This window comes from Mesorhizobium sp. M0207 (assembly GCF_040321995.1).
Taxonomy (GTDB): Bacteria; Pseudomonadota; Alphaproteobacteria; order Rhizobiales; family Rhizobiaceae; genus Mesorhizobium.
This window is the reverse complement of the sequence record NZ_JAMYSQ010000008.1, coordinates 55472-169739: the sequence shown is the minus strand read 5'-3', so window position 1 is coordinate 169739 and position 114268 is coordinate 55472. Positions and strand designations below refer to the sequence as shown.

103 protein-coding genes and 1 pseudogene (2 of these 104 cut by a window edge) are annotated in these 114268 nt (G+C 62.7%); 48 read left to right on the top strand and 56 right to left on the bottom strand.

The features are described from left to right. From NKJ15_RS14190 to NKJ15_RS14180, 3 genes are all read right to left on the bottom strand, one after another. Positions 1-1972: the 5' portion of a sarcosine oxidase subunit alpha gene (locus tag NKJ15_RS14190; protein ID WP_352815804.1), read on the bottom strand. It extends 1025 nt beyond the left edge of the window; 1972 of the gene's 2997 nt are visible here — the first part of the coding sequence; it begins with the start codon at positions 1970-1972; the stop codon falls past the left edge of the window. Then, positions 1969-2265: a sarcosine oxidase subunit delta gene (locus NKJ15_RS14185; protein WP_023676536.1), complete on the bottom strand. Its 297-nt coding sequence runs from the start codon at positions 2263-2265 to the stop codon at positions 1969-1971. Before NKJ15_RS14185 ends, NKJ15_RS14190 begins: the two co-directional genes overlap by 4 nt. A 70-nt stretch (positions 2266-2335) precedes the next feature. Next, the gene (locus NKJ15_RS14180; RefSeq protein ID WP_352815802.1) at positions 2336-3595 is read right to left on the bottom strand and encodes a sarcosine oxidase subunit beta; all 1260 of its coding nucleotides are present in this window, start codon (positions 3593-3595) and stop codon (positions 2336-2338) included. Between the two features lie 292 nt (positions 3596-3887). Here NKJ15_RS14180 and NKJ15_RS14175 point away from each other — a divergent pair, with 292 nt between their 5' ends. The 8 genes from NKJ15_RS14175 (at position 3888) to NKJ15_RS14140 (ending at position 14239) form a co-directional block, all read left to right on the top strand. Further along, positions 3888-6377, top strand: a complete 2490-nt coding sequence (locus tag NKJ15_RS14175) for a mechanosensitive ion channel family protein (RefSeq protein WP_352815800.1) — start codon at positions 3888-3890, stop codon at positions 6375-6377. Positions 6378-6533: 156 nt separating this feature from the next. Next, positions 6534-6797, top strand: a complete 264-nt coding sequence (locus tag NKJ15_RS14170; RefSeq protein WP_352452117.1) for a hypothetical protein — start codon at positions 6534-6536, stop codon at positions 6795-6797. Positions 6798-7065: 268 nt separating this feature from the next. Further along, positions 7066-9627: a GcvT family protein gene (locus NKJ15_RS14165; RefSeq protein ID WP_352815798.1), complete on the top strand. Its 2562-nt coding sequence runs from the start codon at positions 7066-7068 to the stop codon at positions 9625-9627. Positions 9628-9773: 146 nt separating this feature from the next. After that, positions 9774-10598 (top strand): site-2 protease family protein, encoded by an 825-nt coding sequence (locus NKJ15_RS14160; RefSeq protein ID WP_352815796.1) that lies wholly within the window; start codon positions 9774-9776, stop codon positions 10596-10598. Between the two features lie 100 nt (positions 10599-10698). Next, positions 10699-11547, top strand: a complete 849-nt coding sequence (locus NKJ15_RS14155; RefSeq protein ID WP_352454623.1) for a DUF1194 domain-containing protein — start codon at positions 10699-10701, stop codon at positions 11545-11547. Between the two features lie 114 nt (positions 11548-11661). Then, on the top strand, positions 11662-12612 hold the full coding sequence (locus tag NKJ15_RS14150) for an ABC transporter substrate-binding protein (RefSeq protein ID WP_352452114.1): 951 nt from the start codon (positions 11662-11664) through the stop codon (positions 12610-12612). 71 nt (positions 12613-12683) lie between these two features. Then, positions 12684-13460, top strand: a complete 777-nt coding sequence (locus tag NKJ15_RS14145) for an ABC transporter permease (protein WP_352539653.1) — start codon at positions 12684-12686, stop codon at positions 13458-13460. Further along, positions 13457-14239 carry an ABC transporter ATP-binding protein gene (locus NKJ15_RS14140; RefSeq protein ID WP_352815794.1) on the top strand — a complete coding sequence of 261 codons (783 nt, stop codon included), beginning with the start codon at positions 13457-13459 and terminating at the stop codon, positions 14237-14239. The genes NKJ15_RS14145 and NKJ15_RS14140 overlap by 4 nt, the downstream gene beginning before the upstream one ends. A 10-nt stretch (positions 14240-14249) precedes the next feature. Here the strand turns inward: NKJ15_RS14140 and NKJ15_RS14135 are convergent, their stop codons facing one another. The 4 genes from NKJ15_RS14135 to NKJ15_RS14120 form a co-directional block, all read right to left on the bottom strand. After that, entirely contained in the window at positions 14250-14423 is a 174-nt protein-coding gene (locus NKJ15_RS14135) for a type II toxin -antitoxin system TacA 1-like antitoxin (protein WP_352470283.1), read from the bottom strand. Positions 14424-14480: 57 nt separating this feature from the next. Continuing rightward, positions 14481-15419 (bottom strand): GlxA family transcriptional regulator, encoded by a 939-nt coding sequence (locus tag NKJ15_RS14130; RefSeq protein WP_348625928.1) that lies wholly within the window; start codon positions 15417-15419, stop codon positions 14481-14483. A 350-nt stretch (positions 15420-15769) separates the two neighbouring features. Continuing rightward, the gene (locus NKJ15_RS14125) at positions 15770-15904 is read right to left on the bottom strand and encodes a hypothetical protein (protein ID WP_013894968.1); all 135 of its coding nucleotides are present in this window, start codon (positions 15902-15904) and stop codon (positions 15770-15772) included. A 335-nt stretch (positions 15905-16239) separates the two neighbouring features. Beyond that, positions 16240-16425 (bottom strand): hypothetical protein, encoded by a 186-nt coding sequence (locus tag NKJ15_RS14120; RefSeq protein WP_352452109.1) that lies wholly within the window; start codon positions 16423-16425, stop codon positions 16240-16242. Positions 16426-16654: 229 nt separating this feature from the next. Between NKJ15_RS14120 and NKJ15_RS14115 the strand changes: the two genes are divergently transcribed. After that, entirely contained in the window at positions 16655-17554 is a 900-nt protein-coding gene (locus NKJ15_RS14115; protein WP_023676521.1) for a LysR substrate-binding domain-containing protein, read from the top strand. 5 nt (positions 17555-17559) lie between these two features. Here NKJ15_RS14115 and NKJ15_RS14110 read toward each other — a convergent pair whose 3' ends face one another. From NKJ15_RS14110 to NKJ15_RS14065, 10 genes and pseudogenes are all read right to left on the bottom strand, one after another. Next, positions 17560-18543 (bottom strand): alpha/beta hydrolase, encoded by a 984-nt coding sequence (locus NKJ15_RS14110; RefSeq protein WP_352539654.1) that lies wholly within the window; start codon positions 18541-18543, stop codon positions 17560-17562. Between the two features lie 268 nt (positions 18544-18811). Then, complete coding sequence (locus NKJ15_RS14105) at positions 18812-18994, bottom strand: hypothetical protein (protein ID WP_352470285.1); 183 nt, start codon at positions 18992-18994, stop codon at positions 18812-18814. 186 nt (positions 18995-19180) lie between these two features. Further along, positions 19181-21250, bottom strand: a complete 2070-nt coding sequence (locus NKJ15_RS14100; RefSeq protein WP_352470286.1) for an ASKHA domain-containing protein — start codon at positions 21248-21250, stop codon at positions 19181-19183. A 113-nt stretch (positions 21251-21363) separates the two neighbouring features. Beyond that, on the bottom strand, positions 21364-22338 hold the full coding sequence (locus NKJ15_RS14095; protein WP_023676516.1) for a methyltetrahydrofolate cobalamin methyltransferase: 975 nt from the start codon (positions 22336-22338) through the stop codon (positions 21364-21366). Between the two features lie 80 nt (positions 22339-22418). Continuing rightward, the gene (locus tag NKJ15_RS14090; protein WP_352500955.1) at positions 22419-23510 is read right to left on the bottom strand and encodes a methylenetetrahydrofolate reductase; all 1092 of its coding nucleotides are present in this window, start codon (positions 23508-23510) and stop codon (positions 22419-22421) included. Beyond that, on the bottom strand, positions 23507-24130 hold the full coding sequence (locus NKJ15_RS14085; protein WP_352815791.1) for a methylenetetrahydrofolate reductase C-terminal domain-containing protein: 624 nt from the start codon (positions 24128-24130) through the stop codon (positions 23507-23509). The genes NKJ15_RS14090 and NKJ15_RS14085 overlap by 4 nt, the downstream gene beginning before the upstream one ends. Then, complete coding sequence (locus NKJ15_RS14080; RefSeq protein ID WP_352452105.1) at positions 24123-24425, bottom strand: virulence factor; 303 nt, start codon at positions 24423-24425, stop codon at positions 24123-24125. Before NKJ15_RS14080 ends, NKJ15_RS14085 begins: the two co-directional genes overlap by 8 nt. A 235-nt stretch (positions 24426-24660) precedes the next feature. Continuing rightward, positions 24661-25572, bottom strand: coding sequence for a fatty acid desaturase (locus tag NKJ15_RS14075; RefSeq protein ID WP_352815789.1), 912 nt, complete (start codon positions 25570-25572; stop codon positions 24661-24663). Between the two features lie 43 nt (positions 25573-25615). Beyond that, positions 25616-26397 (bottom strand): annotated as a pseudogene (locus NKJ15_RS14070) (formyl transferase). Positions 26398-26475: 78 nt separating this feature from the next. After that, positions 26476-27051 (bottom strand): DUF4893 domain-containing protein, encoded by a 576-nt coding sequence (locus NKJ15_RS14065; RefSeq protein WP_352815787.1) that lies wholly within the window; start codon positions 27049-27051, stop codon positions 26476-26478. 121 nt (positions 27052-27172) lie between these two features. On the opposite strand from NKJ15_RS14065, the gene NKJ15_RS14060 reads away from it, so the two are divergent. Further along, positions 27173-28084 (top strand): NAD-dependent epimerase/dehydratase family protein, encoded by a 912-nt coding sequence (locus tag NKJ15_RS14060; RefSeq protein WP_352681613.1) that lies wholly within the window; start codon positions 27173-27175, stop codon positions 28082-28084. 44 nt (positions 28085-28128) lie between these two features. After that, positions 28129-28644 carry a hypothetical protein gene (locus NKJ15_RS14055; RefSeq protein ID WP_352815785.1) on the top strand — a complete coding sequence of 172 codons (516 nt, stop codon included), beginning with the start codon at positions 28129-28131 and terminating at the stop codon, positions 28642-28644. Between the two features lie 58 nt (positions 28645-28702). Here NKJ15_RS14055 and NKJ15_RS14050 read toward each other — a convergent pair whose 3' ends face one another. Next, positions 28703-29332, bottom strand: a complete 630-nt coding sequence (locus NKJ15_RS14050) for a DUF1638 domain-containing protein (protein WP_352500949.1) — start codon at positions 29330-29332, stop codon at positions 28703-28705. Positions 29333-29396: 64 nt separating this feature from the next. Here NKJ15_RS14050 and NKJ15_RS14045 point away from each other — a divergent pair, with 64 nt between their 5' ends. Then, on the top strand, positions 29397-29537 hold the full coding sequence (locus tag NKJ15_RS14045; RefSeq protein ID WP_023676507.1) for an entericidin A/B family lipoprotein: 141 nt from the start codon (positions 29397-29399) through the stop codon (positions 29535-29537). 81 nt (positions 29538-29618) lie between these two features. Here the strand turns inward: NKJ15_RS14045 and NKJ15_RS14040 are convergent, their stop codons facing one another. After that, positions 29619-30317 (bottom strand): cobalamin B12-binding domain-containing protein, encoded by a 699-nt coding sequence (locus NKJ15_RS14040; protein ID WP_023676506.1) that lies wholly within the window; start codon positions 30315-30317, stop codon positions 29619-29621. A 308-nt stretch (positions 30318-30625) separates the two neighbouring features. Between NKJ15_RS14040 and NKJ15_RS14035 the strand changes: the two genes are divergently transcribed. The 5 genes from NKJ15_RS14035 (at position 30626) to NKJ15_RS14015 (ending at position 36587) form a co-directional block, all read left to right on the top strand. Beyond that, on the top strand, positions 30626-32200 hold the full coding sequence (locus NKJ15_RS14035; RefSeq protein WP_292654762.1) for a trimethylamine methyltransferase family protein: 1575 nt from the start codon (positions 30626-30628) through the stop codon (positions 32198-32200). Positions 32201-32306: 106 nt separating this feature from the next. Next, positions 32307-32978, top strand: coding sequence for a hypothetical protein (locus NKJ15_RS14030; RefSeq protein WP_352815783.1), 672 nt, complete (start codon positions 32307-32309; stop codon positions 32976-32978). A 104-nt stretch (positions 32979-33082) separates the two neighbouring features. Then, positions 33083-33838: a dienelactone hydrolase family protein gene (locus NKJ15_RS14025; RefSeq protein WP_352815781.1), complete on the top strand. Its 756-nt coding sequence runs from the start codon at positions 33083-33085 to the stop codon at positions 33836-33838. A gap of 68 nt (positions 33839-33906) precedes the next feature. Next, positions 33907-34467 (top strand): RNA polymerase sigma factor, encoded by a 561-nt coding sequence (locus NKJ15_RS14020; protein WP_352767967.1) that lies wholly within the window; start codon positions 33907-33909, stop codon positions 34465-34467. 2 nt (positions 34468-34469) lie between these two features. After that, positions 34470-36587, top strand: a complete 2118-nt coding sequence (locus tag NKJ15_RS14015; RefSeq protein ID WP_352815779.1) for a vWA domain-containing protein — start codon at positions 34470-34472, stop codon at positions 36585-36587. 149 nt (positions 36588-36736) lie between these two features. Here the strand turns inward: NKJ15_RS14015 and bmt are convergent, their stop codons facing one another. Together bmt and NKJ15_RS14005 are read right to left on the bottom strand one after the other, a co-directional pair. Next, on the bottom strand, positions 36737-37753 hold the full coding sequence (gene bmt, locus NKJ15_RS14010) for a betaine--homocysteine S-methyltransferase (RefSeq protein ID WP_352454606.1): 1017 nt from the start codon (positions 37751-37753) through the stop codon (positions 36737-36739). 88 nt (positions 37754-37841) lie between these two features. Then, positions 37842-38684 (bottom strand): helix-turn-helix domain-containing protein, encoded by an 843-nt coding sequence (locus NKJ15_RS14005; protein WP_352539665.1) that lies wholly within the window; start codon positions 38682-38684, stop codon positions 37842-37844. A 228-nt stretch (positions 38685-38912) separates the two neighbouring features. Here NKJ15_RS14005 and NKJ15_RS14000 point away from each other — a divergent pair, with 228 nt between their 5' ends. Together NKJ15_RS14000 and NKJ15_RS13995 are read left to right on the top strand one after the other, a co-directional pair. Next, positions 38913-39923, top strand: coding sequence for a fatty acid desaturase (locus NKJ15_RS14000; protein ID WP_352815778.1), 1011 nt, complete (start codon positions 38913-38915; stop codon positions 39921-39923). 83 nt (positions 39924-40006) lie between these two features. Further along, entirely contained in the window at positions 40007-40807 is an 801-nt protein-coding gene (locus NKJ15_RS13995; RefSeq protein ID WP_352815776.1) for a phosphate/phosphite/phosphonate ABC transporter substrate-binding protein, read from the top strand. Between the two features lie 109 nt (positions 40808-40916). Here the strand turns inward: NKJ15_RS13995 and NKJ15_RS13990 are convergent, their stop codons facing one another. The 4 genes from NKJ15_RS13990 to NKJ15_RS13975 form a co-directional block, all read right to left on the bottom strand. Continuing rightward, entirely contained in the window at positions 40917-42230 is a 1314-nt protein-coding gene (locus NKJ15_RS13990) for a M24 family metallopeptidase (protein ID WP_352815837.1), read from the bottom strand. Positions 42231-42255: 25 nt separating this feature from the next. Continuing rightward, entirely contained in the window at positions 42256-43833 is a 1578-nt protein-coding gene (locus NKJ15_RS13985; RefSeq protein WP_352815775.1) for a glycosyltransferase family 39 protein, read from the bottom strand. A gap of 88 nt (positions 43834-43921) precedes the next feature. Then, positions 43922-46507: a GcvT family protein gene (locus NKJ15_RS13980; RefSeq protein ID WP_352815773.1), complete on the bottom strand. Its 2586-nt coding sequence runs from the start codon at positions 46505-46507 to the stop codon at positions 43922-43924. Positions 46508-46639: 132 nt separating this feature from the next. Beyond that, positions 46640-48217 (bottom strand): trimethylamine methyltransferase family protein, encoded by a 1578-nt coding sequence (locus NKJ15_RS13975; RefSeq protein WP_023676493.1) that lies wholly within the window; start codon positions 48215-48217, stop codon positions 46640-46642. A 208-nt stretch (positions 48218-48425) separates the two neighbouring features. Here NKJ15_RS13975 and NKJ15_RS13970 point away from each other — a divergent pair, with 208 nt between their 5' ends. From NKJ15_RS13970 to NKJ15_RS13945, 6 genes are all read left to right on the top strand, one after another. Then, positions 48426-49586 carry an MFS transporter gene (locus NKJ15_RS13970; RefSeq protein WP_352815771.1) on the top strand — a complete coding sequence of 387 codons (1161 nt, stop codon included), beginning with the start codon at positions 48426-48428 and terminating at the stop codon, positions 49584-49586. Positions 49587-49681: 95 nt separating this feature from the next. Further along, complete coding sequence (locus tag NKJ15_RS13965) at positions 49682-51751, top strand: prolyl oligopeptidase family serine peptidase (protein ID WP_352815769.1); 2070 nt, start codon at positions 49682-49684, stop codon at positions 51749-51751. A 240-nt stretch (positions 51752-51991) separates the two neighbouring features. Beyond that, the gene (locus tag NKJ15_RS13960) at positions 51992-53377 is read left to right on the top strand and encodes an aspartate aminotransferase family protein (protein WP_352815767.1); all 1386 of its coding nucleotides are present in this window, start codon (positions 51992-51994) and stop codon (positions 53375-53377) included. A 480-nt stretch (positions 53378-53857) separates the two neighbouring features. Then, positions 53858-54166 (top strand): DUF6422 family protein, encoded by a 309-nt coding sequence (locus NKJ15_RS13955; RefSeq protein WP_352815765.1) that lies wholly within the window; start codon positions 53858-53860, stop codon positions 54164-54166. Positions 54167-54185: 19 nt separating this feature from the next. Continuing rightward, positions 54186-54485 (top strand): hypothetical protein, encoded by a 300-nt coding sequence (locus NKJ15_RS13950; protein WP_352815764.1) that lies wholly within the window; start codon positions 54186-54188, stop codon positions 54483-54485. Between the two features lie 110 nt (positions 54486-54595). Next, on the top strand, positions 54596-55420 hold the full coding sequence (locus NKJ15_RS13945) for a class I SAM-dependent methyltransferase (protein WP_352539671.1): 825 nt from the start codon (positions 54596-54598) through the stop codon (positions 55418-55420). A 406-nt stretch (positions 55421-55826) separates the two neighbouring features. On the opposite strand, the gene mmsB is transcribed toward NKJ15_RS13945, so the two are convergent. From mmsB to NKJ15_RS13930, 3 genes are read right to left on the bottom strand one after another with little or no spacing between them, the layout of a single operon-like run. Further along, complete coding sequence (gene mmsB, locus NKJ15_RS13940; RefSeq protein WP_352815763.1) at positions 55827-56711, bottom strand: 3-hydroxyisobutyrate dehydrogenase; 885 nt, start codon at positions 56709-56711, stop codon at positions 55827-55829. 43 nt (positions 56712-56754) lie between these two features. Then, positions 56755-57120 (bottom strand): four helix bundle protein, encoded by a 366-nt coding sequence (locus tag NKJ15_RS13935; RefSeq protein WP_352815761.1) that lies wholly within the window; start codon positions 57118-57120, stop codon positions 56755-56757. A 44-nt stretch (positions 57121-57164) separates the two neighbouring features. After that, positions 57165-58331: an isobutyryl-CoA dehydrogenase gene (locus tag NKJ15_RS13930; RefSeq protein WP_352815760.1), complete on the bottom strand. Its 1167-nt coding sequence runs from the start codon at positions 58329-58331 to the stop codon at positions 57165-57167. 152 nt (positions 58332-58483) lie between these two features. Here NKJ15_RS13930 and NKJ15_RS13925 point away from each other — a divergent pair, with 152 nt between their 5' ends. After that, positions 58484-59098, top strand: a complete 615-nt coding sequence (locus NKJ15_RS13925; RefSeq protein WP_352742252.1) for a dimethylsulfonioproprionate lyase family protein — start codon at positions 58484-58486, stop codon at positions 59096-59098. Position 59099: 1 nt separating this feature from the next. Further along, positions 59100-60569, top strand: coding sequence for a cobyric acid synthase (locus tag NKJ15_RS13920; protein ID WP_352815758.1), 1470 nt, complete (start codon positions 59100-59102; stop codon positions 60567-60569). 52 nt (positions 60570-60621) lie between these two features. On the opposite strand, the gene NKJ15_RS13915 is transcribed toward NKJ15_RS13920, so the two are convergent. From NKJ15_RS13915 to NKJ15_RS13905, 3 genes are all read right to left on the bottom strand, one after another. Further along, positions 60622-61041 carry a VOC family protein gene (locus NKJ15_RS13915; RefSeq protein ID WP_352451986.1) on the bottom strand — a complete coding sequence of 140 codons (420 nt, stop codon included), beginning with the start codon at positions 61039-61041 and terminating at the stop codon, positions 60622-60624. Positions 61042-61114: 73 nt separating this feature from the next. Further along, positions 61115-61942 (bottom strand): helix-turn-helix transcriptional regulator, encoded by an 828-nt coding sequence (locus NKJ15_RS13910; RefSeq protein ID WP_352815756.1) that lies wholly within the window; start codon positions 61940-61942, stop codon positions 61115-61117. 110 nt (positions 61943-62052) lie between these two features. Then, on the bottom strand, positions 62053-62223 hold the full coding sequence (locus NKJ15_RS13905; RefSeq protein WP_352451984.1) for a hypothetical protein: 171 nt from the start codon (positions 62221-62223) through the stop codon (positions 62053-62055). 500 nt (positions 62224-62723) lie between these two features. Between NKJ15_RS13905 and NKJ15_RS13900 the strand changes: the two genes are divergently transcribed. Then, a complete protein-coding gene (locus NKJ15_RS13900; RefSeq protein ID WP_352815754.1) occupies positions 62724-63155 on the top strand; it encodes a TerB family tellurite resistance protein in 432 nt (143 codons plus the stop codon). Between the two features lie 6 nt (positions 63156-63161). Here NKJ15_RS13900 and NKJ15_RS13895 read toward each other — a convergent pair whose 3' ends face one another. From NKJ15_RS13895 to NKJ15_RS13875, 5 genes are all read right to left on the bottom strand, one after another. Continuing rightward, positions 63162-64784 (bottom strand): ABC transporter ATP-binding protein, encoded by a 1623-nt coding sequence (locus NKJ15_RS13895; protein WP_352815753.1) that lies wholly within the window; start codon positions 64782-64784, stop codon positions 63162-63164. Further along, on the bottom strand, positions 64781-65650 hold the full coding sequence (locus NKJ15_RS13890) for an ABC transporter permease (RefSeq protein ID WP_352680000.1): 870 nt from the start codon (positions 65648-65650) through the stop codon (positions 64781-64783). Before NKJ15_RS13890 ends, NKJ15_RS13895 begins: the two co-directional genes overlap by 4 nt. Beyond that, complete coding sequence (locus NKJ15_RS13885; RefSeq protein WP_352815751.1) at positions 65647-66594, bottom strand: ABC transporter permease; 948 nt, start codon at positions 66592-66594, stop codon at positions 65647-65649. The genes NKJ15_RS13890 and NKJ15_RS13885 overlap by 4 nt, the downstream gene beginning before the upstream one ends. A 241-nt stretch (positions 66595-66835) precedes the next feature. Then, complete coding sequence (locus tag NKJ15_RS13880; protein ID WP_352680003.1) at positions 66836-68314, bottom strand: ABC transporter substrate-binding protein; 1479 nt, start codon at positions 68312-68314, stop codon at positions 66836-66838. A gap of 130 nt (positions 68315-68444) precedes the next feature. Beyond that, positions 68445-69734: an acetylornithine deacetylase/succinyl-diaminopimelate desuccinylase family protein gene (locus tag NKJ15_RS13875; RefSeq protein WP_352815749.1), complete on the bottom strand. Its 1290-nt coding sequence runs from the start codon at positions 69732-69734 to the stop codon at positions 68445-68447. 222 nt (positions 69735-69956) lie between these two features. Here NKJ15_RS13875 and NKJ15_RS13870 point away from each other — a divergent pair, with 222 nt between their 5' ends. Further along, complete coding sequence (locus NKJ15_RS13870; protein ID WP_352470461.1) at positions 69957-70385, top strand: L,D-transpeptidase; 429 nt, start codon at positions 69957-69959, stop codon at positions 70383-70385. A 143-nt stretch (positions 70386-70528) separates the two neighbouring features. Here the strand turns inward: NKJ15_RS13870 and NKJ15_RS13865 are convergent, their stop codons facing one another. The 5 genes from NKJ15_RS13865 to NKJ15_RS13845 form a co-directional block, all read right to left on the bottom strand. Continuing rightward, entirely contained in the window at positions 70529-71521 is a 993-nt protein-coding gene (locus NKJ15_RS13865; RefSeq protein ID WP_352815748.1) for a lipid A biosynthesis lauroyl acyltransferase, read from the bottom strand. Position 71522: 1 nt separating this feature from the next. After that, entirely contained in the window at positions 71523-72551 is a 1029-nt protein-coding gene (locus NKJ15_RS13860) for a zinc-binding dehydrogenase (protein ID WP_352815747.1), read from the bottom strand. Between the two features lie 36 nt (positions 72552-72587). After that, complete coding sequence (locus tag NKJ15_RS13855) at positions 72588-73877, bottom strand: beta-ketoacyl-ACP synthase (RefSeq protein WP_352815745.1); 1290 nt, start codon at positions 73875-73877, stop codon at positions 72588-72590. Positions 73878-73951: 74 nt separating this feature from the next. Beyond that, positions 73952-75139 (bottom strand): beta-ketoacyl-ACP synthase, encoded by a 1188-nt coding sequence (locus NKJ15_RS13850; protein WP_352500919.1) that lies wholly within the window; start codon positions 75137-75139, stop codon positions 73952-73954. A gap of 38 nt (positions 75140-75177) precedes the next feature. Next, the gene (locus tag NKJ15_RS13845) at positions 75178-75462 is read right to left on the bottom strand and encodes an acyl carrier protein (protein WP_023719977.1); all 285 of its coding nucleotides are present in this window, start codon (positions 75460-75462) and stop codon (positions 75178-75180) included. A gap of 213 nt (positions 75463-75675) precedes the next feature. Between NKJ15_RS13845 and NKJ15_RS13840 the strand changes: the two genes are divergently transcribed. Then, positions 75676-75930, top strand: a complete 255-nt coding sequence (locus NKJ15_RS13840; RefSeq protein ID WP_352470324.1) for a ribbon-helix-helix domain-containing protein — start codon at positions 75676-75678, stop codon at positions 75928-75930. Positions 75931-76426: 496 nt separating this feature from the next. Beyond that, positions 76427-77587, top strand: coding sequence for an epoxide hydrolase family protein (locus NKJ15_RS13835; protein WP_352815835.1), 1161 nt, complete (start codon positions 76427-76429; stop codon positions 77585-77587). Between the two features lie 205 nt (positions 77588-77792). Here NKJ15_RS13835 and NKJ15_RS13830 read toward each other — a convergent pair whose 3' ends face one another. Both NKJ15_RS13830 and NKJ15_RS13825 read right to left on the bottom strand, forming a co-directional pair. Beyond that, complete coding sequence (locus tag NKJ15_RS13830) at positions 77793-78341, bottom strand: histidine phosphatase family protein (RefSeq protein ID WP_352470325.1); 549 nt, start codon at positions 78339-78341, stop codon at positions 77793-77795. A 106-nt stretch (positions 78342-78447) separates the two neighbouring features. Continuing rightward, positions 78448-81459 (bottom strand): caspase family protein, encoded by a 3012-nt coding sequence (locus tag NKJ15_RS13825; RefSeq protein ID WP_352815743.1) that lies wholly within the window; start codon positions 81457-81459, stop codon positions 78448-78450. A gap of 149 nt (positions 81460-81608) precedes the next feature. Between NKJ15_RS13825 and NKJ15_RS13820 the strand changes: the two genes are divergently transcribed. The 4 genes from NKJ15_RS13820 to NKJ15_RS13805 all read left to right on the top strand — a co-directional run bounded on the left by NKJ15_RS13820 (position 81609) and on the right by NKJ15_RS13805 (position 87454). Beyond that, complete coding sequence (locus tag NKJ15_RS13820; protein ID WP_352685107.1) at positions 81609-82559, top strand: AEC family transporter; 951 nt, start codon at positions 81609-81611, stop codon at positions 82557-82559. 232 nt (positions 82560-82791) lie between these two features. Continuing rightward, positions 82792-84249 (top strand): NAD-dependent succinate-semialdehyde dehydrogenase, encoded by a 1458-nt coding sequence (locus NKJ15_RS13815; RefSeq protein WP_352815741.1) that lies wholly within the window; start codon positions 82792-82794, stop codon positions 84247-84249. A gap of 80 nt (positions 84250-84329) precedes the next feature. Continuing rightward, on the top strand, positions 84330-85355 hold the full coding sequence (locus NKJ15_RS13810) for an aldose epimerase family protein (protein ID WP_352815739.1): 1026 nt from the start codon (positions 84330-84332) through the stop codon (positions 85353-85355). A gap of 341 nt (positions 85356-85696) precedes the next feature. Then, on the top strand, positions 85697-87454 hold the full coding sequence (locus NKJ15_RS13805; protein WP_352815737.1) for an adenylate/guanylate cyclase domain-containing protein: 1758 nt from the start codon (positions 85697-85699) through the stop codon (positions 87452-87454). Positions 87455-87808: 354 nt separating this feature from the next. On the opposite strand, the gene NKJ15_RS13800 is transcribed toward NKJ15_RS13805, so the two are convergent. From NKJ15_RS13800 to NKJ15_RS13775, 6 genes are all read right to left on the bottom strand, one after another. Then, positions 87809-88729: a phosphorylase family protein gene (locus NKJ15_RS13800; protein WP_352614000.1), complete on the bottom strand. Its 921-nt coding sequence runs from the start codon at positions 88727-88729 to the stop codon at positions 87809-87811. Positions 88730-88743: 14 nt separating this feature from the next. Then, complete coding sequence (locus tag NKJ15_RS13795) at positions 88744-89535, bottom strand: ABC transporter permease (protein ID WP_352624600.1); 792 nt, start codon at positions 89533-89535, stop codon at positions 88744-88746. Then, positions 89528-90415, bottom strand: a complete 888-nt coding sequence (locus NKJ15_RS13790; RefSeq protein WP_352644745.1) for an ABC transporter permease — start codon at positions 90413-90415, stop codon at positions 89528-89530. The genes NKJ15_RS13795 and NKJ15_RS13790 overlap by 8 nt, the downstream gene beginning before the upstream one ends. Continuing rightward, positions 90412-91449, bottom strand: a complete 1038-nt coding sequence (locus NKJ15_RS13785; protein WP_352501102.1) for an ABC transporter ATP-binding protein — start codon at positions 91447-91449, stop codon at positions 90412-90414. Before NKJ15_RS13785 ends, NKJ15_RS13790 begins: the two co-directional genes overlap by 4 nt. A gap of 126 nt (positions 91450-91575) precedes the next feature. After that, positions 91576-91905 carry an extracellular solute-binding protein gene (locus NKJ15_RS13780; protein WP_352815735.1) on the bottom strand — a complete coding sequence of 110 codons (330 nt, stop codon included), beginning with the start codon at positions 91903-91905 and terminating at the stop codon, positions 91576-91578. Then, positions 91889-92617, bottom strand: coding sequence for an extracellular solute-binding protein (locus NKJ15_RS13775; protein WP_352815733.1), 729 nt, complete (start codon positions 92615-92617; stop codon positions 91889-91891). Before NKJ15_RS13775 ends, NKJ15_RS13780 begins: the two co-directional genes overlap by 17 nt. 33 nt (positions 92618-92650) lie before the next feature. Here NKJ15_RS13775 and NKJ15_RS13770 point away from each other — a divergent pair, with 33 nt between their 5' ends. Then, the gene (locus NKJ15_RS13770) at positions 92651-93814 is read left to right on the top strand and encodes a LacI family DNA-binding transcriptional regulator (protein WP_352766854.1); all 1164 of its coding nucleotides are present in this window, start codon (positions 92651-92653) and stop codon (positions 93812-93814) included. Positions 93815-93826: 12 nt separating this feature from the next. On the opposite strand, the gene NKJ15_RS13765 is transcribed toward NKJ15_RS13770, so the two are convergent. Then, entirely contained in the window at positions 93827-94411 is a 585-nt protein-coding gene (locus NKJ15_RS13765) for a TetR/AcrR family transcriptional regulator (RefSeq protein WP_352815731.1), read from the bottom strand. A 107-nt stretch (positions 94412-94518) separates the two neighbouring features. On the opposite strand from NKJ15_RS13765, the gene NKJ15_RS13760 reads away from it, so the two are divergent. The 3 genes from NKJ15_RS13760 (at position 94519) to NKJ15_RS13750 (ending at position 97375) form a co-directional block, all read left to right on the top strand. Beyond that, positions 94519-95334: an oxidoreductase gene (locus tag NKJ15_RS13760; protein WP_352470337.1), complete on the top strand. Its 816-nt coding sequence runs from the start codon at positions 94519-94521 to the stop codon at positions 95332-95334. Between the two features lie 86 nt (positions 95335-95420). After that, complete coding sequence (locus tag NKJ15_RS13755; protein ID WP_352815729.1) at positions 95421-96368, top strand: alpha/beta fold hydrolase; 948 nt, start codon at positions 95421-95423, stop codon at positions 96366-96368. A 5-nt stretch (positions 96369-96373) separates the two neighbouring features. Next, complete coding sequence (locus tag NKJ15_RS13750; RefSeq protein ID WP_352815727.1) at positions 96374-97375, top strand: NADP-dependent oxidoreductase; 1002 nt, start codon at positions 96374-96376, stop codon at positions 97373-97375. Here NKJ15_RS13750 and NKJ15_RS13745 read toward each other — a convergent pair. Further along, positions 97368-98297, bottom strand: a complete 930-nt coding sequence (locus tag NKJ15_RS13745) for a sugar kinase (protein ID WP_352685085.1) — start codon at positions 98295-98297, stop codon at positions 97368-97370. The genes NKJ15_RS13750 and NKJ15_RS13745 overlap by 8 nt on opposite strands. A 157-nt stretch (positions 98298-98454) precedes the next feature. Here NKJ15_RS13745 and NKJ15_RS13740 point away from each other — a divergent pair, with 157 nt between their 5' ends. Then, positions 98455-98901 carry a FixH family protein gene (locus tag NKJ15_RS13740; RefSeq protein WP_352470464.1) on the top strand — a complete coding sequence of 149 codons (447 nt, stop codon included), beginning with the start codon at positions 98455-98457 and terminating at the stop codon, positions 98899-98901. Positions 98902-98908: 7 nt separating this feature from the next. Further along, positions 98909-100108, top strand: a complete 1200-nt coding sequence (locus NKJ15_RS13735; protein WP_352815725.1) for a cytochrome-c peroxidase — start codon at positions 98909-98911, stop codon at positions 100106-100108. Between the two features lie 24 nt (positions 100109-100132). Here NKJ15_RS13735 and NKJ15_RS13730 read toward each other — a convergent pair whose 3' ends face one another. Then, the gene (locus NKJ15_RS13730; RefSeq protein ID WP_023676441.1) at positions 100133-100585 is read right to left on the bottom strand and encodes an Lrp/AsnC family transcriptional regulator; all 453 of its coding nucleotides are present in this window, start codon (positions 100583-100585) and stop codon (positions 100133-100135) included. 162 nt (positions 100586-100747) lie between these two features. Here NKJ15_RS13730 and putA point away from each other — a divergent pair, with 162 nt between their 5' ends. Next, a complete protein-coding gene (gene putA / locus NKJ15_RS13725; RefSeq protein WP_352815723.1) occupies positions 100748-104359 on the top strand; it encodes a bifunctional proline dehydrogenase/L-glutamate gamma-semialdehyde dehydrogenase PutA in 3612 nt (1203 codons plus the stop codon). 69 nt (positions 104360-104428) lie between these two features. Here the strand turns inward: putA and NKJ15_RS13720 are convergent, their stop codons facing one another. The 3 genes from NKJ15_RS13720 to NKJ15_RS13710 are packed head-to-tail and all read right to left on the bottom strand — an operon-like array spanning position 104429 to position 108405. Continuing rightward, positions 104429-105718 (bottom strand): energy transducer TonB family protein, encoded by a 1290-nt coding sequence (locus NKJ15_RS13720; RefSeq protein ID WP_352815721.1) that lies wholly within the window; start codon positions 105716-105718, stop codon positions 104429-104431. A gap of 36 nt (positions 105719-105754) precedes the next feature. Continuing rightward, a complete protein-coding gene (locus NKJ15_RS13715; RefSeq protein ID WP_352470344.1) occupies positions 105755-106186 on the bottom strand; it encodes a hypothetical protein in 432 nt (143 codons plus the stop codon). Positions 106187-106191: 5 nt separating this feature from the next. Continuing rightward, complete coding sequence (locus NKJ15_RS13710; RefSeq protein ID WP_502906902.1) at positions 106192-108405, bottom strand: TonB-dependent hemoglobin/transferrin/lactoferrin family receptor; 2214 nt, start codon at positions 108403-108405, stop codon at positions 106192-106194. 201 nt (positions 108406-108606) lie between these two features. Between NKJ15_RS13710 and hemP the strand changes: the two genes are divergently transcribed. The 5 genes from hemP to NKJ15_RS13685 are packed head-to-tail and all read left to right on the top strand — an operon-like array spanning position 108607 to position 112709. Next, entirely contained in the window at positions 108607-108813 is a 207-nt protein-coding gene (gene hemP, locus NKJ15_RS13705; RefSeq protein ID WP_352451949.1) for a hemin uptake protein HemP, read from the top strand. A gap of 9 nt (positions 108814-108822) precedes the next feature. Further along, on the top strand, positions 108823-109881 hold the full coding sequence (locus tag NKJ15_RS13700; protein WP_352815717.1) for a hemin-degrading factor: 1059 nt from the start codon (positions 108823-108825) through the stop codon (positions 109879-109881). Between the two features lie 11 nt (positions 109882-109892). After that, on the top strand, positions 109893-110801 hold the full coding sequence (locus tag NKJ15_RS13695) for a heme/hemin ABC transporter substrate-binding protein (protein WP_502906901.1): 909 nt from the start codon (positions 109893-109895) through the stop codon (positions 110799-110801). A 5-nt stretch (positions 110802-110806) separates the two neighbouring features. After that, positions 110807-111910, top strand: coding sequence for a FecCD family ABC transporter permease (locus tag NKJ15_RS13690; RefSeq protein ID WP_352614008.1), 1104 nt, complete (start codon positions 110807-110809; stop codon positions 111908-111910). Positions 111911-111920: 10 nt separating this feature from the next. Further along, positions 111921-112709, top strand: a complete 789-nt coding sequence (locus tag NKJ15_RS13685; protein ID WP_352470349.1) for a heme ABC transporter ATP-binding protein — start codon at positions 111921-111923, stop codon at positions 112707-112709. A 245-nt stretch (positions 112710-112954) separates the two neighbouring features. On the opposite strand, the gene rirA is transcribed toward NKJ15_RS13685, so the two are convergent. Next, positions 112955-113416: an iron-responsive transcriptional regulator RirA gene (gene rirA / locus NKJ15_RS13680; protein WP_352815714.1), complete on the bottom strand. Its 462-nt coding sequence runs from the start codon at positions 113414-113416 to the stop codon at positions 112955-112957. A gap of 191 nt (positions 113417-113607) precedes the next feature. Here rirA and NKJ15_RS13675 point away from each other — a divergent pair, with 191 nt between their 5' ends. After that, on the top strand, positions 113608-114268 hold the 5' portion of the coding sequence (locus NKJ15_RS13675) for a DUF445 domain-containing protein (protein ID WP_352614010.1). 644 nt of this gene lie beyond the right edge of the window; 661 of the gene's 1305 nt are visible here — the first part of the coding sequence; it begins with the start codon at positions 113608-113610; the stop codon falls past the right edge of the window.

Below are 114268 nucleotides of genomic sequence, written 5' to 3'. Positions count from 1 at the left end.
CGCGCGTGGCTCTCGCTTCGCGCACATAGGCCTGCTCGATCGTCTCGCCGGGATGGCCGTAGATCATCGGCCGATACCACAGGCCGGCCGAATACATGGTGGCGCCGTTGGCGACGTGCCAGTCATGCATCGGCGTCAGCCGCTCGGGCTTCAGATCGCCGAAGCGTTCGGCGGCTAGCGAGCCGATCGATACCGCCGAAAAGGGCGGGCGAAAGCGCGTCGTGCCGACCTCTGGGATCGGCTTGCCGAGCGCCTCGGCGATGATGGCGAGGCCGGGTATGTTGGAGCTCTTGCCCTGGTCGGTTGCCATGCCGAGCGTGGTGTAGCGCTTCAGATGCTCGACCGAGACGAAGCCTTCGCGATGCGCCAGCCGCACGTCATCCGCCGTCACGTCATGCTGGAAATCGACGAAACTCTTTCCCTGGGCCTTGATCTCGAACACCGGCGCCGGATCGGGATCGCCAGGTGCGGCTTCTACGGCAGGCAAGGCCGCCGGCGTGGCGGTTGCGCCCGCTGCGGAAAGGCCGGCGGCGCGGCCTTCGGCGATCGCCTCGGCGGTGGAGAAACTGCCGGCGAAGGCGCCGGCGCCGATCCATTGCCGCGTCGTCGGCTTGGGCGGCAGGAACGCTTGCAATGCTTCGTTCCATTCCGCTCTCGCGCCGGCCTGGCTGGCCAGATGGATGGTCGGCGACCAGCCGCCCGACATCAGCAGGCAATCGGCGTGGATGCTGCGCGCATCGCCGGAAAGCGCGCCGTTGACCACGTCGAAGCGCTGCACCTTGAAGCCGGAAAGCGCCTTGCCGCCCTCGGTGGCGATCACCGCGTGGCCAGAAAGGATCTCGGCCTCCGCTTCGCCGGCCAGCTTGCGCATTTCGCTCGAAAGTTCTGGGCGCACGTCGACGATGGCGACGACGACGGCGCCGGCCTTCTTCAGCGCAAGCGCGGAGCGATAGGCGCTGTCATTGTTGGTGAACAGCGCGACCCTGTCGCCCGGCAGCACGCCATATTCGTTGGCAAAACGCTCGGCAGCATGCGCCAGCATCACGCCTGGCCGATCGTTGCCCGGAAAGACCAGCGGACGCTCCAGGGAGCCGGTGGCCAGCACCACCGACTTGGCGCGGATCGTCCAATAGCGATGGCGCGGCTCGCCCTTGCCGGCCTTTTCCTTGTGGTCGGTGACACGTTCGAGCGCGGCAAGCGTGTTGCCGTCATAATAACCCCAGACAGTAGTGCGCGGCAAAAGGCGGATATTGTCACGGCCTTCAAGCTGACCGGCGGCGCGCGCTGCCCAGTCGGCGGCCGGCATGCCATCGATCGTCTCGCGCGACCAATTGGCCGAGCCGCCGAAATGCGGCTCGAGCTCGGCCAGGATGACGCGTGCACCCTGATCGGCAGCCGCCCTGGCGGCCATCAGCCCCGCCGGGCCGGAGCCGACCACCAGCACATCGCAAAACGCGTTCATGCGTTCGTAGCGCGCCGTATCGGGAGCCGTGCCTGCCTTGCCCAGGCCGGCGGCACGGCGGATGAAATGCTCACAGAACATCCAGAAGCGAGTGCCCTTCAGCGGACCGATCACCGGTCCCATGAAGGTCTTGTAGTAGAAGCCAGCCGACAAAAGCTTGCCGCCGAGCTGGTTCACGGCACTGACGTCCCAGGCAAGCGAAGGGAAGCGGTTCTGGCTGATTGCGGCCAGCCCGTCATAAATCTCGACCATTGTGGCGGGGATGTTCGGCTCGCGAACCTCGCCCCTCAACACTGTGACCAGCGCGTTCGGTTCCTCGACGCCGGCGGTCAGCACGCCGCGCGGGCGGTGATATTTGAACGAACGCCCAAACAGGGTGACGCCGTTGGCCAGCAGCGCCGAAGCCAGCGTGTCGCCGGCATGGCCGGTATAAGGCGCGCCGTCGAAGGTGAAACGGATGGTCCGCAGCCGGTCGATGCGCCCCCCGGCCTCTGTACGGCGCGGGCTCATGGCTTGTCCTCGGCCCGGTGCCGCGCAACCGAGTTGTGGTCGCCGCGCGCGAACGCGGTGCTGGAGATCTCGTGCGTCAGCGTATTGCGCACGACCCTGAGATGGGCGCGGCAGCCGCCGGAATGCTGCCAGATCTCATTGTGGTCGCCGGCTGGATTAAGCCGGTCGTAGACATAGGCGTTCCAGGCGTCGAGGTTCTGCGAGGCGGGCTGTGGGCGCTGGCGGTTGCCGTCGCCCTGATAGGTGAATTCGATCACGTCGCGGGGGCCGCAATAGGGGCAGGTGATGAGCATGGATCTCTTAAACTTCTCGTTTGACCATGATCTTGTCCGAAAACCGGTTTCCACTTTTCGGGATCATGGCCTAATGCAGCCGGGGCGTGGCGCCCTGGCCCTTGTCGTCGATCACCATGCCACGGTAAAAGCGGTCGAGCGTGAAGGCCGCGTTGAGACCGTGCGGCTCGTCCTTGGCAATGGTCCAGGCAAAGCACCAGCCGGAAGCCGGCGTCGCCTTGAAGCCGCCATAGCACCAGCCGCAGTTGAGATACATGCCCGGCAGCGGACCGGTGGTGATGATTGGCGAGCCGTCCATCGACATGTCGCAGACGCCGCCCCATGAGCGCAGCATGCGGACACGGGCCAGCCCAGGGAACAGCGCCAGCATCTCGCTCATCACCTCATCGACGATAGGCAGGCTGCCGCGTTGGGCGTAGCTGTTGTAGCCGTCGAGATCGCCGCCATAGACAAGCCCGCCCTTGTCAGATTGCGACATATAAAAATGGCCCATGCCGAAGGTCAGGACCGTATCGATGAACGGTTTTAGCGATTCCGTGACGAAGGCCTGCAGCACGTGGCTCTCGATCGGCATCGTCTCGATGCCGGCAAGCCGCATGACCCGCCCGGTGCTGCCGGCAACCGCGACCGCTACCTTTTTTGCGCGGATTTCGCCGCGCGTTGTCGTGACGCCGATGATGCGGTCGCCGTCGCGCAGGAAGCCGGTGACCTCGCAATTTTCGATGATGTCGACGCCGCGGCGATCTGCGCCGCGCGCATAGCCCCAGGCGACGGCGTCGTGGCGGGCGGTGCCGGCGCGCCGCTGCATCAGGCCACCGACGATCGGGAAACGCGCGGTGGCCGAGACGTCGAGCGCCGGCACCAGGCGCGCGATTTCGGCCGTGGTCATCAGTTCGGCGTCAACGCCGAGATGGCGCATGGCGTTTCCGCGCCGGGCATAGTCGTCGAGCTGAGCAGGTGTGTGGGCGAGGTTCAGGCAGCCGCGCTGCGAGAACATGACGTTGTAGTTGAGATCATGGGCCAGGTTCTCCCACAGCTTCATCGAATGTTCGTAGAAACGCGTGTTGGCCGGCAGGAGATAGTTGGAACGGACCGCCGTGGTGTTGCGGCCGACATTGCCGGAGCCGAGCCAGCCCTTCTCCAGCACCGCGACATTTGTGATGCCGTGCTCCTTGGCGAGATAGTAGGCGGTCGACAGGCCATGGCCGCCGCCGCCGATCACGATCACGTCGTAGGACGCTTTCGGGTCGGGCTTGCGCCAGGCCGGCCTCCAGTCCTTGTTTCCGGTCAGCGCGTTCTTGAGAAGCGAAAAGGCCGAATATTCCGCCATTCTTATTGTCATCCATTTCAGGCTTTACGGCAGAGTATAGAGCAGGCTGCAAACGCAAAGCCAAGATTGCGCCATCGCTTTTCGACTCCCCGACTTCGATTGGATTTGGCCGACTTCGATTGGATTTGGCCGACTTCGATTGGATTGGCCGACTTCGATTGGATTGGCCGACTTCGATTGGCGGGACTTCGAAAAACGAGACGCCTGGGATGACTTGCCCCGTGATATGAGCCTCTTTATCAAGGACGTGCTTCAAAACTGCCGATGCCGCCCGCGAGTCGCCAGAAAAATCATGTTCTTTCGTTTATTCCGCCTGGTCTTGATTCTTGCGCTTGTTGTCTCGGCGCCGCCGTCGCTCGTTGCTATGGCGCAGGCACTCGGGCAGGGCGCCGCCGGGTTGATCGCAGACCAGCAGAAGGTCATCCAGAGTCTGACGGCCAAAATCGACGGTCTCGAGAAGAAGATACAGCAGGACGGCCAAGACGATGCCACCCTCGTGGAAATCCGTCTGCAATTGGAGGATCTGTCGCGGGCGGCGCTCACCAGCGCGCTAGCGTTCCGATCGCGTCTCGGCGATATCAACGATCGGATTGAGATGCTGGGACCTCCGCCGGCCGCGGGCCAGCCGGCCGAGCCAGACATCGTAACCGGTGAACGCCAGGCCTTGGCTTCCGAAAAAGCCGAGATCAACGCCGTTATTGCCAGCGCGCAGAACCTGTCGATCCGCGTCAGTGGGCTGATCGAGAAGATCGGCAACATGCGCAGCGAGCTGTTCCGCAATGTGCTTACTAAGCGCTACGTGCTGTCCGATGCGCTTAGCCCCGAAGTCTTTTCCGACGCCAACGCTGAGTTTTCCGGCTTCTATAAGGCGGTCTCGTCCTGGCTGAGTTTCGCCTTCAAGTTCAAGTTCCAGGCCATTCTTGCCGCGACTTTGATGGCGCTCGCATTCGCTGCAGTGCTTTTTATCGGCGGCCGACGCCTGTTCGGCCGCGTCTTCGAAGCGGATCCCTCCGTCGAGGACCCCTCCTATCTCAGCCGCCTGTCGGTGGCGTTCTGGTCGACGTTGCTGCCGACGCTGGCGGTCGGCGCCTTCCTTGTCTCGACGATCTTCTTCTTCGATTATTACAATGTTTTACGCGGTGACATCGGCATCTTCCTGAATTCGCTGGTTGCCGTTATCGCGGTGGTGTTCTGCGTCAACCGCCTGACCAACGCGGCGCTCGAGCCCCGACTGCCGAACTGGCGTTTGATCCCGGTCGAAACCGGCCCGGCGCGCTGGCTGGTGCGGCTGACGACCGCCATGGCTGTCGTCATCGGCAGCAACAACTTCCTGTCTGTCGTCAACGACAAGATGGGCTCGCCACTGTCGCTGACCATCGCCAGAAGCTTCATCGCCACCATCGTCGTCGGCATCATCCTGATCCTTATGGGCCTGCTGAAGCCGTTCAAGGCCCCCGACGGAAGCTGGCGCCCGTGGCCGGCGTGGCTGCGCTACACCGCCGTCGCGCTAGGCCTATTCACCATCGCATCGGCACTGCTTGGCTATATCGGCCTTGCAATTTTCGTCTCGCTGCAGGTCGTGGTCACCGGCACCATCCTGGTCACCGCCTATATCGGCTTCCTGTCGGCGCGAGCGATCGGCGAGGAAGGTGGTTTCGCCAAAACTTCGATCGGGCGCTGGCTAGCGGCCAATTCAAGCTACGAAGAGACCGCCCTCGACCAGCTCGGGCTTGTCGTCAGCGCCGCCATCAACATCATGATTGTGCTGGTGTTCCTGCCGCTGATCCTGTTGATGTGGGGCTTCCAGCCCGGCGACATCCAGGCCTGGGCCTACAAGCTGGCGACCGGCCTCACCATCGGCTCGGTGACGATCTCGGTCACCGGCATTCTCACCGGCGTCGTCGTCTTCATCATTGGCTATTTCCTGACGCGCTGGTTCCAGGGCTGGCTCGACGGCTCGGTGATGGCGCGCGGCCGGGTCGACACCGGCGTGCGCAATTCGATCCGGCTGGCGGTCGGTTATGCCGGTGTCGCGGTCGCGGCACTGGTCGGCATCTCGGCGGCCGGTATCGACCTCTCCAATCTCGCGCTGGTCGCCGGCGCCCTGTCCCTCGGCATCGGTTTCGGCTTGCAGAATGTCGTCTCGAATTTCGTGTCGGGCCTGATCCTGTTGGCCGAGCGGCCGTTCAAGGTCGGCGACTGGATCGTCGCCGGCGACATCAGCGGCACGGTCAAGAAGATCAGCGTGCGCGCCACCGAGATCGAGACGTTCCAACGGCAATCGGTGATCTTGCCCAATTCAAACCTGATCAACAATGCGGTCGGCAACTGGACGCACCGCAACAAGCTCGGCCGCGTCGACATCAAGGTCGGCGTTGCCTATGGCAGCGACGTCAAGCACGTGCATGGCGTCCTGTTGGAGATCGCACGCAGCCATCCGCTGGTGCTGAAGAACCCGGAACCCTTTGTGCTGTTTTCCAATTTCGGCCCGGCCGCGCTCGAATTCGAGATCCGCGTGTTCCTGGCAGACGTTCTTAGTGGCAATATCGTCCAGAACGACATCCGCTTTGCCATCTTCGATGTGTTCGCCGACCAGCATATCGAAATTCCGTCGACACCGCGCGCCGTCGTCGAGACCAAGAAGCACGAAGCGTGGCCGATCGACGACGACAAGATCGAAGTCGAATTCGCCGAGCGGGAACAAGCAAAAGCCCTAGCGGCGGTCGAGGCGAAACGTCTCGCCAAGTCGGGACGCAAGGTACGGAAGCCCGATCCTGACTAGCTGATTGAAGCTTGCCTTCAAGCCTTCGGAAACCAATTGCGGCATGAATGCGGCATTCAGTTGCCGTTCAGCTTGCATTGCATATAAGCTCACCTGCAAACGGCGAGAATGCCTTGCGAAATGCAACAGAGGCGGTGGCAACACCGATACTGCAAAATGTGGAAGTCTCTCGTCGCCGCCGTCGCTTTTCTGGCCGTGGGCGGCTCGGCCCATGCCGCCAGCGCGGTTAACAAGGACGCCGAGACCCGCACGCTGATCGTGACGGAAGGCGGCGGCAAGACCGAGCTGGCGCTGGCCGCTGGCGAAACCGTGGAATTTTGCCCGAGCGGCTGTTTTGTTACCTTGCCGAATGGCGACCTCGAGGCGCTGACCGGTTCGGAGACGATCGAGATCTCGGGCGGCGTCGCGCGCATCAAGTAAAGTCGACGCCATGATTTTTGAAGGCCGGGCAAACACCCGGCCTTTTATTTGCTTCCGGTAATCGGCGATGAAGGTATGCATTTTTCTTCGAAGCTGCGCAGGACGGGCTCTAGCAGCGTCTTCGTACCGAGCAGGGCGAAGGCGTAGGTCTAACTGCATTCGACGGGCTGGTGGCGCGGGCTTTTTTGGCGATGTCGCAAACAGGCTGCAAGCGCGGCGCCGCGCCGCCCTATAGTCTGCTCGCAATAGCATCTTGGAGTCGCGGGCAATGGCAGGGTTTCCGGAAAAGGCGAAGGTCGTCATCGTCGGGCTGGGCGGCATCGTCGGCGCATCGGTCGCCCATCACCTGATCGAGCGCGGATGGGACGATATTGTCGGCATCGACAAATCGGCCATCCCGACGGATATCGGCTCGACGGCGCATGCCTCCGACTTCTGCTACACGACCAGCCATGATTTCCTGTCGTGCTGGACGACGCTCTATTCCATCGATTTCTACGAAAAGATGGGTCACTACGCGCGCATCGGCGGCCTCGAGGTCGCCCGCGTCGGCGACGACGCCCGCATGGCGGAGATCAAGCGCAAGATCGCCTCGGCGAAGGCCTTCGGCACACGCGCCCGCCTGATCGATCCCGCCGAGATCAAGGAAAAATTCCCGCTGATCGAAGAACAGATGGTACAGGGCGGCCTGTGGGATCCCGACGCCGGCCTCGTCATCCCGCGCTCGCAGACCGTCGCCGGCAAGCTTGTCGATCAGGCGGAAGCTTCCGGCAAACTCAGGGCGTTTGCCAATACGTCGGCCAGGTCGCTCGTCATCGAGAACGGCCGCATCAAGGGCGTGGTGACCGACCGCGGCACCATCGAGGCCGACTATGTCGTGGTCTGCACCGGCATCTGGGGACGGCTGATCGCGGAAATGGCGGGCGAGGACCTGCCGGTCATGCCGATCGACCATCCGCTTACCTTCTTCGGGCCGTACACCGAGTTCGCCGGCACCGGCAAGGAGATCGGCTGGCCGCTGCTGCGCGACCAGGGCAACTCGGCTTACATGCGCGATACCGGCGACCCCAAGACCGCCGAAGGCGGGCAGATCGAATGGGGTTATTACGAAGAGACCAATCCGCGCCTTTGCCATCCGCGCGATATTCTCGAGAAAAACGAGGCGCGGCTTTCGCCGTCGCAACGCGATCTCGACATGGAGCAGATCCTGGCGCCGCTCGAGCGCGCCATGGAACTGACGCCGATCCTGGGCGAGCTGGGCTACAATGAGAGCCATTCCTTCAACGGCCTATTGCAGGTGACGGCGGACGGCGGCCCCTCGATGGGCGAAAGCCAGAAGGTCAGGGGCCTCTGGTATGCGGTGGCGGTTTGGGTCAAGGACGGCCCCGGCATGGGCAAGCTCATCGCCGACTGGATGACGGACGGCCGCACGGCGATCGACCACCACGCCATCGACTATTCGCGTTTCTATCCGCACCAGACGAAAGAACAGTTCATCTGGGATCGCTGCACCGAAACCGCTATGAAGGTCTACAACCCAGCGGTCCATCCACGCGAGCCCTTCTCCAAGGCTCGCAATGTCCGCCGCTCGCCCTTCTGGGAGCGCGAGAAGGAACTCGGCGGCTATTTCATGGAACTCGGCGGCTGGGAGCGCGCCCATGGCTACGCCGCCAACGAGCATCTGCTCGAGAAATACGGCAACCGGGTGCCGGTGCGCCAAAACGAATGGGATAACCGCCACTTCTGGCGCGTCTCGAACGCCGAGCATCTCGCGATGAGCGAGGATTGCGGCATCGTCAACCTGTCGCATTTCGCCATGTACGACGTGGAAGGCCCGGACCATGTCGCGCTGATGGAATGGCTGTGCGCGGCAAAAATCGGCGGTGACGGCAATATAGGCAAGGGCATCTATACCCATTTCCTCGACGAGGAAGGCATGGTGCGCGCCGACCTGACCGTCATCCGCATGGCCGGCCGCTGCCGCGTCATCGACGGCGCCGATGCCGGGCCGCGCGACTTCCAGTACATGCGCCGGACGGCAGAGGACAAAGGCTTCGACGTTAGCGTCACCGATGTGACCGAGAGATATGTGACCGTCGGCATCTGGGGTCCGAACGCGCGGGCGACATTGAGCAAGTGCGTGGAAAACCCCGATGGGCTGACGCCGGAGAATTTTCCCTTTGCCGCGATCAAGCCCGTCAGGATCGCCGGCAAGGACGTGACCGCCTTCCGCATCTCCTATGTCGGCGAGCAAGGCTGGGAACTGCACATGCGCTACGACGACGGCCTGGCTGTCTGGGACGCGCTGCGGTCGACCGGCGTGATGGCCTTTGGCGTCGAGACCTATGCCAACAGCCGCCGCCTGGAGAAGAGCCTGCGCCTGCAGAATGCGGACCTGTTGACCGAATACAATCTGCTGGAAGCCGACCTTGCCCGTCCGAAAGTCAAGGAGGCCGATTTCTGCGGCAAGGCAAAGCATCTGGAATATCGCGCCCGGGCGCATCAGCCGGCCATGCTTTGCACGCTTATCTTGACGGACAATACAGATTCGAATGGTGTTCCCCGCTATCCGGTCGGCACGATGCCGGTAATGGACCCGCAAACCGGTGAGACGCTCGTCGACGAGCTCGGCCGCCGCTCCTTCACGACTTCGGTGGCCTATGGTCCGACCCTCGGCAAGAACATCGCGCTCGCCTACCTGCCCTGGGCGTATTGCCAGGAGGGCCGCAAGCTGAGCGTCGAATATTTCGGCGAGAAGTACCCGGTCGAAGTGGCCGCCGTCGGCTACAGGCCGCTCTACGACCCGGAGAACCTCAATCCGCGCAGCTAAGCGTTGCTTGCCTGCCGATTCTCCACACAGGCAAGCCGAGCAGTGCCAGCAGGACCCTGAATGCAGAAGCCCGATTCATCGTCGGGCTTTTCGCTTTGTGGAGCGATGATTCTCGCTTACCGTCGCGCTGCGATTGGGGGGTGCCTTTGCGGCGGATCGGCTGGGACAGAAAAAACGATGCGCTTGTGTTTCAGCTGAACCGGAATATCCCGGTTCGCGTCAGCTGGACCTTCGCAATTCCCATTGTGCTGCCCTTCCTGAACGAGTGGGCGAGCCGACCCAAGGATGCGCTGATCCATACCTCTATCTTTGCAGCGCTTCTGTTTGCGTCGATATTTCTGCACGAACTGGCACACGCCTGGATCGGACGCCGACAAGGCGTCGCCACCGACAGGATAGAACTATATCTCTTCGGCGGGCTCACGCGTTTCAAACGCGCCGCAGCGCCATCGCCTGCCTGGGCGCGGATTGCGATAGCGGGTCCCCTGGCGAACATCGCGCTCGCCGCGTTTTTCGATGCGGCCTATTATCTGGTTTTTGGAGAACTCATCCCAGTTGTGCCCGAAAGGCCATTCGGGTGGCTGCCGTCAAGGTCGGCCGGTCCTCTGGAATGGACGCTTTGGATTGGCGCATTGTTGAACGTGTCACTTATCATTCTCAACATCCTGCCCGCCTACGATCTGGATGGCGGCGTGATTGCAAGACATTTGTTCCTGAGACGCTTCGGCGTCCGCCGGGCCGCGCAGATCGTCGGCATCTGCGGCATCGTACTTTCAATTCTGCGTTTTGCGATCATCTTGCCTGCCGCGGTTGCAGGTATTCTGTTGTGGCTTCCGCCGTCATTCAAGCCGAACTGGACGGCAGCGCGTGGGGTCGGTGCTAGAAAACCGAAGCCGGACCCATCCTCCGAGACGGATGTCGAGAAGGCCGTGGAGTGGCGGGGACGGGGCGGGCACCGCATCTACAAATGAAATTCGCTTTCCGGCGGTTCGCAAGAATGTGACCGGATGAGCCCGGCTCTTCACCGGGCTTTTCTCTTTGTCGATCGGCGATTTTCGCTTACCGTGCGGCATGTCTGGTTTTGCCCGTGCAAGACATCTCGTCTCGGGTGCCGCCGCGCTGGCGTCGGTGCTATGGCTGACTGCAAACTCCCGCGCCGCCGAGCCGGTCGACGTCGAACTGGTGCTGGCAGTCGACGTTTCGCTGTCCATGTCGCCGGACGAGCTCGAAATCCAGCGTCATGGCTACGCGGCGGCGCTGACGCATGACGATGTCCTGCAGGCAATCGGCGAAGGCGCTCATGGCAAGATTGCCGTCACCTATGTCGAATGGGCTGGCGCGACCTGGCAGCAGGTCGTGGTGCCGTGGACGGTGATCGCCAATCGTGCCGACGCCGAGCGGCTGGCAGCGCAGCTTTCCGCTCATCCGCCGGCCAGTGCCAGGCGCACCTCGATCTCCGGCGCGCTGGAATTCGCCAGCGATCTCTTTGCTGAAAGCGGCTTCCAGGGCGTCAAGCGGGTGATCGACATTTCGGGTGACGGCCCCAACAACCAGGGCGCACCTGTCGATATCACCCGCGACGCGGTGATCAAGCAAGGCATCACCGTCAACGGCCTGCCGCTGATGACCAGGGGCGGGTTCAGCAGCGCTTACGATGTCAACAATCTCGACCGCTACTACAGCGACTGCGTCATCGGCGGGCCGGGCTCCTTCATGATCCCGGTCAATGACTGGACGCAGTTTCCGGAGGCCATCCGCCGCAAGCTGGTGCTGGAGCTTGCCGGTCCGGCCTCGCCGCAGCGAGCGGCGGAAGAGGCGGCGCATCCGCCATTGGTGCTGGCACAGGACATCCCCGTCACCGACTGCCTAGTCGGCGAAAAAATGTGGCGCGACCGCAGCTGGATGTACGACAGCCGCTGATGGCGGAGTTTGCTGTCGATGGTGACATACCGCAGTGCAGCATCTGCTTCATTGACAAGCCTGCGGGCGTCTGTGACACAATTCCGCATCCGAACACATTAAAGGGGAACCGACATGAACAGGATCGGAATTCTTGCCGCAAGCTTGACGCTTGCCGTCGGATTGTCCGCGCCGGCGATGGCCGCCACATCGGTCAGCATCGGCATCAGTGGGTGGACCGGCTTTGCGCCGCTGACGCTCGCCAAGCAGGCCGGCATCTTCGAAAAGCACGGCCTCGACGTCACCTTGAAGAAGGTGCCGCAAGCCAGCCGGCCGCTCGCCATCGCCAGCGGCGACCTGCAATGCGCCGCCACCACGGTCGAGACCTGGCTGGTCTGGAACGCCAATGGCGTGACGACCAAGCAGATATTCCAGCTCGACAAATCCTACGGCGCCGACGGCATCGTCGCCCGCAACGACATCAAGACCGTCGCCGATCTCAAAGGTAAGTCGGTCGCGTCTTCGGCGCCGGGCACCTCGCCCTATTTCATGCTGGCCTGGGTGCTCAACAAGAACGGCATGTCGACCAAGGACGTGACGGTCGTCAACCTGGAGCCGGATGCGGCGGCGCAGGCGTTTCTCGCCGGCCAGAACGATGCGGCGGTCACCTATGAGCCGTTCATCTCGGCGGTGCGCGAAAAGTCCGACCAGGGCCACATCCTTGTCACCACTCTCGACTATCCGATGGTGCTCGATACGGTCGGCTGCACGCCGGAGTTCCTCAAGGCCAATCCGGATGCGGGCAAGGCGCTTGCCGACAGCTATTTCGAGGCACTCGACCTGATCAAGAGCGATCCGGCGAAATCCTATGAGACGATGGGTGCCGACGTGAAGCAGTCGGCCAAGGAATTCGAAGAGTCGGCCAAATACCTGAAATGGGCCGACAAGGCTGAAAACAAGCAGTTCTTCACCAAGGAATTCCAGGACTTTTCCAAGACCGCTGGCGAGCTTCTGCTGCAGATGGGTTTGATCAAGGAAGCGCCTGACGTCTCGACGTTGGCCGACACCAGCGCCGTCGCCGACTAACCGCCAGGATTGTCGCCCGGCGGCGGCGCGTGCGCCGCCGCTTTTTCATTCAGATCAGAGGACGGTCGAAGATGCCGCGCCCCTTGCATCCGGTCTCGCCGGGCATTCGAACCGTGCTCGGCATTTCGTTCTTCGTGCTGTTCGTGGCGTTCTGGGCGTGGATCACGCTTGGCGGCCACGTCAATCGCATTTTCCTTGCCGATCCGCTGTCGATGGTGAGAGACGGCTGGCGGCTGCTGGTCGAGGACCGCTTCTGGCTCGACATCCTTATCACCATCTGGCGCGTCTTCGGCGGGTTCCTGATGGCGGCCATCGTTGCCGTGCCGCTCGGCATCTTGATGGGTGCCTGGAAGCCCGTGGAGGCGTTCCTGGAGCCGTTCGTCTCCTTCGCCCGCTATCTGCCGGCATCGGCCTTCATCCCGCTGCTCATCCTGTGGGCGGGCGTTGGCGAGCTCGAAAAACTGCTGGTGATCTTCGTCGGCTCGGTGTTCCAGATCATCCTGATCATCGCGGTCAAGGTCGGCGGCACACGGCGCGACCTAGTCGAGGCGGCCTACACGCTTGGCTCGTCCGACAACGGCATCGTGCGGCGCGTGATCATGCCGGCCAATGCGCCGGAGATTGCCGAGACCCTGCGGCTGGTGCTCGGCTGGGCCTGGACCTATGTCATCGTCGCCGAGCTGATCGGCTCGTCGTCGGGCATCGGCTACATGATCATCAACAGCCAGTCGCGGCTGGCGACAGGGCAGATCATCTTCGGCATCATCGTCATCGGCCTGATCGGGCTGTTGTCCGATTTCGCCTTCAAGGCGCTCAACCGTTGGCTGTTTCCATGGAGCCTGGCGTGAGCAAGCTGCTCATCGAAGGCGTCTCGCGCACCTTCGCCGGTGTCGGCGGTGGGCAGCCGGTCAAGGCGCTGATGCCGATCGATCTGGCGGTCGCCGCCAACGACTTCATCACCATCCTGGGGCCATCCGGCTGTGGAAAGTCGACACTGCTCAGGATCGTCGCCGGCCTCGAAGCGCCGAGTGGGGGACGTGTTCTGCTCGGCGGCAGGGTGGTGGACCGGCCCGGTCCAGACCGCGGCATGGTTTTCCAGTCCTATACGCTGTTTCCGTGGCTGACGGTCGCCGAGAACATCGCCTTCGGCCTGCGCGAACGTGGAATGGCCGAGCACGAGCGCAGCGAGATCGTCGCTTCTTACGTCGATCTCGTCGGGCTGAGAGGTTTTGAAAACCATTGGCCGAAGCAGCTTTCCGGCGGCATGCAGCAGCGCACCGCGATTGCCCGGGCACTGGCCAACGATCCGGAGATCCTGCTGCTCGACGAGCCGTTCGGCGCGCTTGACAACCAGACCCGCGGGCTGATGCAGGAACTGCTTCTCGGCATCTGGGAGCGCCGGCAAAAAACGGTGCTGTTCGTCACCCACGACATCGAGGAGGCGATCTTCATGGCGTCGCGCGTGGTCGTGATGACGGCACGGCCGGGCCGCATCAAATCGGACGTTGCCGTCGACCTGCCGCATCCGCGCCACTACACGCTGAAGACCAGCCCGGAATTTTCGGCGCTGAAAGCGCGGCTGACGGAAGACATCCGCGTCGAGGCTATGCGCACGGCGCAGGTATAGTCGCCGCAACCTACACTCGACCGCGACCGGAAAAGATGCTCGGTTCGCTCAACAGGCGCTTTAGGCGTGGAAGGTCGCGCGTAGGGGCGTCCATTGCCGCCATGAACGCGGCCCATTTTTCTGCATCGAGGCGGAAGCTGTGCGGGTCGGCCGGTTTTTCGGATAGGCTCGAACTCGTGGTCATGCGACATCTCTCGATGCGGAATATCACACTTCGCCGGTCCTCTGCTGATTTGCCAGATCAAGCCGCCAGAAGCTGCTTGCGGTCGACGCGTTCCTGTTGCGGCGAGCGGGCGTACAACTCGCGATAGCATTTGGAGAAATGCGAGGCGGAAACAAAGCCGCAGGCGACCGCCACTTCGACCACCGGCAACGACGACTGGATCAGCAGGTGCCGGGCGCGGTCGAGGCGGATCTCCAGATAGTAACGGGCAGGGGAGCGCCCCATCTCGGTGCGGAACAGGCGCTCAATCTGCCGGCGCGACAGGTCGACATGGTCAGCGACCTCGATCAGCGAGAGCGGCTCGGAGAGATTGGCTTCCATCAGCTCGATAATGGTCAGAACCTTGGAATTCTGCACGCCAAGGCGGGCGCGCAGCGGCAGGCGCTGGCGGTCGGTCGGGCTGCGCACGCGATCAGTCAGCACCTGCTCGCAGACGCGGTTGACGAGGCTTTCGTCGAAATCGTCGCCGATCAGCTTCAGCATCATGTCGAGCGCGGCGGTGCCGCCGGCGCAGGTGTAGATGTTCTGGTCGATCTCGAAGAGGTCGGCGAAGACATTGGCCTTGGGGAACGCCTCGGAAAAGCCCGGCAGGTTCTCCCAATGGATGGCGCAGCGCTTGTTGGACAGCAGGCCTGCGGCGGCCAGGATATGCGCGCCGGTGCACAGGCCGCCGACGGCAACGCCGCGATTGTACTCCTCGCGCAACCAGGCAAAGGCCGATTTGTTCTGGTAGCGCTCGACATTGATGCCGCTGCAGACGATGGCCATGTTCGGCCGGTCCGGTCCGGACATTTTCTTGCGCTCTTCCTCCAGCGAGGTGTTGACGGCGCATTCGACGCCGTTCGAGGCGCGCACCGGCTTGCCGTCGATGCTGGCGAGCCGCCAGCGATAGGCTTCATAGCCGAGCATGCGGTTGGCCGAACGCAACGGATCGAGCGCCGTCGCGAAGGCGATCATGGTGAAATCGGGGACCAGGAAGAATACGAACGATCGCCGGATCGGGTGCTTTACGACGTTCACGGGTAGATCCTCACGCTGCAATGGCGCGAACAGGATGTCGCGATTAGCATAGCGACATCAGGAAAGACGTTTCCTGTCAATTGGCTAGATGGCAACGGAGCGACTTTATTTGCGACACGGGTCGCAAATGGGCAATCGCTATGCGGCGAAGGACGCGATATGCCGCCGGATCGAGCAAACGAGCCTACGCAGTCTGCGCACACGAAAACGCCGCCTCGGCAAAACCGAAGCGGCGCTGGATCGACTTCGAAGCAGCGCTAGGCTGCTTCCGCCGGGATTGCCGCGTCTCAGGCGACGAAGCCGAGGCGCGCGGCAGCCATGGCACCGGTCTGGCCAGGCATGGTGTTGGCCAGGCGCTGGCGCTCGAGCGCGGTCGTCAGGTTCATTTCGCGACGGGCAAAGAGGCGGGCAAAAAGCTTCATGATCATCTCCATTCGGTTGCTCAGACGGGTCGCCTTCGCTTGATGGAGTGGGGCAGCTCGTTTGTTGATGATGATATAGGCTTACGTGAGGGGAAACTAAATCGTAAAAACGAAGCACTTGATATGAAAAGCGACACGGAATGCGACAAATTTGGGCATTCTGCCCAGGATTTTCGATTATTTACAATGCGTTGATTGCCAGTGCGGGCTGCTATGCGACTTGCTCATATGCGGCATGCGACGGCGACATGGCTCGGGAAAATCATTGGAGTACAAACAAAAAGGCCTGCCGGGCTGATCTGCGCGGCAGGCCTTCAGCTGTTGATACACACGGTTTACTTTGCTCCAGCCCACGATCCCACACCATGGCGAGTGCCGGCCTTGGCATCGGCAGCTTCGGGCCAGCCGATATCCTTCTGCAGTTCAATCGGCAGCGCGCGGATGGCGCGTTCCGTCTGGTAGCGGGCACGGGCCTCGCTGAACTCGGTCGCGATCCGACCGATGGATGACAGGATAGACATCTCATTCTCCTTCGCGTTGGGCCGGGTCGTCCCGGCGCTTGCAGCGTCAGGCGGTACACCGGCTTTGTTTCAGCTTCATTTCGTGTCGATTGCAGGTCCGTGTCATGGTTGTTTCGGGACCACTTCGATGCGTCCTGCCTCCGACCGAGTTGACTATCCTCCCAAACTGATGTTCAATCAAACGAAATGGAATGATGGTTTGCATCAGAAAAATTGAAGGCCGCTTGCCATGAATGCCCCACTCAATCATCCGCTGCCGCTGCTCGATCTCGATGTTCTGCGCACTTTCGTCGCAATCGCCGAGACCGGCAGCTTCACCACTGCGGCCAATGCGGTCTTCCGCACGCCGTCGGCCGTCTCGATGCAGATCAAGAAGCTGGAGGACATTCTCGGCCGCTCGGTGTTCGCGCGCGACGCCCGTTCGGTGACGCTGACCACCGATGGCGAGATGCTGCTCGGCTATGCGCGCCGGCTGCTGTCGATCAATCGCGAGGTGGTGTCGAAGTTCATCATTCCAGACATTGTCGGCGTGGTGCGGCTCGGCTCGCCGGACGATTACGGCGAACGTGTGCTGCCGCATGTGCTGAAGCGGTTCGCACAATCGCATCCATCGATCGCGGTCGACGTCACCATCGACCAGAGCGTCAATCTGCGCCGGCGCATGGACGACCGGGCGCTTGACATCACGCTGCTCACCAACTCCTACAAGACCAGCGCGATCGGCGCCGAAGTGCTGCTCACCGAGCCGATCGTCTGGGCCGGTGCCAAGGGCGGTTGCGCGCATCTGCGCGAGCCGCTGCCGGTCTCATTGTGGGAAGAGGGCTGTGCCTGGCGGGCAGGGGCATTGGAGGCGCTTGGCCGCGAGGGCCGCAACTACCGTATCGCCTATATGAGCGCACACACGGCCGGCCAGCGCGCCGCGATCATGGCGGATCTTGCAGTCGCGCCGCTGCCGAAATCGTTCCTCGGCAGCGATATGGTCGAGCTGTGCCCGAAGGACGGCATGCCTGACATCGGCACCTACAATCTGGCCATGGTGGTGACGCCGGACGCCAGCGCTCCAGTGAAGGCAGTCGCCGACCATATCCGCGCGACGTTTGAGATGTTCAGGGAAACTGGGAAGTTCTGAGCCAACTACGACCTGAGCGGCGCAACCAGATCGCGAGGCGTTCCGTCGCGGTCTGCCCTTTGCAGCGACAACTCTCCTGCCTTGGCATGATAACTGTCAGTTTCGTTGGTCAAGAAGGCCACTATGCTGTCCCGCGCGCGACGCGCCTCCGGCATGTCGATCAACGGCCAGACATGGAACATGCCTTGCTCGTGGACGACCTCAATTTCGACGCCGGCCGCGCGTGCCTTTTCCGCGAAAATCAGATTGTCGGGGGTGAGCAGATCGCGTGAACCGGTCAGCAGCAGCGTTTTGGGCAGCACCGACAGGTCGCCGTAAACCGGGCTGATGCGCCAGTCGGTGGGATCGATGCCGGCGCTGTAAAGCCGGATCGCCTCGCGGCCGCCGGCAATGCCCAGCCACGGATCGTTGCGTTCGGCCTCATACATTTCTGGGTTGGCGAGCGACACGTCGAGACCGGGCGAAATCAGCACGTGGCGTGATGGCAAGGGCAGGCCGTCTTGCGCAGCCATCATGGTCAGCACGACGGCCATGTTTCCGCCGGCGGAATCGCCCATGAAGATGATATCATTCGCCCTGGTTTCGCCGAACATCTGGCGGTAGACGGCGCCGACCATGCCGAACATGGCGTGAAAATCGTGTTCGGGAGCAATGGGATAGATCGGCACGGTGATACCGAACCCGAGGCGGTCGGCCATGTCGGCGATCAGCCGCCAATGATAGGGTGTGATTTCAAAGACGTAAGCGCCGCCGTGCAGGTAGAGAATCCGCCTCCGCTCACCAGCCTGGGGAGCGATCTCGTAGACGGGAAAGCCGTTGATCGTGCGGGTTGTGATCTCCAGGCGTGACCACAGCGACGCAGGCGGCTGATGGTTTTCCGTCCTGCGCGCATAGGCGATCCAGCGCTGCAGGTTCTCGGGGCTGGAAAACGCCTTCTTGCGGCTGTACCTGAGGACGAACGACACGACGTGGCTTTTGAGACTGGGCATGCAGATACACGGACTTCGGCTGAGCCGACTAAGAGAACCCCCGACTATTTCGAAGATTGTGTCGCCACCAAAAAAGTCAAGATTGATGCAATCTCAACACGGTCGTTTGATCCCAGCTGTCGACAAAGCGTCCGGCCATGAAGTCTCTGGCCTACCGGTGCAGCTCAACGCCGCGGCAGCAACGCGGCGCGCAGCCAATTGTTGGGTGCAGCCGGAGCCGCATTGCGGCTCCGGCGAATACCGAGCAGTTTGCATTTGTCGATGAATTTCATCCGCGCTGCGTGCCCCATCCGACCGAAAGCTGCCTTTCGCTCGAACGCGGCGACACCGGCCAGCCAATGTCCTTTTGGATCTCAGGCGGCAAGCTGTTGAGGATGCGCAGCGACTTGCGCGCTTCGCGTGTTTTCTTGAAGGCCGCACCATAGCGGCCGAAGCTTTCGAACATCGACATCTTGATCTCCTTGGAGCGTTGCGGTGGCCGAAAACTGTTTCCGCCTGCCGTTCGATGCCGGTTAAATGCTCCGCCTATGTATCTGGCGGATTTCACGAAAACGCGATTTCGTTTCCAGATCGGCGCGATCTAGAAACATTTGCATACAAATGAAAATGGAAGGTCTGACGGCCTAGCGGAGGCGAGTCATCCCCGCCCGCGCCGCGCGGCGTGGCCTTCGCGCGAACGCCGCCGCGGGGCAGCGTCGCCGGCAATGCCGTCTTCGCTCACCGTCTTGCGCGGCGGCAGTTTCACCGCCGCCGACAGCTTGGGAAACGGGTCGATCTTGTTCGGGAGCGCCATGGCATAAACGAAATGTTCCTGGAATTTCGGCTCCAGCGCCGTCTCGATCTTCTCGATCTTGCTAACGGTTTCCTCGATCTCGCGGCGATAGCCACGGTTCAACAGCGCCATGCGGGCGCCGGCGCCGGCCGCATTGCCAACGGCCGAGACCTTGTCGAGGTCGCAATCCGGAATCAGGCCCAGCACCATTGCGTATTTCGGGTCGATGAACGAGCCGAATGCGCCGGCGAAGTGGATGCGGTCGACATGATCGGTGTGCTGCTTTTCCATCAAAAGCTTGGTGCCGGCATAAAGGGCGGCCTTGGCAAGCTGGATAGCGCGCACATCAGTCTGGGTGATGGTGATCTTGGGCTCGCCTTCCTTCAGCACATAGGAGAAGGTGCGGCCATTGGCGACGACGCGGGGCGAGTGGCCGCTCAGCGATCCATCGACGACGCCGTCCTCGGAGATGATGCCGGCGAGATACATCTCGGCGACCACCTCGATGATGCCGGAGCCGCAAATACCGGTGACGCCGGTCGCCTGCACACTGTCGAGGAAGCCCGGCTCGTCGGACCAGAGTTCCGAGCCGATGACGCGGTATTTCGGTTCCAGCGTTTCAGGATCGATGCGGACGCGCTCGATGGCACCCGGTGCGGCGCGCTGGCCACCGGAGATTTCCGCACCTTCGAAGGCCGGGCCAGTTGGCGATGAGGCCGCCACGACCCGCCGGCGATTGCCGAGCACGATCTCGGCATTGGTGCCGACATCGACGATCAGCATCATCTCGTCCTGGCGGTGCGGCCCTTCCGACAGCGTCACTGCGGCAGCGTCCGCGCCGACATGGCCGGCAATGCAAGGAAGCATATAGAGCCTAGCGCCCTGGTTGAGCTTCAAACCGATATCCGATGCCTTGATGTGCACGGCGCCGGAGACGGCTAGCGCGAAGGGGGCGCCGCCGAGCTCGGTCGGATCGATGCCGAGGAACAGATGGTGCATGATCGGATTGCCGACGAACACGGAATCCAGGATGTCGTTGCGTTGGACGTTGCCTTCGGTGCAGACCTTGTCCACAAGCCCCGAAATGGCCTCGCGCACGGCGACCGTCATGCCTTCGCGGCCGTCCGGGTTCATCATCACGTACGAGACACGGCTCATCAGATCCTCGCCGAAGCGGATCTGCGGATTGGATGTGCCCGACGAGGCGGCGACGCGGCCCGACAGCAACGACACCAGATGCATGGCGATCGTGGTCGAGCCGATATCGCAGGCAAGTCCGTACGCCTCGTTCTTGAGGCCGGGCCACAAAGCGATGACTCGTGCGGTCTCGCTGTCGGTGTCCTTGTGGATGGCGGCGGTCGCGGTCCAGTTGCCTTTGCGCAAAATGCCTTGCACCTGCGGCAACAGATGGAAATCGAAATCGAGGCTCTTGAGGCCCCAGTCCTTCATCAGCGCGATCTTCAGACGGTCGAGGTCGCCGAGCGGCTTGTGCATGTCGGGTTCTTCGATCTCGACATAGCACATGCGGATTGCCGCATCGCGGGCGATGACCCTGGTGTCGGCGTCCTTGCGGATGGTCTGCGCGTTGATGACGGTGTCCTGCGGCACGTCGACGACGAGATCGCCGAGAATCTGCGCCGAGCAGGACAGCCGGCGGCGCTCGGGCAGGCCGCGTACGCGTTCGTAGCGCTCTTCCTTAGCGCCCTTGGGCGAGAGGTGATCGTTGGAGGAAACGATCTTGTGCTTGGCGAAATTGCCTTCCTGCACCTCGATCTGGCAACGCCCGCAAGTGGCACGCCCGCCGCACACGCTCTCGACATAGACACCGAGCTGGCGCGCGGCGTCCAGAACCGGCGTGCCGACCGGAAACCGCCCGCGCTTGCCCGACGGCATGAACAGCACGAGCGGATCGGTGATGTTGACGGGAGAGTTCATACGTTCCAGACTTTACTTTCTACGCAGCTCGGGTCTTGGCTACGGCAGCGATGCCGCTATGTCTCGGTTCCTCCCCAGTCCTAGGCCCCATATCGTGTCGGCCAAGACCTGGCTCAACCCCGGGCCATACGCGCTTCGCGGCCGCCGCGCCTGCGTCCGCCATTGCCATTGCCATCGCCCGGCGCGTTGACCTGCGTCCGGGCGGCAACGGCCTGGCCGCCTTCAGCAGGCTTGTAGTCCTTGTAGGTCCTGATCCAGTTGGTGCAGTTCTCGTCGGTGCCGTTCAGCACGTTGGCGCCACGCACCGCTTCCATTTCCTGCGGCCGCACCGGGTTCATGATCGCCGAGGTCATGCCGGCGCCGATCACCATCGGGATGAAGGCGGCGTTGATGCCATGACGGTGCGGCAGGCCGAACGAGATGTTGGAGAGGCCGCAGGTGGTGTTGACCTTGAGCTCCTCGCGCAGCCGGCGTAGCAGGGCAAATACCTGGCGGCCGGCATCGCCCAGCGCGCCGATCGGCATGACCAGCGGGTCGACGACCACATCATGCGCCGGAATGCCGAAGTCGGCACAGCGCTGAACGATCTTCTTGGCGACGGCGAAGCGCACATCGGGGTCCATCGAAATACCGGTCTCGTCGTTGGAAATGGCCACGACAGGAACGTTGTATTTCTTGATCAACGGCAGGATGGCTTCGAGCTTTTCCTCCTCGCCGGTGACGGAATTGACCAGCGGCCGGCCCTTGGCGACCTTCAGCGCCGCTTCGATTGCCGCAGTCACGGAGGAGTCGATCGACAACGGCAGGTCGACCAGGCCTTGCACGATCTCCAGCGTCTGCACCAGCAGCGCCGGCTCGGTGGCGTTGGGATCGACTGCAGTGACGCCGGCATTGACGTCGAGCATGGTGGCCCCACAGGCGGCCTGCTCCAGCGCATCCTTGATGACGGTCTCAAAATTGCCGGCGATCATTTCGGCGGCCAGCTTTTTGCGGCCGGTCGGATTGATGCGCTCGCCGATCACGCAGAAGGGCTGATCGAAGCCGATGATGATTTCTCGTGTCGCCGAGGCGACGATGGTGCGGGTCATGAAATCTCTCCATCGTGATATAAAGAGTTCTTTATATCGTTATCTGTTTCTGATCAAGCGAATGCTGACGATTCGCGCTGTCAATGCGCGGTCTTGACCATGTCGACCTGGGTTTCGGTGAGGTCGTCATGCAGTATGTGGTCGAGCCGGTCGGCAACGAGCTGGTCGTCGCGGCGGATTTCGCGTTTCCACGGCCGGCGACCCTTCAGCACGCCAGATTCGTCGACGATCTCAGCGACGTATTCTTCCTGGCGATAGGCCATCACATGGACGCCGGACACACCGGGAATTTCCTTCACCTCATTGATGATGTCGATGCAGAGCTGCTTACCTTCCTTCTTCTGATCCTGAGCGCCTTCCAGGCGCTTGACGATCTGATCGGGAATGTGAATGCCAGGTACGTTGGAGCGGATCCATTTGGCCGTCTTGGCCGAGGCCAGCGGCCCGACGCCGCACAGGATGAAACATTTCTCGGTATAGCCGAGATCGCGGACCTTCTGCATGTAGGCGCGGAACATCGGTACGTCGAAGCAGTACTGGCTCTGCACGAACTGTGCCCCGGCGGCGATCTTCTTGCCCAGCCGATAGGGCCGGAAATCGATCGGCGGCGCAAACGGGTTGATGGCCGCGCCAAGGAAAAGCTGCGGCGGGGTCGTGAGTTTTCGGCCGGACAGGAATTTGCCGTTATCGCGCATAACGCGGCAGGTTTCGAGCAGCGACATGCAGTCGAGATCGAACACCGGCTTGGCGCCGGGCTGGTCGCCGGCCTGCACGCCGTCGCCGGTCAGGCACAGCATGTTGGCGACGCCCATCGCAGCACCCCCAAGCACGTCGCCCTGGATGGCGATGCGGTTCCGGTCGCGGCAGGCGATCTGCATGATCGGGGCATAGCCCATGCGGGTCAGCAGCGCGCAGATGCCGACTGACGACATGTGGCAGTTGGCGCCGGAAGCGTCGACGGCATTGATGGCGTCGACCCAGCCGTCGAAAATTCTGGCGCGGTTGTAGACGTCTTCCGGATCGGCGCTGTCGGGCGGATTGAGCTCGGTCGTCACTGCGAACTCGCCGCGCCTGAGGACGCGTTCCAGCCGGCCACGCGAGGTGTGGCCGGGCAGGGGATCGAGCGGCAAATGGATGCCGGCCGGATTCTCGTCTGGCTGACGGCCGATCATGCCGACGCTCCGGTCTTCGTAGTATTCCGGGCCGCATTGCGGGCGGCCGCGGCCTGCGCGGTGACCCGCAGCCAGGCGGAGGTTTCGCGCAAGGACTGATCCACCGGCTTCTGCACTTCCAAAATCTTGTCGCCATGCGCCATGTTCTGCGAGCCTTCCCAAGCTTTGACCCAGACGCAAGGCATGTCAGGCTCGACCTCGCAATTGCCGTTGGCGCGGACACCGCCGCAAGGGCCGTTGCGCAATTGCTTGGGGCAGTTCATTGGGCACGACATGCCGGTCGAAGAAAGAATGCACTGGCCGCACATGCGGCAGTCGAACATGAATCCCTTGACGCGCTTTTCGACGAATTTCACAGGCCCTTCGACACGGCTGTAGCCGATGCCCTTCCACAGCGGATGGAGGAGCAGGAACATGTCGGCGAATTTGCCGTAGAACCATTCGAGCAGCCGCGAATGCCGCACAGACCAAAGCCGCACCGCGAAAGAGCGCTGCACACGCCGCTGCGGCGACACGTCGGCCGGCTTGTAGTCGGATTTCGGCGCCGCCTTCTTGACGATGGTCGCCTGGGTCACGCCGGCTTGAGCCGTCGTCGCCGGCATTGATTGGGGATCAGACATTCTCTTTGCCCCCCGCCTTGACCAGAGCGACCAGCCGCTCACGGTCGTATTTCGCATCAAGTTCCTGAAGAGCCTTCTCGGCCTCGGCTTCAAGATCGTCACTGACCGGGAGGGGTTCTGCCTTGCGCCATTCGGCAAGATAGTCGTCGGTGCCGCCAGCGCCGGTGCGCATGGCGCACATGTCGATCGCCTCGGTGAAGCGCAGCGGCAGTTCGCGCTTGGCGTTCTGGCGGCCCTTCTTGACGATGACCTGGGCGGGGATGTCGCGCCAGTAGACGACGATCAGATCGGCCATAATTTCCTGCTCCTGCAGAGCGCCGTGCGTCCAATCGGACGCACAAACGATGCTCTACCATTTAACTCCGCTGCATCGTGCTCTCCAAAGATCGATTCCGATCTTTTGGCCAATGCAGTGGTTTCGAGCATTGCCGGAAGCGCTGTTGGGCTGCTTGTTATGGGACGACGCGGGGGCCTTCAAAAGCGACGCAATCGACGGCCGCGGTTGAAAGCGGAGTTTCTTCCAGCACTGGTCAGCCGGCGCGGCCATCGTAGCTGCCGACCAGCTTCCTGTGGAAGCGCACGTAACCTCGTTCGGTCGTGCGTAAATGCTCCGCGACGATGTCATGGAAGCGCGGCAGGCGGTGGAAGGGAACGGCCGGATAGGAATGGTGCTCGGAATGGTACGGCATATTCCAAGCCACGAAGCGCACCAGCCTTGTGGTGAAGGTGGTGCGGGTGTTCTCGAGCATGTTGGCGACATGCGGGCACAACGCGTGCTCGGCCAGCAGGTAGGCACGCAAAAACGGCTGTCCGACCAGCACCGGCACGATCCAGACCCACAACAGCAGCGCCGACTGCGCGGCGAGCGATGCGGCCAGCAATGCCGCATAGCCGATCAGGAACTGCCGTGCTTCGGCAATCACCTTGCCGCGGCCCTTTTCCGGCACAAAGCCGTCGCGGTTGCGGCCCGCCGCATTGGTTGCGATCACACGGCCCATGGCGATCCAATAGGGGCCGCCTGACAGATAGCGCAGATATTGGCTGATGGTCTCCGGCTTCGGCGCCATCAGTTCGGGGTCGTTTCTCCGGTCGTGCGTATGGCGGTGGTGGGCGAAATGGAAATAGCGGAACCATGCCGGCGGCAGCAGGATCAGGAAGCCGGCCACGGTGGCGATGGTGCGATTGAGCAACGCCGTTCTGAACGCCGTTTCATGGATGGTCTCATGCAACAGCGTGAAGAAGAAGACGATCAGGATTCCCTGCGGCAAGATGAGCGCGGGCCAGAACGGGATGCGAGCGGCGATCAGCGCGCCTAGCAGGATAACCAGCCCGGCATGGACCGCCAGCCGGACAATGCCTGGCCGGTCAACCCTGGCGGTGAGGTCGCGACGGTCCTCGACCGAAAGGCCGGCAATGATGGTGCGGTGGTCGATGTCGCTCATGATGCAATGTTAGTGGCGGGTGGCTGTCCGGTAAATCGGCGCGTCACCAGACGCCGTTCCTTATCCCCGTCCAGAGATAAAACCATATCGTCGGATGATACCATTGTGTCGAAGGTAGGCCGGGATCCACCGTGCCGACCTTGCCGGCCAGCGCATCCTGACCGCTTCGACGCAGATGTCGCGCGAGAAGGCCGCCTGCCGCAACGCGTAGCTCGAAACTGTGTCGCCCGGCTGCGGTTTGCCACGCGTCTGCCGCAGCACGCCGCCAGTGTCGACGCCGGCGTCGACCAGATGCACGGTGGTGCCGAAGTTCTCCGCATCGCCTGAAGCCAGCGCCCAGTAGCCGCCGTTCATGCCACGATATTTCGGGGCGATGCCGGCATGGTAGTTGAGGACCGGGCAAGGGATTTTCGCCAGCGTCTGCCGCGACAGCAAGCGGCAGCCGGCGAGCAGCACCACACCCGGCTGGATTTCCGCAATCGCCTGCAGGCACTCCGGCGCGTTGGCCGACGAGACATAAATGATCTTTTGCCCAGGCTTCGGTTCGGTTTGCAGCTTCTGCCCGGCGGCAAGCCGTGCTGCGTGGCCGGCGAAGAAGCGCTTGCCGAGGCGCGTCAGCACCATCGTGCCGAGTTGACCGATGGCCGAGGTCCAGCCTTGCCGCCGCGCCCGCGCGAGAAGCAATTGCTTTTTGGATTCAGGAGCTTCGAGGATGACGCTGACCGGGCCGAGTTGATCGGCGAGGGCGTTGACGATCGCCCAGATATGCGGGCCGCCTTCGGTGACGACGACGATCGGCCGTTGGTTTGTTTTCGACAGTGCCATGCTCTGCGACTCTCCGCAAAGAACCTGTTCTTTGCGCGCGAATGCTAGGCTGACCGGGTTAACCCCTGGTGATCGGGCTCAGCGCTTGAATTCGAGGATATCGAGCTTCGATTCGTAATAGGGCGCCGGGAACTCGATGCGCCATTCACTGGCGCTGTTGCGGAAGGCATAGCCGACCTGATCGCTTTCCGGGCCGCTGCCGTAGGGCTTTGCCGGATCGTCGTTGACGTGGAAGGAACCGAGATAGATCGCGCGTTTCTCGCCATCGTCGAAGAAGCGGCCCTTGGTGCGCTGCGAGCCGGTGATCTTTTCCAGTCTCCAGCCGGAACCGTCGTCGCTCACCTTGCATTTGAACCAGCCATAGATGACGAGCGGGCCCAATCCGCCGGCCTTGATGGTGCGGCATTGCCATTTGCCGGTCAGGTCCCTGTCAGAGAAGGGAACCAGCGGCTTTGCCAGCAAGGCGTCGAGCTGCTTGACCTCGGCGGGATCGCCGGCCTTCGCCTCGTCAAGCGCCGCCTTGCGCGTCTCGCCATATTTATCGAGCCGCGCCTTGTCGGCAGCCGTTATCAGCTTCTGCACCTCGCCATCGGCGAACGCGGGCATGGTCAAGCAGAGGACAGTTGCTACGGCAAACATGAGGCGAGCGATCATCGGTGGCGTTTCCCTGTTGATGGCTGGAGCAGCCCGTTTTCTCGTCTGGCGCATACCTTAATGTTTCGCCGCGTTCTGTCATCCGTGCCTGAGCATCGACAGCAGAAACGAGGTGGAAAGAATGGGGATCTTGCTGACGGGATCGTCCGGTTGGCTGGGCAGCGCCTTGGCGCCGCGCCTGCGGGCTCTTGGCCATGACGTCACCGGCCTCGATCCCGCCCCATCCTCGGAAACGCGAATCGTCGGCTCAGTCGCCGATCGCGACCTGGTCATGAGGGCGGTCGAGGAGAACCGCATCGAGGCCATCATCCATAGCGGCGCGCTGCACAAGCCTGACATCGAACGTCATCGCAACGAGGATTTCGTCGAGACGAATGTGCGCGGCACGCTCAACCTGCTCGATGCGGCAGCAGCTTTTGGCGTTCAGCGCTTCGTGTTTACGTCGACGACATCGCTGATGATTTCCGAGTCCATCCGCACCGGCTTCACCGGCGGGGCGCGCAAGGCGGCATGGCTGACGGAAGACATGTCGCCTGAACCGCGCAACATCTACGGCGTCACCAAGCTTTCAGCCGAACAGCTCTGCCGGCTCTATCATTTGCAGTTCGGCCTGCCGGTGATCGTGTTGCGCACCGCCCGGTTTTTTCCCGAGGCGGACGACATGGCGCACGTGATCGAACAGTCGGATGCCAACACCAAGGCCAATGAGCTGTTGTTCCGCCGGCTGACGGTGGAGGACGCAGCCGACGCCCACATCGCTGCCCTGGAGAAAGCGCCGCAATTGGGCTTCGACACTTTCATCATCTCGGCACCGACGCCTTTCCAGCCCGAAGATTGCGCGGCCTTGATCGCCGACGCGCCGTCGGTCGTGGCGCGCTATTTTCCGGATTATCCGGCGCTCTACGCGAAGAAAGGCTGGACGATGTTTTCGTCGATCGACCGGGTCTATGATGCGTCGCGGGCGAGGAAGCGGCTGGGTTTCATCTGCAAGACGAGCTTTGCCGATGTGCTCGCCCGGCTTGTGGCGGAATAAGAGCGCGGGTATTCGTCAGGAATGCGCGTCACTGGGAGAGGTAGTTGGGAGTAACAATCCACTTTGAAGGACAGTTACGGGGTCACGAGCAATATGCTGCTTTGCTGCACGAAGCCAAGGCGTTCGCCATTGCGCGAGACTGGCCGGTGCGCGAGATCGATGAGCGCGAGAAGACGCTCAATCGAGTCATTGATGAACGAAACGTGGACTATATTGGCCCTGTGTTTGGAATAGAGCTTCAACCGCATCCCAATTCGGAACCGCTGCGGCTTGAGTTCGACAAGCACCTCTTCGTTCAACAACACTGTAAAACTCAGTTTTCAGGTGCAGGCGCTCATATCGAGATCATCAGCTTTCTTCGCGAAATTACTCGCTTGTTCTCCAGTCTCAATGTCGTCGATGAAGGGGAGTATTGGGAGCTAAGTGATCCGTCAATTCTGCAAAGTAATTTTGACAATGTCGATGCAATGCTTGCCGAAATATTGCTTAAAGATCCAACCGCGCGGGGACCGATCCGCCTTGAAACCGGACGCATTATCGATGTCATATCGGATCGGTGAATCGGTGGGCGAAAATGAACGGCAGCCTCCGGCAAACGCTTAGAGGACGCTATTTCTTTTACGAATGTGCTGAGGCGCTGGCCAGTTCCTTCGTCAGGTCACCATAGCCGGTCGAGCGGCGCTCATAGGCGAGGCCGAGCATTTTCGCCGCCTTTTCGGCGACCTTGTCGAGTTCCGGGTCGTTGGTCTGAGCGATATAGATCAGCTTCTCGTAGTTGCCGAAATAGTCCTTGATCAGCTCCGGGTGCTTGTCGAGGCCGAGCGGCTTCATGAAGAAGGCATCGAATTGCCGGCAGAGGAAGTCGGTCATGTAGAACGACATCATGTCGTCATCGGCGACCTTCGCATAGGCATCCATGCCCTGGTAGAAAGCAAAGCAATGCGGCCCGGCCATGCGCTCGACGCCATGCTTCTCGCAGATCCGATCGAGCAGGCCACCCGTGCCGCAATCGGCATAGCCGACGAAGATGTGTCTGTAGCCGTCGGTCTTGGCCTTCTCGATAGCCCTGTCCATGGCCGGCGCGATGCGGTCCGGATAGAAATGGAACTCCGCCGGCAGGCAGGTCAGGTCGAGATGGTCGAGCCCGAGCTGCTCCTTGACCGCCAAAACTTCGCGCGCGATCATCCCGCAGGCGATGACGAGCAGCCTGTCGCCTTGATCGGATTGTTGTTTTCGCGCGGTAGTCATGGAACCAGTCTAATCGATCTTCGTTGCTGTCCGGCGAATTTATATGCTGAGGGAGACACCAATCATGAAATTGTTCCGCGTCGCGCCAATCGCTATTCTCGCCTGCGCCTTGGCTGTTTCGGCCTGCGCCAACACGGTGCGCGGCGTCGGTAAGGATATCAAATCCACTGCGAAGGCAGTTGACGATACCGTCAAGAAACCCTGATCCGCACGGCTCTCAACATTTGGGAATAAAAAAGCCGCACTGCAAGGCGCGGCTTTTCTTGTTCGTGCCGGACTTATTGGCTCAGGCCGAAGCGCGGACGTTGTGCTTGCGCTTCATGAAGTCCTTGGCGGTCTCGACTGCCACCGCGGCGTCGCGGCAATAGGCGTCGGCGCCGACGGCTTTGCCGAATTCCTCGTTGAGCGGTGCGCCGCCGACCAGTACGACATAGTCGTCGCGAATGCCTTTTTCCTTCATCGTATCGATGACGACCTTCATGTAAGGCATGGTCGTCGTCAGCAGGGCCGACATGCCGATGATGTCGGGCTGGTGCTTTTCGATGGCATCGAGATATTTTTCGACCGCATTGTTGATGCCGAGGTCGATGACATCGAAGCCGGCGCCTTCCATCATCATGCCGACCAGGTTCTTGCCGATGTCGTGGATGTCGCCCTTGACGGTGCCGATCACCATCTTGCCCTGCTTCGGCGCGCCTGTGGCGACAAGCAGCGGACGCAGGATGAACATGCCGGCCTTCATCGCGTTGGCCGACAGCAGCACTTCGGGAACGAACAGGATGCCGTCGCGGAAATCCTCGCCGACGATACGCATGCCCTCGACCAGAGCCTCGGTCAACACCTTGTAAGGCGCCCAGCCGCGCTCGAGAAGGATATTGGTGCCTTCCTCGATTTCTTCCTTCAACCCGTCATAAAGATCGTCGTGCATCTGCTGCACCAACTCGTCGTCGGAGAGTTCCGAAAGGATGATCTCGTCGTCGGCCATTTTTTCTCAGGCTCCTTGCCGGCTACAACTATCGCGGCAGCTTAAAAATATCGCGTCAATACCTAACCCGCACGGGCCGGTTGTCCATAGCTGATTTGCGACTTCCCGCAAAACGAAAGCGACCGTAAATCTCTTGGAATTCTTGTCGATTTTGCGACAGGCGTTGGCGCTGGCGGGCCGTTTCGAATAGGGTGCATGGCTACGATCCGGCCAGAGACCGCAATATGCGGCCGCAAACGGATTTCAGGCCGGTACAACAGCCCGGCCGGAGTAAATCAGGCCAGAACGAAAGCCAGGGAAGAACGATTATGAGTGAGAACGCGCCGGTCGATCAGGAAGCGTCAAACGCACGGCGCGGGCGCGCTGCCAGCGGTGGCGCCGCAGCCCGACGGGCCGCGCGTTCGGGCGGCGGCCCCGGCACACAGCTCACCTATATCAAGCGCAAGATCAACGTCTATGAAGTGCTGGACGAGGAAGGGCTGGCGCTGATCGAAAAGAACACCGACACGGTGCTGGAGGAGATCGGCATCATCTTCCGCGACGACGCCGAGGCGCTGCAGCTTTGGAAAGAGGCGGGCGCCGACGTCAAGGGCGAGCGGGTGCATTTCCCCAAGGGCCTCTGCCGCTCGCTGTTGAAGACCGCTCCGTCCGTCTATACCCAGCACGCCCGCAACGGCGAGCGCTCGGTGCAGATCGGCGGCAACGCGACAGTGTTCGCGCCGGTCTATGGACCGCCCTTCGTGCGCGATCTCGACGGCGTCAGGCGCTATGCGACGATCGAGGATTTCCGGAATTTCGTGAAACTCGCCTATATGGCGCCGTCGATCCACCATTCGGGCGGCACGGTTTGCGAGCCGGTCGACGTGCCGGTCAACAAACGGCATCTCGACATGGTCTACAGCCATATCAAATATTCGGACAAGCCGTTCATGGGCTCGGTGACCGCGCCCGAGCGCGCGGAAGATACGGTGGCGATGGCCAAGATCGTGTTCGGTGACGATTTCGTCGAGAACAACACGGTGCTGACCAGCCTGATCAACGCCAACTCGCCGATGGTCTTCGACGAGACCATGCTGGGAGCGCTGAAGGTCTATTCGCGCCACAATCAGGCCTGTATCGTCACGCCGTTCATCCTTGCCGGTGCGATGAGCCCGGTGACGGTCGCCGGCACGCTGACCCAGGTTTTAGCCGAGGTTCTGGCGGGAGCGTCGTTCACCCAGCTGATCCGGCCGGGTGCGCCGGTGCTGTTCGGCACCTTCGCCTCGTCGATCTCGATGCAGTCGGGCGCGCCGACCTTCGGCACGCCGGAGCCGTCGCTGGTCTCGTATGGCGCCGCACAGCTTGCCCGTCGGCTCGGCCTGCCGTTTCGCACCGGCGGTTCGCTCTGTGCTTCAAAAATCCCCGATGCGCAGGCCGCCTACGAGAGCGCCAACACGCTGAACTCGACGATCCTCGCCGGCACCAACTTCGTGCTGCATTCGGCCGGCTGGCTCGAGGGCGGTCTCGCCTCCTGCTACGAAAAGTTCATGATGGATATCGACCAGCTCGGCATGACGCAGAAGTTCTCCGAGGGTGTCGACCTGTCGGAAAACGGCCAGGCGATGGACGCCATCCGCCAGGTCGGCCCGGGCAGCCACTATCTCGGCTGCGATCACACCCAGGCCAATTTCCAGACCGCGTTCTACCGTTCCAACATCGCCGATAACAATTCCTACGAGCAATGGCTGGCCGAAGGCGAAAAGACCGCGCCGCAGCGCGCCAACGAGCTCGCCCGCCGCTGGCTGGAGAGCTACGAGGCGCCGTATCTCGACCCGGGCATCGACGACGGGCTGAAGGACTTCATCGCCAGGAAGAAGGCGTCGATGGCCGACGCCTTCACCTGAAAGGAGCCCGAATCAGGCGGGGCTAAAGTCGCCAACATCATCCACAAGGAAGTCTGGCGGAGCGCCTTCTCCGACCCGGACAAGAAGGGATGATCCCGAGCGCGGCATGACTGAAACAATCGCAGCGGCACTTTCCGCCAACGGCCTTATGCTTCGCGGCGGCTTCAATTTTGCAGGTGCTGAGGAGACACCTTCCGGTCTCTCCGGCGCTGCCGCCAGATCCGTTCTGCTGGTGGGGCAGGCGGGTGCCGCACCTTGGCCGCACTTCCTGCGCTGGCTGGAGAGACAGTCACAGCCGATCGACGATCCGCTCGACAGATGGTCTCGCGAAGTGATCGGCGCGGTGGCCGGAAAATTCGGGGCGCGCGCCGTGTCACCGTCCGACAGACCGTATCTGCCGTTCCAGCAATGGGCGGTGCGGGCGGAGGGCTTGCGGCCGTCGCCGCTCGGCATTCTCATGCATCCGCAATATGGGCTCTGGCATGCCTATCGCGGCGCGCTGCTGTTCGAAGACGAAATTGCGCTCCAAGAACCCCGCGACGTGATTCACCTTTGCGACACATGTGCCGAAAAACCTTGCCTGAAATCCTGTCCGGTAGAGGCTTATTCTGCGGACGGTTTTGCACATGAAACCTGTCTGGCGCATGTGCGCGGGCAAAACGGCGCGCCCTGCCGGACCGGCGGCTGCCTTGATCGCAACGCCTGTCCTTACGACACCGATTATCGCTATCCGTCCGAGGTTCAGGCCTTTCACATGGCAGCATTCGCGCGTCTGTAGCGTCGCCGAATGCCGCACGAAATCTTGAAGCAGATCGCCTCACTACAGCTTGCGGCGACGGCCACCGCGGGTATCTATCGCACGTCAGATCAACGGAGCGGATGATGGCCACGCAAGCGATGCAGATCAAGACAAGCGACGGCATTGCCAAGGCCCGGCTGTTCCGTTCGGCGGCCCCAGCCAAGGCAGCGATCATCCTCTACATGGACGTTTTCGGTCCGCGACCGGCGCTTGATCAGATGGCGGAGCGGCTTACGAGCGAGGGCTATGCGGTGCTTGTGCCGGACCTTTTTTACCGCAATGCGCCCTACGGTCCGTTCGATCCCAAGACTGCGTTCGGCGACGAGAGAAGCAAGGCCGCCATCACAGGTCTGCTCGGCGGCACGACCCAGGAGATGACGATCCGCGACAGCGGCGCTTTCCTCGATGCGCTCGCTGCCCAAGGCCTGACCGGGCCGGTCGGCATTGTCGGCTACTGCATGGGCGGAGCGCGGGCGCTGAACGCCGCGGCCAGCTATCCCGACCGCATCGCCGCCGCCGCCAGTTTTCACGGCGGCAATCTGGCTGGTGACGCCGCCGACAGTCCGCATCGGAAGGCCGCCTCGGTCAAGGCAAGGGTCTATATCGGCACTGCCGGTGTGGACCGCAGCTTTCCGCCGGAGCAATCGGCGCGGCTGGCCGAAACACTGCGCGCCGCCAAGGTCGATCATGTCATAGAGAACTATGCCGGCATGGCGCATGGCTGGTGCATGCCGGACCATAGTGCCTTCGATGCAGCCGGCGCCGAACGCCACTGGAAGCGGCTGACGATGCTGTTTGCGGAGACGCTCGGCCAAGGCACGCCAACCATTACGACGTGACCGCCCGCCAAAAAATTCTTTCCATCGCCCCAAGGAACCGCCATTAGCCTTCGTCCAACAGGCAAATGATGGCGATGATGCTGGACGAAAGCGAAGCCTCCGACGCCGAACTGATCGGACGGGCGAAGGGCGGAGACCGGGGTGCTTTCGGCAAGTTGCTCGAAAGGCACTATGGTTTCGTCTATCGCGCCGCCTATCGCTGGTGCGGGAAAAAGGCCGACGCCGAGGATATCGCCCAGGAAGTCTGCGTCCGGCTCGGGCGGGCGATCCGCGACTATCACGGCAGCGGTGCCTTCACGACGTGGCTCTACATCATGACGCTGAATGCGGCGCGCGACATGATGCGCAAGACCGCCCGCGAGACGGTCAAGACCGAGGCCTATGGCGCCTATGCGCTGATTTCGGGGGAAATCTCGGCCGAGCCGGAAGACCCGGCCGAGGCGCTCTGGGCAGCGGTACGCAAGCTGCCGGACAAGCAGCGCGACGCGGTGCTGCTGGTCTATGGCGAAGGGCTGAGCCACGCAGCCGCCGCCGAGGCGATGGCGATCTCGGAGACGACGGTTTCCTGGCACATCCATGAAGCGAAGAAACGGTTGAAGACGCTGATGCGTTCAGCCGGGGAAGTGTGACCATGGTCGACGACAACGAACTGAACAGACTGCGCGACATCGCAGCACCGGCGCCGGACGCGGACGCAAAGGCGCGTGCCCTCCAGGCCGCGCTGCGCGCCTATGACATGGAAGAAAAAACTTTGCCTGCCGCCCAAGGATCGGCAGGCGGGGTTCGTCTCACAGAGCGAGCACAAAGGCTCTGGAGCGAAATCATGCAAAAGAAACTCTTCGCCACGCCGGCCATTGCCGGGCTCGTTGCCCTGCCGATCGCCGGATACGCTACCATTTACATGCTGGGGGAATCCAAATTCGGCGGGCCCGAATTCGGCAGGGATAAGATCACCGAAACGCTGGCTGACAAGCCGACGACCGTCAAACCGCCGGTCGTTGCCGAAGCGGACAAGCAGAAGAAGGCGGACGCCGACAGTGAAAGCCGCGACACCGGCGAGGCGCTTGTGGCGCCGACATCGCCGCCGAAGGCGGAATCGACCGCAGTCGGCGGGCTGACGCAGCAGGATGTGCTCAGCCGCAATGCACCCGAACCGCAGCCGAGCAGCGAGCTTGCGTTGAACGGCGACGCAAGCTCCGCGGCCCCTTCAGCCGATGGCGGCGCGCGGGTCGGCCGCATGCCTGGCACGGTTGCCGAGCCCAAGCTGATGGCACAGCAGCCCGCCGCTGCGCCGGCCGACCAGATGCTGCCGCAAGAGGAAAACCGCGACCGCGTCGAGAATTTCAAGACCAACCCGGTGCATGCCGCACTTGAAGACCCGGTCTCGACCTTCTCGATCGATGTCGACACCGCTTCCTATTCCTTCGTCCGGCGCTCGCTGAAGGAAGGCTTTATCCCGCAGGCCGACACGGTTCGCGTCGAGGAGATGGTCAACTACATCCCCTATGACTGGAAAGGCCCGGACTCCGCCTCGACGCCGTTCAACTCGACCGTCAGCGTCATGCCGACGCCGTGGAACGAACACACCAGGCTGATGCATGTCGCCATCAAGGGTTTCGACGTGAAGCCGGCCGAGCAGCCCAGGGCCAATCTGGTCTTCCTGATCGATGTGTCGGGGTCGATGAACGAGCAGGACAAGCTTCCGCTCCTGCAGTCGGCCTTCCGACTGCTGGTCAACAAGCTGAGACCTGACGACACCGTCTCGATCGTCACCTATGCGGGCGATGCCGGTACCGTGCTGGAGCCCACCAAGGCTTCGGAAAAGGACAAGATCCTCGCTGCCATCGACAATCTGACATCCGGCGGCTCGACGGCAGGCGAGGCCGGCATCAAGGAAGCCTACAGGCTGGCGCAGAAATCCTTCGTCAAGGACGGCATCAATCGGGTGATGCTCGCCACCGATGGCGACTTCAATGTCGGCCAGACCGACGACGACGACCTGAAGCGGCTGATCGAAAAGGAGCGCAAGACAGGCGTATTCCTGTCGGTGTTCGGCTTCGGCCGCGACAATCTGAACGACCAGATGATGCAGACCATCGCCCAGAACGGCAATGGCACTGCTGCCTACATCGATACATTGGCGGAGGCCGAGAAGGTGCTGGTCGAGGATGCCTCCTCGACACTGTTCACCATCGCCAAGGACGTGAAGATCCAGGTCGAGTTCAACCCGAACAAGGTCTCGGAGTACCGGCTGATTGGCTACGAAACCCGCGCCTTGAACCGCGAGGATTTCAACAATGACCGGGTCGATGCCGGCGAGATCGGCTCAGGTCATTCAGTCACCGCGATCTACGAGATCACGCCTAAGGGCAGCGGCGGCGAACAGATCGACCAGCTGCGCTACGGCCAGGCCTCGGTGAACAATGGCGGTGTCGCCAATGCCGACGAATATGCTTTCGTCAAGATCCGCTACAAGCTGCCGAACGAGGACACCTCGAAGCTGATCACCACGCCGGTAACGTCAGCCAACGAGGTGGCGTCGTTCGATCAGGCCAGCACCGACCAGCGTTTCTCTGTTGCCGTTGCTGCCTTCGGCCAGAAGCTGCGCGACGAGGATGCTACCGCGAAGTTCGGCTACGACAAGATCATGCAGATTGCCACCGCCGCCAGAGGAGCCGATCCGTTTGGATACCGGTCCGAGTTCCTCTCGCTTGTGCGCCTTGCCTCGGCGCTCGGCGGTAACCGGTAGTGGCAATGACGGCCGGTTTCTTTCAGATGGGATCGTTCTGATAGGGGGAGCCGGCCTACGGGCGGGTGAGGCAGGCCGGCGAGGGAAACCTTGCCGGCCTTTTTTCGCGGCCGCACCGCTTCGCGCGGACCATGTCGCAGACGAAAGCGTCAGGCGCGTCCGCGGCGCCGCTCGCGGCGGGCTTCGCTGGTCTCGGCGACATTGACCGTAGCCTGCTTGTTGCGCATCGGGCCGATGCGTTCGACGATCTGCTCGACGGTCGGGCGATCCGACTTGGTGTGCGCATCGAGCGCCTTGCGCATTGCGGCGAGGTGCTGGAACGAGGTGCCGCAGCAGCCGCCGACGATTTTGGCGCCGGCATCGACGGCGAGGCGCACATAGTCGGCCATCAGCTCGGGTGTGCCGGAATAGTAGATCTCGGCACCGCGAAATTCGGGAATGCCGCAATTGCCCTTGACGATCACCGTTGCTTCCGGCTTCGCCTCGGTCATGTCGAGCAGCGACGCGAGAATGTCGGAGGCGCCGACACCGCAATTGGCGCCGACACCGAGCGGTGTCTGCGACAGGCCATCGACGACGCCGTGGATGTCCTTCGGCAGCAGTCCCATCATGGTGCGGCCGGCGGTGTCGAAGGAGCCGGTATAGGTATAGGGCAGGCCGACGCGGATGGCGGCTTCGGCGGCGGCGCGGATTTCGTCTGGCGCCGACATGGTTTCGATCCAGGCGACTTCGGCGCCGCCGGCCTTCAGCCCCTCAATCTGCTCGGCAAAGGCTTCGACCGCCTCGTCATAGGTCATGGCGCCGAGCGGCACCAGCAGCTCGCCGGTCGGGCCGACGGAGCCGGCCACGATCACCTTGCGGCCAGCGTTGCCGGCGACGGCGCTTGCGATCTCGGCCGCGCGCTTGTTCAGCGCATAGACCCGGTCCTGCGCGTGGTGCAGCTTGAGCCGATGGCGGGTGCCGCCAAAAGAGTTGGTCAGGATAATGTCGGCGCCGGCATCGACAAAGTTCTGGTGCAGGCTGGTGATGGTGTCGGGCGCGGTCTCGTTCAAGAGCTCGGGAGCCTCTCCGGCCTCAAGGCCCATGGCGAACAGATTGGTGCCGGTGGCGCCATCGGCGAGCAGGACGCCCTTTTCGGCAAGCAGAGCGTCGATCGGATTGGTCATGTGAAATACGCCTTCCCGGAAGAATAACTGAGATAAGGATATAAAGAATTCTTTATGTGCCGTCAATGTCGGCGCGCAGAGCAACCGGTCAAAATCGCATCTCCGCCAGCTTTCGTGTGAAGCTGGCCGCTTCATGCGCGTTGACGTCCGCGGCACGGATCAGATTGTCGAAATGGCTGGTCAGGATGCGGATCGGCTGCGTGGCGTTCAGCACCAGATACATGTCGCCGACGTAAATGGCGGCGCGATAGGGCCCGAAGATGGTGTAAGGGATCGAATAGCGCATCCGCCCGTCATAGAGAAACAGGCGGAAGGTGGGATAGAGGTCGTCGAGCAGCGTCGCCATGTGCAGGAGCTGCTGGTGGCGGTCGGCCTCCGGAAAGCGGTCCCACACGCCCAGCCCGCGCGCGAAGATCTCCAGCGTGTGGCGCGGCATACAGACTTCCATGTCGGTTTCGGGCCGTCGGTTGTAGTCGATGCGGTACTGCGTTTCGCCGGCCTGTGCCTCGCGGCTCTTGTTGGCGATGACAGCTTCGTAGTCGACAAGCGCCTCGGTGCGCAGAAGGTCGGGAATGCCGGCCGGCACGTAGCGGATTTTCGTTCCCGCCGCCTCGGCATGCCAGCGAGCCAGCAGCGTGCGGTCGAAGCCGTCCGGCGCCTCCTCGATCTCAAGGCTCTCGCGGATTTCACCGGTGACGCCCTCATCGTGGCTGAGGCCGAGCAGCCAGTCGAGCGAGACTTTGAATTCGGCGGCGATGTTGAGCAGCGTTTCAGCACGGGGAAGGCGGGTCGAGGCGCCGGAGAGCAGCTGCGACAGTGCCGAACGGTCGATGCCAACCGCGGCGGCGAAGGCTGATTGGTTCAAATCGGACCTTGTCAAGAGCATTTTCAGGCGCTCGCGAAAGATCGTCGACAGGTCGCGCTTGTCCAAATCGCCACCCCATTCAATAGGAGGAAAAATTTGCGCTTAAAGCCGCGAACGCGGGCTTCAGGCGTAAATGAATCCTGTTGGCTGTTTACAATACATAACATATGCAGCTGAAAATGCGCAATCGCAACAGTTTGTGCGCTTTATCGCGTTGCGCCGACGCAACGCTCCTGACACAATGTTGTCAGGAATCAAACGGGTTCCGGCGACTGGAAGGCAGTGGTCGATAGCATGACGAGCATGGGCAACAGGCGACACGGCGCAGCGACCATCGAATGGCCGACCGTATTTCTCGCACTTCTATGCTACGGCGGCTGGCTCGCTGCCGGCTTTCTGCTCTGGCCATCCTACCCGTTGCTGGCACTCGCCTTTCTGACCATGATTGCGGCGCTGCAATCCTCGCTGATGCACGAGGTCCTGCACGGCCACCCAACCCGGAATGCGCGGCTCAACGAAGTCTTTGTGTTCCTGCCGATTGGCCTTGTCTGGCCGTTTCGCCGGTTCAAGACCATTCACCTGCGCCACCATGCAGACGAGCGCCTGACCGATCCGCTCGACGATCCCGAAAGCTATTACAAGGCGCTCTGGCAGCACGAGGAGCTGCCGTCGGCGATGAAATTCCTGCTGAAGATCAACAACACAATGCTCGGCCGTTTCGTGCTGGGCCCGTGGCTTTCCTGCATAGGGTTCTTCATCGACGACGCCAGGCAGGTTGCCGCGGGCGACAACGTCGTCCGCAAGGCCTGGCTGCTGCACGCGATCGGCCTCGCCATCGTGCTGCCCATCGTGCAGTTCGGCTTCGGCATGCCGTTGTGGCTTTACGTTCTGGTGCCGGTATGGCTGGGACAATCGCTGATTTCGATTCGAACCTACGCCGAGCACCAATGGTCGGAACATCCGGAAGGCCGCACGATCATCGTCGAGCGCTCGCCGCTGTCCTTCCTGTTCCTCAACAACAATCTGCATTTCGTCCATCACAAGAGCCCGACGGTGGCCTGGTACAGGCTGCCGAAGCTGTTTGCCGACCGCCGCGACGAGTGGCTGCGGATGAACAATGGCTACGCCTATCCGAACTATTTCGCGCTGCTCAAGGCCTATGCCTTCAAGGCGAAGGAGCCGGTCGTCCATCCCGTGCTGCGGCGCATGCCGGAACCGGGACGCGCATTCAAGCCGCGCGTCAGGGCACGCAGCCTCAATGGGCTTGGCAGCGCGCCGGTACCCGCCGAGCCGCCGAAAGAATGATTCTTGCGTTGTTGCAGGCGGTGCCGCGCGGACGACGCTTTCCTGACCTTGCCAATTTCCCCGCATAACGGTCAAATCCCGGCATGAGCGAATTCATTGCGGCTTTGCCGATGTACGACTGGCCGGAAGCGCGGGACGATGTCGACGCGCAATGGGCGCGGCTGCGCGATGCTTTCAGACAAAAAGGCATCGATGCGCCGGAGACGATCATTCGCCGCACCGGCGATTTGCCCCCCGTGCCTGGCGGTATTCGCGACGATCAGGGAAAACCCATCGCGCCCGATCCGGCGACATTGCCGCCGGACGAACTGGATTTTCACCAGCTCTGGCTGCATCCGGCGCTGCTCTTTGCGCAAACCTGCTGGGGACCGATGGAACTCGGCCTGTCGCAGCGTGTCCAGCTCGTCGGCCAGCCGCGTTACGACGCCTTCGAGGGTGGACAGGGCGAACTCTATTCGAGCGCCATCGTCATGAGGGCGGGCGAGGCACCGCCGGCAAGGGCGCCGGCCGACGGCGGTGCCGTCATTCCGCTCGATCAGCTTCGCAGCAAGCGCTTCACCTTCAACAGCCTCGATTCCATGTCGGGCATCATCGCGCCAGCCCGCGACCTGCAAGCATTGGGCGAGAGTTTGGATATCTTTTCCGCGCTGAGCGAAAGCTGTGGGCACCGTGCTTCGATCGTTGCCGTTGCCGAGGGCAGGGCGGACGTCGCGGCTATCGATTGCGAGAGCTGGGCGCTGGCGCAGAGTTTCGAGCCGGCGGCGCAGAAGGTGATGGTCGTCGGCTGGACAAGGCGGCGCAAAGGCTTGCCGTTCATCACGGCCAGGACAACGCCGGAAACGATCGTCGCTGCGATGCGCGAGGCGATCGCCGCGCTCGCATAAAGCGCGTCGCGTTCGGTCGGCCTCATGCGACGCGCTTTAGATTCTTGTTTTATGCATGTCGTTATCGCAAAGCCGCTGCACACTTTTGCGCGACATGCATTAGCGTCGCTCAGCCGCCAAGCAGCCGATTGTCGAGCGGGTAGGTCGAAAGCTTCTCGTTGCCGGTTTCAGTGATCAGGATCTGTTCTTCGATCTTGACGCCTTCGTAGCCGCCAAGCCGACCGATATAGCTCTCGACGCACAGCACCATGCCAGGTTCGAGCACTCCGTCCGGTGTGTCGTCGGTCCAGTCGCCAGCATGCGGCAAGGTCGGGTATTCGTCGGCTAGGCCGACGCCGTGATAGAGCACCCCGTAACGGGCCGGGAAGCAGTCTCCCGGTGGCACTGACGAGCACTCGACGAGGTCGCGGAACGATATGCCCGGCCGCATCAGCTCCGTGTTGTGGGCGATCTGGTCGGCGGCGATGCGGAACAGATCGCGCTGCTCATGCGACGGCGGCGCGTCACCGCAAAGCCAGGTGCGCGAAAGGTCGGCGCAGAAGCCGTAAGGACCGATCAGGTCGGTGTCGAAAGCGACGAGCTCGCCGGCCTCGATCGTCCGCGACGAACACTCCTGGAACCATGGATTGGTGCGCGGGCCCGACGACAGGAGCCGGGTTTCGATCCATTCGCCGCCGCGCGCGATGTTGCCGCGATGGAGTTCGGCCCACAATTCGTTCTCGGAGATGCCAGGCCTCAGCGCCTGCTCCATCTCGCCCATCGCCGCCTCGCAAGCGACGATCGCTCGGCGCATGGCAAGGATTTCGTCGGGCGATTTGATCAGCCGCGCATTTTCCATCACCGCCTCGCCATTGCCGGTCGAGATGCCGAGACGGGCGAACTCTTCGATGCCCTCGGGATTGATATGGTCGACGGCGATACGGCGATTGCCGCCGCCATGTTCCAATACCAGCTCGGCGATGCCGGCTGCCCAGCGGCGGGCTTTTTGGCCGGTCAGCTCGCCGCTGTACAGATAAGCCCACGACACCGCCGGCCGCACCTCGTCGACGACGCCGGAATGATCGGAAAGGTGCTCGCAGGAGAAATAGTCGAACAGCACCACCGGGCCATCGGTGGCAACGAAACAATGCCTGGTCCGATTGTGTGCGACCCAGAGCTGCATGTTGGTTGCGTCGGTGGCATAGCGGATATTGACCGGATCGTAGAGCAGGGCTCCCGCATAGTCGCGGCGCTTCAGCTCGGCGCGGATGCGCTCGAGCCGATATCGGCGCATGGCGGGCAGGTCAGGAGCAGCAATGCCCGCCGCCTGCCATTCGACTTCCGCCAGCGCTCCATAGCCCAGCGCATGCTGGTTGAGTTCAGCGGCCTTCAGCCGCGATTTTTTGTGCAGCACATCGTTCGAGCCGTCCGGCTCGAACGGCATGATCTTGCGGTGATGACGGGGCCGGTCAGTCGGGTTCCTGTCCACCCTCGGCTCCTCCGCTAACGCCTTCCTTGGGCGCCGTGGTTTCTCCCACCGCCATTCTCTTCAATCTTACATAGGCGCCGGCCCGGGCGGACTTGCCGGTGCCGCGCAACAGCGGAACCATCATTTGCCGTGGTTGGCCGTCCGGCTCATAGCCGGCCGCTTTGAGCTGCTCCAAAATGACCGGACGCGGATCGTCTCGGTCAAGCCAGACGAGTACGGCCGGCTCCTGCATCAGCGTTTCGAAATTAGGCACTTCCTGGTCAAGTGCGACCAGGTTTTCATCGACCAACCGCAGGTTTCCGACCCATGCACCATCAGATATTGCGGTTTTGACCGGTCCGTCCGCAGTCAGTTGGCGATAGAGGGCGGGGTAATCCACGCGGATCATCCGCGAGAGGCCACTGGTCCCGTTTATCTGGACGTACCAGGTGGCGGGCGCGAGCAGCACGGCGATGATCGCTCCAGCCGCGATCACCAGGAGCTGCGCATTCCTGCCGCGCGGCGCCAGCCGTTCCATAGTGGCGACGATGGCCAGCGGCAACATGAACAGGACCGGTAGCAGCCAGCGGTCCTTGACCACCGTCACGCCGGTGGCAAGTACAAGTACTGCAAGCATGGCCAAGCCGAGCGCCAAGGTACGCCACAACAGAATTTCCCTTGCCGGACCTTTCGGGTGCCGCTCGGAGAAACGGAACTTCGCCAGCCAGAACGTGAGGGCGGAAACGAGCACCGGCAAGACCGCGAAATTGAAGGTGCCCACGATAAACTTGCCGGCGCCGACAAAGGCCGCCGCCACGCGCCCTTGTTGCGCGTCTATTCCGAACTTCTCGCCTCTCGACAATAAATCGGCGGGATGCATGAGGCTCCAATAGGTGGTTGGCGCCAGCACCAATATCGCGACCGCTATGCTGATGGCGAACTTCGGATCGAGAATCGCGCTGCGCCATTCGCGCAGCGACAGCACGGCCGCAACAAGGGCCACCACGAGGAAGACATCATTATATTTGGCAAGAATTGCCGCCGCCGTGGCCAGGCCAAACGCCGCATAGGCGATCATGCTTCGCCGCTCGAGAAGATAGGCCATTGCCAGCAGGAGCAGCGAGCAGAAGCCGACGACGGCGACGGAATGCGACAAGGCGCGCTGCGATTCCCAGACGATCTGCGGGATCGTAAACAGGCCGGCCATGGCCGCCGCCGCTGTCGCTTTGGTGTAGCTGAACCGCCGCATGGCGGCGAACACGCTGCAGGCGGCAAGGAACAGCACGGAGTATTTGACGAGCTTCAGCGTGAAGATACTGGTGCCGAAAACATGCGCGGCCAGCCAGTTGATCCAGGTGTACAGGGGTGGTTGCGAGCCGCCATATCCAGCCCAGAGATACGGAACATAGATCAGCTGCTCCGCATCATCGATGCCGACGCCGGTTCCCGCCCAAGAGCTCAACAGGGACAGTATGATGGTCTGCAAGGCAAAGTAAGCCGCGACCATGACGATCGCCGCCGGGAAGGGGCCGATCCGTCCCTCGGCCAGCCACTCGGCCCATCTCAGATTGTACTTCAATGAAATCTCATCGCCCTTGCCAGCAGAGTGTTGCCGGCTGCGCTAGCATGAAGAGTATGCTCCGCACAATGCGACCGGCTGGCTGCGTCTACGTCCTCATCTTTTCGCCGCTCGGGTCGAAGGGCGGTTCGACATTGATGTGTGCCGGCCGCCGTTGCCCGAGGATTTCGATCTCGAACAGGCCGGCGCTCTCGTTCTCGGCAAGCGCCGCCGGTACATATCCCTGCGCCATCGACTTCTCGACATAATGCGCATAGCCGCCGGAGGTGACCCAGCCGACCACGCGCCAGTTGCCGTCGACAATGCCGCGCACAGCAGACGCGCCTTCGGCGGCGTTCGAGCCGCGCACTTCCTTGCCGCCCGCGTCGAAGCGCGGCGCGCCATAGCCATGCGGCTTTTCCACGGTGCCGTAATCCTTGCCGCCGACCTTGGCCCAGATCGGCTCGTCGCCCATGACGTCTGCATCCGCGGCATCGACGATGAAGGAGACACGGCGCAGTTTCGGCCCTTCTGCCTGTTCCTTGGCCGCTGCTTCCCGGCCGATGAAGTCGTTCTTCTCCAGCTTGATGAAGCGGTCCATCGAGCCTTCGAACGGTCCGTAGATCGGACGTAGCTCGCGGAACCAGGTCGGGAAGTTCTTTTCAAGGCGCATAGAGAGCAAAGCCCGCATGCCGAAATCGACAAGCCCAAACTCTTCGCCAGCCTCCTTGATCGCCTTGTAGACCAGGCGCTGGTAGGCAGGCGCCATCCATATCTCGTAGCCGAGGTCGCCGGTGTAGGTGATGCGATTGACCATGCAGGGCGCGCCGCCGACCGCCATTTCGCGGAAATCCATAAAGCGGAAGGCCTTGGTCGAGATGTCGACATCGACCAGTTTCTGTAGCAGGTCGCGGGATTTCGGCCCGGCGATGGAGAGACCGACCAGCGTCTGGTCGAAGCGGTGGATGCGGATGCTTCCGTCCTTCGGCAGATGCTTCTCGAACCAGCGCATGTGGTATTTTTGCGCTGCCGAAGAACCCCATATCATGAAGCGGTCTTCCCCACCCCTTGGGCTCGCCTTGGCGATGGTGAAGTCCCCGATCAGCCGGCCGAACTCGTTCAGCATGGGCGTCAGCACGATGCGGCCGGTCTTCGGCATGCGATTGGTCATCAGACGGTTGAGGAAGTCCTCGGCCCCTGGTCCGGAGACTTCGTATTTGGCGAAGTTGGCGATCTCGGTGACGCCGACCTTCTCGCGGGTGGCGTGCACTTCCTCGCCGATCGGGCCGAAATCATTGGAGCGGTGGAAGGACACAACGTCCTTCGGCTCCGAGCCTCTCGGCGCGAACCAGAGCGGGGTTTCGAGACCCCAGCTGTCGCCCATGACGGCGTTGTTGGCGATCATGGTGTCGTAAAGCGGGGTCGTCTGCGCTGGTCTTGCCGCCGGTAATTCCTCGTTGGGAAAGCGGATGGAGAAACGGCGCGAATAATTTTCGCGGACCTTTGCGTTGGTATAGCGCAGCGTTGCCCATTCGCCGAAGCGCGCAACGTCCATGCCCCAGACGTCGAAGCCGGGGTCGCCATGGACCATCCAGTTCGACAGCGCCAGGCCGACGCCGCCGCCCTGGCTGAAGCCGGCCATGACGGCGCAGGCGCACCAGAAATTGGTCAGGCCCTGCACCGGGCCGACCAGCGGGTTGCCGTCCAGCGCGAAGGTGAAGGGGCCGTTGATGATCTGCTTGATGCCGGCCTTTTCGATGCCGGGGAAATGCTTGAAGCCGATCTCGAGCGACGGCGCGATGCGGTCGATGTCTGGCTGCAGCAGCTCGTGGCCGAAATCCCAGGGCGTGCTGACCGGCGACCACGGCTTGCAGGCCTTTTCATAGGTGCCGAGCAGGATGCCGTTGCGCTCCTGGCGGGTATAGATCTCGCCCTTGAAATCGAGCACGCCAATCATCTCGCGGCCGGTCGACTTGTTGAATTCCTCGACCTCCGGCATCGGCTCGGTCAGGAGATACATATGCTCCATGGCCAGCACTGGCAGTTCGACGCCGACCATGCGACCGATCTCGCGCGCCCACAGGCCGCCGCAGTTGACCACATGCTCGGCTTTGACTGTGCCTTGCTCAGTGACGACGTTCCAGGTGCCGTCGACCTCCTGCGTCAGTTCCACGACGCGGTTGCGCAGTACGATCTCGGCGCCTAGCTTCCTGGCGGCCTTGGCATAGGCATGGGTGGTGCCGGAAGGGTCGAGATGGCCCTCGACTGGATCCCACATGGCGCCGACGAAATTCGTCTCGTCCATCAGCGGGAACATTGCCTTGGCTTCGGACGGCGTGATCAGTTCGGTGTCCATGCCGAGATAGCGGCCCTTGGCGTGGGCGAGCCGCAAGAAGTCCATGCGCTCGGGCGTGTCGGCCATCATCACGCCGCCGGTCAGGTGCAGCGAGCAGGATTGGCCGGAAATCTCCTCGATCTCCTTGTAAAGCTGCACCGTATAGGCCTGCAGCTTGGCGACGTTGGGATCGCCGTTCAGCGTATGGAAGCCGCCCGCCGCATGCCAGGACGAGCCGGAAGTGAGCTCCGAACGCTCGATCAGCATGATGTCGGTCCAGCCAGACTTGGCCAGATGATAGAGTACCGAGCAGCCAACGACGCCGCCGCCGATGACAACCGCTTTTGCATGAGATTTCATGAAGATAGATCCGTTTTTGAAGAGATTGAATCGAGTGAGCGGGGCGCGAAAACAAAGCGGAGATGGGATACAGCGATGTTTCGGGCCAGCCTGCCATCAAGACGGAGTGGGGGTCGACTACTCATCAGATGATCAAAAATCGGTCGGCGCGCCGCCTTCGGCCCGGCGCTTGTCGACGAAGGCGTTGAGCTCCTCCCGGATTGCCGGATCCATGTAAGGCTCTTCATAGGACGCCAGCCGTTCCTTCCAGACGCGATTGGCCTTTTCGAGCGCCGTCGGCGACCCGGCCTCCGCCCAACTCTCGAAATTGCGCCAGTCCGAGATAATAGGCGCATAGAACGCGGTCTTGTAGCGGTCCTGCGTGTGCTGGGTGCCGAAGAAATGGCCGCCGGGGCCGACGGACTGTATGGCGTCGAAACCGAGTGCTTCCTCGGAAAGATCGAGCGGCGTCAGGAACTCGGCGACCATCTGCAACAGGTCTATGTCGAGGATGGTCTTCTCGTAGGAGCAGCGAAGGCCGCCTTCGAGCCAGCCGGCCGCATGCATCATCAGATTGCCGCCGCCCTGGATGGCGCCCCACAGTGAGAACACGCTTTCATAGGCGGCCTGCGCGTCGACCGTGTTGGCTGCGCAGGTGTTGGAGGTGCGGTAGGGGATGTTGTAGCGGCGGGCGAGCTGCCCGCCGACCAGCTGCGCCTTCATATATTCCGGCGTGCCGAAGGCCGGCGCGCCGGACTTCATGTCGACATTCGAGGTGAAGCCGCCGTAGCCGACAGGCGCGCCCTTGCGCACCATCTGCGCGAAGGCGATGCCGGACAGCGCCTCGGCATTCTGTTGCACCAGCGCGCCGGCAATCGTCACCGGCGCCATGGCGCCGGACAGGGTGAACGGCGTCACGATGACCACCTGGCCCTTGCTCGACATCTGGATGATGCCTTCCATCATCGGCACGTCGAGCTTGAGCGGCGAATTGGTGTTGATGATGGTGAATACCGACGGCTCTGCAAGCAACTGCTCATGGCTGATGCCACGTGCGATCCTGGTGATCTCGATGCCGTCGACGTTGCGCTCCTTGCCGAGCGAATAGATGTGGAACATCTTGTCGGTCAGCGTGGCGAGGTCACGGATGCATTCAAGATGGCGGACGGACGGATGGATGTCGATCGGCTCGACCGGATAGCCGCCCGTGCAGTTCAATATGTTGTGCATCTGCGCAAGCTTGAGGAAGTTGCGGTAGTCCTGCTGGTTGCCTGGCCGGCGGCCGCGGTCGACGTCTGAGCAATTGGGTGCCGACGCCATCATCGAGATGATCAGATTATCGCCACCAAAGCGCACGTTGTGCGCCGGGTTGCGGGCGTGGATGGTGAACTCCGGCGGGCAGTGCGCAACCAGTTCCAGGATCATGTCACTGTCGAAGCGCACCCGCTCGCTGCCTTCGCGGACATCGGCGCCATGCGCCTTCATAATGCGCCGGGCTTCGTCATGCAGCACGTCGACGCCGATTTCCCGCAGCACGCGCAGAGAGGCGAGGTGGATTGATTCCAGCTCGTCGTCGGAAACCAGCCGGGTCGGCGCCAGCGGGTTCTTCAACTGCCGAAACGGCGGCTGCTCGAACGCCGCCGATCCGCCGGCACGCTTTCCCGCGCGGCCGCCGCGACGGGCGCGGTCGTTTGCCAATGCAGGTTCGGCGGGCTGAAGGGCGGCGGTCATGATAGTCCTCGTACGCTGCGGCAATGCGGCGGCATAATGGACTGCCGGCCGGCCAGCCATTGCGGAGGCGGCGACCACTAGGACGAGGGAAGCGACATGCCTGAAGGGCAGCCGGAGGGATCGTCAGGCTCTTATCTCTTCCGGCTGGCGCAAGCGGTTTTCGTTGCCGGTGCTTACCGCGATGAAAGCGAAACGCTAGTCCTGCATCATGGACCGGGCGGAACAGGACAGCGGCGAGACAGTGCAATGGGCGGCGATCACCGGCGTGATCGCCACCGTCTCGGTGTTCGCCATCGCGCAAGGGCTGAGCTATCCGCTGTTGAGCTTCATCCTGCAGCGCCAGGGCGTCTCGCCGGCCATGATCGGCCTGTCGGCGGCAATGACGCCGATCGGCTTCATCGTCTCGTCGCCGCTGGTTCCGGCGCTGGCACGGCGTTTCGGGGCAGGGCGCACCGCGCTTACTTGCGCGGCACTTTCCGCGCTGGTGCTGGCGCTGATCGGCTGGACGCAAAATGTCTATCTGTGGTTTCCGCTGCGCTTTTTGATCGGCGCCGTCACCAACCCGCTCTACGTGCTGAGCGAAGTCTGGGTGATCGCACTGGCGCCGCCGGCACGCCGCGGCCGCGTCATGGGCATCTATTCGACCATCATTTCGGCGGGCTTTGCGGCGGGGCCGCTGTGCCTGCTTGCGGTCGGCACCGAGGGATGGCCGCCGTTTCTCGTCGGCATCGCCGCATTCCTGTTTTGCGGCGCCTGCCTCGCCTCGGTGCTGGCACGGCTGCCCAAGGTCGACGAGAGCGGGCACCGCGTTTCGGTGCTGGGTTTCGTGCCGCAGGCGTGGCTGCTGTTATCGGCGGTGATCGTGGCCGCCGGTTTCGAACAGGCGGTGCTCGCCTTGCTGCCGGTCTACGGAACACATTATGGCATCGCCGAAGCGCGCATGTCGGCGCTGCTGTCGGTGATGATCGCCGGCAACATCGCTATGCAGGTGCCGCTCGGCCTGCTGGCGGAACGACTGACGGCGCGGCTGGTGCGGTTCATCTGTGTTTCGATGACGGTGCTCGGATGCGTTCTGTTGCCGGCTCTCATCGAGACGCCGCTGATCTGGCCGTGCGTCTTCATCTGGGGCGCGGTTTCCTACGGCATTTACACGATGTCGATCATTGAACTCGGCGAGCGGTTCACCGGCTCGGCACTGGTCGCCGGCAACGCCGCCTTCTCGCTGATGTGGGGCGTCGGCGGCATCGCCGTGCCGCCGCTGGCGGGCAGCGCCATGGATGTTGTTGGCGCCGGCGGCCTGCCAATGACGCTCGGTGCCATTTGCCTGGCGCTGGCAGTTGTAACGGTCATTCGAAGACGGATGGTGTGAATGCCAGAAAGCCGCCGTTTCTGACGAATAACTTGAATGTAAGCGGCCCCATGTCGATCTTGGCTATGTCGCCGCCCGACTCAACCGGAGACCTCATGATCAAATCGAATACCAAGGGCCAGCCGGGTTCGGCGGCCGAAGACCCGTTTCTCTGGCTTGAGGACAGGAGGGGCAAGCAGGCGCTCGACTGGGTGCATCACCAAAATGCAGTTACGGTCGGGGAGCTGCAGGGTGATCCGTCCTATCAGACGTCGTTCGAGACGGCGCTCGACCTGATGACAGCCGAGGATAACATCGCCGTCGGGGCCGCTATCAACGGCTATGTCTATAATTTCTGGCAGGACCGGACGAACGTACTCGGCGTTTGGCGGCGCACCACCGTCGCCTCCTACAAGACCGACAAGCCGGAATGGCAGACGATCATCGACTTCGACAGTCTGGCGGCGAAAGAGGGGGTGAAATGGGTGTTCAGCGGGGCCAGTCGGCTCTACCCCGACTTCAGCCGCTGCCTGCTCAACCTGTCGCCGGATGGCGGCGATGCCAGCGAGATGCGCGAATTCGATATCGAAAGCAGATCGTTCGTCGATGGCGGCTTTCGCGCTCCTGCCTCGAAGTCGAGCTTTAGCTGGCTGGACGAGGACACGGTTATCGTTTCCGCCGCCTTCGAGGAGGACGACAAGACCCAGTCCGGTTATCCGCGCGTGGTCAAGCTTTGGCGGCGCGGCACGCCACTGGAAGCGGCGATGCCGATCTTCGAGGCGCTGAAGCAGGATCTTGCCGCCGGCGGGTCCGTCGAATTCGACGGCGACAAGCGTCATGTCTTCCTCGCCCGGACCATCGACTTCTTCGCCTCGCACAGTTTCCTGCGGCTGCCTTCCGGCGAGAACAGGCGCATCCCGTTGCCGGACGACGTCACCGATACAGCGCTGTTCAAGGGCCAGCTCGTCTTCGGCGTGCGTACCCCGTGGACTGCGCCGGACGGCACGCTGTGTAAGCCCGACGGGCTCTATTCACTCGATTTCGAGCGCTGGATCGAAACCGGGCTATTCGGATCCCTCGATACCGTGCTCGAGCCGGCGCACCGCGTCTCGATCGCCGGCATTGCCCGCACGCAGGACCGGCTGTTCATCAATTTGATGGACAATGTGCGCGGCAAGGTCGTCGCCGGCAAGCGCAGCGACAGCGGCTGGGAGTTCAAGCCCGTGGCGTTGCCCGAAAACGGCAATGTCGGCATCAGCCATGCCGAGCATTTCGGTTCCAGCGTCTCCTTCTCCTTCACCGATTTCCTGACGCCGAGCTCGATCATCTGGTCGGACGACAACGCTGCGGGGCTGGCAACGGTGAAGTCGCAGCCGGCGCGTTTCGACCCGTCGTCCCTGCTCTCCGAACAGTTCGAGGCACGCTCGAAGGATGGCACGATGATCCCGTACTTCGTCGTCAGGAAGCGCGACTTGCATGGACCCGTGCCGACATTGCTTTACGGCTATGGCGGCTTCGAAGTGCCGCTGCTGCCCGGCTATGCCGGCGTGCGCGGCAGGCTGTGGCTGGAGAAGGGCAATGCCTATGTGCAGGCCAACATCCGCGGCGGCGGCGAGTTCGGCCCGAACTGGCACCAGGCAGCGCTCAAGGCCAATCGCCAGAATGCCTTCGACGATTTCGCTGCCGTCGCGCAAGATCTGATCAAACGCGGCATCGCTACGCCCGCCACGCTGGGCATCCAGGGCGGATCGAATGGTGGCTTGCTGACCGGCGTCTCGCTGACCCAGCACCCGGAATTGTTCGGTGCAGTGATCATCGACGTGCCGTTGCTCGACATGCTGCGTTACACCGAGCTGTCGCCCGGCGCGTCATGGATGGCCGAGTATGGCGATCCGGCGAAGCCGGAAGAGGCAGCCTGGCTCGCCGCCTATTCGCCCTACCAGCATGTAGACACGGATGCAGCCTATCCGCCGGTGTTGCTGACGACCTCGACCGCCGACGATCGCGTCCATCCCGGGCATGCGCGCAAGATGGCGGCACGGCTGCAGGCGGCCGGCCATGGCAAGACGCTGTTCTTCGAGGAGACCGAGGGCGGCCATGGTGGACGCGGCGACCGGCGGCCGCAGGCCGCACAGGCGGCGATGAAGTACGTCTTCCTGCAGCGGGCCCTGACTGGCACCAATTGACCGGCGTCGCTTGACCGGCACGGCTTGAACTGAGGGCTCGAGGCAGCCTAAGGTACATGCATGGCTCGGCTGGCGAAATCGGGTTGCGCATTTAGGGTGGCGGTGACGCCGTCGTCGCGCACGCTACGCGCCGAGCTGTTGCGGCTCTGCGCTCGCATCGGCTATTCGCCGCCCGCTGTCCTCTGACGAATCCGCCCCGGCGCGAAAGCTGCCGGATTGGTTCAAGAGGAAAGACCAGACATGACCTACCAGAATTATTCGCTGAAGCAGCTTCAGCAGATCGATGCCGCGCATCACCTTCATCCGTTCACCGACCACAAAGAGATGCGCGAGACCGGCTCGCGCATCATCACCCACGCCGACGGGCCGTTCATCTATGATGCCGAAGGGACGGAAATCCTCGACGGCATGGCTGGGCTGTGGTGCGTCAATGTCGGCTATGGCCGCGACGAGCTCGCCGACGCCGCCTACGCCCAGATGAAGGAGTTGCCCTACTACAACTCTTTCTTCAAATGCTCGACGCCGACGCCGGTTCTGCTGTCGAGAAAGCTGGCGGAGATCGCGCCAAGGCACATCAACCAGGTGTTCTACGGCTCGTCCGGTTCGGAGGCCAACGACACGGCGCTGCGCCTGGTCCGTCACTATTGGGTGCTGGAAGGCAGGCCCGAGAAGAACCGCATCATCTCACGCAAGATGGGCTATCACGGCTCGACCATCGCCGGCGCCTCGCTCGGCGGCATGGATTTGATGCACAAGCAGCTCGGAGGCGCCGTGCCCAACATCGTCCATGTGATGATGCCCTATGCCTATGAGCTCGCACTGCCCGGCGAAAGCGACCATGATTTCGGCCTGCGCGCGGCAAAAGCGGTCGAGGACGCGATCCTCGAAGCCGGCGCCGACAAGGTGGCCGCCTTCATCGGCGAGCCGGTGATGGGGGCAGGCGGGGTGAAGATCCCGCCGATGAGCTATTGGCCGGAGGTGCAGCGCATCTGCCGCAAATACGATGTCCTGCTGATGCTGGACGAGGTCATCACCGGATATGGCCGCACAGGCGAGTGGTTCGCCGCACAAGCCTTCGATGTCGAGCCCGACACCATCACCACGGCCAAGGCGCTGACCTCTGGCTATCAGCCGCTGTCGGCGCTGCTGGTCGGCGACCGCATCGCGGCGACGCTGGTCGAAAAGGGCGGCGAATTCTATCACGGCTACACCTATGCCGGGCATCCGGTGGCCTGCGCGGTGGCGCTGAAGAACCTCGAGATCATCGAGCGTGAAGGCCTGGTCGAGCGCGTCAGGAACGACACCGGGCCTTACTTCGCCAGGGCCCTGCAGGAACGTCTCGGTGGGCACGATCTGGTCGGCGAGGTGCGCTCGTTCGGGCTGATGGGGGCGATCGAGATCGTCAAGGACAAGGTGACCAAGGAGCGCTTCCTGCCTGCCGGCAGCGCGGCGGTGATGGTTCGCGACCACGCGATTGTCCAGGGCATGATGCTGCGCGCTACCGGCGACACGATGATCCTGTCGCCGCCGCTGATCTGGACGCGCGAGACGATCGACATGGCCTGCGACCGCATCGCCACGGCGCTCGATCTGGCGCAAGCGGATTTGCGCAAGGGGGTAAGGTAGAACCATCGCCGGGCGTCCTGCAGTCGGACGCTCGGCGATCGCTGCGTCGATCGCCGAGCAGATGGTCGAGGACGTGGACAAAGTCAGTTCGAATTCGGCTGCGGGTGGAAACGCGCCCCATCCAGGCACTGCCGACTATTCAGCTTTGGCGCGCCAAGCCTACCTCACTCCCCGGCTGGCAAAACTCGTCCATGCCGAGCGCGGCAAGCGTGCGAACGGCGCCCGTCTTGTCACCTGCCGCCGATCAGCGTGACGTCCGTAAGCCATCCGTAAGTCCGGTCCTGTCAACTTCGCCTGATCGACTTCAGCAAGGGATCATTCGTTCAAGGAGACCAAAATGGGCGACTAGCTGTCCTTAGCGCCACGTCGCAACGAATTGCGCCACGTTGAAGAGCGAACAAGTCGAGCGGTGTGCAAATTTGAAGCATGCTTGCTTCCCAATTGAGGCATTTGGCGAATCCAAATCTGAGGGAGTGACACATGTTTAAATATCTGTCTCGGGAGGGTCTCACGCGCGAACAATCGGAAGCCCTGGAAAAGGCCGCGTTCTTGATCATCAGCGCGCGGAAAGAAGCCGCGGCGCTACTGGCGCGGGCGGGAGTAACTTTACCTGATAATGGGTTTGGGTTCGGGAACCCTTGCAACGCGCACATAGAGGCGCACGGCAACTGCCCGTGCAACGATTACACGGGCGATGGTGGGCCATGTTTGACGCAGACTACCCTCGATACGGCCTTCCCCCCGTCCCGGAGTTGCGGCCATCCACCATCAAAACATCTCTCCACGTAAGGCGTATTGGAGACAGTTGATGCGCACCGTTTCTTTGATCCTAGCCTTGGTTATGCAATCGGTCATCACTGTATCTCTTGCGCAGGACGCCAAAACACCTTTCAAAAGGCCGGTTCCAGAAGAGCACAAGGGCTTCGTGGCGGAAATTGAGAGTGTTTTCAGGAAATATCCAAAGGCGATCGCTCGCTACAAACTCGTGGATATCGGCCTCGTAAATATTGGCGAGATGCCGCGCGTGGAGTGCACAGTGGAATGCGAGTTTGATTCTACTTGGGGCGGATGGTGCAAAGACCGTTGTGATACGGAACGCGAAGAATAGCACTGCCGGTTTCCATTGCCCGGTTGCTAGTCGACAGACACGCGCTTTATGATGGCTGCTGAAGCGCCGATCGGGCCCGTTGCCCGAGATCGTTGTGCGGGAGGGACACTATGGCCCAGCAGGAGCAGTGGCAGCTGGAAGGCAGCGCCGCGGACCTCTACGAGCGCTACCTGGTCCCGGCAATCACAGCCCTGTGGGCTGCGGACCTGATGGATCGTGCTGCGCCTCAATCTGGTGAGCGGATTTTGGACGTAGCTTGCGGCACCGGCGTGGTGGCACGCTCGGCGGCCGAGCGTATGGGAAGTGGGCAGGTCGTCGGCCTCGACATCAATACGGGCATGCTCGCCGTTGCTCGGTCGCTCCCGAGAGGCGCTGGAGCGCGTATCGACTGGCACGAGGGAAGCGCGCTCGAAATGCCGTTCCCTGACTCCGCCTTCGATCTGGTTCTTTGCCAGCTCGGACTGCAGTTTTTTCCGGATCGATCTAGTGCGCTCCGTGAGATGTTCCGGGTTCTGGTGCCTGACGGCCGACTGGCTTTAAACGTTTTCAGCGCTATTGAGCACACTCCTGCGGCGAAGGCGCTGGCGGATGCCTTGGATCGACACCTCGGTCCAGGCGCTTCGGCAACGAAAAGGTCTGAGCATTCACTCGCCGATGCGGACGAGCTTTACCGATTGGTGGCCGAGGCGGGATTTCGTCAGGTGACCATCCACACGACGACACAAAACATCCGATTTCCCTCGTCTAGGGAATATGTGCGACTACAGCTGGCAGCGACTCCGCAGGCCGGGCTGGTCAGCAGAATTGATGCCGGGCATCGGGAAGCAGTCATCGCAGCGATCACCGGTGATCTAGATTTTTCGCTGGCAATCTATTCAACTGAAGGGGAGCTGATGTTCCCCCAAGAGGCCCACGTCGTGCTCGCACGCAAGTAGCGTAGCTGACCGATGAGCCATGGCACCGACGCGCTGGGGGATTGGGGCGCGACCACCTGTGGGTCGACGTAGCTCAGGACAGCAGCCACGACGCCGACGATCATCTGGAGACACGCCAGGGCGATCGCCTCATTGTCCTTGAAGAATGCGAAACGCAAAAACCGCGCTCCATCGGAACGCGGCTTTGCCAGATACGCATGGCGCTTCGCCAACAATACACTTGCGAAACTTACGGCGAAACTTACGGGCTCCGGTACGCGAGACCTGATCCGGAGCGCCGGGCGGATGTCCGCCTCGCAATCCGTTTTAAACGCATATCGTTACTGCAGGGTTAGCAAGAGCTTAAGCAAACCTAAATTTGCCGGCTTTCCGCATTGGGCAGATCGAAAACCTGTGAACCTGGAGCTTACGCCGGGTCACCACGGAGGAAATTAATGATGCCGGAAAAATCCGCGCCGGCATTCCCTTGTGCGTTGAACAGCGCATAAAGCTGGGCTGCCTCGGCGCCGAGCGGCGTTGCTGCACCGACGCTCTGTGCGGCCTCCTGCGACAGTTTCAGGTCCTTCAGCATCAGTGCCGCCGCGAAGCCAGGCTTATAGCCATTGTTGGCGGGCGATGTCGGCACCGGGCCGGGCACCGGGCAATAGGTGGTCAGCGACCAGCACTTGCCGGACGAGGTCGAGGCGACGTCGAACAGCGCCTGGTGCGACAGGCCGAGCTTTTCTGCCAGCACGAAGGCCTCGGCAACGCCGATCATCGAAATGCCCAAAATCATGTTGTTGCAGATCTTCGCCGCCTGTCCGGCGCCGTCGTCGCCGCAATGAACGATGCGGCCGGCCATCGGCTTGAGGATTGGTTCGGCCTTGGCGAAGGCATCCTTCGAACCGCCGGCCATGAAGGTCAGCGTGCCGGCCGCCGCACCGCCCGTGCCGCCGGAGACCGGCGCGTCGATCGACAGCAACCCGTGCTTGGCGGCGATGGCATGGGCCTTTCGAGCCGACTCGACATCGATGGTAGAGGAATCGATGAACAGCGCGCCTTTTTTTGCCCTGGATACTATGTCTGCGTAAACCGACAGAACATGCTTACCGGCTGGCAGCATGGTGATGACCGCATCGGCGTCTTTCACCGCCGCAACGGCGTTGGCCATGATGACGACGCCGTGTTCCCTGGCGATGACGAGATTCTCCGGCACCAGGTCGAAGCCGTGCACGGCATACCCGGCCTTGACCAGGTTGGAGGCCATCGGATTGCCCATATTGCCGAGGCCGATGAAGGCGATGGTGGTCATAATGGCGCTCCGTGGTTTGGGTAGGCAGTAGGCAGTAAGCGACCTATTCGGGCGCAAGTTTGCTAATAAGTTGGCGAAGCATTTTCCCGATGCCCTCGGTCGCTAAAAGCACGTGATAAGCTTGATCATGCGTAGCAAGGCCAATGCGTTCGGCGATCTGGAGGTGTGTCTCGAACTCCTTCAGCGATCCCTGGGCAATCCTGAGAAATTGCTGATAGGAGCCTCTGTCTCGGCCGTAACCTTCCGCGATGTTTGCAGGAATAGAGGTTGCTGAGCGGCGGATTTGGCTGGTCAACCCATACAATTCCTCTTTTGGCCATGCCTTGGTCAGGGAGTAGGTGGTGACGGCCAGATCCATCGCCTGCTGCCATACGATAAGATCCTTGTACGAATTGATCTTGCCGGTCATCTTTCTGCCTACTGCCTACTGCCTACTGCCTACTGCCTACTGCCTTACCGTCCGATCAGCGCGCGAGCGATGATGACGCGCATGATCTCGTTGGTGCCTTCGAGAATCTGGTGGACACGCAGGTCGCGCACCAGTTTCTCGATGCCGTAGTCGTGCAGATAACCATAGCCGCCGTGCAGCTGCAGGGCGTCGTTGGCGACGTTGAAGCCGGCGTCGGTGACGAAGCGCTTGGCCATCGCCGACCATTTCGAGGCCTCCGGCGCGTTGCGGTCGAGCTTCGAGGCGGCGGTGTAGAGGAAGACGCGCGCTGCCTGCAGTTCGGTCTCCATGTCGGCAAGCTTGAACTGCAGCGCCTGGAACTGGTTGATCTTCGAGCCGAAAGCCTTGCGTTCGGCGGTGTAGGCGAGTGCCTTGTCGAGTGCCGATTGCGCGCCGCCGAGCGAGCAGGCGGCGATGTTCAACCGGCCGCCGTCCAACCCGGCCATGGCGATGCCAAAACCGGCGCCTTCAGCCGACAAAAGATTTTCGGCCGGCACCTTGCAGTCCTCGAAGACGACCTGGCGCGTCGACTGCATGTGCCAGCCCATCTTGTGCTCGTTGGCGCCGAAGGAAAGGCCCGGCGCATCGTTCGGCACGACGAAGGTGGAAATGCCTTTCGGCCCGTCGGCGCCGGTGCGCGCCATGACGACATAGAGGTTGCTGTCGCCGGCACCGGAGATAAACTGCTTGGCGCCGTTCAGCACATAGTCGCCGCCGCTTTTGACCGCACGCGTCTTCAGCGCCGCGGCATCGGATCCCGAACCCGGCTCGGTCAGGCAGTAGCTGGCCAGCCATTCCATCGAGGTCAGTTTGGGCAGGAAGCGCCGGCGCTGCTCGTCGCTGCCGAAGCGGTCGATCATCGATGCTGCCATGTTGTGGATCGAGATGAAGGCGGAAAACGCCGGATCGGCACGCGAAAGCGCCTCGAAGATCAGCACGGCGTCGAGCCGGCCGAGCCCCGAGCCGCCGACGTCGTCGCGGACATAGATGCCGCCAAGGCCGAGCGGACCTGTCTCGCGGATCACATCGGCCGGGAAATGCTTGTTGCGATCCCAGTCGAGTGCGTTCGGCGCCACGCGGTCGGCGGCGAAGGCTTGCGCCATCTCCTGGATGGCGCGCTGGTCCTCGTTGAGTTCGAACTGGCTGGTGCCCGCATCGACAGCGGCGTCCATGGCGTGCTCCCTGATGTTTCCGGCCTGCTGGCCTGTCGTTTTTGGCTTTGCGCGCCGTCCAATCTAGACCAATGATGCCGCCGCGCAACCCGACCCGTCTTGATCCAACCATCTGGGCAGCCGCTGTGGGCGAATGCGCTTTGGAGCAAAGTGTGACGACAACTTTCGACGAACTGCTTGGATGCTTCCATGCCTATCTCCAGACGTTCGATGATGCGCTGGTGCGCGACGCCGTGGCCCGGATCGGCTGGGACATGCCGTCCCGTCCGCTCGAACCGCATGCACTGCCTTGTCTCGTCCAGCTCGACCGGATCGTCGAACTCGCTCCCGCTGCGGCCAAGTCGCTGGCGCGGCTGGTTGCGGAGCGTCGCGGCTATCTGCACTGGGGCCAGACCTATGGCGAGGCGGATTTCGGCAAGGTTTTCATCGACAATTACGGCTGGCTGGAGGTGTTCGGTACACGCGGGCATTTCGTCAATGACGAGGTCGCGGGCGGCCTGCTGATCCTTGGACCCGACACCGTCTACCCCGATCACCACCATGTCGCGGAGGAGATCTACATCCCGCTGACCGGCGGCACCGAATGGCGCATGGGCGATGGCGGTTTTCGCCTTCGAGCGGCGGGCGAGGTGATCCACCATGCCCCTGATATCAGCCACGCCATGCGCACCGGCAAGGAGCCGCTGCTGGCGCTCTACATCTGGCGCGGCGGGCCGCTGGCAGCCAAGTCGACGATCACCGGAACTGTTGCGCAGGGCAGGGGCTGATATGGCCAAGGCGATCATGCTGCAGGGCACGGGTTCGGATGTCGGCAAGACGGTGCTGGTTGCCGGCCTCTGCCGCGCGGCGAAGAAGCGCGGCCTGAAGGTGCGGCCGTTCAAGCCGCAGAACATGTCGAACAACGCGGCCGTCGCCGATATTCCGGGCGATTCAGGCGGCGGCGAGATCGGCCGCGCCCAATGGCTGCAGGCGATCGCCTGTGGCGTGGCGCCGACCATCCACATGAACCCGGTGCTGCTCAAGCCGCAGACCGATGTCGGCGCTCAAGTCGTCGTGCAGGGCAAGGTGTTCGGCGAGGCGCGGGCGCGCGACTACCAGGCGCTGAAGGGCCGGCTGATGGATGCGGTACTGGACTCCTGGGCAAAGGTCGGCGAGGGCGCCGATCTGGTCATTGTCGAGGGCGCCGGCTCGCCGGCCGAGATCAATCTCAGGAGCCGCGACATTGCCAATATGGGCTTTGCGACGCGCGCCGGCGTGCCGGTGATCCTGGTCGGCGATATCGATCGCGGCGGCGTCATCGCCTCGGTCGCCGGCACCCATCTGATCCTGCCGGAGGAGGACCGGAGCATGATCGTCGGCTACCTCATCAACAAGTTCCGTGGCGACGTCTCGCTGTTCGAAGACGGCATCAAGGCGATCGAAAAATTCACCGGCTGGCGCTGTTTTGGCGTCGTGCCGTGGCTGAAGGCGGCGGCGCGGCTGCCATCGGAAGATTCCGTCGTGCTCGAGCGACTGGCGTCCGGCGAGAAGCGCGCGCTGAAGATCGCCGTGCCGGTGCTCTCGCGCATCGCCAATTTCGACGATCTCGACCCGCTCAAGGCCGAACCGCAGGTCGAGGTGGTGTTCGTGCCGCCTGGTGAGCGCTTGCCCGAAGATGCGGGTCTGGTGGTCATTCCCGGCTCGAAGTCGACGATCGGCGATCTCCTGAAATTGCGCGAGAACGGCTGGGACCGCGACCTTGCCGCGCATAGGAAACGCGGTGGTCATATCGTCGGCATTTGCGGCGGCTTCCAGATGCTTGGTCATATCGTGCGCGATCCCGACGGCATCGAGGCCAGCGTTACAGAAACGCAAGGGCTTGGCCTGCTCGACGTCGAAACGGTGATGGAGCCGGAAAAGACGGTGCGCAATGTCAGCGCGCGCTCGGTGCAATTCGATCTGCCGCTCGAGGGCTACGAGATCCATCTCGGCCGCACCACCGGTCCGGACACGCTGCGGCCGTCCGCCGTTATCAACGGCATCGATGACGGCGCTATCTCGGCCGACGGCAAGGTGCTGGGCACCTATATGCACGGGCTGTTTTCCGCCGACGCCTTCCGGGCGAAATTCCTCGAAAGCCTCGGCGTCAAGGGCGGCGGCATCGACTACCGCGCCGAGGTCGAACGGGCACTGGACGAGATCGCAGCCGAACTGGAAACCCACCTCGACTGCGACACGATTTTTGGGCTGGCGCGTTAGATACTTTGCCTGAGCATGATCTTGTCCGAAAACCGGTCTCCACTTTTCGGGATCATGCTTTCTCGTCAGCCTTCGGCCAGTAGGTGCCGAACGACCAGACGTTGCCTTCCGGATCGCGGCAGATGAATTCGCGGCTGCCATAGTCGCGATCGGTGAGTTCTTCCAGAATCTCGGCGCCGGCGGTCTTTGCCCGCGCGTATGCCGCGTCTGCGTCAGCGACCGCAACGTAGATCGACTTGCCGCCACCCGAACCCGGCGCGCCGACCATCTTGCCATAGGCGTCGTCGCGCGCCGTGCCGAGCATGACGATCGAAGAGCCGAAAGCGAGCTCGGCGTGGTGCACCACGTCGCCTTCGCCATAGCGGGCGCGAACGCTGAAGCCGAAGGCCTCGCACAGCCAGTCGATCATCTTGCCGGCATTCCTGTAGCGCAGCGCCGGATAAAGCCGCGGTGGTTCGGGGGTGTTCGGCATGGCTGATCTCCTTCAGCGGGTTGGTCGATCAACCCAGTCTGCGCGACGGCCGGTTGCGCGTCTTGAAGAAATGTTACCTCGCGGCAAGCGCCGTCGGCGCGACGCCTGCCAGGTCGCGAAACTCGCGCACCAGATGCGCCTGGTCGGCATAGCCGCAGTCGGCGGCGATGTCGGCCCAAGCGCTGTTCGCCTGTCTCGACAGGCCAAGCGCATGATTGAAGCGGACGATGCGCGAGAGCGTTTTTGGGCCGGTGCCGATAGCGTCCGAAAATTTTCCGGTAAGATGCTTGCGGCTCCAGCCAAGCTTTTCGGCCAGCGTCGAGATGCGGATCCGCCCACGCGTCGAGACGATCGTCTCATAGACCCAGACCATTTCGGTCTGAGTGCGGTCCGCGGTTGCCAACCGATCACCGACGAAGGCTTCGGCGATGGCAAAGCGTGTGCTCCAATCCGGCGCATTGCCAAGCCTTTCGCGCAGCGCGATGCCGTCGACGCCGAGCACGTCATCCAGGCCGACCATGCGGTCGGTCAATTCGCTCATCGGGCGGCCGAAGAAGCGACGAGCGCCGAGCGGGGTGAAATTGATCTGCACACAGCAGGCGCCGCCGAAGGATTCGATCACTACCGGCCCGGCATAAAGGCCGGCGGCAAAACTGGCGAAGCGGTCATTGTCGCCCGGGTCATGGCCGAGCCCAATGGCAAAGGGTTCGGCAAAGCTGATGACCAGCGGCACGGTCAGCGAGGCATATTCGACGGCGCGGAAATGGCCTGGCATGGTTTCGCGAAAGCCGCACATGTCGGTGACGACGCCCTGAAGCCGATGGCTCGGCGCGCGCCGCACCATCTCGAACCGATCGAGGCCTGGGCTTTCGTGGCGGCTGCCGTCTTCGCTGTCGGGCATGCGCTTTCCTTCCGCCACGCGACTTTAACAGACCATACGCCGGAATCAAAAGCGCCCGGTTTTGGCCGGGCGCTCCGAGTTGCCTGAGATTCTGAATTGTCTGGACGTGTTTAGGCGCCGCGCATCAGGCAGCCGGCGGCCAGCACGATGTAAGCGATGACAACAATCCACACAGCAGCCAAAGGGATGAACGCAAGGACGCCAAGCGCGGCGAGAACGCCGATAATGGCGATAACAAGGGATATAATGAAAATAAGCTGGGTAGGCGCACTGAGATTCATGTTCGGTCCCTCCTCAACATGATTCGTACAACGGCATAGTATCAGGCGCGCGGTCACACACCAATGAGCGCAGCGGGTTCGCCGGATTGGCCGGCAGTTTTATGGAGTGCCAGAACGGTGCGGCGCATTCGATCACGAAGGGCAATCGCTTCGGACGAATGACAGTTTCCAAATTGTGGCGGAGACCACCAATTGTCGATGTCGCCGCCGCCCCTCATTGCCCTGCCGGGCATTTCTCCCCGCATAGTGACGGGGAGAAAGGGCTGGTCGCAACGTCGGCGCCTTTTCTTGCAGCGCCTGCGATTGGCGAAACCGGTGACGAGAGCGCCCCTCTCCCGTCACTAAACGGGGAGAGGATGCCGGCAGGCAGGTGAGGCGCAGCGCCAACGCCCTAAAAGGGTGAGGAGGCGAATTCAAAACCGATTGCCCTGTTCCACCATTCGCACCCGTTTGCGCCAAGCCGATTCCGCGCTACCTTCCCGACGAATCGGAAGGGGCTGATGGCGATGGGATTGCTGGACCAGATACGCTCGATCTTCGACGGCGACCCCGGCGTGCGCAAGGTCGCGGACGATCCGGTGCTGTCGGCGGAATTGCTGATGCTGTTCCGTATGATCCTGGCCGACGGTTCGGTCAGCGAAAGCGAAATGACCGCCTTCAGGCGTATCTGCCGGGACGCCTTCGGCATTCCCGACACCAGCATCGACAGCGTCATCGAATATCTCAACGATTTCGGCTACGAGACCAACAGCTCGCAGGCCGTCGCCCAATTCCGCGACCTCGACGTCGAACGGCGCAAGCTGCTCGCCCGCCACATGGCCGAGATCGCCAAGGCCGATTCGCAACTTGCCGGGAGCGAGATGCAGCTGTTGCGCCGCACGCTCGACCTGCTCGACATCAGCCCGGCCGATTTGGTCAAGCCGCAAGGCTGAGGCCGCTCACCCCTGTTCCTGCAGTCGTTTCGCGATCGCCCGGTGCAGGTCTGGAGCAGCAGTGACCAGCGCCTTGGCCGCCTCGGACTGCGGGTGGTCAAGTACTTCGCTCGTCCTGCCGCGCTCGACGATCTTGCCGTCATGCATGACCATCACCTCGTCGGTGATGGCGCGGGCGACGGTCAGATCATGGGTGATGAACAGATAGGCGATGCCGAGCTTCTGGTTGAGGTCGGCGAACAGATCGAGGATCTGCGCGCGGATCGAGACATCGAGCGCCGAGACCGGCTCGTCGGCGACGACCAGTTTCGGCCGCGTGATGATGGCGCGGGCGATCGAAAGGCGCTGGCGCTGGCCGCCCGAAAACTCATGCGGATACTTGTCCATGTCGCCTGGTGAGAGGCCGACCTCGTGCAGCGCATACGCCACCATCTCGCGCCGCGCGGCGGGCGCCGGCTTCTTCTCCAGCACATGCAGCGGCTCGGCCACCAATCTCTCGACCTTCTGGCGTGGGTCGAACGAGCCGTACGGGTCCTGGAACACGACCTGCATGTCGCGCCGTGCCGGCTTCAGCTCCGCCTCGCTCTTGTCGGTGAGGATATCGCCGCGGAAGCGGATGGTTCCCGATGTCGGCTTGTCGAGTGCCAGAACCATGCGGGCAAGCGTCGACTTGCCGCAGCCGGAACGGCCGACGAGCGCCACCGACCGGCCGGGCGCCATCGAGAAGGAGACATCGTCGACGGCGCGGATGGCAGCCGCGCGTTTAAACAGGGATATGCGCCGTCCCGGATAATCCCGCGTTACGCTCTCTACCTGAAGCAGCGGTTTGGCCGATCCGCTGTCGTGTGTGCGGGCCCGCGCCGGCACATGCATCGAGGCCTGCGCCAGCTGTCGCGTGTAGGGATGAAGCTGTTCGGACAGCGTGCGCGCGGTATCGCCGGCCTCCATGACCTCGCCATGGCGCAGGATGGTGATGCGGTCCGCCATCTCGGTCACCACTGCGAGGTCGTGCGAGATGAGCAGAAGACCCATGCGGTTTTCCGCTACGAGGTCGCGCAGCAGGTCGAGGATCTGCGCCTGCAGCACCACGTCGAGCGCGGTCGTCGGCTCGTCGGCGATCAGCAGCTTGGGCTTCAGCGCACAGGCGATGGCGATGACGACGCGCTGGCGCTGGCCTCCGGACAGCTCATGCGGATAACGCGACAGCGGGAACTGCGCCGCCGGCAAGCCGACCCGGTCGAGCATTTTTCGCGCCCGTTGCTCGGCGTCCGCGCGGCTCGCCCTGGTGTGCCAGCGAATACCTTCGGCGACCTGCTCGCCAATGGTCTTGACCGGGTTGAGCGCCGTCATCGGCTCCTGGAACACCATGCCGATGTCGTCGCCGCGCAGCGCGCACATCTGGTCCTCGCTCGCCGCCAGAATATCGATGCCGTCGAAGGTAACGCGTCCCGTGGCGCGTGCCGCCCAGGGCAAGAGCTGCATCACGGTGAGCGCAGTCATCGACTTGCCGGAGCCGGATTCGCCGACCAGCCCCATCACTTCGCCGGGCGCCACGGACAGCTCGATGTCCCTGAGGATGGGCGTGCCGCCGATGGCCAGCGACAGCTTCTCGATTTCGAGCAGGCTCATCGCTGCCGCCGCGACTTCGGATCGAGAATGTCGGCAATGCCGTCGCCAAGCAGGTTCAGGCCAAGCACGGTGACGACGATCGCCATCCCGGGAAAGATCGCCATCCACGGCGCCACCACCATGCGGGTCTGGGCGTCGAACAGCATGCGGCCCCAGCTCGGCATCGGCGGCTGGGTGCCCAGCCCGACGTAGGACAAGCCCGCTTCGGCCAGTATGCCCAGCGCGAACTGGATGGTGCCTTGCACCAGCAGCAGCGTGGCGATGTTGGGCAGCACATGTTCGATGCTGATCAGCGTCCTGCTCTTGCCGGCGGCGCGGGCGGCGAGGATGAATTCGCGCGGCCAGATCGCCAGGGCGCCGGCGCGGGCGACGCGCGCGAACACCGGGATGTTGAAGATGCCGATGGCAATGATGGCGTTGAACGCGCCGGGCCCGAAGATGGCAGTGATCATGATTGCCGAAAGCAGCGCCGGAAAGGCGAAGACCAGGTCGTTCAGCCGCATCAGCACGTCATCGGCGATGCCGCCGCGCGCCGCAGCGAAGGCGCCGAGCGGCACGCCGACGCCCATGCCGATGCCGACCGCCACCAGCGCCACGGCAATCGAGTTGCGGGCGCCAACCATGATCATCGACAGGATGTCGCGACCGAAATGGTCGGTGCCGAACCAGTGCGCCAGCGACGGCGCCTGGGTCTTGTCGGAAATGACCAGCCTGGTGACGTCGTAAGGCGTCCACACGAAGGAGAGGATCGCGACCGCAGCCACCAGTGCGGTGACGACGAAGCCGGCGAGGAACGAACGGTTTCGAAACGCCTTGGCCAGGATGCCGGCAAGGTTCTCGTCGGGGATGTCGATGTGCAGCGTCATTGCCTGCCTCTCAGGCGCGGATCGACCACCGCATAGGAGAGATCGACAACGAAATTGACGATGATGACGGCGGCAACCAGCAGCATGACGACGCTCTCGACCACGATCAGGTCACGCTGGTTGATTGCCTGGAACACCAGCCGGCCGAGGCCGGGCAAATAGAAGACGTTCTCGATGATGATGGTGCCGGCAAGCAGGAAGGCGAATTGCAGGCCTAGAATGGTGACCACCGGGATCAAGGCGTTGCGCAGCGCATGCCGCCACAAGACAAGACGATAGGGCAGGCCCTTGGCGCGGGCGGTGCGGATGTAATCCTCATTCAGCACTTCAATCAGCGCCGAGCGGGTGACCCGGGCGAGGATCGCCGCCTGCGGCAGAGCGAGGGCGACCGCCGGCAGGAGCAGCGACTTCAGCGCCGGCCAGACGCCGGCGCCCCAGCCGGGAAAACCGCCGCCCGGCACCAGCCGCAGCCAGACGGCGAACAGATAGATCAGCATCAGCGCAAACCAGAAATTGGGCACGGCGACGCCAAGCTGGGCGGCGCCCATCGCAACCGTGTCGCCGGCCCGGCCGCGCCGGCTGGCGGAAAACAGCCCGACCGGGATGGCAATGACTGTGGACAGCGCCAGCGCCATCAGCGCCAGCGGCAGCGAGACGACGAGACGCTCACGGACCAGATCGATGACCGGCACCGAATAGGTATAGGAACGGCCGAAATCGAGGCTCAGCAAGCCGCCGGCCCAATGCAGATAGCGCAGCACGACGGGAGCGTTGAGACCCATCTGGTTGCGCAGCAATTCGATCTGGTCGGCGCTGGCGTTCAGGCCAAGCATCAGCCGCGCCGGGTCGCCGGGAATGATCTCCAGCACGGCAAAGACCACCATCGAGGCCAGAACCAGCGTGACGACGGCGATGACGAGGCGCTTGAGGAGGTAGGCGGTCATGAGGAGACCGGTGCAAGCACTGGGCGAAAGTTGCACTCCGTCCCACCCCCCTCTGTCCTGCCGGACATCTCCCCCTCAAGGGGGGAGATTCGCAGTTTCCACGCCGGCACTGTCCCTGCAACGCTAGTGGTTAGCGAAAGCGGCGGTGAGGGCTCAATCCCCCCCCTTGAGGGGGAGATGCCCGGCAGGGCAGAGGGGGGTGGGACGGAGTGCAACTTTCGCCCTTCTGTCAGCGACCCGCTCAATCCGTCCACTTCACCTTGGTCAGGTCGTTGGCCTGGATCGGGGCGTTTTCCCACAGGCCCTGCAGTTTGGCGTCCCAGACGCCGACCTTCGGCAATTCGTAGAGGAAGCCGACCACGGCGTCGTCTGCCAGGACCTTCTGCGCCTCGCCGAGCAGCGTCATGCGCTTGGCCTCGTCGGAGGTAAGGTTCAGCTCGTCGATGATCTTGTCGAAGGCCGGATTGTCGTAGTTGAAGTAATAGTCCTTGCGCGAATAGATATCGATGTCATTGGGCTCGGTGTGGGAAACGATGGTCAGGTCGTAATCCTTCTTGGTGAAGACCTGGTCCAGCCACTGTGCCCATTCGACCGGGATAATCTCGAGATCGATGCCGATTTCGCGAAGCTCGGAGGCGATGATCTCGCCACCAAGCCGCGCATAGGAGGGCGGCGGCAGCTTGAGCGTCGCCTTGAAGCCATTCTCCAGGCCGGCTTCCTTCAGCAACTCCTTGGCCTTTTCCACATTGTGCGGATAGAGGCCGGTGAGGTCGACATAGGCCTTGCTGGCGGGCGACATGTGCGAGCCGATCGGCACGCCTAGGCCGGCCGAGGCGCCGTCGATGATCGCCTTGCGATCGAGCGCAAAGGAAATCGCCTGCCTGACTTGCAGCTTGTCGAAGGGCGGCTTCTTGTTGTTGATCGACAGGATGGTTTCACCCTCGGTCGAGCCGATCACCACCTTGAAGCGCGGATCGTCCTTGACCTGGGCGACGCTGTCGGGGTCGAAGAACGGAAAGGCCTGAACGTCGCCGGAAAGCAGCGCCGGAACGGCGGCGGCGGCATCCGGAATGATGCGGAACTCGGCCTTGTCGAGAAATACCGGGGCGCCCCAGTAATTATCCGACTTGACCAGCGTGATCGATGAGCCCTTGGCCCAGTTCTGGAACTTGAACGGGCCGGTGCCGATCGGTTTTTCCTTGTTGGTGTCGGCTGTCTCAGGCGCCACGATCACCGCGTCGCCCCAGCCCATATTGTAGAGGAACGAGCCTTGCGGGTTCTTCAGCGTGACCTTCACCGTCGCGGGATCGACGACCTCGACCTTGTCGATGGCGGCAAACAGGGCCTTTTGCGCGTTGACGGAATTGTCGGCGCGGGCACGGTCGAGCGAGAATTTCACGTCGTCGGCGTTGAAGTCGGTGCCGTCATGGAATTTCACGCCTGTATGCAGCTTGAAAGTGTAGACCTTGCCGTCGTCGGAAATGCTCCAGCTTTGCGCGAGATCGGGCAGCACCTCGCCGTTCGGGCCGATGCGGGTCAGGCCCTCGAAGACATTGGCATAGAGTACCTCGTCGATTGCCGCGGCGGCACCCGCGGTCGGGTCGAGATGCGGGGGTTCGAGCGTAATGCCGATGACCAGGTCGGTGCGCGCGGCCATCGCTGAGGTCCCGGCGGCCAACGCCAGCGCCGCGGCGGCCAGAATGGTTTTCCACAATTTCATCGTGCAACTCCCCATGTCTAAAACACGTGCTCAAACCCGGGCGGATAGAAGCGTGAATTCGCCGCCGAGTAAATTGCGTTTCGTACCGTGTGCCGACGCCGGGAGGAATGTTTTTCCGCCCATGGCCGGATCATGGCGGGCCGGCGCCCCTCAGCAGCACGCCGAGGCCGATCGCCATCACCTTTGCCGAGTCCAGCATGTCGGCAATGCCGACCCATTCGTCGGGCCGGTGGGCGAGATCGAGAATGCCCGGGCCATAGGCGATGCAGTCATAGATGTGGCCGATCCGGGCGATGTGCTTCTGGTCGTAGGTGCCGGGCGAAATCACGTAATCCGGTTCGCGGTCGAATATCTCCATGATGCCTTGCGCGACCGCCTTAACCACCGGCGCGTCGCGCTCGGTCATCAGCGGCAGCACCTCCATCAGATCGCGGATTTCGTAATCGAACTTTTTGCGCTCGCGCTTCAGCCGTTCGAGGATATCGGTCACCTCGCTCTTGACCGCAGCGAGATCCTCTTCGAGCAGGAAGCGGCGGTCGATGGTCAGCCGGCAGGAATCGGGCACGTTGGGCGAGGGCAGGCCGGGCCGGAAATCCTCCGTCTGGCCGCCATGGATCGAGTTGATGTTCATGGTCGAGCGTTTTGCGCCTTCGGGCACGACCGGCATGCGCGTCATCTTGCGGTCGAGCGCCGGAAACAATTCGTCTTCGAAGGCCCGCAGCACGGCGCCCATATGGCGCACCGCATTGTCGCCGAGGAACGGCATCGAGCCGTGCGCGATCTCGCCCTTGGTCTCAATTTCCGCCCACCAGACGCCGCGATGGCCAAGGCAGATGCGATCCTTGTTGAGCGGCTCGGGAATGATGACGTGGTCGACCTTCGGCCTGGAGAAATAGCCGAGCTTGGCCAGATGCGCGACGCCGCCGAAGCCGCCGGACTCCTCGTCGACCGTGCCTGAAATCTCGATGGCGCCGGGAAAATCGGGAAACACCTCCATGAAGGCTTCAGCGGCGATGATCGAGGCGGCAAGCCCGCCTTTCATGTCGCATGCGCCGCGGCCATAGACCTTGCCATCCCTGACGATGCCGGCGAACGGATCGAGGCTCCAGCCGTCGCCGGGCTCGACGACGTCGATGTGCGAATTGAAGTGCACGCAAGCACCCGGCGCCCGGCCATCGAAACGGGCGACGACGTTGACGCGCGGATAATGGTCAGTGTCGCCGGGCGTGCCTTCGGCACGGATGAATTCGATCTCGAAACCGCGCCTCTTCAGCCGCGCGCCGATAAATTCGGCACATGGCCGATAGGCTTCGCCGGGCGGATTGATGGTCGGAAAGCGGATCAGATCCGCAGTCAGGGCAACCAGATCATCGGCTCGGTCATCGATAGCCTTGAGGAGCCGTTCGTTCGGTTCGTTCATTCGGCGAATTGAGCAGCGGATGAGGCGGTTTTGCAAGCCCGATGGCGAATTGCGAGGCGATTGCGTGTCGTTACGGCAACTATTGCGGGAAATCGTTCAAATTCGCTGCTTTGGATTGGTGAAATCGTCAGGGAGTAGGTGTTAGCTCGCTGGCTTGCCATCAAAACGCTGGAGAACAGCGTGACGGCAGGCAGGCAAGGGGCATCAAAGGGGTTTGATTGCATGAAAAACACTGTTCTCATGGCAGCGGCATTAGTAGCGATGCTGTTCGGTTCGTCGTTCGAGAGCCGTGCGGCCAGCCTGGTCGCGAACATCGATATTTCCTCACAGACGATGACGGTAAGATACGGGCTTTCGTATTATCGGTGGAGCGTTTCCACCGCCCGCAAGGGCTACATCACGCCGCGCGGCAGTTACCGGCCACAGCGGACGGCCCGGATGTGGTATTCGCGTAAATACGACATGTCGCCGATGCCCTATTCGGTGTTCTTCCGCGGCGGCTATGCCATCCACGGCACCGGCGCGATCCGGCAATTGGGGCGCCCGGCATCGCATGGCTGTGTGCGCCTCCACCCCAGCAACGCCGCCGCGTTCTATTCGATGGTGCGCGAAGCCGGCTTCGGCAATACGCGGATTCTCGTGACGAATTAGGGCCTGCTCCTCGGCCCGCAATAAAAAACCCGCCGGAGCGGCGGGTTCGTTGGGGCCAAATAGCACCATACCGAAATTAGTAGCATAGCTGCCGGCACAAAGCAAGAACAAAATAAGGCTTGCACCCAAAAAAGATGGTGCGCTCAGGCGGGTTTGTCGCGCATTGTCGGTGGCCGACGCTTTTTGCGGCCGCTGATCTCCCAGCGCTTGTGGAACCACATCCACTGGCCGGGGTCTTCGCGCACCCAGCGCTCGACCACGTCGTTGAGAAGCTGGGTGGTGGCGGGGACGTCGACACTGCCGCCGGCGGTGCGCGGCAAGGTGAGCTTGTCCTCGATCTCGAGCCGGAAACGGTTGTTCGGCAGGCGTACGCAGCGCGCCGGGTAGACATCGCAATCGTAGTGCCGCGCCAGGGTGCCGAGGACGCGGTTGCTCTCGCAGGGGCGGCCGAAGAATGTCGTCTCGAGCCCGCCGGTGAATTTTTGGTCGACCAGCACGCCGATATTGCCGCCTTTCTCGAGGATGGCCGCAAGCGCGAACGAGGCACCGGTCGAAGACGGCAGCAGCGATCCCATGCTCGAGCGGCGGGTCGAGAGGATGTACTCGGCGAGGTAAGGGTTGTTGGGCGGGCGAAACAGCGCCGTGATGTTCATGCCGAAGGTCGCCGCAGCCACCGGCAGCAGCTCGAAATTGCCGAGATGCCCGGTGAAGACGATATGCGGCTTGTCCTCGCCCGCGATGCGCACGAAATGCTCCACGCCCTTGACCTCGACACGGCCCGGCTTCGTCGCAGCGGGATCGTAGTCGAACAAAGCGTCGAGAAAGATGTATTCGGCGGCCAGGCGGGCCATGTTGCCCCACATGTCGGAAGCGATCGCCTCGATCTCGGCATCGCTCTTTTCCGGATAGGCCTTGCGCAGATTGTCGACGGCAACCTGATGGCGCGCTACCCAAGGGCCGATGCGGCGGGCAGCGCGGTCGGCGAAATTGAGCGCCCTGTCGGGCGGCAGCAGGCGCAGCGCGGAGATGATGATCATCGCGACGCGCGCGACCAGCCAGTAGTTGAACTGGCGAAGCCGCCTGCCATAGCGGAATCCCACGTCCCTGCGGATCTTCCTGAAGGCGTTGCCGATCATTTCAGCCGACGCGCAGGATGATCTTGCCGAAGACGTCGCGGCCTTCCATGCGCTTCAGCGCCGCATCGATGCCGTCGAAGCCGACCTCGGTGTCGATCACCGGCGCGACCAGGCCCGCCGCCATCTTCTCCATGGCGTCGGCCATGTTTTCCATGCGGCAGCCGAACGAGCCGAGCAGCTTCAGCTGCTGCTGGAATAACTGCATCAAATTGATCTGCGTCGACACGCCGGAGGTCGAGCCGCAGGTGACCAGCCGGCCGCCGCGTTTGAGGCACAGCATCGAGGCGGCAAATGTGTCGGCGCCGACATGCTCGAACACCACGTCGACGCCCTTCTTCTTGGTCAGCTTGCGCACGACGCCTTCGAAGCGGTCGTCGCGGTAATTGATGACGTGGTCGGCGCCGAGCGCCTTGGCCTTGTCGATCTTGTCGTTCGAGCCGACGGTGGTGATGACCGTGCAGCCCATCTTCTTGGCCAGCTGAATCGCGGCGGAGCCGATGCCGGAGCCGCCAGCATGGACCAGTATCGTCTCGCCGGGCTGCAGCCGGGCATTGTCGAACAGCATGTGCTCGACCGTGCCGAAGGTGACAGGCGCCACCGCCGCGCCGATTTCGCTCACGCCGGGCGGAGCTGGGACCAGAAGGCGCGCCGGCAGGTTGATCTTTTCCTGCGCAAAGCCGTCGAGATGGAAGCCGTGCACGCCCGAAACATGCCCGCACAGATTGTCGCGGCCTTCGCGGCAGGCGCGGCAAAGACCGCAGGTGCGGGCGCCATAGATCGACACCAATTGCCCGGGCACAAGGCTGGAAACGCCGGGGCCGACCGCCTCGACCTCGCCGGAAGCCTCGGCGCCGACGACCAGCGGCAGCTTGCGCTTGGCAAAAGCCATGCCGCGCCAGCCCCAGACGTCGATGTGGTTCAGCGCCACGGCCTTGATGCGCAGCGTCACCTCGCCGAGCGCAGGTTGCGGCGGGGGCGGCAGGTCCACCGTTTCAAGGCGGCGGTCCTCGATAAGTTGCAATGCGCGCATGGTGCCTGTCGGTTCAGTCTGGCTGAAAAAGGTCGCTTAGACCGGTTCCCGCGCCATGACAAGGCAGGTGTTCTGGCCGCCGAAGCCGAAGGAGTTCGACAGGACCGTGCCGACCTCGGCGTTGCGCTTGGTGTTCGGCACCACGTCGAGCACGATTGCCGGGTCGGGATTGTCGTAGTTGATGGTCGGCGGAATGACGCTTTCGCGCATCGTCATCAGCGAAAATGCGGCCTCGACAGCACCGGCAGCCGATAGGGTATGGCCGATCATCGACTTGTTCGACGAGACCGGCATTGACGAGATCCGCTCGCCGAACACCGTCGACAGCGACAAATGCTCCATCTTGTCGTTTTCGGGCGTCGAGGTGCCATGGGCGTTGACATAATCGATGCCGTCCTCGCTCAAGCCGGCATCGGCAAGAGCGGCGCGCACCGCCGCGATCGCCGGCGAACCGTCCGGCTTGGAGCGGGTGCGATGGAAGTCGTCGGCCTTTTCGCCGCAGCCGCGCAATATGCCGAGAACGGTGGCGCCGCGGGCAAGTGCTGCCTCCAGCGATTCCAGCACAAGGGCGCCCGAGCCTTCGGCGAGCACGAAGCCGTCGCGGTCCTTGGAGAAGGGTTTTGAGGCCTTTTCGGGGATGTCGTTATGGGTGGAGAGCGCCGACAGAAGCGAGAAGCGGATCAACGCCTCGGCGGTCGCCGAGCCGTCGGCGCCGATCGACAGCGCCCTGTCGCATTCGCCGCGGCGGATCGCCTCGACGCCGAGCTGGATCGCCGTGGCGCCCGAAGCGCAGGCGGTCGACAGCGTAATCGGCAGGCCGCGCGTGCCGAAACGGTCGGCAAGCCGGTCGGCAATCGAGCCGAACTGGGTGGTCTCGAAGATGTCGAGTTCTCTGAGGCCGCGCGCTACCCGCAGCAGCCTCTCGGCACCGGTGTCGTGCCTGTCTGAATTATTGGGCGTGTCGGAATTGTAGAGCGAAAAGCGCTCGCTCCAGTCGAGCTCGACCGGCGGCGAAGCGAGGAAGAGCGGTCCGCCGAAATCGCCGGCATCGAGGCCGGCCTCCGACATCGCTTCCTGGGCGGCGGTTTCGGCAAGCTCATAGGTGAGGAGACTGGCGCCCTTGGAGCTCGACGGCAGGAAATCGACCATGCCGGAGATGCGGGTGTTGAGATGATCGACCGGGAAGCGGGTGATCGGATGGATGCCGGACTTGCCTGAGGTAAGTGCCGCCCAATTGTCGGTTTTGCCAACACCGAGCGACGTCACCACGCCGATGCCGGTGACGGCGACGATGGGCCTGCCCATGTGGTCGTTCAGATTGGCCATTTGTTGTCCAAAAACCTGTTTCTCTTGGAGCGTCGGATCGCCCGAAACCGCGCCACACTTTTCGGTCCGATGCTCTAGGCGGCTTTGATCAGCGCCATGCCCTCGAATTGGTGATAGCCGATCGCCGTTGCAAGGACGGTCTTCGGGACACCGGCAAACGGTTTTTCGACTGTGGCGTCGAAGACAGGATAGGCGGCCTTGCGGTCGACAGCCAGCGCCGCCAGCGCCACGGCAAAGGGGAACTGCGCTTCCTTCATGTGGCCAGTCAGCGTCGAAAAGCCGCGTGCGGCGATCGCCGGATTGGCGTCGAGCGCCGATTTCTCGGCGGCGGTCGCGGCATGGGCGCCCGAAGCGCCGGAGATCGCGAGCAGCTCGCCATTCGGCAATGCGGCTTGCTTCAACAGCACGGCGATCTCGCCGTCGAGTTCGTCCCGCCGGCGCCTGGCGCGACCGGACAGGACCGGGCCGAGTTCCGCATAGATCTTCCGGCCACGGCTTTCCGCATGCTCGCGCTGCTCCAGGACGAGAAACGCGCCGCCGGATCCGGTCACCACGCCGCCGCCTTCGGCACCTTGCCTCTGCCAGACCGGCCGCCACGGACCGCGATGCAGGTAGCCGGCCAGTTCATAGCCGAGCAGCATGTCGGAATGTTCGGTCTGGAAAGCGCCGCCGACCAGAATATGCGTCGACTGGCCGGAGCGGATGCGCGCGGCCGCGGTCTCGACGGCGGCAACGCCCGCACCTTCCTCGCCCATGAAGGTGCGCGACGACCCCGTCACCTTGTGGACGATCGAGATGTTGCCGGCGAGCAGGTTGGAAAGCTGTGCCAGAAACAGCGTCGGACGCAATTCGGTGGTCAGCTTCTCGTTGAGCAGCACGTCGCGGTCATTGCGGCTTTCCGATGCCGCGAGAATGGCCGCATCGACCGCCTCGTCGCGCTCGCCGCCGCCGGCGGCCACCACCATGTCCATCGTCGCGCAGAGTTCGTCATTGCCCTTGATGCCGGCATCGTCGAGCGCAAGGCCGGCCGCATAGGTGCCGAGCCTCTGCCAGGTCTCCATCTGCCGCTGGTCGCCACGCTTGGCGATCTGCAGGTTCCAGTCGATCTCCGGCAGCGGATGGACCGTATAGGGCGAGAAGCGCGAGGCCTCCAGAACCGGCTCAAGCCGTGGCTGGACGAGCTTTTGCCAATGCGCATCCGGACCCTCGCCCAGTGACGAGACAAGGCCGATGCCTGATATGACGACGTCGTGGGGGTTCATGGGAGGCTGTTGTGGGTCGGGCGCGTCAGGCGCTGTATTCACGTGGCGTTCTTGGCGGCGACGAGCGCGTCGATCTTGGCGCACAGGTTCTTCATGACGAAATAGTCGTCGGTCGAAGCCTTGCCGTCATTGACCTCCTGCGTCCACTTTTCCAACGGCACCTTGATGCCGAATTCCTTGTCGATGGCAAAGACGATGTCGAGGAAGTCGAGGCTGTCGATGCCGAGATCGTCGATGGTGTGGCTTTCGGGCGTGATCGTCTCGATGTCGATCTCGCTGGTGTCGGCGATGATCTTGGCGACTTTGTCGAACGTGGTGGACAAGGGCTTTTCCTTCGATTGCGGGCGGAATCTGTCCGCATGTGTTTTGGGCTGTCTAATCGGTTTTTCCGGGCAGGAAAAGGCCTGATACGCCGCGCGCAGATGGGATTGCTGCCCAGGCAGAGCAATAGGGGTCGCTGGCAACCCCTGGCGATATGCCGAAACCGTCCCATCTCTGATCATTGGGTGTACCAATGTACCATGGTACAAAGATCTATGACCATAGAACGCGTGCAGACCGGGGTGCGCCTGGAAAAACGATTGGTGAAGGTGCTCAAGGCCCTGGCTGAGCATCGCGACATGAGCCTGGGTGACCTCATCGAGGGCATCGTGCTGCATGCTTTCGAAGGCCGGACGCCGTTCTCCGCGGCGACCCTGGAAACAATCGGCCAATTGAAGCGCATCTACGAAATGGAGCTTGCCGCAGCGGACAGCCACCGTCCGGCGGAAACCGGCGGGGAGGGCGGATGACGAGCCATCTTGCGCGCAGCCACAGCATTGCGCTTTCGGGGCCGATCGACCGCGTCTTTCCGCTGTTCACGCCGATCGGAGAGACCCTTGGGTGGACGGCTGGCGCATCGCATCCGCTATGTTCGCGTTACGCGGATTCGCGTTTCGGATTTGTCGAGGTGGCCTGCCGACCGACCACTAACGGAGGCACGTCGATTACCTATGCGTTCACGGCCTTGGAGCCCGGCAGGAGCATCCTATCTGTCCGAACTTACAGAGGACGCGTTCGCGGACATGATCGAGGGATGGAAGCTCCGTGTCGACGCTTGGCTGGTAGCGGTGAAAATCTGACGCCAAGTAACTTAAACGAATTGCCACTAAGGGGGAATGTTACCTTCGTCTCGTAGATGGGAACGAGCAAGCAGCGGACAAAGCGATCGCTCAGTGAAGTTTCCTGCGTTCTGTGCCTTGATGATGGGACAATTCTTCGCCGCTGATCGGAGCAACACCCGTGGCCATGCATTCCTTCCACATCCACATCCCGGATGAACAGATCGAGTACCTACAGCATCGTATCCAATCGACAAGATGGCCGTCGTCGATCTTCGCATACGGATGGGACGACGGTACTGACGTTGATTTCCTCAGAAAGCTTTCACGTTACTGGGAGTACGATTTCAGGTGGCGCGATCACGAAAAACGTCTGAACCTGTTGCCTCAGTTTAGGGTCACGATAGACGGGTGCGACATCCATTTCGTTCACCAGAAAGGAAAGGGGTCAGCACCCTTGCCGTTGATCCTCACTCATGGCTGGCCCGGCTCCTTCGCCGAGTTCGAGCACGTCATCCCGCTGCTCACGGATCCTGCCAAATACGGCGGGGATGCCGAGGACGCCTTCGATGTCGTCGCACCGTCGCTTCCGGGTTTCGGCTTCTCGTCCCCGCCGCATCAGGCCGGCGTTAGCTCAAAGCGTGTCGCGAAGCTGTGGCGGGGGCTGATGCGCGAACTGGGATATGATCGCTTCGCCGCACAAGGTGGCGACATCGGCGCAGGCGTCTCGACCTGGCTCGCTCGGCTTTACCCGGACGACCTTATCGGATTGCACCTGAATTACATTCCAGGCAGTTTCCGCCCGACCCTCGGTCGCGACGACCCACCTGTCACGCCGGAGGAGAAGGCATTCCTCGACAGTGTGGCGAATTTCGCCGCAACGGAGGGGGCCTACGCTTTTCTGCAGGGGACCAAGCCCCAGACGCTAGCCTTTGCACTGACAGATTCCCCAATCGGGCTAGCCGCATGGATTGCCGAGAAGTTCCGCAGTTGGAGCGACTGCGAAGGCGAACTCGAACGCGCCATCCCTCTAGACACGCTGCTTACAGACATCTCGCTCTACTGGTTCGGTAACACGATCGAGGCCTCGCTCCGGATTTACAAAGAGAACCGGCTCTGCCCCCTGATCTTCGGGCCAAGGGAGCGAATAACACCGCCCCTCGGCGTTGCAGTCTTCCCCCGAGAGCTTCCTATGCCACCTCGCTCCTGGGTCGAGCGAGTCTTCCGTGTCGAGCGCTGGACCGACATGCCGAAAGGAGGACATTTCGCGGCGATTGAGCAACCCGAACTCCTGGTCGAGGACATCCGGGCGTTTTTTCGGCCGCTGAGGCTCCGGCCGGCCAAGTAGAGGACGAAAACCTCGCCCGTTGTCACGGCTCGGAAGTCCTGATGAGACGGTAGCATCGCATTCGCTTTCGTTGAAAGCGCCCGTTGGTCCTGACTAAGGGTCAATGTCGACCTTCGACTCGATCAAGACCTCATCGCGGGTCGGAACCGGTATTCCGCTTAAGATACCAAACGCTAGATTTTCACTTCAACCGGCTCCGGCCCGGTCAGAAGGTAACGCGGCCGAGTACCCGCAGGCCGTCGCCTTGCGGCTCGACGACCACGGCTTCGCCTTCACGCGGCGAGATGCCGGTCAATTCCTTGATGTTTTCGAGATGCGTGACCATGACCAGATTGTCGGAGCCGGAATAGCCGCGGATCTCGGCCAGGATCGCAGCGATCTGGGCGGCCTTCTCCTTTTCGTCGGTCTTCAGCAGGTCAAGCGGTGCGAACGGCTCCGGTTCGCTTTCGAAAGCAATGCGGGCGGTCTCGAGGCAGCGGCAATAGCGGCTGGACAGCACGCGCTCGACCGGTGCGGCGCGGGCGCCAAACAGCGCGCCGATCTTGCGTGCCTGTTGCTTGCCGCGCTCCGAGAGATTGACCTGGGTGGCGCATTTGCCGAGATCGAAATTGGCCGCATCGGTGGTGCCTGTGACCATGGCATGGCGAAGCAGGACCACATGCCCGCCGTCGCGCAGCAGCGCCCAGCCGGCTTCCGTCGCATGGGCTGTGGCGGAAACGGCAAGCAACAGCAGCGCCAGCACAAATCGAAGCATCAGACATCCTTTTCGGGTGACCGGCAGGCAGGTCCCCGGTGACCGGCATATAGGGACGGCAAAGCCGGCTGAAAGACAAGCCGAGTGCAACCTGCGGCCGAAACGCCTATTTCTTCGCTATCTGCTTCTTCACCAGATCGATCTTGCGGTCGGTCAGCGGGATCGGGAGTGTGTAGCCGGCTTCGGTAAAGCCCTGCTTGGCGTTTTCGAAGAATTCGATCGCCTTTTGGTATTCGGCATTGCCACCGCCATAGCTGCCGCGGTTCCAGTGGACGTCGCCGAGATTGTTCTGCTCGAAGGCCCATTGCATCGGCTGGCTTTCGCGGGTGAAGACCTTGAGTGTCGCCTCGAAGGCGGCTTCGGCTTCATCCAGATATTTGCCGGTGCGTTCGAGATTGCCGAGATTGATCAGGCTCATGCCGATGCCGTTCTGCGCGTTTGCCCAGTCGACGGGCGAGGTCTCGAAGGTCAGCACCTCCAGCGCTGCCCGGCGCGCGGCGATCGATGCGGCCAGTTTGCCGGGATCGGCCTCGCTCATGCTCAGCCATTGCAGCGCCGAGCCGAGGCCGGCCTGCGCCAGTGCCCATTGCCGCGGCGTCGTCTCGCGCTTGTATTCGCGCAGTGCATCGCGATAGGCCTCGATCGCCGCCTCGTAATGCACCGGCTTGTCGGTCACGCCGCCGAGCAGTTGCAGCGTGTTGCCGAGATTGTAGTGGGTCATCGCCCAGTCGAGCGGAAACTCCTTTTTGGTATAGACGCGCCGTGCCGCCCGGTATGCAGCAGCCGATTGCTCAAGCCTGGCAGGATCGCGCGTGCGCTGGCCGAGCGTCTGGTAGATCGAGCCGAGATTGTTCTCCGCCGAAGCCCAATCCGTCGGAAAACGCTGGCGTGTGAATATGGTCAGCGCGTCGCCATAGGCGGCAGCCGCCTCTTCGAGCAGGCCGGTGCCGAGATCGAAACGGGCAGCACTGCTCAGCGCGTTACCCAGATTGAGACGGCTGCTCGCCCAGGAGAGCGGGAAGGTATCGCGTGTGCGGATTTCGAGCGCGGCGCGGAAGGCGTCGGCTGCCTCGTCGATTTTCGCCTTGTCGTTGCGTTGCGTGCCGAGAGACACCAGCGTATTGCCGAGGTTGTTCTGGACCATCGCCCACTGAACGGGCGCCTTTTCGCGCGTATATTCTTCAAGCGCCAGCCGGTAGGCGGCCTCGGCCTCGGTCAGGCGCTCGCCGTCCGGTTCGCGCTCCGAAAGCGCGTAAAGCGCAAGGCCAAGGTTGCTTTGCGAGGCGGCCCAATCCAGCGGGACTTTGTCGCGCGGCCGCTTCTCCAGCGTGGCGCGCATCGCCACCACCGCCTCGTTCAGGCGTTTCGGGTCGCTCTCGCGTTCGCCGATCTTCAACAGCACATTGGCCAGGTTATTCTGGGCGGCCGCCCAGTTGAGATCATCCTTCTCGCGCTCGAACACGGCAAGCGAATCGCGAAAGATTTTCGCTGCCTTTTCCAGCCGGTCGGTTTGGCGCTCGCGCTCGCCGATCGTCTGCAGCACCACAGCCATGTTGTTGCGGGTGATCGCCCAATCGCGGTTCTGCTCGCCATTGGGGATGAAGTTCAGGATGACGCGGTAGGCGTCGATGGCGTGCTGCAGCGCTTGCCTGTCGCCGGTGGCGTTGCCATGCGCGTTAAGCGCTTCCGCCTCCTGGTTCTTGTAGTTCCAGCGCAGCCTGTCGTCCCATTTCTCGACCAGCGAGAAGGCCTTGCCATAATCGTTGGCGGCCGACAGATAGTCGAAGACCAGCGCCGAAGCGTCGGCGCGCCTGGCATAGATCGCCGCGTCGGCAAGACGCTTCTGCCTGACCAGATCCTCTGCCCGATCGACCACGCCGCTGGCCTGCTCGACCCGGCCCACCGCCTGGTCGAGGAAGTTGCGCGCGGTGACGATGGCGCCCTGGCCGATCGCCTTGTCGGCCGAGGCGACGAGGCGGCTGATCTCGGGGTCGTCGGTGCGCAGCGCGTTGCGCTCGGAGATCATCTTCTTCAGGCGCTCGGCCTGCGCATCGAGCAGCTTTTGCAGATCGGTGGGGTCCTCTGGCATCTTTTCGGTGCCGAGCGCCTTCAGCACGCCATACAGCGCGTCGAGCGGCACGCCGTCCTGCAGGGAGGCCAGTTCGACCTGTGCCCGCTTGGGGTTCGGCAACTCGGCGATCGTCAGCAGCAATTGCCGCCGCTCGCCGGTGATCAGGCCGTCGTCGCCGGTCGGCTCCTGCGGTGCAACGCCGAAATAGAGCAGCCGGCGCAGGCTTTCATTGACCCATGGCCGCTGCCTTGCCTTGGTGTCGAGATAGACCTCCTCGGTCACCATGCGCATGACCGAGCCGAACTCGGTGCCCTTCATTGCCGCTAGGTGGCGCAGAAGTGCCGCTGCGTAGGGGCTGTTTTCGCCGACGATGCCGTCGAGTGCCGGCCGCCCCGGCTCGGCGGCAAAGCCGATCACCGTTCCCAGATTTTCCGTCGCGGTCGCGTTTGCCAGTGCCCTGGCACCGCGCACCGGCTCCAATCCGCCGGCGCTGATCGGCGAGGCCGAGGCCGTGGGCGCCCGGCGCAGCACCGCGTCCGCCGGAAACGGGTTGGTGCGGCAGGCATCGAGCAGCATGATCGTTAACGGCACGGTCGTCTTCAATTCGTCCATGACGGCGGAGATCGGCACCAGGGCCTGATCGGCGTCCTTCAATGAAGAAACGTCGGCGTCGACCGGCACCAGATAGTTTTCGCCGCCGGCCTCGATGCCGTGGCCGGAATAGTAGATCAAGGCGACGTCGGCGTCCTCGGCATCCTCGGCGAAACGCTCGAGGTCGCGCTTCAGCTTTGCCGTGTCGCGGTCGGTGACGCTGCGCGCGTCGAAGCCGAGATCGGTCAGCATCTTGGCGACGTCGCGGGCGTCGTTGGCGGGGTTGGGGAGCGCCGCTATGTGCTGGTATTTCGACTGGCCGACAATCAGCGCCACGCCCTTGAGGCTCGCCGGCTCCGCGGCATGAGCCGAGGTCGCCACGAGGCAAAGCATGGCGCCGACGAAAGCCGTCAGCCACGCCTGCTTGAAGAAGTGCTGATTTCCGACAAGGCCCATTCGCCGCGTGTCCCCCGACAACCCTGTATAGCGCTGGCATCCAACCATGAGCAAATTCGGGCAAGATCCGAGCGGCCGGATTGTTGGCCGGTACATTCGCGAGGGAAGGGCGATTGCGCCGCCGCCGAGCCTCGCCTATCACGGGAAAAATGTCTCCGCTTACCGAAACCGTCCTCTTCGTTTTCAGTCTTGTCGGGCTCGGCTATCTTGCCGGGTTGACCAGCTATTTGAAGCCGGCGAGCGGCGAGGGCGTATCCGAATTCGCCATCAACGTGGCAATGCCGCTTTTGCTGTTCCAGACCATGGTAAAGGCTGATTTCCACGGCGTGGCGCCGTGGTCGCTGTGGGGCGCCTATTTCGCGGCAGTGGCGCTTACCTGGGCTGCCGGCCATCTGGTCATTACGCGCATCTTCGGGCGGGACGCCCGCGCCGGCGTCGTCGGCGGCGTGTCGTCGTCCTACTCCAACGTTGTCCTGCTCGGCGCGCCCTTCATCATCGGCGTGTTCGGGCCGGCCGGGTTCGAAGTGCTGTCACTGCTCGTTTCCATTCACCTGCCGGTGATGATGATGGCCTCGATCATCCTTTTCGAGATGTTCGGCCGCGGCGGCAGCGAGCCTGTGCATCCGCTCCGCGTCGTCAGGAGCTTTCTCAGGCGGGTATTCATCAATCCGCTGATCATCGGCATACTGGCCGGGCTGGCGTGGCGCTTCACCGGTGCGCCGCTGCCGGTGCTTGCGACGCGGCTGAGCGACGCGCTGGCCGGCACGGCCGCCCCGGTGGCGCTGTTCGCCATGGGGCTCAGCCTGCGCCGTTTCGGCATTTCCGGCAATGTAAGGCCGGCGCTGGCGCTGTCGGCGCTGAAACTGTTCCTAATGCCGGCGCTGGTTCTCGGCCTGGTCTGGCTGATCGGCCTGCCGCCATTGACGGCCAAGGTGGCGGTCATGGTTGCGGCGTTGCCGTCCGGCATCAATTCCTATCTCATCGCGGTGCAGTTCAACACCGGCCAGGCGCTGGCGTCGAACCAGATGACCATCGCCACCGCCTGTGCGGTCGTGACCACTGCGTTTTGGCTGACAGTGGTCGTCCATGTTTTTGGATAAGAACTCGGGTTTTTGGATAAGAACTCGGGTTTTTTGGATAAGAATCCGGGTTTTTGGATAAGAACCCGGCTGCATCGCCTCTCGCTTTGGCTGGCCCAAACCCTATATGCCATCTTGTGATTGCTTGCGGGGCTTGCCCTGGGCTATGAGCAGTGGCTCTAGCGATGCTATCGCGCACGTCCATTCACGAAATCAGCGACCGGCCCGCCAGGTGCCGAACGGAGGCGAGATCATGCTTCAGAAGACCAGCCATTTCATGCGGCAGGCCAATCTCATCAATGGCGAATGGGTGCAGGCCGATTCAGGCCAGACGGTCGACGTCAACAATCCTGCCACCGGCCTCAAGATCGGCACGGTGCCGAAGTCGGGCAAGGCCGAGACCCGCCGCGCCATCGAAGCCGCCGACGCGGCCTTCCAGACATGGCGCAAGACCACCGCGCTCGAACGCTCGAAGCTGTTGCGCAAGCTGCACGACGCGATGATGGACAATCAGGACGTGCTGGCCGAACTACTAACCATCGAGCAGGGCAAGTCGCTGTTCGAATCGAAGGGCGAGATCGGCTCGGCCGCGTCCTACATATTGTGGTTCGCCGAAGAAGGCCGCCGCACCTATGGCGACGTCGTGCCGTCGCCTTGGGCGGACCGCCGTATCCTGGTGACCAAGGAGCCGGTCGGCGTCATCGCCGCCATCACGCCATGGAATTTCCCGTCCTCGATGCTGGCCCGCAAGCTCGGTCCGGCGCTTGCCGCCGGCTGTACCGCCGTGGTCAAGCCGGCGTCGCAGACGCCTTATTCCGGCCTTGCCTGGGGCGCGCTTGCCGAGGAAGTCGGCTTCCCCAAAGGCGTGATCAATATCCTGACCGGCGCTGCCGGCGAGATCGGCGACGAGATCTGTGCCAACCCGCTGGTCAAGAAGATCACCTTCACCGGCTCGACCGAGGTCGGCAAGATCCTGATCCAGAAGTCGTCGGTGACGGTCAAGAAAGTGTCGATGGAGCTCGGCGGCAATGCGCCGTTCATCGTCTTCGATGACGCCGATCTCGAGCGGGCCGTCGCCGGCGCCATCACCGCCAAGTACCGCAATTCCGGCCAGACCTGCGTCTGCACCAACCGCTTCCTGGTGCAGGCCGGCATCTACGACCAGTTTGTCGAAAAGCTGGCTGCTGCGAGCAACGGACTGAAGGTCGGTTCCGGCCTCGAGGAAGGCGTCCAGCAGGGACCGCTGATCGACCAAAAGGCGGTGGAGAAGGTCGAGGAGCTGATTGCCGACGCTACCGCCAAAGGCGGCAAGGTCGTCGCCGGCGGCAAGCGCCACGCGCTCGGCGGCTCGTTCTTCCAGCCGACGGTGATCGCCAATGCGACGCCGAAGATGCGCTTCATGAAGGAAGAAATCTTCGGCCCGGTGGCGCCGGTGTTCAAGTTCGAGACCGAGGAAGAGGCGGTAGCACTCGCCAACGACACCGAGTTCGGCCTGGCCTGCTACTTCTACACCGGCGATCTCGGCCGCGCCTTCCGGGTCATGGAAGGGCTCAAATACGGCATGGTCGGCGTCAATGAAGGGCTCATCACCACCCCTGAGGCGCCGTTCGGCGGCGTCAAGGAATCGGGCCTCGGCAAGGAAGGCGGCCATCAGGGCATCGAGGATTATCTCGACACCAAATATGTCTGCATCGGCGGACTTGGTCTCTAGAAGCCTGATGCGGTAATACCGAAAACGATCCTGGGCCGCTTCGAAAGGCCAGGTTGGCATCGATCAATGAACTTGCGAGCATGGCAATGAAGGACGGCGAGGTTTTCGGCACGACGCAGGCGGGCGAGGCCGTCCGCCGCTTCACCATCCGTGGAGGCGGCCTCACCGCCAACATCATCGGGCTGGGTGCGATCATCCAGGATCTGCGTCTGGCCGGGCACGACGCGCCGCTGGTGCTCGGCTATGATCGTTTCGAGCACTATGAGACGGACACCGCCTTCTTAGGCACCGTCGTCGGGCGCTATGCCAACCGTATCCGCGACGGCCGCTTCACGCTTGCCGGCAAACGCTATCAGACCGAGCGCAATTTCCTCGAAAAGCACACGCTGCATGGCGGTTCGCAAGGTTTTTCGCGCCGGGCCTGGGCGGTTTCGCTGCATGGCAGGGATTTTGTCACGCTGACCCTGCACGACCCCGACGGCACGATGGGCTTTCCCGGCGCGCTCGACGTGACCTGCACCTACCGGCTCAAGATCCCCGGCACGCTCAGCGTCGAACTGACCGCCACCTGCGAGGAGCCGACGCTCTGCAACCTCACCCAGCATTCCTATTTCAACCTGGATGACGGCGGCGCCGGCGACATTCTCGATCACCGGCTGATGCTGAATGCCGGCGCCTATCTGCCGGTCGACGCGGATCTCATTCCGACAGGCACGGTAAAGCCGGTCGACGGCACGCCTTTCGACTTTCGCCAGGCGCGGCCGCTGCGCATGGAGACCGAGGGCGAACAGCTCCCCTATGACCAGAATTTCTGCCTCGCCTCGACGCGCGGGCCGCTGAAGCAGGCGTCGTGGGCGCAAGGCGCGAATTCCGGCGTCGAGATGGAGCTCTGGACGACCGAGCCGGGCGTCCAGCTCTATACCGGCCAGTATCTGGCGCCGTCCTCGCCTGGACTGGGCGGACGCCAGTACAAGGCGTTTTCGGGCTTTTGCCTGGAGCCGCAAATCTGGCCGGATGCGCCGAACCGGCCGTATTTCCCGCAAGCCACGCTGTGGCCCGGGCAGATCTACCATCACGTGACCGAATACCGGTTCAGGCTGCCTTAGGGCAGGACCCCCCGGAAACCGGCATGGTTTTGCTGCGCTGACCTCCGGTTCGGAAAGGGTCATGCAAAATTCAAAGTGTTATAGCGTCCTTTGCGCGTCCAATGACGCGCGGCGCACTGGAGTCAAAACGCAATCACTCTGAACGACCGACTTCGAACTCTCTTGGACCTTTGACGCCGAGAGCCCTGACGACGCAAGTTGACCCTTATCCGACATTCGGGCTCTCATGCAGCAAAGTACACAGACCTGAAAAGCTGTCTTTCAGGGGCGGCGGCAATGGCATCAACCTGCGACCTGCTGTAAGCTTGGAAAGCGGGTAACAATCCGCGAAGGATTGGGGGATGGAACGTCATCTCGCAGCCGTCCTGATTGCCGATGTCGTCGGCTATGGCCGCTTGAGCCAGATCGACGACGAGGGTACGCGTGCGCTTTTCCGAACCGACCTGAACGAAGTATTCAAGCCAAGGATCGCTGCGCACCATGGTCGACTGGTGAAAACCATGGGAGATGGGATGTTGGTCGAGTTCCACAGTGTGGTCGACGCCCTACGCTGCGCGGTCGAAATCCAGCAACAGAAGGCGGAGGTGAACGTTTTCACGCAGCCAGAACGGCGGCTTGATTTCCGCATCGGCATCAATCTGGGCGATGTTATCGTTGAGGGTGACGACATCCACGGTGACGCGGTGAACATCGCCGATCGGCTGCAAGGGCTGGCGGAACCTGGAGGAATCGCGATTTCCGCCACCGCCTGCGACCATGTGAGGGGAAAGGTGCCGATCGGCTTTGCCTCACTCGGCGTGCAGAAAATGAAAAGTATCGCCGAACCGGTTCGCGTGTACCGTGTCTTGATCGACCCCGCTACTGCGGGCAAGATCGTCGGTGCCAAACCACGCCTTTCTTCCGGCGACGACAGTAAGCCGCCGGTAATTGCGGTTTTGCCGTTCGAAAACCTGAGCGCCGACGACGGCTGGACGCGGCTGGCAGACGGCCTGTCGGCCGACATGATCGGCGACCTAGCGCGCTATCCCGACCTTGCGGTCATTTCGCGCCAGACCATGCAGTCCTATCGGGGACGGGCGAGCGACACACGCTCGGTTGGACGGGAACTGAACGCCGATTACCTGCTGGAAGGCACCCTCCAGGCGATCGGACAGCGTGTCCGCGTCGCGGTGCAGCTGGTCGACACCCGGACCGGAGCCAACCTTTGGTCGGCGCGGTTCGACGAGTCGACCGATGATTTTTTTCTCATGCAGGACAGCATCACACAGAACGTTATCAACGCCCTGGCAGGCACTTTCGGCAAGCTCGCCAATCTCGGGCGTGAGGTGGCTCGGCGGAAGCCTCCCTCGAGCCTGGGTGCTTACGACTGCTATCTGCTCGGGGTGGAACTGCACGACAGATTCACGACCGATGCGAGGGCAGAAGCCATACGCATGCTGTCCCGCGCCGTGGAACTCGACCCCGGCTTCGCGCGGGCCTGGATGATGTTGGGATTGGCACATGCGGTCGATGCCTTCAATGCCTTCACGCCAGATTCAGCCGCTTCGGTCGAGCGCTGGCGAGAATGCGTGGAAAAGGCTCTGGCGCTCGACCCTACCGATCCGATGACGCGCCTTTACATGGGCGCTCTCCGCGCCATTGACGGCGATATCAGCGGGGCCGCAGAGGAATACGACCGGGCGCTGGCCCTGGCACCCAATGACGCCGATGTGCTGTCGATGCTTGCCTCAAGCCGAGCTCTCGTGTGTGGAAATCCGGAAGAAGGCTGTGCTCTCGCCGAACGGGCGCTTCGCCTCAATCCGCAGGCTCCGAGTTGGTACTACGCGCAGCTCGCCCGGGCGCGGTTCGTCGCCGGTCGCTATGCCGACAGTCTGTCGTCGCTGTGTCAAAGTCCGCCGGATATTCCCGTCACTCTGATGTTCCGTGCCCTGTGCCACGCGCTGCTCGAAGAGTCGGCGCAGGCGCAGTCGATCGCCAGGCGGATTGCCGTCGAGTTTCCAAGGTTCACCGTCGAGAACTTCATCCGAACCTATCCCGTCACCAATCCTCTGGCCCTCGCTGCGATTAAGGAAGGGGCTCGTCGCGCAGGCATAGCGTAGAGCCGAAAACGGTGCCTAGCTGAGGAGGGGGACGCGCTTCCTGGATATGCCACTTGGTAAGCCGGGCCCCGCTTCCGGCACAGGCTGAAGGTCTGCTTCGTAGCGCTAACTGGGCGCTGGCGTGACCCCTGCTAAGCTTCCGCTCCTGGCGCTCTGTGCTCATTCCCGCCGACTGATTCAAACGGCAAGTTCCGCCCATCTGGGCCATTGGCGGCAGCCAGTCTGATTGAGTTTTGACCCTAATCCTCAAACGCCGCCCTCAGCGTTTCGAACGTCGCAAACACGCCCAATGCAGCGCCCTCGGGATTGTTGGTCGGTGGCAGAGCTTCAGCTATCCGGCGCACCAAGGTCGTCTCAGAACCGGCTGGAGCGTTCTTTCGGCTGAGGCGACTTCAAGCCGTTACAGGAGCATTCCGGATCAGCGGGAAGTCGCGCGGCGGTCTCCAGCGCGACCCGCGAGGCTGTCATGGAGAGACTGGGCAGCACGTCCTCCTGCAGCAATTTCTGGCGATTGCGATCCATGTAGTCGTTGAAGCCCGCCGTCACGAACGCGCAAGGCACGAAACACGCGCCGATCTCGCGCGACAAGGTCGCCTCAGGGGCGATGGAATGGTTGAGTACATCCGCCCCCATGCCCCGATACGCTAAGGCTTCGGCAGGCGTTGTCAGCCGCGGCCCATAACAATGGGCAGCCACCAACTGCTGTTCGATGCCATAAACGCGGCATTCGGCTGGCCAATGACGGCGGGCCGTTTCGACCAGAACCGCCGCACATCTTGGACACACGATTTGCTTGCCCGAACAGTCAAAGCTCTGGCGGTCAGGAAGCAGTGAAAACGGGGTCTGCGTCAGTTCGATGATATCGGCAGTCACCACCATGTCGCCCGGCTGGATCGCCTTGTTGACGGCGCCTACGGTCGAGCAGGCGAGAACTTGCCGTACACCCGCCCGCATCAATACCCAGAACGCGCGGCGATGGCAGGAATGGTCGATACGGTCGCGGGGATTGCCGTGCGAATACATGCACAGCGCGCGTTTTGCTCTCCCTTCGGCTGTGATCGACGCATCGAACTCGAGCAGCTTCCAGTTGTCGGTGCGACCGAAAGGTGTTTCAAAACTCATGTCGCGCCGCAAGGTGCGCACACCATCGAATTCGATATCTTCCGGGAAGGCAAGCCCCCAGTTTGCCGATCCGGTGATGATGGCCAACCCTACCTGAGGGATGTCCGTCGAATGATCCGTCAGATCGTCGGCTGCATGGTGATTGGTGGGCATGTTTCCAGTCTCGGTCAGGATTTTTGGCGAAGGGTCACAATCAGGACCACGGCCACGACGATGACGGTCCACAATGTCGAGATCGCCGCAATGGTCGGATCGATCTGATCGCGCAGCGACAGGAACATAAGCTTCGGCATCGTGCTGTTGCGACCGCTTGCGATGAAGATCGAAATCACGGACTCGTCGAGCGAAGTCAGGAACGCCATCAATGTCGCTGACAGCAAGCTGATCCGAAGTTGCGGAACGATGATTCCGCCAATGGACCTGGCCCAGTTTGCACCGAGGCTGCGCGCCGCCTGAACCTGGTTCCAGTCAAAGCGGGCGAGAGCGGGTAGCAGCACAATGCAGGCGACCGGAACGGCCAGCACCACATGTCCGACCAGCACACCGAATAGCGTTCCGATCAGATGTTGTGCGGCCAACACAAAGAAGAGACCGATCGCAAGCAGGATACCTGGGGTGATCGAGGGGGTCAGCAGGACGCTCTGGATGGCCGCAGCGGTCTTTCCGCCCAGCCGATTCATTGAAATGCAGGCGAGCAGCGCGAAAGGCACCGCGATCAACGCCGTCAACGTCCCAAGGATCAAACTCGTTCTCAGCGCGGCCATCCACGTTGCCGAGCCGAAGAAGTTCTCGTACCAGCGCAACGAGTAGGCGTGCGGCGGAAACTCGAGGAGATTCGACGCCGAAAAGGAAAGCGGCACCACCACGAGCGTCGGCAGCATCAGAAATGCCATGACAAGAGCGGCAAAGCTCCAGAGCAAAATGCGGGCGAGCCTGTTTTGCGGATAGGCTTCAAGCATGGGAGGCTTCCACGGTGTTCTGGGCCACCAGACGGCGTGCCGCCAGCAACATCACGCCGATCAGCGCCATAAGAACGAGGAGCAGAATGCCCAGGACGCTTGCCGACCCCCAGTCCTGAAAGGTCGATAGTGTACGCTCGATCCGGGTAGAGAGCGGATTTACCTTGCCGCCGCCAAGCACCGCCGGCGTGATGAAAAAACCTATGGCGTAGATGAGGACGATGATCGAACCCGAGAAGATGCCGCCCGCCGAAAGCGGCATAATGACTGTGCGGATGACCTGCCTGAGAGTGGCTCCCATGCTCGCAGCCGCGCGAATGAGATTTGGGTCGATATCGCGCATCGCAGCATAAACAGGCAGCAGAAAAAGTGGCAGCATGTAGTGCACCATGCCGATGAGCGTTCCCGTGAAGTTGTAGACCAGCGGCAATGGCTCCGCCGTCAGGCCTGAACCGGTCAAAGCCGCGTTGATCAGGCCGTCGCGCCGCAAGAGCACGAGCCAACCATAGGTACGCACCAGAATAGAGGTCCACAGCGGCAGCATGACGAACGCCATGAGCACGTTGGCCAGCCTTGGTCTGACGCTGGCCAGCGCCAGCGCCAGAGGAGTGCCGAGGAGAATGCAGCCCGCCAGCGTACCCAAGGACAGTTCGAGGGTGGTGACGAGCGCCGACCAAGTCAGTCCGCTCGAAAGGACCTTCTCGTAGTTGCCGACGGTGTACTCACCCCCGGTGGTCAGGAAGGATTGCCGGATGATCCAAAGGATCGGCAGTATCGCCGCCAGTCCAACGATGAACAGCGCCGGGAGCGAAAGTGAAAGAAAAAACCGCCGCTCGCGCCGCGCATCCGCCGCGAGCGCCGGGTCCCGGACGACGATCACGCCATCGCTCCCGGTATCGCGTGAACCTTCGCTGCCGGTGCATATGCGGTCATCCGCTGACCGGCGGCAAGCTCGGCGCAGCCGCCGGCCAGCGCTGCCGGAATGCAGACAAGAACCTCTTGCCCGCCGTCAAGCGCCAGCGTCAAAAGCCAGTTCTCGCCGCGGAACGCTTTGGCGCGCAGTATTCCTTCGAGAGCCACTCCGTCTCCCCCGACGAGCTTCGCATCAAGATGGAAGCTTTCGGCGCGGATCATTAGGGTTTCGCGTGATGCTTCGGCGCCGTCGATTCTGCGCGCTGAGCCCGGGGCCACAATGTTGGCCTCGCCCATGAACTCCGCGACGAAGCGGGTCGATGGACGATCATAAATCCGCTGCGGCGTATCTATCTGCTGGATGCGGCCAGAATTCATCACCGCAATCCGGTCAGACATAATCAGCGCTTCGCGCTGGTCGTGGGTTACATAGATCGTGGTGATCCGTAGATGATCATGCAGACGCCGGATCTCATACTGCATTGTCTCGCGCAGGTTCTTGTCGAGCGCCGACAGCGGCTCGTCCATCAACATCACGCGCGGTTCGAAGACGATAGCCCGCGCCAATGCCACCCGTTGACGTTGGCCGCCGGATAGTGCGGCAATATTGCGCTCCGCCAGACCATCCAGCTTCACGCGGGCCAAGGTATCAAGCGCCCGCTGACGCGCCTCCGCTCTCGGTACCTTGCGCAGCACCAGCGGATACGCGACGTTCGCCAGGACATTCATGTGGGGAAACAAGGCGTAATTCTGGAATACTATGCCGATGTCTCGTTTGTTGGGCGGCAGGCGGGTGATGTCTCGATCGCCCAAGAAAAGTTTACCGGAATCCGGCCGGACAAAACCAGCCAGAGCCATGAGTAACGTGGTCTTGCCCGATCCCGATGGCCCTAGCAGCGTGAGGAATTCGCCAGCCTGAATGTCGAGCGAAACATCATCCAGTGCGACGTAGGACCCATAAGCCTTGTGCACGCTTTCGACGGTGATCGCGAGCGACTTCATCATGTGCTCCAGCCTTAAAGCGCGTCGCGTTCGACTGGCTTCACGCGACGCGCTTTAGGTTTCTTGTTTTCATGCATGTCGTTGTCGCGCTGCACATTTTTGCGCGACATGCGTCAGAGCTGAGAGTCAGCGAGCCATCATTTCATCGAAGGCTCTTTGGGCAGCCTCGCCATTCTTGACCCACCATTCTGAATTGGAAAACACCGAAGTGCCAGCATTTTCAGGCGCGGTCGCAAGGGTCTTCAGACGGTCCTCGGGAATAAGGCCACCCTCATATGCCGCAGGATTGACTGGGCCGTAGGCAATGAAATCGGTCAGCTTGGCAACCCGCGCGGGCTGCGTCATCGCTGCGATGAGCTTCATCGCGGCTTCCTTGTTCGGCGCTCCCTTCGGCACCCCAAGACAGTCCGTGCCGATGACCGAACCCTTGAACGTGTAGTCAGCCGCGCCCGCCATCGGCTTTCACGGTTTGGGCGCGTCCGTTCCAGGTAATGACCAAATCCGCCTCACCGTCTTTCAGCAACTGCGCCGACTGGGCGCCCGAGGTCCACCACACGGCGACATCTGGTTTGATCGCTTCAAGCCGCTTGATGGCGCGCTCTAGCCCTTCCGGGGTGCTGAGCACGGAATAGACGTCCGCCGGTGCCACGCCATCGGAGAGAAGCGCGATCTCGATCGAGTCTTGCGCATTGGCGCGCAACGCGCGACGGCCAGAAAATTTGGCAACATCCCAGAATTCCGCCCACGTCTTCGGCGGGTTCTCGCCATAGGTCTTGGTGTTCCACGACATGACGGTGCCATAGGAGTCAAACGGATAGCAGTAGTCGGACTTCGCACCCTCCGGCACGGATTTCGGATCGATGATCTTGTAGTCGAGTGGCTCCAGCAGCGATTGTGCGGCCGCCTGGGCACCTTCCGGTGAGCCCAGGTGAATGACGTCGGTCGTGACCGCACCCGAGGTGACCTGCATCTTCAAGGCGGCCAGGCCGTCGCTTAGGGTCTCCTCGCGGACATCATAGCCAAGCTCTTTTGCAGCAGGGGCCCACATGGCCTCCTTCATGGCGTTGCCATAGTCGCCACCCGCGGTCGTGATTGTGACCGTCTGCGCATGCACGGGCAGGGCAGCCGAGATTGCGAATGCTGTTAAGGAAATGCGTAGCCAGGACATAGGTTCTCCTCCCCAACTTTTATGGAATATCGCTTGAAAGAGCCATTATTTTGTAATCGTAACGTTACGATTGCATCTGAATGCGCCGGAGTCAAGCTGCTTCCTGCGGGAGTTTGGATTGACCGGGATGTCGAATTCGGTAACGTTATGGCGGTCAGCAAATCAGCCGGCGCTTTCGCAAATGAAGTCGGGCGAACAATGGCCAATCTAAAGCAGATCGCCGCTGAACTTTCCCTGTCGGTGACCACGGTATCCCGCGCTCTGAAGGATGGGCCGGAGGTGCAGCCCTCGACCATAGCCCGCGTCAAGGAGGCGGCCAAGCGGGTCGGCTATCTACCAAATCATCATGGTCGCGCGCTCAAAACCGGTCGAACGCAGACGCTGACGGCAGTACTCCCGATGGAAACACGAGACCATCTGTCCGATCTATTAAAGCTTCCTTTAATCGAAGGCATGACGCTGGCGGCGCGGCAAGCCGGTTATAGTCTGTCCATCTATTCCACCACTCCCGACGACGATCCCGTTGAGAGTGTGCAGCGGCAGCTTCAGGCGCACAGCGCAGACGGCCTGGTCATCACGCGCCTGGTGTCGGCTGATCCGCGCGTCAAGCTGCTGCTGGATAAACGCATGCCGTTCGTCGCGTTTGGAAGAACCGACTTGGATATCGCGTATCCTTACGTCGATGTCGACAATGAACAGATTGCCTATGAGGCGACCCGGCGGCTCATGGATAAGGGCTGTCGACGTATTGCGCTGCAACTTCTCGTTCCGGAGGACCAGGCGAGTGCCACGCGTCTTTCCGGGTATGGAAGGGCAATGGCCGAGGCTGGCATTCCGATCGACCCATCGTTGATCGGTCATGGCATGTTCACCATGGAATCGAGCGCAGGCTGGTTCGATCGCTTGCTGGCGTCATCAGATCCGCCAACGGGCTTGGCGTGCGCCAACGAACTGGGCCTTCTGGGAGCGTTGCACGCTCTCGGCAAGCGGGGTCTCACACCAGGCCGCGACGTCCACATCGTCACCCGTGACAGCACGCGGCTGGCCCGCTTCCTGCCGGCAAAGATCGGAGTTCATTCCGTGGATATGGCGGGTGTTGGACGCAAACTTATCGAAGTCCTGGAGAGCCGGATCATCAATCCGCTCGGGCCGGTGGAGACAGTCTTGGTGCAAGGCAGATTCGAGCCGGCCGAATAGTCCGGGCGGCCCTCAGGAGGCCACCTCGTCTTGAACCGGCCGGATCAGCGCCTTTGCGGCAGCTGCTCCCGCCGCGAGGATACGATCCGATAATTCCGTTCCTTCCACGGCGCGCGCGAGTTGAAGCGCGCCGATGAGCGTTGCAAACATGCCCAACGCAGCGCCCTCGGGATCGTTCGTCTGCGGCAGAGCTTCAGCTATCTGGCGCACCAGGGATTGAGCGCGCTCGGCATAGAGGGCTCGCGTTTCAGGCGGCTGCCGCGCAATTTCCGGCAACAACGCGGCCGATGCGCAACCCTTTCCAGGATTGTCCCGGTGCTCGGCCGATAGATACGTCTCTATGGCCATTTCCGGACCGCCGGCGGCCAATGCTTCCTGCACTTCATGCGACTGCGCGTCCAAGGCCGCCGCCACGCTTTCACGGACGAGCTCCGCCTTCGACTGGAAGTGCGGATAGAAGGCGCCGTTCGTCAGCCCGGCGTCGCTCATGATGGTTGCCAGCCCGGACGCCGCGATGCCGTCAGATCGAAAACGTTCGGCGGCGACCTCCATGATCCGGCTGCGTGACGCGTTTTTTCGGCCCTTTTCGTAGCGCATGGTCTTTCTTTCCTGTCCTGCTATTGCATTATGCTCATAATCTGATATTACGACCATAATTCAATTTGTGGAAATAAGCTAGACCTCTCGAACCTGGAACATCAAAAATGAATGGGAATTCTGAAAAGACCGCAATCGTGACCGGAGCCTCCTCCGGCATCGGCCGCGCCAGCGCCGAGGCCTTGGCGCGGGCGGGTTTCACTGTCTTCGGGACAAGTCGCCGCAAGACCAGTAATGGTCCGGGCGGAGTGACCATGCTGGCATGCGACGTGACCGATGATGCGGCCGTCAATGCGCTCGTTGCGAACGTGCTCGCGCAGACCGGCCGGATCGACCTCCTGGTCAACAATGCCGGTGTCGGTCTGCTAGGCGGCGCCGAGGAATCCTCGGTCGCCCAGGTACAAGCCCTGTTCGACGTCAATCTGTTCGGCGTCATGCGGATGACCAATGCGGTGTTGCCGTCGATGCGGCGGCGCGGCGAAGGGCGCATCATCAATATCGGCTCCATTCTGGGATTGGTACCCGCGCCATACTCAGCTCATTACTCGGCGGTCAAGCACGCGCTCGAAGGCTATTCGGAATCGCTCGACCACGAGGTGCGCGCCTTCAACGTCCGCGTTTCCGTCATCGAGCCGGCATTCGTCCGCACCGTCTTCGACCAGAACGGCATCGAGCCGGATTCGCTGTTGAAGGAATACGATCGGGCTCGAGCCGGGCTCAAGGCGCTGCTGGGCGATGTGATGCCCAAAGCCGATCGGCCGGAAGTGGTGGCGGATGTGGTTGTCAAGGCAGCGACCGATGCCCGCCCGCGACGGCGCTATACCGCTGGCAACGCAGCGCGCCAGGTCAGCCTGCTGCGCCGCTTTGCCCCCGCGGGGATTTTCGACAAGAGCCTGCGCAAGCAGTTCCGACTGCCGGTCTGAACAACGGCGAGCCAGAGGATTTCACGCACATGCGACTAGCAACCACAACACATTTAGCCAGGCCCTACGAAACGGAGACGCCAAGCATGACACATAGATCCAATCGGTCGCCGCGTTCACCGGCATTGTTCCAGGACGCGCCAACGCTCTCGATCGATGTCGGCGGCATAGCTTTTGCGTACAGGGAACTCGGGCCCAGGACGGGCGTGCCAGTGATCCTGCTCAACCATCTGGCTGCTCAGCTGGACAATTTTGATCCGCGCATCGTCGATGGCCTCGCTGCGACCCGGCGGGTAATTGCCTTCGACAATCGCGGCATCGGTGCTTCGGGTGGCAAAACTCCGTCGACCATTTCCGGCATGGCGCGGGATGCAATCGCCTTTGTCCGGGCGCTGGGGTTCGAAGAAGTCGATCTCTTCGGCTTTTCACTCGGCGGCTTCGTGGCGCAAGAGATTGTGCTGACCGAGCCCAAGCTTGTGCGCAAACTCATCCTGGCTGGCACGGGGCCGGCCGGTGGGCAAGGCATCGACAAGGTGACGCCGCTGACGATCGTGGACATGATCAAGGGCGCGCTGACTTTTCGGGATCCGAAGTACTATCTCTTCTTCACAAGAACGCCGAATGGGCGCCGCGCCGCAAACGCATTTCTGGAACGGCTGAAGGAGCGCCGGAACAACCGGGACAAGGCGATATCGCTGAGCGCGTTCGTCGCGCAACTCAAGGCGATCAAGGCCTACGGACTCCAGGCGCCACAAGACCTGAGCACCATCCGCATTCCCACTTTGGTTGCGAATGGCGACCAGGACAGGATGGTGCCGAGCAGCAATACCTATGATCTCGCCGGGCGTATCCCGGGGGCGCATCTGGTCATCTATCCGGATGCCGGGCATGGCGGGATATTTCAGAACCACGCCGATTTTGTCCCGAAGGCCCTGTCCTTCCTCGAGGCTGAGGCCTTGCCGCAAGGCGGCTATGCAGCTGAAAACGTTCGGCTTGTTTCGTCCCGAACAGCAACAGGCATTCTTAGAAAGTAACTGCCATGAAGGCATTCGTTGTTGATAAGTATAACAAGAAGGGCATTCTGCGGCTGGCCGAAATGCCGGAGCCGGAGCTCCAGGACAGCGATGTCTTGGTAGAGGTCCATGCCGCAGGGGTGAACCTGCTCGATTCCAAGGTCAAAACCGGAGAATTCAAGCTCATCTTGCCCTACCGCCGGCCCTTCATCCTGGGCCACGACGTGGCTGGGAAGGTTATCCGCGTGGGATCGAAAGTCAGCAAGTTCAAGGTCGGCGACGAGATCTATGCGCGGCCGCGCGATGGCCGGATTGGGACATTCGCCGAATTCATTGCCGTGAATGAGGCCGACGTAGCCTTGAAGCCCGAGAATCTCAGTATGGAAGAGGCGGCGTCGATTCCCCTGGTCGGTCTCACCGCCTGGCAGACGCTCATCGAACGGGCAAACCTGAAGAAGGGACAGAAGGTCTTCATTCAGGCTGGTTCCGGCGGCGTCGGGACATTTGCTATTCAGTTGGCCAAGCACCTCGGCGCGACCGTTGCGACAACCGCGAGCGCGGCAAGTGCCGATCTGGTCAAAAGTCTCGGCGCCGATGTCGTCGTCGACTACAGGAAAGACGACTTCGAGAAAGTTCTGTCGGGCTACGATGTCGTTTTGAACAGCCAGGACGCCAAGACACTGGAAAAATCCCTGAGGGTGCTGAAACCGGGTGGCAAGCTCATCTCCATCTCCGGTCCACCGGATGCCGAATTTGCCAGGGAAAAGGGACTGAACTTGATGCTGAGGCTGGTGCTGCGCTTCCTGAGTCGCGGAATTCGGGCCAAAGCCAAGCGCCGCGGCGTGCAGTTTTCGTTCCTGTTCATGTGGGCGCAGGGCGATCAGCTGAGCAAAATCACCGCTCTCATCGAAGCCGGCGCGATCCGCCCGGTTGTGGATCGGGTCTTTCCATTCGAAGCGACCAATGACGCCCTGGCCTATGTCGAAACAGGACGCGCCAAGGGCAAGGTCGTCATCAAGGTCAGATAGCGGGTGCCTCGAACGCACCCTTGAGCGTCTCGAACGGCGCCAGGGCGCCGCGCACCTGCACGACGGCGGCGGCGACGCGATGAGCGCGCAGCACGGCTTCTGCCGGGGCATGGCCGGCAAGGCGGGCGGCGAGGTAGGCGCCGTTGAAGGAGTCGCCGGCGCCGGTGGTGTCGACCGGGGTGGCGACGTGCACCGCCGGAACCGATTGCAAGGTTCCGTTTTGCGCGATCAGCGCCGGTTCCTCACCGTTCTTGACGACGACTTCGCCGGCCAGCTTTCGCAGCCGTTCGGCTGTTTTCTGCGGTGTCGTATCACCAAACAGCATCTGCTCGTCGGGAAAGGTCGGGAGCGCGATGTCGGCGACGGCGAGTGCCTCGAGGATCGCGGCCTGCGCGTCCTCGCGCCGGTGCCACAGCCGCGGCCGGTAATTGGGATCGAAGGCAATCAGCGAGCCGGCCGCGCGCGCCGTGGCCACGGCCGTCAGCAGTACCTTGCGTGGAGCCTCGTCGAGAATTGCCAAAGTTATACCGGAAAAATAGACAAGCGCCTGGTTTTCAAGGCTTTTCTGCAAAGCGGCTGGGTCCGAAGCCAACTGCCTTGCGGCCGCATCGGCCCGCCAATAGGTGAAAGAACGTTCGGCGCCGGTCAGCGTGATCGCATAGAGGCCGGGGCGGGCGCCCGCTATCACCGGGCTGGCGCCGATGCCGATGCCGCTCTCGGCCAGGAACTTGATCTGGTCGCGCGAGAACGGGTCGTCGCCGAAGGCCGACACATAGGTCGCCGGCCGCTCGCCGCTCAAGGCATGCAGCGCCCATAACGTGTTGAACGTGTCGCCGGCAAAGCCCATGCGCCAGTTCGGCCCGGCCTGGCCCGAAAGCTCGAGCATGCACTCGCCGATCGAGGCGATGCCGTTTCCTGCCATGAAGCACTCCTCCATCCTGCAATTGCGGTGCTGTAGCTTTTTGCAGCCGGCAGCGCCATGCTTGGCGACGGCGGATTCTTGCACTGGGCTCGATTTCCCACAGGGGCGTGGGACGCGATCTGCCCAGCGAAACGTTATCCGCAGAACAGGAATGGGTTTGGCATCGTTATGGCGTTATCTTCTTGGAGGCCTCGGCCTGGCTGCCTTGCTCGCCGGAGTGCTGGCAATCGTCTATCTGACGGCGCCGCATGCACCCCAACCAAGTTCGGACGTCGGCCGTTCCAAGACGACGGCGAACAAGCTGTTCGTGGCGACTTTCGAGCCCGAGAAAGGCGTCATCCGGCAGGGCGAACTGGAATCCTGGCTGCTCACGCTCAAAACCGTCGAGGGTGCGCCGGTGGAAGGTGCTGCGATAACGATTTCCGGCGGCATGCCGCAGCACAAGCACGGTCTGCCGACGAGCCCGCAGGCGACCGATTACCTCGGCGCGGGGCGCTATCGCATCGACGGCGTCAAATTCACGATGAGCGGGTGGTGGCAATTGCATTTTGCCATTTCCGCTGCGGCCGGTTCGGACACTGTCGTCTTCAATGTGGTGCTGTGAGCCACTGATGAGCCGGTTTCCCAGTCTTCTCGCGTTGGTGGTGGTGGCCCTGCTTGCCGGCTGCGGCAGACCGGAGTTTTCCGATGCCGAAAAGCAGACCATCGCCTCGCTGGCACTATCCAAGCTGCCGCCGCTGAAGCCCGACACCACCAATCGCTTCGCCGATGTGCCGGCCGCCGCGGCACTCGGCTCGACGCTGTTCTTCGACACCGGGATGAGCGGCGACGGCACGGTATCGTGCTCGACCTGCCACAAGATCGACCGCCAATTCCAGGACGACTTGCCGCAAGCGGTCGCCGTCGGCCGCACCAACCGTCGTACCATGCCGTTGGCCGGCGTCGCGCATGATTCCTGGTTCTTCTGGGACGGGCGGCGCGACAGCCTGTGGGCGCAAGCGCTGACACCGCTCGAAAATCCGCTGGAGCAGGCCGGCAACCGCGCCGCCTTCGCGCATTACATCAAGGCCCGCTTCGGCGAGCGCTACGAGCGCATCTTCGGGCCGCTGCCGGACCTTTCGGGCGTGCCGGCCAATGCCGGCCCGCTCGGCACCGATGCCGAGAAGGCGGCCTGGAACGCCATGCCCGCCAGTCAAGCCGAGGAGGTCAACCGCGTCTTTGCCAACATCGGCAAGGCGATCGCCGCCTTCGAGCGCTCGATCGCGCCGCCGCAGACACGCTTCGACCGCTTCGCCATCGACCTGGCTGCGGGCGCCGAGCCGAAAGGCGACGCCGCCTTTTCGCCGGAGGAAATCCTCGGCCTGAAATTGTTCATCGGCAAGGCCAATTGCGTGACCTGCCACAACGGCCCGCGTTTTACCGACGGCAGCTTCCACAACACCGGCGTGCCGCCGGTCGCGGGCCTGCCACCGGATCGCGGCCGCGTCGAGGCGGTGGCGCAGGTCGAGGCCGATCCGTTCAACTGTTTCGGCGCCTTTCGCGACGGCGATGCCAGCGCCTGCCGCGAGTTGCGCTTCATGGTCAAGACCGGGCCGGAACTCGTCCGCGCCTACAAGACGCCGTCGCTGCGGGGTGCCGCCACCCGGCCGCCCTACATGCACGCCGGGCAGTTTTCCTCCCTCGACGAGGTGGTGGCGCATTATTCGAAGGCACCGGCAAGCGTCGAGGGCACATCCGAGATCCACCCGCTGCAGCTTTCGGACCGCGAACGCGCGGCGCTGGTGGCGTTTTTGAAGACACTGGCGGAGTGAGGGCGGGACAACAACAGCGCTCTCCTACCGATCCTTCACCGTCTCCATCGCGACAAACGTCGAGGTCTGGGCAACGTGCGGCAGGGCGGAGATGCGCTCGCCAAGCACACGGCGGTAGGCGGCGATGTCGGTAGTGCGGACCTTCAGCAGATAGTCGAAGCTCGATGCCATCATGTGGCACTGCTCGATCTCCGGCACCGCCTGCACGGCGCGGTTGAAGGCGTCGAGCGCGGCCGAGCGGGTGTCGGACAGTTTCACCTGGACGAAGGCGACATGGCCTTCGCCCATGCGCTCACGGTCGATGATTGCCTGGTAGCCCCTGATGAAGCCGTCCTTCTCCAGCCGTTTGACTCGTGCCTGCACCGGCGTCTTCGACAGACCGACTTTCGCCGCCAGTTCTGACATGGAAAGCCGGCCATTGCTGCCCAGAGCCGACAGGATGTTCCTGTCGATGCGGTCCAATTGGTCTTCCGTCACTGAATTCCTGGTCGAATTGGAGGTGATCAGTCCTAATGATAGATCGATCGATCTGTTCTGTCGACTTCTTTGGACCGACTGCAATCCCTACTTATGTTAGCTTGCGCCGTTCGGTCCGGTGACCGTCGGCCCGCTCCCTTATGCTCGCTCTACAGGACCGCCATGCCAGCGCTCGACACCATCCGCCAGCAGATCCGTGCCAATTATTTGCCCGACGAAGACCAGGCGGTGAAGCGGCTGGCCGAGGCGGCCGGGCTGTCCGCGCAAGACCGCAAGGCGATTTCGGCGCGTGCCGCCGATCTAGTGCGGGCGGTGCGCGGCTCGTCCGATCCGCGGCTGATGGAGGTCTTCCTGTCCGCCTATGGCCTGTCGACCAAGGAGGGCGTGGCGCTGATGTGCCTGGCCGAGGCGCTGCTGCGGGTGCCAGACACCGAGACGATGGACGACCTTATCGCCGACAAGATCGCGCCGCACGACTGGTCGGCGCATGCGGGCGGCTCGAGCTCGATCTTCATCAATGCGTCGACCTGGGCGCTGATGCTGACCGGCCGCGTGCTCGACGAGGGCGAGGGCGGCATCGAAGGCACGCTGCGCGCCATGGTGCGCCGGCTTGGCGAGCCGGTCATCCGCAAGGCCGTCGCCGCCGCCATGCGCGAAATGGGCGAGCAGTTCGTGCTCGGCCGCACCATTGCCGAGGCGGTCAGGCGCGGCCGATCGATGACGCAGAAGGGCTATCTCTATTCTTTCGACATGCTGGGCGAGGCGGCCCGCACCGGGGCCGACGCGCTGCGCTACCTCAAGGCATATGCCGATGCCATCTCTTCGCTCGATGCCGGCGCCAACGGCCCCGACATCCGCCAGAACCACGGCATCTCGGTAAAACTGTCTGCGCTGCATCCGCGTTATGAAGTGACGCAGAAGGAAAAGATGCTGCCCGTCATGGCCGAGCGGCTGTTGTCGCTGGCGCTGGCGGCGCGCCATTCACGCATGGGCCTCAACATCGACGCCGAGGAAGCCGACCGCCTCGATTTGTCGCTCGACGTCATCGAGCGGGTGCTGGCCGAACCGGAGCTTGCCGGCTGGAACGGTTTTGGCGTCGTCGTGCAGGCCTATGGCCCGCGCGCGGCCTTCGTCATCGACTGGCTCTACGAGCTGGCGAGGAAATACGACCGCAGCATCATGGTGCGGCTGGTCAAGGGTGCCTATTGGGACACCGAGATCAAGCGGGCGCAGACGCTCGGGCTCGACGGCTATCCGGTTTTTACCCGCAAGGCCAACACCGACGTCTCCTACCTGGCCTGCGCCAAGAAGCTGTTGGCGATGACCGACCGCATCTACCCGCAATTTGCCACCCACAACGCCCACACCGTCGCCGCGATTCTGTCGATGACGACGGAGCGCGATACGTTCGAATTCCAGCGGCTGCATGGCATGGGCGAGGCGCTGCATGAGACGGTGCGGCGGGCCGAAGGCACTCGCTGCCGCATCTATGCGCCGGTCGGTGCTCATTCCGACCTGCTCGCCTATCTGGTCCGCCGGCTGCTCGAAAACGGCGCCAATTCCTCCTTTGTCCACCAGCTCACCGACGAGGAAGTCGAGCCCGAGGACATTGCCCGCGACCCGCTCGAAACGGTGGAGAAACAAGGTCCCGCCGCCAATCCAGCGATCGTGCCGCCGTCGGCAATCTTCGGTCCAGGCCGGCGCAATTCCAAGGGCTTCGATATCACCGACACGCTGACGCTGGCTGCGATCGACAAGGCGAGGGCCGAGTTCGCCGGGCCGGAGCGCTGGCACGCCAAGCCGGTCAGCCGCGCGGCCGGCTACGGCAAGCAGCGTCCGGTCGTCAATCCGGCAAAACCTTCGGAAGTGGTCGGCACGGTCAGCGAGGCCGGCGCCAAGCAGGTCGAGACCGCCGTGCGCATCGCCGTCGAGGCACAACCGGCATGGGCAAGACGGCCGGTCGCCGAGCGCGCTGCCATCCTCAACCGGGCGGCCGATCTCTACGAAGCAAACGCCGTCGAGTTCTTTGCACTCGCCGCCCGCGAGGCCGGCAAATCGCTCGCCGACGGCGTCGCCGAAGTGCGCGAGGCGGTCGATTTCCTGCGCTACTATGCGGCTGAGGCCGCCAATGCCGAGGCGGGCACCGAGGCGCGCGGCGCCATCGCCTGCATCTCGCCGTGGAATTTTCCGCTCGCCATCTTCACCGGGCAGATCGCGGCGGCACTCGTCACCGGTAATTCGGTGATCGCCAAGCCGGCCGAACAGACGCCGCTGATCGCCTTCCGCGCTGTCCAGTTGCTGCGCGAGGCCGGCGTGCCGGAGGATGTCATCCAGCTTCTGCCCGGCGACGGCCCCTCGGTCGGCGGCCCGCTGACCGCTGACCCGCGCATTGCCGGCGTCTGCTTCACCGGCTCGACCGAGGTCGCCAAGCTGATCGAAAAGCAGCTCGCCGACACCGCCGCGCCCGACGCCATGCTGATCGCCGAGACCGGCGGCCTGAACGCCATGATTGTCGATTCCACTGCGCTGCCCGAACAGGCGGTGCGCGACATCCTGGCCTCCGCCTTCCAGAGTGCCGGCCAGCGCTGCTCGGCATTGCGCATTCTCTACGTGCAGAAGGACGTCGAGAAGAAGATGCTTGAGATGCTGAAAGGCGCGATGGAAGCGCTCAGCCTCGGCGACCCGTGGCGGATATCGACCGATGTCGGTCCGGTCATCGATGACGAGGCGCAAGCGTCGATCCGTGACTATTGCACCAAAATGGGCCTGCAGGGCCGGCTGATCGCCAAGCTCGAAGCGCCGAAGGACGGCCGCTTCGTTGCGCCGCACGTCTTTCGGGTCAAGGGCATCGAGGAGTTGGAGCGCGAGGTGTTCGGGCCGGTGCTGCATGTCGCCACCTTCGATGCCGACGAGATTGATGCGGTGATCGCGGCGATCAACCGCAAGGGCTATGGCCTGACCTTCGGCCTGCACACCCGCATCGAAGGCCGCGCCCAGCATTTCGTCGATGGCATCCATGCCGGCAACATCTACGTCAACCGCAACCAGATCGGCGCCGTCGTCGGCGCGCAGCCGTTCGGCGGCGAGAGCCTTTCCGGCACCGGGCCGAAGGCCGGCGGCCCACATTATCTTCGACGCTTCCGCAAGGGACCGGAGGCCGGCACCCATCTTGCCGAAGGCCGCAAGGTGACTGCGACCGAGCTCGCCGACAATCTGCCGGACCCGGCGCTTGGCGGCTGGTCGACGCGTCCGGATCGTGTCGCCATCCTGAGGAAACATCTGCGCGGCAAGGGTGCCGCCGCCATCGGCACCGCCGCCGCCATCGATTTCGGCCAGGTCGACCTGCCCGGGCCGACCGGCGAGGCCAACACGCTGTCGCTGTCGCCGCGCGGGCGCGTGCTGTGCCTCGGTCCCGACGCGGATACGCTGCTTGCGCAGACGATCCAGGCGCTGGCCGCCGGCAATGCCGTGCTCGCCGTCGCCCCCGGCGCGCCGGCAGCGCTGTCGGCGCTGACCGGCAAGGGCCTGCCGCTGGCGGCCATCGACGGCCGGCCGGACCCGGTCGAAGCGCGCTCGCTGCGGGTCGATGTCGTGGCCTTTTCCGGCACGCCCGAGGCCGCGCGCATCGTGCGCAAGGTCATCGCCGAGCGCGCCGGCCCGATCGTGCCGCTGATCAGCGAAGTCTATTATCCGGCCGCCTACGCCCACGAGCGCGCCGTCTGCGTCGACACCACGGCGGCGGGCGGCAATGCCAGCCTGCTGGCCGCTGCGTAGGTTTCGCCAGGGTTCGCGCATCGCGGGGCAGGGGTGGCGCCGACTTTGGTATCCGCATGAGGACGATCGTTACCTGATACCGAGCGGCACTTCGAACTGCCAAGCCGAGCGACCGGCTCCTTCCGGAATAGGAGGAAACGGAGAAGCCCGGCGGACTGCGTCGAGTGCGGCTTTGTCCAGCGCGGCAACACCCGAACTGCCCGTCAGCCTGGCTGACCGGACGCTGCCGTTCGAGCCGACGGTAAAGGCAACGGTTGCTGTGCCGGTGGCGCGCGTGCGTGTCGAATTGAAGGCCCGCACCAGTTTTGACCTGATCTTGCCGGGATAGTTCGTGACGGCTGCATTGCCGATGCCTGATTTGCCGCCTCTGCTGGCGGTCAGGATCTTGCCGTCCTTCCTGCCGTCGGCCATGCCGCGCGCGACATCCGTTTCGTCACGGCCGCCGGAGCCGGCTTCTTTCTTCTTGGTGTCGGCTTTTGCCGCAGCCTTGCCCGCCTTCTTGCGCAGGGGCGGCTTTTCGGTTTCAGTCGGTTCGGCTTTTTTGACCGGCTTGTTTTTTGCGGTTGCCTTCTTCGGCTGCTTGGGCTCCGGCCTGTCCGGCTTCGGTTCTTCCGCCGCGCCGACTGTCTCGGTCGTCTGAACCGTTTCGGCCGGCGCCGGGTCGGCTGGTGCCGGCGCACTCGTCTCGGCAGGTTCGGCCGTTTCGACCGCGCTGACTGGCGGCGGCACGGCATTGTCGTCGGCAGGCACCAGCCTGTCGGTTGCAAGAACGTCGGGCGATGGGTCCTGGCGCGCCGGCTGCGCAGGTGCTGGCTCGGTGCGATCGGCAGGCACAGCGATTTCCGTGGCGGCCTCGTTGACCGGCTCAACCACTTCTTTGTCCGATGTCTCCGCCGCATCGGTGACCGGCTGGAGCGTCTCCTCTGCCGCGGCCGCCTGCGCCTCGAGCGTTTCGACCGGCTTGGCGTCCAGCATGGTCACCATCGTCACGTTGGCCACTTCCGGATCGTCTCCGACATCGCCGGCCGCCTGCTGCGGGTCGGCGCCGAGCAGCATTTCGCCTTGCTGGTCGGCACCTTCGATGCTTGGCCGATCGTCCGGCAGCGTGAGAAAGGCCAGCGCCACGGCTACGTGGAATGCGCAAGAGCAGGCGATCGCCATCGTCCAGTTGCGGCGCCGCCGCGTCTGTCGTGCCTGCCGCAATGGCTCCGCAGGCACCGTCGGCAAGTCGCCGTCGGCATCGGCGATGTAACTGTCTTCCGGCCTGTCGCGCAGCGAAACACGCAGCGCCTCGCGCGGGATGGCGAAGTCCGGATCGTCCGGCTCCGGCGGCAGGAAACCGGCTAGTGGCCACGCCACGGCGTTTCGCGCGAATGCGGGTTCCGGTCCCAAAATTCAGACCCCGAAGGCGATGCCGGTCCTGGTCTGCGTCTTCAGCCCGCGCATGCAGGCATTCGGCTCGGCGCCGGCGCATTCCGTGGCGCTGTTGATCAACACGCGGCTGACCTTGCCGCAATCCGTGCCGGCAAGATCGAAACGCGTCACCTTGGTCTTGCCTGCCGGCAGCTCCTTGAAGTCGAGCACGGTCAGCCGGTCGACGACGCCGGCCTCGTTGAACAATGCGATCTCGAATGCCGCCTTGGAAAGGTCGGCGCCGAGATTGTTGGTGACCACGAAGGTCAGGCGGCAGCCCTTGTCGGAAGGCTGCGCGCCGTTGAGCTCGAGGATCAGCGCCGGTGCTTGCTGTTGTGTCCACGCCGGAGCCGCAACAAGCGACATTGCCAGCACCGCGGCGAACAGACGAAGGGATGCTGTGATGCCTGTCATTGTTGTCAGCCTCCAAACCTCATCGTCGCCGCCAGCTTCAGGGTGACGCCTGGCTCGTAGACAACACTGGTGGTTGATGCGTTCAGCGGGTTGGCGTATTTGACGTCGAACAGATTGTCGGCGCGGAAATCGACCTTGAAATTGTCGGTTGCCTGGTAGCTGGCGAAGGCATTAACCAGCGTGTAGTCCTTGGCGACGGCGTTGCCCTGCGGCTTGCCGTTGTATTGCACCTCGCCGCCGACGGTCAGCCTGTCCTCGAGGAAGCGAAAGCCGAGTTGCCCGGTGACCTGGGAGGAAGGGACGGTGACAAGGTCCGCCCGTTCGCCTTCATAGGAAATCGTATGGCCGTCGGTGAACGACGCCGAAAGCCCGGCAAAGCCCCAGGCGGCATCATAGACGCCCTCCATCTCGAAACCGTGGATCTTGGCCTTGGCGAAGTTCTGATACTGGAAGCAGATCGGGATGCCCGGGCCGAACGGGCAGCCGCTGGTCGGGTCGAACGGTGATAGCGTTACGCCATCAATGTAGTCGTCGACGTTGTTGTTGAAATAGGCCGCCTTCAGCCGCAGCGCGTCATCAGCCTCGATGACGCCGTTGGTGCTGTAATTGACGCCAAACTCCACGGTCTTGCCGGTTTCGGGCTTGAGATTGGGATTGGGGAGGAACGGGAAGCTGACGCCGGCTGGATGGTTGCCGCTGATCAGGGTCTCCGACAGCGACGGAGAACGATAGCCTTCAGCGTAGGTGCCGTAGAATTGCAGCCCGGAAAGGCTGGCGCTCTCGAAGGGCGAAATGCCCACTGTGATGCGTGGCGACAGCCGGTCGCCAGAGGTTTCGCCGACATCGCTGTCAAGCTTGTAGCTGTCGTAGCGCAGCCCGGCGATGATCTCGAGCCAGTCCCAGGTGAGCTTGTCCTGAACGTAAGCGCCGGAGACGTTCCTGTTGCCCGAGGGCGTATAGAAGCTGTCGCCGCCCGCCGTGCCGCCTGTCTCGACATCGTCGCCAACCCAGTCGCCGCCATAGGTCAGCTCATGCGCAATGCCGACGGTCTCGAATCTCGACGTGTTCCAAATGTCGATGCCGGAGGTGCCGATGTCGAACGTCGATTTCGAACCCGCCGGCAAAACCACGGGCAGACCGGTGACCGGATCAAACCGGTTTTGCGCCACAAGGGTCGTCAGATCGAGCTTGGTCTTGTTGTAGGATGCGTTGATGTGGAGGTCGAGCCAGCTCTTGTCTTCGTCGGTGATGTTGTAGCGGGCCGTGAACGTATTCGCCTTCAGGTCGGCGTCGTTCACCGGCGCGCTGCCGCTGGTCTCGGTCCATCCGTCGTTCGAGCCGATCCAGCCCAGCTTCAGCTCGCTGTTTTCGCTGGGGCGGATGGTCGTCTTGAGGAGGCCGCTCAAGACGTCGAAGCCAGTGCCCGCCACAGTGTCGCCGCCGCCATGCTTGTAGTCGTCATAGTCGCGGTAGACGATATTGCCGAGCACGTCCCAGTTCTCGTTGATCCGATAGGCGCCGGTGGCGCTGGTGGTCCAGCCTTCGCCGTTGGTTTCGTAGCGCCCGGTCGCGGATGCCGCCCAGGTCTCGTCGGGCTTGAGGAAATCCTGCGCATTCTTGGTGTCGAAAAATACGACGCCGCCGATCGCCCCGGAGCCATAGGTGTTGGCGACCGGACCGCGGATCACATCGACGGATTTGATCAATTCGGGATCGATGTAGAAGGTCGATTGCGTGCCATGATCCGAGCGCTGGAAATTCTGGCGGGCGCCGTCGACGATGACGGAGACGCGGCCGAAGTCCTGCAGGCCGCGGATGTTGATGCTGGAACTGACACGCCTTGTGTCGGCCTGGACGGCGACACCCGGCACACCGAACAGCATTTCGTTGGGCGTCGTCGCCATGCGGCGCTCGAGCTGTTCCTCGTCGACATGGCTGGCTGAAGCAAGCGACTCGATCGCCGTCTCGCCGGTACGGCTGAGGATCAGGATCTTGTCGAGCAGTGTGGTACCCGCCGGGGCCGGCTTTACCTTTTCGGGCTGTTGAGACGGGTCAGTCTGCTGCTGGTCGGCTGCCGGTTGGGCGGCCTGCTGGGCGCCGGCCGGTGTGGCGAGCAGCGGGATCGCCGCCGCGCCGGCCAGCAACGCGGCCATTTTGCTTGTCATAGAACAATGTGTCAGGCCGCGGCCCGCCAGCCGTCCCCAATTCGCCAACCCCATGCTGCAGCTCCAAGAATCCATGTTCGATGCTGGCTGGCTTGGGGCTCGCTGGCATTTTTCATCGTGTCCGGCGTCTTAAATGTTGACTCATTTACTCCGGTATTGCACTGCTAGATAACATGATCATTCGAGTCAAGAATTGAATCGGCATTTCACGCAGGCGCCGCGCCAGATGCCCGGCACAGGAAAGGGATCGAACCAATGAACACGCACAATCCCAGCGACTTTCGCTATCGCGTCCGCCGTTCCGACGAAAATTCCGTCCGTTTCGACCGGGTCCAATCGGCCGTAAGAACGCTGTCCAGCAACACGCTCTTCCAAGGCGAGCACGAGATCGGCATCGAGCATCATGGTGCGCTGTACCGGCTGAAGATCACCCGGCAGGGCAAGCTCATCCTCAACAAGTAGGTGGTAGAAATGGACCAGCGCGTAAAACCCGCCCCGCACGAGATCCGGCGGGCACGGGCAGACAATCCGAAAATGCGCGAGCGCGACCTCGCCGCCCAGCTCGGGATTTCGGAGGCCGAACTGGTCGCAGCGCATTGCGGCGACGGCGTCGTGCGCGTCGAGCCGCGTGTCAACGACCTTTTGACTGGCCTCGAAGCTGTCGGTGAGGTGATGGCGCCGACCCGCAACGAAAGCGCGGTGCACGAGAAGATCGGCGTCTACGACAAGGTCGTCACCGGCAATCACAATGCCATGGTGCTCGGTGAGAATATCGACCTGCGCATTTTCCCAAAAGTCTGGGCGCACGGCTTTGCCGTGGAAAAGCGCGACGGCGCCGACATCCGCCGCAGCCTGCAGTTCTTCGACACCGCAGGCGAGGCGGTACACAAGGTGCATCTCAGGCCAGCCTCCAACCTTTACGCCTATCAGAAACTGGTGGCCGGGCTGGAATCGCCGAACCAGGAGCCGACGGTGGCGATTTCAGCGGGCACCACCGACGAGACCGAGACTGCGGACAACCCGGCGAGCATCGACGATCTGCGCGACCGCTGGAGCCGGCTGACCGACGTGCACCAGTTCTTCGGCATGCTGAAGACACTGAAGATCAGCCGCCGACAGGCGGTGCGCATGGTCGGCCAGGACTACGCCTGGCTGGTCGACAAGGATGCAGTGAACGCCATGTTCAACCACGCCGCTGCCGGCGCCATGCCGATCATGTGCTTTGTCGGCAATCGCGGCTGCATCCAGATCCATTCCGGCCCCGTCGCCTCGATCAAGCCGACGGGACCATGGCTCAACGTGCTCGACGAGACCTTCCATCTGCACCTGCGGACCGACCACATCGATGAGGTCTGGGCCGTGCGCAAGCCGACCAGGGACGGCCATGTCACGTCGCTCGAAGTCTATGGCGCCGACGGCAAGATGATCATCCAGTTCTTCGGTAAGCGGCATGAAGGCGAAAGCGAGCGCGAAGACTGGCGCTTTCTGGCCGAAAACCTGCCGCGTATCCCAAGCCCGACCGCAGCCTGAGGAAAACGACGATGGTTCTTGTCTCCAGGCTGGCATCGGTCTCCAGGTCGGCGCCTGGTCCTGCGGCCGCCGTTTTCCTGGGGTTCGCCACGCTGATGACGGCTCAAGCCGCCGAGGGCATCGCGACTTTCGCCGATCGCTCGAGGATCGTGGCCATCGGCGGCTCGATCACCGAGATCGTCTACGCGCTCGGTGAACAGGATCGCCTTGTCGCACGCGATTCGACCAGCCGATATCCGCAAGCGGCGGTGGAACTGCCGGATGTCGGCTACATGCGCCAGCTGTCGCCGGAGGGTGTGCTGTCGGTCAATCCGTCGGGCATACTGGCGTTGCACGGCAGCGGACCGAAGGAAGCCGTCGACGTGCTGAAGAAATCAAGCATCCCGTTCATCGAGGTGCCCGAGCGCTATGACAATCAAGGCATTCTCGAAAAGATCCACATCGTCGGCAAGGCGCTCGGCGTCGGCGCCAAGGCCGATGCCTTGGCCGCCGAGATAGACGCCAAGCTGAAGGCAGCTGAAAAGCAGACCGCCTCGATCAAGGAGCGCAGGCGCATCCTGTTCGTGCTGTCGATGCAGGGCGGCAAGCTGCTTGCTGCCGGCAGCGACACCGCCGCCGACGGCATCATCAAGCTTTCGGGCGGCATCAACGCCATCGACGGCTTTGCCGGCTACAAGCAATTGTCGGACGAGGCAGTCATCACCGCCAGGCCCGACGTGATCCTGATGATGAACAACGCCGGGCCGGCCACCGCGGATGACGAATTGTTTTCGAACCCTGCCGTGGCTTCGACGCCGGCGGGTGCCGCCCGCAAGCTGATCCGCATGGACGGCGGCTATCTGCTCGGCTTCGGCCCGCGCACGGCCGACGCCATCCACGACCTCGCCGTCTCGCTCTATGGCGGCCAGGTCACGGATTGAGCGCGATGGCGGATCATTCGATCGCCGGTGCGGCGGGCATCATGGCGACGGCAGCCGAGGGTGATCGTTCGCGGCGCGCCCGCCTTGTCATCGTGCTGCTCTGCGTGGGGTTGACTATCGCCGCGATGTTGTCGCTGACCTCCGGCGCATCCGATGCCTCGGCCATCGGCGTCATGCACGACTGGCTGTTCGGCGCGTTGCCCGGCGACGCGGCATTGAGCGCCCGCGACCGCCTGATCATCCATGACATCCGTCTGCCGCGCGTTGTTCTGGGCGTGCTGATCGGCGCATCGCTTGCAGTCTCCGGTGCCGTCATGCAGGGGCTGTTCCGCAATCCGCTGGCCGACCCCGGCCTGATCGGCGTTTCGGCCGGATCGAGCCTCGGTGCGGTCGCCGTCATCGTGCTTGGCTCGACCATGCTGGCGCCGCTGACTTCGGCGCTCGGCACGATGGCTTTGCCGCTGGCTGCGTTCTGCGGCGGGCTGGCTACGACATTGCTGCTCTATCGGGTCGCGACACGGCAAGGCCAGACCTCCGTCGCCACCATGCTGCTCGCCGGCATCGCGCTGGCCGCGCTTGCCATGGCGCTGACCGGCATCCTGATCTTCATGGCCGACGACCGGCAATTGCGCGACCTGACCTTCTGGCAGCTCGGCTCGCTGGGCGGCGCAACCTGGCAGAAGATCGGCTCGGTCGGGCCGGTCATCGTGCTGGCGCTGGCGGCAATGCCGTTCCTGGCGCGCGGCCTCAACGCGCTGGCGCTCGGCGAGGCCACGGCCGGCCATCTCGGCATTCCGGTGCAGCGGCTGAAATACTCCGCGATTGTCGGCGTCTCGGCAGCGGTCGGCGCGTCGGTCGCCGTCAGCGGCGGCATCGGCTTCGTCGGCATCGTCGTGCCGCATCTGCTGCGCCTGCTGATCGGCCCCGACAACCGCTATTTGCTGCCGGCATCGGCACTGCTTGGTGCCGCGCTGCTGCTGTTGGCCGACGCCGTCGCCCGCACCATCGTTGCCCCGGCCGAATTGCCGATCGGCATCGTCACCGCGGTCGCCGGTGCGCCGTTCTTCCTGTGGATCCTGCTGCGCAAGCGCGGCGTCATCGACTTGTGAGGGTTTGCCTATGATCGAAGCGCGCGATGTCTCGGTGGCGATTGGCGGCAAGCGCATTGTCGCCAATGTCGATTTCGAGGCGCGGCCCGGCGAAATCGCGGCCATCGTCGGCCCCAACGGTTCGGGGAAGACGACCTTCCTCAGAGCACTGTCCGGCGATCTTGGCTATTCGGGAGAGGTCACCGTCAACGGCCGCAATCTATCCGCGATGAAGCCTCTCGAAGCGGCGACGCTGCGCGCCGTGCTGCCGCAGGCGACGACGCTGTCCTTCCCGTTCACAGTGCGTGAGATCGTCAGGCTGGGCCTGGTCGGCGGGCGCTCCGGCGCGCTGTCCGGCGAGGACCAGCGCCTGCCCGAACGGGCGCTGGCTCGCGTCGACCTCGACGGTTTCGCCGGCCGCTTCTACCAGGAGCTGTCCGGCGGCGAACAGCAGCGCGTGCAGCTTGCCCGCGTACTCTGCCAGGTCTGGGCGCCGGTGCTCGACGGCAAGCCGCGCTATTTGTTCCTCGACGAGCCGGTGTCCAGCCTCGACATCAAACACCAGCTGATCATCATGGACATCGCCCGCGATTTCGCCAGACGCGGCGGCGGCGTGGTCGCCATCCTGCACGACCTCAATTTGACGGCGATGTATGCCGACCGGATTTTCGTCATGCATCGCGGCAGGCTCGCCGCTACAGGTTCGCCGCAACAGGTGCTCAGCGACGAGCTGATCGAAAAGGTCTTCGATTGCCGGCTGAAGGTCGGCGTGTTGCCGGCGGCAAACATGCCGTTCGTATTGCCGCAGTCGGTCTGTTGATGTTCAGGTGATGCCGGCCTGCAAATGGCGGTTTCCTGCGCTTCCGGCCTTCGCCGGCCGAAGCATTCATGAGAGGTGCGGCAGTTAAGGCTATGGCCGGCGCAGGCCGGTACTCACGTACCCAAACGTACGCTCGGTTCCGGTTCTCGGAACCCACCATTTTGGTCGCTTCGCGCCCGTCTTCGACTCCGGCTCGGCCTGACCTGAATCTCAACAGACCTCACCAATTGAGATGCGACCAAAAATCAGGCGGCCGGCGCCCTTTGCACCAGCATGTCGATGCCGAGCAGGTGGCGCACATTCGGGCGCGCCGCCACTAGGTCAGCGATCGTGTAGCGCGACAGCACGGCGAAGAAGGCGTTGAGCGCTTCGCGCAATGCCGAATTCAGCGCGCAGCTGTCAACCAGCGGACATTCGGCGGCGTCGTTCTCGAAGCACTCGGCCATGGCAAAGCTTTCCTCCGTTGCCCGCACGACATCGAAAAGGCTGATTGATTCGGCCGTGCGGCCGAGCCTGACGCCGCCATTCCTGCCGCGCACCGTTTCGATCAGGCCGTTTTCGACCAGCGGCTGCAGGATCTTGAACAGGAAAAGTTCCGATACCGAATAGGCGGCGGCGATCTCGGGGATGCGGCTCAACCGCTCGGTGTTGGCGGCGCAATACATCAGAATGCGCATGGCGTAGTTGGTCTGACGGGTAAGCCGCATTGTGTCCTCACATAGCAGTGGTTGGCGTCAATATGGCCTATAGTTTGGAACAATTCCAGACTGGCGCTGCATAATAGATGAATTCCAGCGTCAAGTTTGCGTGCGCGATTGCGCGCACCGGAACCAGCGGCGCGCTTTCTGAGGCAGGCGACACTAGATAAGTTCGCATACACGATCAGGAGCGGCCCATCATGTCACGACCAGCCCCGGCATTTGCATCCGTCGCGTCCGTCCGGTTCGACGCCGATGCCGACGCCAAGCTTTCGGCGCTCAGGCGCACCAAGTTCGTCGCCGCCGCAGCACTCGCGTTTTGCCTGCTGATCTTCGCGGTGGCGAAATCGCTCGAGAGCCGGCATGCGTGGCTGGGCTTCGTCGCCGCTTTCGCCGAGGCGGCGACGATCGGCGGGCTGGCCGACTGGTATGCGGTGGTGGCGCTGTTTCGGCGGCCGCTTGGCCTGCCGATCCCGCATACGGCCATCATCCCGGAAAACCAGAACCGCATCGCCGACAATCTCGGCCGCTTCATCGAGGTGAATTTCCTGGCGCCGGAACCGGTGCGCGAAAAGCTCGCCGAGGTGGACTTTTCCGCGCTGGTCGCGGACTGGCTGGCCGACCCGAACCGCGCCGCCGATTTGTCGCGCTTCGTCGGCCGGCTGGTGCCGCAGACGCTGGCGGCGGTCGAGCAATCCGGACTGCGCGGCTTCGTCACCAGCCGTGTGCTGGAGCAGATCGAAAAGGTGCCGCTGGCGCCGCTCGCCGCCGAGCTGCTGTCGGCGCTGACTGATGATCGTCGCCACCAGAAACTGTTAGACGAGTTCACCAAGGTGGTCGGCCGCTTCCTGAGCGACGAGC

What these genes read in the sequence shown, in the direction of transcription:
- NKJ15_RS14025 (WP_352815781.1), top strand. Translation starts at nt 33,083, where the DNA reads ATGGCCACGCAAGCGATGCAGATCAAGACAAGCGACGGCATTGCCAAG.
- NKJ15_RS14085 (WP_352815791.1), bottom strand. Translation starts at nt 24,130, where the DNA reads ATGTCTGATCCCCAATCAATGCCGGCGACGACGGCTCAAGCCGGCGTG.
- NKJ15_RS13850 (WP_352500919.1), bottom strand. Translation starts at nt 75,139, where the DNA reads ATGAACCCCCACGACGTCGTCATATCAGGCATCGGCCTTGTCTCGTCA.
- NKJ15_RS13690 (WP_352614008.1), top strand. Translation starts at nt 110,807, where the DNA reads ATGGCGGATCATTCGATCGCCGGTGCGGCGGGCATCATGGCGACGGCA.
- NKJ15_RS14135 (WP_352470283.1), bottom strand. Translation starts at nt 14,423, where the DNA reads ATGACCACGAGTTCGAGCCTATCCGAAAAACCGGCCGACCCGCACAGC.
- NKJ15_RS14115 (WP_023676521.1), top strand. Translation starts at nt 16,655, where the DNA reads ATGAATGCCCCACTCAATCATCCGCTGCCGCTGCTCGATCTCGATGTT.
- NKJ15_RS13885 (WP_352815751.1), bottom strand. Translation starts at nt 66,594, where the DNA reads ATGACCGCCTACCTCCTCAAGCGCCTCGTCATCGCCGTCGTCACGCTG.
- NKJ15_RS14105 (WP_352470285.1), bottom strand. Translation starts at nt 18,994, where the DNA reads ATGTCGATGTTCGAAAGCTTCGGCCGCTATGGTGCGGCCTTCAAGAAA.
- NKJ15_RS13765 (WP_352815731.1), bottom strand. Translation starts at nt 94,411, where the DNA reads ATGCGCTACGAAAAGGGCCGAAAAAACGCGTCACGCAGCCGGATCATG.
- NKJ15_RS13780 (WP_352815735.1), bottom strand. Translation starts at nt 91,905, where the DNA reads ATGGCGGGCGCGGCTGACTACACGTTCAAGGGTTCGGTCATCGGCACG.
- NKJ15_RS14080 (WP_352452105.1), bottom strand. Translation starts at nt 24,425, where the DNA reads ATGGCCGATCTGATCGTCGTCTACTGGCGCGACATCCCCGCCCAGGTC.
- hemP (WP_352451949.1), top strand. Translation starts at nt 108,607, where the DNA reads ATGAACACGCACAATCCCAGCGACTTTCGCTATCGCGTCCGCCGTTCC.
- NKJ15_RS14125 (WP_013894968.1), bottom strand. Translation starts at nt 15,904, where the DNA reads ATGAAGCTTTTTGCCCGCCTCTTTGCCCGTCGCGAAATGAACCTGACG.
- NKJ15_RS13700 (WP_352815717.1), top strand. Translation starts at nt 108,823, where the DNA reads ATGGACCAGCGCGTAAAACCCGCCCCGCACGAGATCCGGCGGGCACGG.
- NKJ15_RS14065 (WP_352815787.1), bottom strand. Translation starts at nt 27,051, where the DNA reads ATGATCGCTCGCCTCATGTTTGCCGTAGCAACTGTCCTCTGCTTGACC.
- NKJ15_RS13775 (WP_352815733.1), bottom strand. Translation starts at nt 92,617, where the DNA reads ATGTCCTGGCTACGCATTTCCTTAACAGCATTCGCAATCTCGGCTGCC.
- NKJ15_RS14045 (WP_023676507.1), top strand. Translation starts at nt 29,397, where the DNA reads ATGAAATTGTTCCGCGTCGCGCCAATCGCTATTCTCGCCTGCGCCTTG.
- NKJ15_RS13965 (WP_352815769.1), top strand. Translation starts at nt 49,682, where the DNA reads ATGATCAAATCGAATACCAAGGGCCAGCCGGGTTCGGCGGCCGAAGAC.
- NKJ15_RS13715 (WP_352470344.1), bottom strand. Translation starts at nt 106,186, where the DNA reads ATGACAGGCATCACAGCATCCCTTCGTCTGTTCGCCGCGGTGCTGGCA.
- NKJ15_RS14075 (WP_352815789.1), bottom strand. Translation starts at nt 25,572, where the DNA reads ATGAGCGACATCGACCACCGCACCATCATTGCCGGCCTTTCGGTCGAG.
- NKJ15_RS14020 (WP_352767967.1), top strand. Translation starts at nt 33,907, where the DNA reads ATGGCGATGATGCTGGACGAAAGCGAAGCCTCCGACGCCGAACTGATC.
- NKJ15_RS13860 (WP_352815747.1), bottom strand. Translation starts at nt 72,551, where the DNA reads ATGCGCGCATTGCAACTTATCGAGGACCGCCGCCTTGAAACGGTGGAC.
- NKJ15_RS14170 (WP_352452117.1), top strand. Translation starts at nt 6,534, where the DNA reads ATGTGGAAGTCTCTCGTCGCCGCCGTCGCTTTTCTGGCCGTGGGCGGC.
- NKJ15_RS13895 (WP_352815753.1), bottom strand. Translation starts at nt 64,784, where the DNA reads ATGAGCCTGCTCGAAATCGAGAAGCTGTCGCTGGCCATCGGCGGCACG.
- NKJ15_RS14175 (WP_352815800.1), top strand. Translation starts at nt 3,888, where the DNA reads ATGTTCTTTCGTTTATTCCGCCTGGTCTTGATTCTTGCGCTTGTTGTC.
- putA (WP_352815723.1), top strand. Translation starts at nt 100,748, where the DNA reads ATGCCAGCGCTCGACACCATCCGCCAGCAGATCCGTGCCAATTATTTG.
- NKJ15_RS13795 (WP_352624600.1), bottom strand. Translation starts at nt 89,535, where the DNA reads ATGCTTGAAGCCTATCCGCAAAACAGGCTCGCCCGCATTTTGCTCTGG.
- NKJ15_RS13995 (WP_352815776.1), top strand. Translation starts at nt 40,007, where the DNA reads ATGAGCGAATTCATTGCGGCTTTGCCGATGTACGACTGGCCGGAAGCG.
- NKJ15_RS13695 (WP_502906901.1), top strand. Translation starts at nt 109,893, where the DNA reads ATGGTTCTTGTCTCCAGGCTGGCATCGGTCTCCAGGTCGGCGCCTGGT.
- NKJ15_RS13800 (WP_352614000.1), bottom strand. Translation starts at nt 88,729, where the DNA reads ATGCCCACCAATCACCATGCAGCCGACGATCTGACGGATCATTCGACG.
- rirA (WP_352815714.1), bottom strand. Translation starts at nt 113,416, where the DNA reads ATGCGGCTTACCCGTCAGACCAACTACGCCATGCGCATTCTGATGTAT.
- NKJ15_RS14015 (WP_352815779.1), top strand. Translation starts at nt 34,470, where the DNA reads ATGGTCGACGACAACGAACTGAACAGACTGCGCGACATCGCAGCACCG.
- NKJ15_RS13990 (WP_352815837.1), bottom strand. Translation starts at nt 42,230, where the DNA reads ATGCCGTTCGAGCCGGACGGCTCGAACGATGTGCTGCACAAAAAATCG.
- NKJ15_RS13805 (WP_352815737.1), top strand. Translation starts at nt 85,697, where the DNA reads ATGGAACGTCATCTCGCAGCCGTCCTGATTGCCGATGTCGTCGGCTAT.
- NKJ15_RS13960 (WP_352815767.1), top strand. Translation starts at nt 51,992, where the DNA reads ATGACCTACCAGAATTATTCGCTGAAGCAGCTTCAGCAGATCGATGCC.
- NKJ15_RS14095 (WP_023676516.1), bottom strand. Translation starts at nt 22,338, where the DNA reads ATGACCCGCACCATCGTCGCCTCGGCGACACGAGAAATCATCATCGGC.
- NKJ15_RS14155 (WP_352454623.1), top strand. Translation starts at nt 10,699, where the DNA reads ATGTCTGGTTTTGCCCGTGCAAGACATCTCGTCTCGGGTGCCGCCGCG.
- NKJ15_RS13910 (WP_352815756.1), bottom strand. Translation starts at nt 61,942, where the DNA reads ATGCCCGACAGCGAAGACGGCAGCCGCCACGAAAGCCCAGGCCTCGAT.
- NKJ15_RS14035 (WP_292654762.1), top strand. Translation starts at nt 30,626, where the DNA reads ATGAGTGAGAACGCGCCGGTCGATCAGGAAGCGTCAAACGCACGGCGC.
- NKJ15_RS13945 (WP_352539671.1), top strand. Translation starts at nt 54,596, where the DNA reads ATGGCCCAGCAGGAGCAGTGGCAGCTGGAAGGCAGCGCCGCGGACCTC.
- NKJ15_RS13865 (WP_352815748.1), bottom strand. Translation starts at nt 71,521, where the DNA reads ATGATCGGCAACGCCTTCAGGAAGATCCGCAGGGACGTGGGATTCCGC.
- NKJ15_RS13980 (WP_352815773.1), bottom strand. Translation starts at nt 46,507, where the DNA reads ATGAAATCTCATGCAAAAGCGGTTGTCATCGGCGGCGGCGTCGTTGGC.
- NKJ15_RS14165 (WP_352815798.1), top strand. Translation starts at nt 7,066, where the DNA reads ATGGCAGGGTTTCCGGAAAAGGCGAAGGTCGTCATCGTCGGGCTGGGC.
- NKJ15_RS13880 (WP_352680003.1), bottom strand. Translation starts at nt 68,314, where the DNA reads ATGAAATTGTGGAAAACCATTCTGGCCGCCGCGGCGCTGGCGTTGGCC.
- NKJ15_RS13975 (WP_023676493.1), bottom strand. Translation starts at nt 48,217, where the DNA reads ATGACCGCCGCCCTTCAGCCCGCCGAACCTGCATTGGCAAACGACCGC.
- NKJ15_RS13685 (WP_352470349.1), top strand. Translation starts at nt 111,921, where the DNA reads ATGATCGAAGCGCGCGATGTCTCGGTGGCGATTGGCGGCAAGCGCATT.
- NKJ15_RS13840 (WP_352470324.1), top strand. Translation starts at nt 75,676, where the DNA reads ATGACCATAGAACGCGTGCAGACCGGGGTGCGCCTGGAAAAACGATTG.
- NKJ15_RS13955 (WP_352815765.1), top strand. Translation starts at nt 53,858, where the DNA reads ATGTTTAAATATCTGTCTCGGGAGGGTCTCACGCGCGAACAATCGGAA.
- NKJ15_RS14040 (WP_023676506.1), bottom strand. Translation starts at nt 30,317, where the DNA reads ATGGCCGACGACGAGATCATCCTTTCGGAACTCTCCGACGACGAGTTG.
- NKJ15_RS14060 (WP_352681613.1), top strand. Translation starts at nt 27,173, where the DNA reads ATGGGGATCTTGCTGACGGGATCGTCCGGTTGGCTGGGCAGCGCCTTG.
- mmsB (WP_352815763.1), bottom strand. Translation starts at nt 56,711, where the DNA reads ATGACCACCATCGCCTTCATCGGCCTCGGCAATATGGGCAATCCGATG.
- NKJ15_RS13970 (WP_352815771.1), top strand. Translation starts at nt 48,426, where the DNA reads ATGGACCGGGCGGAACAGGACAGCGGCGAGACAGTGCAATGGGCGGCG.
- NKJ15_RS14050 (WP_352500949.1), bottom strand. Translation starts at nt 29,332, where the DNA reads ATGACTACCGCGCGAAAACAACAATCCGATCAAGGCGACAGGCTGCTC.
- NKJ15_RS13875 (WP_352815749.1), bottom strand. Translation starts at nt 69,734, where the DNA reads ATGAACGAACCGAACGAACGGCTCCTCAAGGCTATCGATGACCGAGCC.
- NKJ15_RS14150 (WP_352452114.1), top strand. Translation starts at nt 11,662, where the DNA reads ATGAACAGGATCGGAATTCTTGCCGCAAGCTTGACGCTTGCCGTCGGA.
- NKJ15_RS13950 (WP_352815764.1), top strand. Translation starts at nt 54,186, where the DNA reads ATGCGCACCGTTTCTTTGATCCTAGCCTTGGTTATGCAATCGGTCATC.
- NKJ15_RS13785 (WP_352501102.1), bottom strand. Translation starts at nt 91,449, where the DNA reads ATGAAGTCGCTCGCGATCACCGTCGAAAGCGTGCACAAGGCTTATGGG.
- NKJ15_RS14110 (WP_352539654.1), bottom strand. Translation starts at nt 18,543, where the DNA reads ATGCCCAGTCTCAAAAGCCACGTCGTGTCGTTCGTCCTCAGGTACAGC.
- NKJ15_RS13750 (WP_352815727.1), top strand. Translation starts at nt 96,374, where the DNA reads ATGAAGGCATTCGTTGTTGATAAGTATAACAAGAAGGGCATTCTGCGG.
- NKJ15_RS13735 (WP_352815725.1), top strand. Translation starts at nt 98,909, where the DNA reads ATGAGCCGGTTTCCCAGTCTTCTCGCGTTGGTGGTGGTGGCCCTGCTT.
- NKJ15_RS14180 (WP_352815802.1), bottom strand. Translation starts at nt 3,595, where the DNA reads ATGGCGGAATATTCGGCCTTTTCGCTTCTCAAGAACGCGCTGACCGGA.
- NKJ15_RS13755 (WP_352815729.1), top strand. Translation starts at nt 95,421, where the DNA reads ATGACACATAGATCCAATCGGTCGCCGCGTTCACCGGCATTGTTCCAG.
- NKJ15_RS13900 (WP_352815754.1), top strand. Translation starts at nt 62,724, where the DNA reads ATGGCGATGGGATTGCTGGACCAGATACGCTCGATCTTCGACGGCGAC.
- NKJ15_RS13905 (WP_352451984.1), bottom strand. Translation starts at nt 62,223, where the DNA reads ATGAATCTCAGTGCGCCTACCCAGCTTATTTTCATTATATCCCTTGTT.
- NKJ15_RS13825 (WP_352815743.1), bottom strand. Translation starts at nt 81,459, where the DNA reads ATGGGCCTTGTCGGAAATCAGCACTTCTTCAAGCAGGCGTGGCTGACG.
- NKJ15_RS14185 (WP_023676536.1), bottom strand. Translation starts at nt 2,265, where the DNA reads ATGCTCATCACCTGCCCCTATTGCGGCCCCCGCGACGTGATCGAATTC.
- NKJ15_RS14130 (WP_348625928.1), bottom strand. Translation starts at nt 15,419, where the DNA reads ATGATCGCCTTCGCGACGGCGCTCGATCCGTTGCGTTCGGCCAACCGC.
- NKJ15_RS13820 (WP_352685107.1), top strand. Translation starts at nt 81,609, where the DNA reads ATGTCTCCGCTTACCGAAACCGTCCTCTTCGTTTTCAGTCTTGTCGGG.
- NKJ15_RS14090 (WP_352500955.1), bottom strand. Translation starts at nt 23,510, where the DNA reads ATGATCGGCCGTCAGCCAGACGAGAATCCGGCCGGCATCCATTTGCCG.
- NKJ15_RS14030 (WP_352815783.1), top strand. Translation starts at nt 32,307, where the DNA reads ATGACTGAAACAATCGCAGCGGCACTTTCCGCCAACGGCCTTATGCTT.
- NKJ15_RS14000 (WP_352815778.1), top strand. Translation starts at nt 38,913, where the DNA reads ATGACGAGCATGGGCAACAGGCGACACGGCGCAGCGACCATCGAATGG.
- NKJ15_RS13710 (WP_502906902.1), bottom strand. Translation starts at nt 108,405, where the DNA reads ATGGGGTTGGCGAATTGGGGACGGCTGGCGGGCCGCGGCCTGACACAT.
- NKJ15_RS13745 (WP_352685085.1), bottom strand. Translation starts at nt 98,297, where the DNA reads ATGGCAGGAAACGGCATCGCCTCGATCGGCGAGTGCATGCTCGAGCTT.
- NKJ15_RS13915 (WP_352451986.1), bottom strand. Translation starts at nt 61,041, where the DNA reads ATGCCGAACACCCCCGAACCACCGCGGCTTTATCCGGCGCTGCGCTAC.
- NKJ15_RS14100 (WP_352470286.1), bottom strand. Translation starts at nt 21,250, where the DNA reads ATGAACTCTCCCGTCAACATCACCGATCCGCTCGTGCTGTTCATGCCG.
- NKJ15_RS13930 (WP_352815760.1), bottom strand. Translation starts at nt 58,331, where the DNA reads ATGGACGCCGCTGTCGATGCGGGCACCAGCCAGTTCGAACTCAACGAG.
- NKJ15_RS14120 (WP_352452109.1), bottom strand. Translation starts at nt 16,425, where the DNA reads ATGTCTATCCTGTCATCCATCGGTCGGATCGCGACCGAGTTCAGCGAG.
- NKJ15_RS13855 (WP_352815745.1), bottom strand. Translation starts at nt 73,877, where the DNA reads ATGGCCAATCTGAACGACCACATGGGCAGGCCCATCGTCGCCGTCACC.
- bmt (WP_352454606.1), bottom strand. Translation starts at nt 37,753, where the DNA reads ATGACCAATCCGATCGACGCTCTGCTTGCCGAAAAGGGCGTCCTGCTC.
- NKJ15_RS13935 (WP_352815761.1), bottom strand. Translation starts at nt 57,120, where the DNA reads ATGACCGGCAAGATCAATTCGTACAAGGATCTTATCGTATGGCAGCAG.
- NKJ15_RS13890 (WP_352680000.1), bottom strand. Translation starts at nt 65,650, where the DNA reads ATGACGCTGCACATCGACATCCCCGACGAGAACCTTGCCGGCATCCTG.
- NKJ15_RS14145 (WP_352539653.1), top strand. Translation starts at nt 12,684, where the DNA reads ATGCCGCGCCCCTTGCATCCGGTCTCGCCGGGCATTCGAACCGTGCTC.
- NKJ15_RS13760 (WP_352470337.1), top strand. Translation starts at nt 94,519, where the DNA reads ATGAATGGGAATTCTGAAAAGACCGCAATCGTGACCGGAGCCTCCTCC.
- NKJ15_RS13830 (WP_352470325.1), bottom strand. Translation starts at nt 78,341, where the DNA reads ATGCTTCGATTTGTGCTGGCGCTGCTGTTGCTTGCCGTTTCCGCCACA.
- NKJ15_RS13920 (WP_352815758.1), top strand. Translation starts at nt 59,100, where the DNA reads ATGGCCAAGGCGATCATGCTGCAGGGCACGGGTTCGGATGTCGGCAAG.
- NKJ15_RS13815 (WP_352815741.1), top strand. Translation starts at nt 82,792, where the DNA reads ATGCTTCAGAAGACCAGCCATTTCATGCGGCAGGCCAATCTCATCAAT.
- NKJ15_RS13870 (WP_352470461.1), top strand. Translation starts at nt 69,957, where the DNA reads ATGAAAAACACTGTTCTCATGGCAGCGGCATTAGTAGCGATGCTGTTC.
- NKJ15_RS13810 (WP_352815739.1), top strand. Translation starts at nt 84,330, where the DNA reads ATGGCAATGAAGGACGGCGAGGTTTTCGGCACGACGCAGGCGGGCGAG.
- NKJ15_RS13835 (WP_352815835.1), top strand. Translation starts at nt 76,427, where the DNA reads ATGCATTCCTTCCACATCCACATCCCGGATGAACAGATCGAGTACCTA.